Annotated in this window: 106 protein-coding genes and 1 tRNA gene (2 of these 107 cut by a window edge); 51 read left to right on the top strand and 56 right to left on the bottom strand. The window is 70.3% G+C overall.

The features are described 5' to 3' along the window. Both CAP38_RS02485 and CAP38_RS02490 read right to left on the bottom strand, forming a co-directional pair. Positions 1–9, bottom strand: partial view of an RNA polymerase sigma factor gene (locus CAP38_RS02485; protein ID WP_086119288.1) — the 5' end (the start) only. It extends 660 nt beyond the left edge of the window; only the first 9 of its 669 coding nucleotides appear in the window; its start codon is at positions 7–9; its stop codon lies off the left edge, out of view. Beyond that, positions 6–491: a DUF3106 domain-containing protein gene (locus CAP38_RS02490; RefSeq protein WP_143435738.1), complete on the bottom strand. Its 486-nt coding sequence runs from the start codon at positions 489–491 to the stop codon at positions 6–8. Before CAP38_RS02490 ends, CAP38_RS02485 begins: the two co-directional genes overlap by 4 nt. Positions 492–669: 178 nt before the next feature. Between CAP38_RS02490 and CAP38_RS02495 the strand changes: the two genes are divergently transcribed. Then, on the top strand, positions 670–1035 hold the full coding sequence (locus CAP38_RS02495) for a hypothetical protein (RefSeq protein WP_218776549.1): 366 nt from the start codon (positions 670–672) through the stop codon (positions 1033–1035). A gap of 6 nt (positions 1036–1041) precedes the next feature. Here the strand turns inward: CAP38_RS02495 and CAP38_RS02500 are convergent, their stop codons facing one another. From CAP38_RS02500 to CAP38_RS02510, 4 genes are all read right to left on the bottom strand, one after another. Beyond that, positions 1042–2856, bottom strand: a complete 1815-nt coding sequence (locus tag CAP38_RS02500) for a monovalent cation:proton antiporter-2 (CPA2) family protein (RefSeq protein WP_086119289.1) — start codon at positions 2854–2856, stop codon at positions 1042–1044. After that, positions 2853–3428: an NAD(P)H-dependent oxidoreductase gene (locus CAP38_RS15125; protein WP_143435739.1), complete on the bottom strand. Its 576-nt coding sequence runs from the start codon at positions 3426–3428 to the stop codon at positions 2853–2855. The genes CAP38_RS02500 and CAP38_RS15125 overlap by 4 nt, the downstream gene beginning before the upstream one ends. Positions 3429–3470: 42 nt before the next feature. Beyond that, positions 3471–5129, bottom strand: a complete 1659-nt coding sequence (locus tag CAP38_RS02505) for a choice-of-anchor I family protein (protein ID WP_143435740.1) — start codon at positions 5127–5129, stop codon at positions 3471–3473. Positions 5130–5218: 89 nt separating this feature from the next. Continuing rightward, entirely contained in the window at positions 5219–5854 is a 636-nt protein-coding gene (locus CAP38_RS02510) for a DUF924 family protein (protein WP_086119290.1), read from the bottom strand. Positions 5855–5986: 132 nt separating this feature from the next. Between CAP38_RS02510 and CAP38_RS02515 the strand changes: the two genes are divergently transcribed. The 5 genes from CAP38_RS02515 to CAP38_RS02535 all read left to right on the top strand — a co-directional run bounded on the left by CAP38_RS02515 (position 5987) and on the right by CAP38_RS02535 (position 10654). After that, positions 5987–6382, top strand: coding sequence for a hypothetical protein (locus CAP38_RS02515; protein ID WP_086119291.1), 396 nt, complete (start codon positions 5987–5989; stop codon positions 6380–6382). 112 nt (positions 6383–6494) lie between these two features. Beyond that, positions 6495–7805: an efflux RND transporter periplasmic adaptor subunit gene (locus tag CAP38_RS02520; RefSeq protein WP_086119292.1), complete on the top strand. Its 1311-nt coding sequence runs from the start codon at positions 6495–6497 to the stop codon at positions 7803–7805. 10 nt (positions 7806–7815) lie between these two features. Continuing rightward, on the top strand, positions 7816–8532 hold the full coding sequence (locus tag CAP38_RS02525) for an ABC transporter ATP-binding protein (RefSeq protein WP_086119293.1): 717 nt from the start codon (positions 7816–7818) through the stop codon (positions 8530–8532). Continuing rightward, positions 8529–9758, top strand: coding sequence for an ABC transporter permease (locus CAP38_RS02530; protein ID WP_086119294.1), 1230 nt, complete (start codon positions 8529–8531; stop codon positions 9756–9758). The genes CAP38_RS02525 and CAP38_RS02530 overlap by 4 nt, the downstream gene beginning before the upstream one ends. 62 nt (positions 9759–9820) lie before the next feature. Next, positions 9821–10654, top strand: coding sequence for an undecaprenyl-diphosphate phosphatase (locus CAP38_RS02535; RefSeq protein WP_086119295.1), 834 nt, complete (start codon positions 9821–9823; stop codon positions 10652–10654). Between the two features lie 18 nt (positions 10655–10672). Here the strand turns inward: CAP38_RS02535 and CAP38_RS02540 are convergent, their stop codons facing one another. The 4 genes from CAP38_RS02540 to mutS form a co-directional block, all read right to left on the bottom strand. Next, the gene (locus tag CAP38_RS02540) at positions 10673–12646 is read right to left on the bottom strand and encodes a PAS domain S-box protein (RefSeq protein ID WP_179188434.1); all 1974 of its coding nucleotides are present in this window, start codon (positions 12644–12646) and stop codon (positions 10673–10675) included. A 62-nt stretch (positions 12647–12708) separates the two neighbouring features. Further along, positions 12709–13545: an alpha/beta fold hydrolase gene (locus CAP38_RS02545; protein ID WP_086119297.1), complete on the bottom strand. Its 837-nt coding sequence runs from the start codon at positions 13543–13545 to the stop codon at positions 12709–12711. Next, positions 13545–14372, bottom strand: a complete 828-nt coding sequence (locus CAP38_RS02550; RefSeq protein ID WP_086119298.1) for a proteasome-type protease — start codon at positions 14370–14372, stop codon at positions 13545–13547. Before CAP38_RS02550 ends, CAP38_RS02545 begins: the two co-directional genes overlap by 1 nt. Continuing rightward, positions 14369–17035, bottom strand: a complete 2667-nt coding sequence (mutS, locus tag CAP38_RS02555; RefSeq protein WP_086119299.1) for a DNA mismatch repair protein MutS — start codon at positions 17033–17035, stop codon at positions 14369–14371. The genes CAP38_RS02550 and mutS overlap by 4 nt, the downstream gene beginning before the upstream one ends. A 167-nt stretch (positions 17036–17202) precedes the next feature. Between mutS and CAP38_RS02560 the strand changes: the two genes are divergently transcribed. Further along, positions 17203–17547, top strand: coding sequence for a high-potential iron-sulfur protein (locus CAP38_RS02560; RefSeq protein ID WP_256924209.1), 345 nt, complete (start codon positions 17203–17205; stop codon positions 17545–17547). Between the two features lie 21 nt (positions 17548–17568). Here CAP38_RS02560 and CAP38_RS02565 read toward each other — a convergent pair whose 3' ends face one another. The 6 genes from CAP38_RS02565 to CAP38_RS02590 are packed head-to-tail and all read right to left on the bottom strand — an operon-like array spanning position 17569 to position 23776. Further along, on the bottom strand, positions 17569–17856 hold the full coding sequence (locus tag CAP38_RS02565) for a hypothetical protein (RefSeq protein WP_086119300.1): 288 nt from the start codon (positions 17854–17856) through the stop codon (positions 17569–17571). Positions 17857–17859: 3 nt separating this feature from the next. Then, positions 17860–19059, bottom strand: a complete 1200-nt coding sequence (locus CAP38_RS02570; RefSeq protein ID WP_086119301.1) for a geranylgeranyl diphosphate reductase — start codon at positions 19057–19059, stop codon at positions 17860–17862. Further along, positions 19056–20450 carry a BCD family MFS transporter gene (locus CAP38_RS02575; protein WP_086119302.1) on the bottom strand — a complete coding sequence of 465 codons (1395 nt, stop codon included), beginning with the start codon at positions 20448–20450 and terminating at the stop codon, positions 19056–19058. Before CAP38_RS02575 ends, CAP38_RS02570 begins: the two co-directional genes overlap by 4 nt. After that, the gene (gene chlG, locus CAP38_RS02580; protein WP_256924210.1) at positions 20447–21355 is read right to left on the bottom strand and encodes a chlorophyll synthase ChlG; all 909 of its coding nucleotides are present in this window, start codon (positions 21353–21355) and stop codon (positions 20447–20449) included. The genes CAP38_RS02575 and chlG overlap by 4 nt, the downstream gene beginning before the upstream one ends. 33 nt (positions 21356–21388) lie before the next feature. Then, positions 21389–22888: a transcriptional regulator PpsR gene (gene ppsR, locus CAP38_RS02585; protein ID WP_086119304.1), complete on the bottom strand. Its 1500-nt coding sequence runs from the start codon at positions 22886–22888 to the stop codon at positions 21389–21391. A gap of 45 nt (positions 22889–22933) precedes the next feature. Then, the gene (locus CAP38_RS02590) at positions 22934–23776 is read right to left on the bottom strand and encodes a B12-binding domain-containing protein (RefSeq protein ID WP_086119305.1); all 843 of its coding nucleotides are present in this window, start codon (positions 23774–23776) and stop codon (positions 22934–22936) included. A gap of 246 nt (positions 23777–24022) precedes the next feature. Between CAP38_RS02590 and bchF the strand changes: the two genes are divergently transcribed. The 14 genes from bchF (at position 24023) to CAP38_RS02660 (ending at position 40970) form a co-directional block, all read left to right on the top strand. After that, positions 24023–24508 carry a 2-vinyl bacteriochlorophyllide hydratase gene (bchF, locus tag CAP38_RS02595; protein ID WP_086119306.1) on the top strand — a complete coding sequence of 162 codons (486 nt, stop codon included), beginning with the start codon at positions 24023–24025 and terminating at the stop codon, positions 24506–24508. Then, positions 24505–25836 (top strand): ferredoxin:protochlorophyllide reductase (ATP-dependent) subunit N, encoded by a 1332-nt coding sequence (locus CAP38_RS02600; protein WP_086119307.1) that lies wholly within the window; start codon positions 24505–24507, stop codon positions 25834–25836. The genes bchF and CAP38_RS02600 overlap by 4 nt, the downstream gene beginning before the upstream one ends. Position 25837: 1 nt before the next feature. Further along, positions 25838–27424 (top strand): ferredoxin:protochlorophyllide reductase (ATP-dependent) subunit B, encoded by a 1587-nt coding sequence (gene bchB, locus CAP38_RS02605; protein ID WP_086119308.1) that lies wholly within the window; start codon positions 25838–25840, stop codon positions 27422–27424. Then, on the top strand, positions 27399–31247 hold the full coding sequence (locus CAP38_RS02610) for a magnesium chelatase subunit H (protein WP_086119309.1): 3849 nt from the start codon (positions 27399–27401) through the stop codon (positions 31245–31247). Before bchB ends, CAP38_RS02610 begins: the two co-directional genes overlap by 26 nt. Beyond that, positions 31247–32167 carry a ferredoxin:protochlorophyllide reductase (ATP-dependent) iron-sulfur ATP-binding protein gene (gene bchL, locus CAP38_RS02615; protein ID WP_256924275.1) on the top strand — a complete coding sequence of 307 codons (921 nt, stop codon included), beginning with the start codon at positions 31247–31249 and terminating at the stop codon, positions 32165–32167. The genes CAP38_RS02610 and bchL overlap by 1 nt, the downstream gene beginning before the upstream one ends. Positions 32168–32178: 11 nt before the next feature. Continuing rightward, the gene (bchM, locus tag CAP38_RS02620) at positions 32179–32898 is read left to right on the top strand and encodes a magnesium protoporphyrin IX methyltransferase (protein ID WP_256924211.1); all 720 of its coding nucleotides are present in this window, start codon (positions 32179–32181) and stop codon (positions 32896–32898) included. A gap of 5 nt (positions 32899–32903) precedes the next feature. After that, on the top strand, positions 32904–34325 hold the full coding sequence (locus CAP38_RS02625) for a BCD family MFS transporter (RefSeq protein WP_086119736.1): 1422 nt from the start codon (positions 32904–32906) through the stop codon (positions 34323–34325). Positions 34326–34410: 85 nt separating this feature from the next. After that, the gene (gene puhA / locus CAP38_RS02630) at positions 34411–35169 is read left to right on the top strand and encodes a photosynthetic reaction center subunit H (protein ID WP_086119311.1); all 759 of its coding nucleotides are present in this window, start codon (positions 34411–34413) and stop codon (positions 35167–35169) included. Next, positions 35166–35834: a photosynthetic complex putative assembly protein PuhB gene (gene puhB, locus CAP38_RS02635; protein ID WP_086119312.1), complete on the top strand. Its 669-nt coding sequence runs from the start codon at positions 35166–35168 to the stop codon at positions 35832–35834. Before puhA ends, puhB begins: the two co-directional genes overlap by 4 nt. After that, entirely contained in the window at positions 35831–36340 is a 510-nt protein-coding gene (gene puhC / locus CAP38_RS02640; protein WP_086119313.1) for a photosynthetic complex assembly protein PuhC, read from the top strand. The genes puhB and puhC overlap by 4 nt, the downstream gene beginning before the upstream one ends. Beyond that, the gene (acsF, locus tag CAP38_RS02645) at positions 36337–37440 is read left to right on the top strand and encodes a magnesium-protoporphyrin IX monomethyl ester (oxidative) cyclase (RefSeq protein ID WP_256924213.1); all 1104 of its coding nucleotides are present in this window, start codon (positions 36337–36339) and stop codon (positions 37438–37440) included. The genes puhC and acsF overlap by 4 nt, the downstream gene beginning before the upstream one ends. A gap of 19 nt (positions 37441–37459) precedes the next feature. After that, a complete protein-coding gene (puhE, locus tag CAP38_RS02650; protein WP_256924214.1) occupies positions 37460–38218 on the top strand; it encodes a putative photosynthetic complex assembly protein PuhE in 759 nt (252 codons plus the stop codon). Further along, complete coding sequence (locus tag CAP38_RS02655; protein ID WP_256924215.1) at positions 38215–39810, top strand: phytoene desaturase; 1596 nt, start codon at positions 38215–38217, stop codon at positions 39808–39810. Before puhE ends, CAP38_RS02655 begins: the two co-directional genes overlap by 4 nt. A gap of 8 nt (positions 39811–39818) precedes the next feature. Next, complete coding sequence (locus CAP38_RS02660; RefSeq protein WP_256924216.1) at positions 39819–40970, top strand: phytoene/squalene synthase family protein; 1152 nt, start codon at positions 39819–39821, stop codon at positions 40968–40970. 21 nt (positions 40971–40991) lie between these two features. Here CAP38_RS02660 and CAP38_RS02665 read toward each other — a convergent pair whose 3' ends face one another. The 17 genes from CAP38_RS02665 to CAP38_RS02745 form a co-directional block, all read right to left on the bottom strand. Further along, positions 40992–41993: an NAD(P)H-binding protein gene (locus tag CAP38_RS02665; protein ID WP_256924217.1), complete on the bottom strand. Its 1002-nt coding sequence runs from the start codon at positions 41991–41993 to the stop codon at positions 40992–40994. Between the two features lie 8 nt (positions 41994–42001). Beyond that, positions 42002–42754, bottom strand: coding sequence for a formylglycine-generating enzyme family protein (locus CAP38_RS02670; protein ID WP_086119315.1), 753 nt, complete (start codon positions 42752–42754; stop codon positions 42002–42004). A gap of 30 nt (positions 42755–42784) precedes the next feature. Beyond that, on the bottom strand, positions 42785–43693 hold the full coding sequence (locus CAP38_RS02675; protein ID WP_256924218.1) for a carotenoid 1,2-hydratase: 909 nt from the start codon (positions 43691–43693) through the stop codon (positions 42785–42787). Beyond that, on the bottom strand, positions 43648–45183 hold the full coding sequence (gene crtD, locus CAP38_RS02680) for a 1-hydroxycarotenoid 3,4-desaturase CrtD (RefSeq protein WP_086119316.1): 1536 nt from the start codon (positions 45181–45183) through the stop codon (positions 43648–43650). Before crtD ends, CAP38_RS02675 begins: the two co-directional genes overlap by 46 nt. Continuing rightward, positions 45180–45956: a hypothetical protein gene (locus CAP38_RS02685; protein ID WP_086119317.1), complete on the bottom strand. Its 777-nt coding sequence runs from the start codon at positions 45954–45956 to the stop codon at positions 45180–45182. The genes crtD and CAP38_RS02685 overlap by 4 nt, the downstream gene beginning before the upstream one ends. 23 nt (positions 45957–45979) lie before the next feature. Continuing rightward, on the bottom strand, positions 45980–47071 hold the full coding sequence (pufC, locus tag CAP38_RS02690) for a photosynthetic reaction center cytochrome PufC (protein WP_086119318.1): 1092 nt from the start codon (positions 47069–47071) through the stop codon (positions 45980–45982). Next, positions 47071–48048 carry a photosynthetic reaction center subunit M gene (pufM, locus tag CAP38_RS02695; protein WP_086119319.1) on the bottom strand — a complete coding sequence of 326 codons (978 nt, stop codon included), beginning with the start codon at positions 48046–48048 and terminating at the stop codon, positions 47071–47073. Before pufM ends, pufC begins: the two co-directional genes overlap by 1 nt. Positions 48049–48064: 16 nt before the next feature. Further along, positions 48065–48904 (bottom strand): photosynthetic reaction center subunit L, encoded by an 840-nt coding sequence (gene pufL, locus CAP38_RS02700; protein WP_086119320.1) that lies wholly within the window; start codon positions 48902–48904, stop codon positions 48065–48067. Positions 48905–49025: 121 nt separating this feature from the next. Further along, positions 49026–49217, bottom strand: a complete 192-nt coding sequence (gene pufA, locus CAP38_RS02705) for a light-harvesting antenna LH1, alpha subunit (protein WP_086119321.1) — start codon at positions 49215–49217, stop codon at positions 49026–49028. A gap of 12 nt (positions 49218–49229) precedes the next feature. Beyond that, entirely contained in the window at positions 49230–49454 is a 225-nt protein-coding gene (locus CAP38_RS02710) for a hypothetical protein (protein WP_086119322.1), read from the bottom strand. 38 nt (positions 49455–49492) lie between these two features. Then, positions 49493–49636, bottom strand: coding sequence for a light-harvesting antenna LH1, beta subunit (pufB, locus tag CAP38_RS02715; protein WP_086119323.1), 144 nt, complete (start codon positions 49634–49636; stop codon positions 49493–49495). Positions 49637–49744: 108 nt separating this feature from the next. After that, positions 49745–51238, bottom strand: a complete 1494-nt coding sequence (gene bchZ, locus CAP38_RS02720) for a chlorophyllide a reductase subunit Z (protein WP_086119324.1) — start codon at positions 51236–51238, stop codon at positions 49745–49747. Beyond that, positions 51238–52782 carry a chlorophyllide a reductase subunit Y gene (bchY, locus tag CAP38_RS02725; RefSeq protein WP_086119325.1) on the bottom strand — a complete coding sequence of 515 codons (1545 nt, stop codon included), beginning with the start codon at positions 52780–52782 and terminating at the stop codon, positions 51238–51240. Before bchY ends, bchZ begins: the two co-directional genes overlap by 1 nt. A 4-nt stretch (positions 52783–52786) precedes the next feature. Beyond that, on the bottom strand, positions 52787–53794 hold the full coding sequence (locus CAP38_RS02730; protein ID WP_086119326.1) for a chlorophyllide a reductase iron protein subunit X: 1008 nt from the start codon (positions 53792–53794) through the stop codon (positions 52787–52789). Then, positions 53791–54762, bottom strand: a complete 972-nt coding sequence (gene bchC / locus CAP38_RS02735; RefSeq protein ID WP_086119327.1) for a chlorophyll synthesis pathway protein BchC — start codon at positions 54760–54762, stop codon at positions 53791–53793. Before bchC ends, CAP38_RS02730 begins: the two co-directional genes overlap by 4 nt. Before the next feature lie 32 nt (positions 54763–54794). After that, positions 54795–55994 carry a methyltransferase gene (locus tag CAP38_RS02740; protein ID WP_086119328.1) on the bottom strand — a complete coding sequence of 400 codons (1200 nt, stop codon included), beginning with the start codon at positions 55992–55994 and terminating at the stop codon, positions 54795–54797. 16 nt (positions 55995–56010) lie between these two features. Further along, entirely contained in the window at positions 56011–56937 is a 927-nt protein-coding gene (locus CAP38_RS02745; protein WP_086119329.1) for a polyprenyl synthetase family protein, read from the bottom strand. A gap of 173 nt (positions 56938–57110) precedes the next feature. On the opposite strand from CAP38_RS02745, the gene ccmA reads away from it, so the two are divergent. From ccmA to ccmI, 9 genes are read left to right on the top strand one after another with little or no spacing between them, the layout of a single operon-like run. After that, entirely contained in the window at positions 57111–57776 is a 666-nt protein-coding gene (ccmA, locus tag CAP38_RS02750; protein WP_086119330.1) for a cytochrome c biogenesis heme-transporting ATPase CcmA, read from the top strand. Between the two features lie 59 nt (positions 57777–57835). Beyond that, a complete protein-coding gene (ccmB, locus tag CAP38_RS02755; RefSeq protein ID WP_086119742.1) occupies positions 57836–58504 on the top strand; it encodes a heme exporter protein CcmB in 669 nt (222 codons plus the stop codon). Between the two features lie 4 nt (positions 58505–58508). Next, positions 58509–59261 carry a heme ABC transporter permease CcmC gene (ccmC, locus tag CAP38_RS02760; RefSeq protein WP_086119331.1) on the top strand — a complete coding sequence of 251 codons (753 nt, stop codon included), beginning with the start codon at positions 58509–58511 and terminating at the stop codon, positions 59259–59261. Then, on the top strand, positions 59258–59476 hold the full coding sequence (gene ccmD / locus CAP38_RS02765; RefSeq protein WP_086119332.1) for a heme exporter protein CcmD: 219 nt from the start codon (positions 59258–59260) through the stop codon (positions 59474–59476). Before ccmC ends, ccmD begins: the two co-directional genes overlap by 4 nt. Next, the gene (ccmE, locus tag CAP38_RS02770) at positions 59473–59931 is read left to right on the top strand and encodes a cytochrome c maturation protein CcmE (protein WP_086119333.1); all 459 of its coding nucleotides are present in this window, start codon (positions 59473–59475) and stop codon (positions 59929–59931) included. The genes ccmD and ccmE overlap by 4 nt, the downstream gene beginning before the upstream one ends. Next, entirely contained in the window at positions 59928–61931 is a 2004-nt protein-coding gene (locus CAP38_RS02775) for a heme lyase CcmF/NrfE family subunit (RefSeq protein WP_086119334.1), read from the top strand. Before ccmE ends, CAP38_RS02775 begins: the two co-directional genes overlap by 4 nt. Beyond that, the gene (locus CAP38_RS02780; protein ID WP_086119335.1) at positions 61928–62452 is read left to right on the top strand and encodes a DsbE family thiol:disulfide interchange protein; all 525 of its coding nucleotides are present in this window, start codon (positions 61928–61930) and stop codon (positions 62450–62452) included. The genes CAP38_RS02775 and CAP38_RS02780 overlap by 4 nt, the downstream gene beginning before the upstream one ends. 3 nt (positions 62453–62455) lie before the next feature. Continuing rightward, entirely contained in the window at positions 62456–62935 is a 480-nt protein-coding gene (locus tag CAP38_RS02785; RefSeq protein WP_086119336.1) for a cytochrome c-type biogenesis protein, read from the top strand. After that, positions 62932–64230, top strand: a complete 1299-nt coding sequence (gene ccmI, locus CAP38_RS02790; RefSeq protein ID WP_179188435.1) for a c-type cytochrome biogenesis protein CcmI — start codon at positions 62932–62934, stop codon at positions 64228–64230. The genes CAP38_RS02785 and ccmI overlap by 4 nt, the downstream gene beginning before the upstream one ends. Before the next feature lie 12 nt (positions 64231–64242). Here ccmI and bchO read toward each other — a convergent pair whose 3' ends face one another. The 5 genes from bchO to CAP38_RS02815 are packed head-to-tail and all read right to left on the bottom strand — an operon-like array spanning position 64243 to position 69921. Further along, positions 64243–65148, bottom strand: a complete 906-nt coding sequence (gene bchO, locus CAP38_RS02795; RefSeq protein ID WP_086119338.1) for an alpha/beta fold hydrolase BchO — start codon at positions 65146–65148, stop codon at positions 64243–64245. Between the two features lie 7 nt (positions 65149–65155). After that, complete coding sequence (locus CAP38_RS02800; RefSeq protein WP_086119339.1) at positions 65156–66955, bottom strand: magnesium chelatase subunit D; 1800 nt, start codon at positions 66953–66955, stop codon at positions 65156–65158. Continuing rightward, a complete protein-coding gene (gene bchI / locus CAP38_RS02805) occupies positions 66952–67980 on the bottom strand; it encodes a magnesium chelatase ATPase subunit I (RefSeq protein ID WP_086119340.1) in 1029 nt (342 codons plus the stop codon). The genes CAP38_RS02800 and bchI overlap by 4 nt, the downstream gene beginning before the upstream one ends. Positions 67981–68033: 53 nt before the next feature. Then, positions 68034–69038, bottom strand: coding sequence for a hypothetical protein (locus CAP38_RS02810; RefSeq protein WP_086119341.1), 1005 nt, complete (start codon positions 69036–69038; stop codon positions 68034–68036). Positions 69039–69042: 4 nt separating this feature from the next. Continuing rightward, positions 69043–69921 carry an STING domain-containing protein gene (locus tag CAP38_RS02815; protein ID WP_143435741.1) on the bottom strand — a complete coding sequence of 293 codons (879 nt, stop codon included), beginning with the start codon at positions 69919–69921 and terminating at the stop codon, positions 69043–69045. Between the two features lie 133 nt (positions 69922–70054). Between CAP38_RS02815 and CAP38_RS02820 the strand changes: the two genes are divergently transcribed. Next, positions 70055–72892: a PAS domain-containing protein gene (locus tag CAP38_RS02820; RefSeq protein ID WP_086119343.1), complete on the top strand. Its 2838-nt coding sequence runs from the start codon at positions 70055–70057 to the stop codon at positions 72890–72892. A 6-nt stretch (positions 72893–72898) separates the two neighbouring features. On the opposite strand, the gene CAP38_RS02825 is transcribed toward CAP38_RS02820, so the two are convergent. Next, entirely contained in the window at positions 72899–73846 is a 948-nt protein-coding gene (locus tag CAP38_RS02825; protein WP_086119344.1) for an inositol monophosphatase family protein, read from the bottom strand. 117 nt (positions 73847–73963) lie between these two features. Here CAP38_RS02825 and CAP38_RS02830 point away from each other — a divergent pair, with 117 nt between their 5' ends. Together CAP38_RS02830 and cysE are read left to right on the top strand one after the other, a co-directional pair. Beyond that, the gene (locus CAP38_RS02830) at positions 73964–74692 is read left to right on the top strand and encodes an RNA methyltransferase (protein WP_086119345.1); all 729 of its coding nucleotides are present in this window, start codon (positions 73964–73966) and stop codon (positions 74690–74692) included. A 9-nt stretch (positions 74693–74701) separates the two neighbouring features. Continuing rightward, on the top strand, positions 74702–75475 hold the full coding sequence (cysE, locus tag CAP38_RS02835; RefSeq protein WP_086119346.1) for a serine O-acetyltransferase: 774 nt from the start codon (positions 74702–74704) through the stop codon (positions 75473–75475). Positions 75476–75580: 105 nt separating this feature from the next. Here the strand turns inward: cysE and CAP38_RS02840 are convergent, their stop codons facing one another. The 3 genes from CAP38_RS02840 to yjgA are packed head-to-tail and all read right to left on the bottom strand — an operon-like array spanning position 75581 to position 77326. Continuing rightward, entirely contained in the window at positions 75581–76057 is a 477-nt protein-coding gene (locus CAP38_RS02840) for a peptidylprolyl isomerase (RefSeq protein WP_086119347.1), read from the bottom strand. Between the two features lie 14 nt (positions 76058–76071). Next, positions 76072–76683 (bottom strand): molybdopterin adenylyltransferase, encoded by a 612-nt coding sequence (mog, locus tag CAP38_RS02845; RefSeq protein WP_086119348.1) that lies wholly within the window; start codon positions 76681–76683, stop codon positions 76072–76074. Next, positions 76676–77326 carry a ribosome biogenesis factor YjgA gene (yjgA, locus tag CAP38_RS02850; protein ID WP_086119349.1) on the bottom strand — a complete coding sequence of 217 codons (651 nt, stop codon included), beginning with the start codon at positions 77324–77326 and terminating at the stop codon, positions 76676–76678. The genes mog and yjgA overlap by 8 nt, the downstream gene beginning before the upstream one ends. A gap of 63 nt (positions 77327–77389) precedes the next feature. On the opposite strand from yjgA, the gene pmbA reads away from it, so the two are divergent. After that, on the top strand, positions 77390–78787 hold the full coding sequence (gene pmbA / locus CAP38_RS02855; RefSeq protein WP_086119350.1) for a metalloprotease PmbA: 1398 nt from the start codon (positions 77390–77392) through the stop codon (positions 78785–78787). Positions 78788–78811: 24 nt separating this feature from the next. Here pmbA and CAP38_RS02860 read toward each other — a convergent pair whose 3' ends face one another. The 14 genes from CAP38_RS02860 to CAP38_RS02925 form a co-directional block, all read right to left on the bottom strand. After that, positions 78812–80020 carry an ABC transporter substrate-binding protein gene (locus tag CAP38_RS02860; RefSeq protein ID WP_086119743.1) on the bottom strand — a complete coding sequence of 403 codons (1209 nt, stop codon included), beginning with the start codon at positions 80018–80020 and terminating at the stop codon, positions 78812–78814. Positions 80021–80097: 77 nt separating this feature from the next. Continuing rightward, positions 80098–80544 carry a GatB/YqeY domain-containing protein gene (locus CAP38_RS02865; protein WP_086119351.1) on the bottom strand — a complete coding sequence of 149 codons (447 nt, stop codon included), beginning with the start codon at positions 80542–80544 and terminating at the stop codon, positions 80098–80100. A gap of 105 nt (positions 80545–80649) precedes the next feature. After that, on the bottom strand, positions 80650–80862 hold the full coding sequence (gene rpsU, locus CAP38_RS02870) for a 30S ribosomal protein S21 (protein ID WP_056273869.1): 213 nt from the start codon (positions 80860–80862) through the stop codon (positions 80650–80652). 174 nt (positions 80863–81036) lie between these two features. Beyond that, positions 81037–82239 (bottom strand): NAD(P)/FAD-dependent oxidoreductase, encoded by a 1203-nt coding sequence (locus tag CAP38_RS02875; protein WP_086119352.1) that lies wholly within the window; start codon positions 82237–82239, stop codon positions 81037–81039. Between the two features lie 43 nt (positions 82240–82282). Then, positions 82283–82999 (bottom strand): type IV pili methyl-accepting chemotaxis transducer N-terminal domain-containing protein, encoded by a 717-nt coding sequence (locus tag CAP38_RS02880; protein WP_086119353.1) that lies wholly within the window; start codon positions 82997–82999, stop codon positions 82283–82285. Positions 83000–83046: 47 nt separating this feature from the next. Further along, the gene (cobA, locus tag CAP38_RS02885) at positions 83047–83871 is read right to left on the bottom strand and encodes a uroporphyrinogen-III C-methyltransferase (protein WP_373271395.1); all 825 of its coding nucleotides are present in this window, start codon (positions 83869–83871) and stop codon (positions 83047–83049) included. Then, positions 83852–84781, bottom strand: a complete 930-nt coding sequence (ybiB, locus tag CAP38_RS02890) for a DNA-binding protein YbiB (RefSeq protein ID WP_086119355.1) — start codon at positions 84779–84781, stop codon at positions 83852–83854. Before ybiB ends, cobA begins: the two co-directional genes overlap by 20 nt. 15 nt (positions 84782–84796) lie before the next feature. Next, the gene (locus tag CAP38_RS02895; RefSeq protein ID WP_086119356.1) at positions 84797–87652 is read right to left on the bottom strand and encodes a nitrate reductase; all 2856 of its coding nucleotides are present in this window, start codon (positions 87650–87652) and stop codon (positions 84797–84799) included. Beyond that, the gene (gene nirD / locus CAP38_RS02900) at positions 87649–88056 is read right to left on the bottom strand and encodes a nitrite reductase small subunit NirD (protein ID WP_086119357.1); all 408 of its coding nucleotides are present in this window, start codon (positions 88054–88056) and stop codon (positions 87649–87651) included. The genes CAP38_RS02895 and nirD overlap by 4 nt, the downstream gene beginning before the upstream one ends. After that, positions 88053–90536, bottom strand: coding sequence for a nitrite reductase large subunit NirB (gene nirB, locus CAP38_RS02905; RefSeq protein ID WP_086119358.1), 2484 nt, complete (start codon positions 90534–90536; stop codon positions 88053–88055). The genes nirD and nirB overlap by 4 nt, the downstream gene beginning before the upstream one ends. A 10-nt stretch (positions 90537–90546) precedes the next feature. Continuing rightward, positions 90547–91371 (bottom strand): ABC transporter ATP-binding protein, encoded by an 825-nt coding sequence (locus CAP38_RS02910; protein ID WP_086119359.1) that lies wholly within the window; start codon positions 91369–91371, stop codon positions 90547–90549. Further along, positions 91368–92180, bottom strand: coding sequence for a nitrate ABC transporter permease (ntrB, locus tag CAP38_RS02915; RefSeq protein ID WP_086119360.1), 813 nt, complete (start codon positions 92178–92180; stop codon positions 91368–91370). The genes CAP38_RS02910 and ntrB overlap by 4 nt, the downstream gene beginning before the upstream one ends. A 2-nt stretch (positions 92181–92182) precedes the next feature. Then, positions 92183–93475 (bottom strand): ABC transporter substrate-binding protein, encoded by a 1293-nt coding sequence (locus tag CAP38_RS02920; protein ID WP_086119361.1) that lies wholly within the window; start codon positions 93473–93475, stop codon positions 92183–92185. 330 nt (positions 93476–93805) lie between these two features. After that, on the bottom strand, positions 93806–95083 hold the full coding sequence (locus CAP38_RS02925) for a nitrate regulatory protein (protein WP_086119362.1): 1278 nt from the start codon (positions 95081–95083) through the stop codon (positions 93806–93808). Between the two features lie 47 nt (positions 95084–95130). Between CAP38_RS02925 and tsaD the strand changes: the two genes are divergently transcribed. The 17 genes from tsaD to nuoH all read left to right on the top strand — a co-directional run. Continuing rightward, entirely contained in the window at positions 95131–96234 is a 1104-nt protein-coding gene (gene tsaD, locus CAP38_RS02930) for a tRNA (adenosine(37)-N6)-threonylcarbamoyltransferase complex transferase subunit TsaD (protein WP_086119363.1), read from the top strand. An 11-nt stretch (positions 96235–96245) separates the two neighbouring features. Further along, entirely contained in the window at positions 96246–97514 is a 1269-nt protein-coding gene (locus CAP38_RS02935; RefSeq protein WP_086119364.1) for a branched-chain amino acid ABC transporter substrate-binding protein, read from the top strand. Positions 97515–97533: 19 nt separating this feature from the next. Then, positions 97534–98703, top strand: coding sequence for a pyridoxal phosphate-dependent aminotransferase (locus CAP38_RS02940; protein WP_086119365.1), 1170 nt, complete (start codon positions 97534–97536; stop codon positions 98701–98703). Between the two features lie 88 nt (positions 98704–98791). Then, positions 98792–99058 (top strand): 30S ribosomal protein S15, encoded by a 267-nt coding sequence (rpsO, locus tag CAP38_RS02945; RefSeq protein WP_086119366.1) that lies wholly within the window; start codon positions 98792–98794, stop codon positions 99056–99058. A 266-nt stretch (positions 99059–99324) separates the two neighbouring features. After that, positions 99325–101451, top strand: a complete 2127-nt coding sequence (gene pnp, locus CAP38_RS02950; RefSeq protein ID WP_086119367.1) for a polyribonucleotide nucleotidyltransferase — start codon at positions 99325–99327, stop codon at positions 101449–101451. Positions 101452–101484: 33 nt separating this feature from the next. After that, complete coding sequence (locus tag CAP38_RS02955; RefSeq protein WP_086119744.1) at positions 101485–102474, top strand: NAD(P)H-quinone oxidoreductase; 990 nt, start codon at positions 101485–101487, stop codon at positions 102472–102474. Positions 102475–102493: 19 nt separating this feature from the next. Further along, positions 102494–103234: a triose-phosphate isomerase gene (gene tpiA, locus CAP38_RS02960; protein WP_086119368.1), complete on the top strand. Its 741-nt coding sequence runs from the start codon at positions 102494–102496 to the stop codon at positions 103232–103234. 49 nt (positions 103235–103283) lie between these two features. Beyond that, entirely contained in the window at positions 103284–103682 is a 399-nt protein-coding gene (gene secG, locus CAP38_RS02965) for a preprotein translocase subunit SecG (RefSeq protein WP_086119369.1), read from the top strand. 119 nt (positions 103683–103801) lie between these two features. Next, positions 103802–103886, top strand: a tRNA-Leu gene (locus CAP38_RS02970). Between the two features lie 47 nt (positions 103887–103933). Then, positions 103934–104293 carry an NADH-quinone oxidoreductase subunit A gene (locus tag CAP38_RS02975; RefSeq protein WP_086119370.1) on the top strand — a complete coding sequence of 120 codons (360 nt, stop codon included), beginning with the start codon at positions 103934–103936 and terminating at the stop codon, positions 104291–104293. Positions 104294–104332: 39 nt separating this feature from the next. Further along, the gene (locus CAP38_RS02980; protein ID WP_009520160.1) at positions 104333–104812 is read left to right on the top strand and encodes an NADH-quinone oxidoreductase subunit B family protein; all 480 of its coding nucleotides are present in this window, start codon (positions 104333–104335) and stop codon (positions 104810–104812) included. Positions 104813–104863: 51 nt separating this feature from the next. After that, positions 104864–105487: an NADH-quinone oxidoreductase subunit C gene (locus CAP38_RS02985; RefSeq protein ID WP_086119371.1), complete on the top strand. Its 624-nt coding sequence runs from the start codon at positions 104864–104866 to the stop codon at positions 105485–105487. Between the two features lie 19 nt (positions 105488–105506). Continuing rightward, a complete protein-coding gene (locus tag CAP38_RS02990; RefSeq protein ID WP_086119372.1) occupies positions 105507–106760 on the top strand; it encodes an NADH-quinone oxidoreductase subunit D in 1254 nt (417 codons plus the stop codon). Further along, complete coding sequence (gene nuoE / locus CAP38_RS02995) at positions 106757–107257, top strand: NADH-quinone oxidoreductase subunit NuoE (RefSeq protein ID WP_086119373.1); 501 nt, start codon at positions 106757–106759, stop codon at positions 107255–107257. The genes CAP38_RS02990 and nuoE overlap by 4 nt, the downstream gene beginning before the upstream one ends. A gap of 2 nt (positions 107258–107259) precedes the next feature. Beyond that, a complete protein-coding gene (gene nuoF / locus CAP38_RS03000; RefSeq protein ID WP_086119374.1) occupies positions 107260–108603 on the top strand; it encodes an NADH-quinone oxidoreductase subunit NuoF in 1344 nt (447 codons plus the stop codon). 34 nt (positions 108604–108637) lie between these two features. Next, positions 108638–110782, top strand: a complete 2145-nt coding sequence (gene nuoG / locus CAP38_RS03005) for an NADH-quinone oxidoreductase subunit NuoG (RefSeq protein ID WP_086119375.1) — start codon at positions 108638–108640, stop codon at positions 110780–110782. Then, positions 110782–111590: the 5' portion of an NADH-quinone oxidoreductase subunit NuoH gene (nuoH, locus tag CAP38_RS03010; RefSeq protein WP_086119745.1), read on the top strand. 274 nt of this gene lie beyond the right edge of the window; 809 of the gene's 1083 nt are visible here — the first part of the coding sequence; the start codon lies at positions 110782–110784; its stop codon lies off the right edge, out of view. Before nuoG ends, nuoH begins: the two co-directional genes overlap by 1 nt.

Raw genomic sequence — 111590 nt, forward strand, 5'->3', positions numbered from 1 at the left:
GGTGTTCATCGCAGCGGCAGTTTCTCGCGCAGGGCGGCGCGTTCTTCGGGGGACATGGTCTCCAGCAACGCGCGGCGCTGGCGCAGCATTTCGCGGCGCTCGGCCGGACTCATGGACTCCACCTGCCGCCGCCGCTCGGCCGCCAGTGCCTGGCGCTGTGCGGGGCTGAGCTGGTCCCACTGGGCGCGGGCATCGCCGATCAGGGCCTGGCGCTGTTCCGGGCTGAGGTTCTGCAGCCGCTGGCGCAGCTCGCGCCGGAAAGCCTGGCGCTGCTCGGGGCTGGCGTTCTGCAGCTGGCGGCGGATGGCCTCGCGCTGGGCGGCCTGTTCGGCCGGGCTCAGGCGCGACCAGGCTTGCGGGTCGGGCACGGCCGGGGTCTGGGCCCGGGCCGTCGGGTGGACGGACGCCACAGTGGCTGCAGCGGCCAGCAGCAGCGCGGCCCGCCAGCGCCGGGCGCGGGCGCGTGCAGGGGGGATGACGGTTCTTTGCATGACGCTGAAACCCGGCTGGGCGCCGTCTCTTACGCGCCGGTCGGCAAAACCCGGCCGCCGGCCGGGGCATGGGCCGGCGCAGCGTAAGTGCGCCCTGTGTGCGGCGGTTTCAGTGCCAGCCCCGGCTGCGGGGTGCGTGCCGGGATGGTCCCGGCGCCATTCGATCTGAGGAGTTCCCATGACCTTCCATGCTTCGTTTCGCCGTGCCCTTCCCCTGGCCCTGACGCTGGCACTGGCCGGCCTGGCCGCGCAGGCCCATGCCCAGGGCGGCTGGCAGGATGCCCAGGCCGACCGGGTGGATGCCCGCCAGGACCGGCAGGCCGACCGCATCCGCCAGGGCGTGGCCTCCGGCGAGCTGACCCGGCCCGAGACCGCCCGGCTGGTGGAACAACAGCGCCACATCCGCCGGCTGGAGCGCCGCACCGAGGCCGACGGCCAGGTGACCGCCCGGGAAGCCGCCCGGGTGGAGGCGGCCCAGGACCGTGCCAGCCGCCGCATCCACCATGCCAAGCACGACGGCCAGGCCCGCCCCCGGGCGCGCTGACCGGTCTCAGGCCGGCGGGCCGTCGTCGCGCTGCCAGCCACCGTCGCCGGGGCGGCGTTGCTGGCGGGCCAGGTCGGCCTGCATCTGGCGCTCGAACTGCTCGCGCGCCTCGCGCACCCGGCGGATTAGGTCGTCCTGGTTGTGGCGGTCGGCCCGGGCGCTGCGCAGGAAGCCTTCGGAATAGCGCCGGAAATCGTCCGCCAGCTGGCGGGCCTGGTAGGGCGCGAAGTCGAGCGCTTCCAGCACCGCACGGCCGCTGCGCAGCGAGCTCTCGAACAGTTCGCGCTGCACATGGTGCACGCCGTCTTCCATCAGGTCCATGGCATGCACCGCGTCGCGCGCGCGGGCCACGATGCGCAGCTGCGGCCAGTGCTCGCGCACCAGTGCCACCACCCGGCTGGCCTGCTGCGGATCGTCGATGGCCACCACCATCACGCGGGCCTGGGCAGCCCCGGCGGCGGCCAGCAGGTCGGCCTCGGTGGCGTCGCCGAAGTGCACCACGAAGCCGGCGCGCCGCGCGCTGTCGATGGTGTCGGCGTCGTGGTCGATCACGGTGGGGCGGATGCCGGTGGCCAGCAGCAGGCGGGCCACGATCTGGCCGTAGCGGCCGAAGCCGGCCAGCAGCACCGGGGCGTGGTCGGGTTCGATGGCATCCGCTGGCCGCACCGGGGCTTCCTCGGCCTGCAGCCAGCGGTCATGGGCCATGAGCAGCAGCGGCGTGGTGGCCATGGAGAGGGCGGCGATCAGCGTCAGCAAGGCGGCGGTGTCGGTGGGCAGCACCCCGCTGAGCTGGCCGGCGGCCAGCACCACGAAGGCGAATTCGCCCACCTGCGACAGCAGCACCGCCAGCAGGGTGCGCTGGCTGGGGTGCAGGCCGATGAATCGGCCCAGCAGCCATAAGCCCAGCGCCTTGAGCGCCACCACCAGCAGCAGGCCCAGCCCCACCTGCAGGGGCTGGCTGGCCAGCAGGCCGAGCTGCATGCTCATGCCCACCGCAATGAAGAACAGGCCCAGCAGCAGGCCCTTGAAGGGCAGCAGGTCGCTCTCCAGCGCGTGGCGGTAGGGCGAGCCGGCCAGCAGGACGCCGGCCATGAAGGCGCCCAGGCCCATTGACAGGCCCACCGCCTGCATCAGGGCCGCCACGCCCAGCACCAGCAGCAGGGCCAGGCCGGTGAAGAGCTCGCGCACCGGCAGGGTGGCCACGAAGCGCATGGCCGGGTAGGCCGCGAACCGGCCCAGCAGCACCACCGCCACCACGGCGCCGGCCTGCAGGCCCAGCTGGGTCAGCCCGGTGCCGGATGCCGTGGCATCGGCCGGCGCGGCACTGCCCAGGGCCGCAGCCAGGCCCAGCAGCGGAATGGCGGCGATGTCCTGGAACAGCAGCATCGAGAAGCCATGCCGGCCCACCGGCAAGGCCATCAGGTGCCGTTCCTGCAGCAGGCCCACCACGATGGCCGTGCTGGACAGCGCCAGCGCCAGCGACGCCACCAGCGCGGCCTGCCAGGTCCAGCCCAGCCACAGGCCCACCGGCATGAGCAGGGCCGCGCACACCGCCATCTGTGCGCTGCCACCGCCGAACACCGCGCGGCGCATGGCCCACAGGCGTTGCGGCTCCAGTTCCAGGCCGATCACGAACAGCATCAGCACCACACCGAGTTCCGAGGTGTGCAGCAGGGCCGCAGGATCGGACACCAGGGCCAGGCCCAGCGGGCCGATGGCCACACCCGCCAGCAGGTAGCCCAGCACCGAGCCCAGGCCCAGCCGCACCGCCAGCGGCACGAACACCAGCGCCACCGCCAGGAACACGATGGCCTGGTTCATGGCCGGCCTCCGAGGGAGGCGAGCAGCGCCTCGGCCTGCTGGCGCAGCGCGCGCCCGGCCTGCGCACGGGCGGCGGCGTCGAGTCGGTGGCCGCCGTGCAGCACGAACGGCGGTGCCCAGTGCATGCCGCAGAAGCGCGCCGTCTGTTCGATGGCCGGGGTGTAGTCGGCGAACGCCCGTCCGTGTTCCCCGCCGGGGCTGTACATGGCCGGGTGGCCGCCGGCACTGGCCACCCACCAGGCGGTCTTGCCGGCCAGGGCGCGGGTGGCCGGGCCCGCGCCATCGGGGGCATGGGCATGGCCATAGGCCCAGCCGTGGGTGAGCACCGTGTCGAACCAGTGCTTGAGCAGTCCCGGCACGCTGTACCAGTACACCGGGCTGAGCCAGACGATCAGGTCGGCCTCGCGCAGGGCCTGCTGCTCGGCGGCGACGTCGATGTCGAAGTCGGGGTATCGGTCATAGAGGGCATGCACCGCCAGGTCGGGCAGATCCGACAGCGCCAGCAACAACCCCCGCGTGGCCACCGAGTGGGCCGGGCGGGGGTGGGCATGGACGATGAGGGTGCGGGGCATGGCCGGTGACGATATCACCGACCTGCGTCCGGCGGCCTGGCCTCAGTAGGTCGGGCGGATGCGGTAGACGGCGGTGGTGCCGCTGGTCTCGTGGCCGACCACCAGCAGCGGCTCGCCGGTGGGCGAGTCGTCGGCCGGGATGTAGGTCAGGCCCTCGGGACCGCGGTCGCCGTTGATGCCGTCGCGGGTGTTGAGGTAGCTCACCTGGCGCGGCTGGCTGGGCTCGCTCACGTCGTAGACCACCACGCCGCCCACCCGCTCCAGGCCGATGAAGGCGAAGGTCCTGGGGCCGAAGCGGGCCACGGTCACGCCCTCGGGCTCGGGCCCCTTGCTGGCGCTGCGGCTTTCCAGCGTGTTGTTGGAGTTGCTGGCATTGAACAGCACGTTCGGCAGCTGGGTGGTCAGGCGCTCCAGGTCTTCACCGGAGTCGGCCACGCGCTGGATGTCGGTGTTCCAGATGCTGAACGAGCGGCCGCCGAAGCTGTAGAGCTCGGTGCACTGGCCCAGCGCGTTCTTGCCGGTGCGGTCGCCATCGGGGCTGCGGGTGACGTTCAGCCGGCCCAGGGCGGCGTTCGTGATCAGCGTGGCGGCATCGGCGAACACCGTGGGGTCCAGGCCGGCCGGGCAGTGGGCGGCCACCCGGACTTCCTCGGCAAATCCGGTGTAGTCGCGGGCATCGCCCTCATTGGCGGTGATCAGCCAGGTCTTGCCCCTGGCCTGGAAGGACGCAATCGCATCCGGCAGGTACATGCCCTTGACCGGCACCGGACCGATCCTGATGACGTTGTCGCGGTCGGACGGGTCCATGCCCATGCCGGCCCGGCTGTGGTCCTTCAAGCCCAGCGGACGGATGTCGCTGATGCGGGCGTTGCGCACGTCCAGCACCGCGATGGCGTTGTTCTCCTGCAGCGTCACCCAGGCGGTACGGCCATCGTCGGACACGGCGATGTATTCCGGCTCCAGGTCCTGGGCCACGGTGGCGTTGGGGCCGAAGATGCGCACGCCGGCGGCGCGCAGGCGCTGCATCTCGCCGTTGAAGGCGCGGAAATCGGCGGTCAGCACGGTGCGCTCGATCCGGGTGGCGTCCGGCTTGAGCTTGCCCAGTCGGATGACGCTGATGCTGCCCTCGGGGTCCACCGAGGTGGGCTGGTTGTAGCTGCTGGGTTCGCCCTCGTTGGCCACCAGCAGGGTGCGCCCGTCGGGCGTGAAGGTGAGCATGTCGGGCAGGGCGCCCACGGTGTCGGTGCCCAGGGGCTGCAGGTCGCTGGCGCGCAGCCAGGCCACCACGCCCGGAGAGGTCTTGGGGTTGGCTTCGATGGCCAGGGCGACGATGCCGTTGTGCACCGCCACGCTGTTGATGGCCGCCAGGCCGGTGCCGAAACTGGCCGCCGGGATGGACCGGATCAGGGTCGGCGCCTCGGGGCGGCTGAAGTCCAGCACGTCGACCGAGGCCAGGGCGCCATTGACCACGAACAGCCGCTGGCTGATGGGGTCGAAGGCGGTGATCTCGGCCGAAGCCTCGCCGCCGGCGTGGGTGAAGCCACCGATCTTCTCCAGCTCCAGGCCCACCGGCGGGCCTTTGGGCGGCTCTTCCATGCCGCCGCAGGCACTCAGCACGGCAGCGGTGACCAGGGTGGCGAGCACCGGCGCGATCAGGCCGGCAGGGGTGTGGTGGGCAGGGCGGTGGGAGAGGTGGCGCATGGTGGGGTCGGTCGGTTGGGACCCCGTGGTTGTAGGTCGTTCGCATGACAGACCGGTGACACCCTGGGGGGTGTCTTCAGATCTGCGCCCTACTGGCCGAAGCGCGGTCCGTCCACCAGAAATGCGGTTTCTTCGTCGGTGCTGCGGCGGCCCAGCGCCTGGTTGCGGTGCGGAAAGCGCCCGAACCGCAGCACGATGTCCCGGTGCAGCCGGGCGAACTGCAGGTGGCTGGCCAGGTCGTCCCGGGCCACCGTGTGGTCCGCCGGCGTGTCGGCCAGCAGGTCCTCGAAGCAGCGGATGCAGCGGTCCTGCAGGGCCAGGTCTTCGGCGTGCATCAGCGGCATGAACACGAACACCCGGCCGATGGGGGGCAGGCTGCGGTGCAGGCCACGGTCCAGCAGGTCCAGCGCCAGGGCGCAGGCCCTGGCATCGCCGGCAAAGGCGGTGGCCTGCCCACGGTTCAGGTTGCGGGTGAACTGGTCCAGCAGCACCAGCAGGGCCAGCCGATGCCGGGGCGGTTCTTCCCAGTCGGTCAGGCCGCCGGCCAGCGCCTGGGCCACGAGCGGCCCGAAGCCTTGCCGGATGGACTCGTCCACCGCCGGGTCGCTGCCGAACCACAAGGACTTGCGCGGCACCACCGGCCAGCCGTGGACCAGGCTGTCGCCGAACCAGAAATCGAGCACGGTGTCGGGTCGGGAGGGCGCGGGAGCGGTGGCAGGCGTCATGGCGATACCGGTAGGGGGTTTACGACTTGAAACGACTTTGACCTTGCGTGCGGCAGTGTGCCGTCCAGGGCGTTTTGTAATCCATCCCACGCTGCAGGCATTTCCCTGCGCGCATCCTCTCAGGAGCTTTCCATGCAAACCGCCCTTCGTGTCCCCGCCATCACCCGTTCCCTCGACGGCTGGGCGCGCGGCCTGATGGCCGCCGTCATGTCCGCCGGCGCCTGGGCCGCCTCGGCCGTGGTCAGCGAGGCAGAAGCCCGCGACAACGTGTACTGGTCCATCGGCATCCAGTCGCCCGGCGTGGCGGTGGGCGTGGCCAATGCGCCGCCGGTGGTCTACGGCCCGCCGGCCTACTACTACCAGCCGCGCCCGGTGGTGGTGTATCCGCGGCCGGTGGTGGTGGCGCCGCAGCCCATCTACTACTACGACGACTACCGCCCCCGCCACTGGAAGAAGGACCGCCACTGGCACAAGGGCTACGGCCACGGCCACGGGCGTGGCCGCGGTCATGACCGCTGGGACGACTGAGGTCCGCAACGGCCCCGCCGCCGGGCCCGTCACCCGACCCCTTTACCCGCCCGATACCCGGGCGATACCCCGCTGAAGCGCTCCCTCGAGGAGCGCTTCCTACAATTCCGGCATGACCCGTACTCGCTGGATGTTGATGGTGCTCCTGCTGGCCTTGCTGGCCGGCGGTGGCTGGTGGTGGTGGAGCCGTGGCAACGCCTCGGCGGTGCAGTACCGCAGTGCCACCGTCGAACGGGGCAACCTGCAGGCCACGGTGTCGGCCAGCGGCGCGGTCAACCCGGTCACCCAGGTCTCGGTGGGCACCCAGGTCTCGGGCCAGGTCCGCGACGTGTTCGTCGACTTCAACAGCGAGGTCAAGGCCGGGCAGCTGATCGCGCAGATCGATCCCCAGACCCTCGAATACCGGCTCAACTCGGCCCTGGCCGACCTTGACGCTTCCAATGCCGCGGTGGCCATCGCCCAGGCCAATGCGGCGTCGGCCCGGGCCAACGTGTCCCGCGCCCGCACCGACCTGGCCGAGGCCCAGCGCAGCCACGAGCGCAACCTCAGCCTGGTGGCCCAGGGCTTCATCGCCCAGAGCGAGGCCGACCGCACCCGTGCCGCGCTGGCATCCGCCCAGGAATCGCTCAAGGCGGTGGAGGCCCTGGTGGGCGTGAGCGAGGCGCAGATCAGCAGTGCGAGGGCCAACGTCAAGCAGCGCGAGGCGGCGGTGTCGCAGGCGCGGGTGGACCTCGCCCGCACCCGCATCACCTCGCCGGTGGACGGCATCGTCATCAAGCGCACGGTGGAGCGGGGCCAGACGGTGGCCGCCAGCCTGCAGGCGCCCGAGCTGTTCGTGATCGCGCAGAACCTGTCCGAGATGCAGGTGGACGCCAGCATCGACGAGGCCGACGTGGGCCGCATCAAGCCCGGGCAGAAGGCCACCTTCACGGTCGACGCCTTCCCCGGCCGCACCTTCGAGGGCCAGGTGAGGCAGGTCCGCAAGGCCGCCACCAACGTGTCCAACGTCATCACCTACATCGCGGTGGTGGGCTTTGCCAACGGCGACAGCCGCCTGCTGCCGGGCATGACCGCCAACGTGCGGGTGGTCACCGATCAGCGCGAGAACGTGCTGAAGGTGCCGAACGCCGCGCTGCGGGTGCGCCTGCCCGGGCCCGAGGCCGGCAACGGGGCGCCCACGGGGGCCCGGGGCGGGCCGCCGCGGGGCCGCATCCACCTGCTCGACGAGAAGGACCAGCCGATCACGGTGGCCGTGGGCACCGGCGTGACCGACGGCAGCTTCACCGAAGTGGTGCTCAAGCCCGACACCCCGAATGCCGACCGCGTGGTCGAGGGGGCCCGGGTCATCACCGGCGTGCAGGGCGGCGCCACCCCGGCGGCGGCCAGCCGGCCGCGCCAGCCGGCCCCGCGCCTGCCGTTCTGAGGCCGTCGCCATGGCCCTGATCGAGATCCGCGACCTGCACAAGACCTACGGCACCGGCGACCAGGCGGTGCATGCGCTGGCCGGTGTGTCGCTGGACATCCAGGCCGGCGAGTTCGTCGCCATCATGGGCGCATCGGGCTCGGGCAAGAGCACGCTGCTCAATGTGCTGGGCTGTCTGGACCGGCCCGACACCGGCGAATACCGGCTGGCCGGCGAGCCGGTGCAGGACCTGCCGCCCGACCGGCTGGCCGAGGTGCGCAACCGCCGCATCGGCTTCGTGTTCCAGCAGTTCAACCTGCTGCCCCGCACCAGCGCGCAGGAGAACGTGGAGCTGCCGCTGGTGTACGGCGGCGTGCCGGCGCCGCAGCGCCGGGAGCGCGCCCTGGCCGCGCTGGCCCAGGTGGGGCTGGCCGAGCGTGCGCACCACACGCCCTCGCAACTCTCGGGCGGCCAGCAGCAGCGGGTGGCGATTGCCCGCGCCCTGGTCAACCAGCCCTCGCTCATCCTGGCCGACGAGCCCACCGGAGCACTCGATTCGCGCACCAGCGACGAGGTGATGCAGCTGCTCTCCGGCCTGCACGCCGGCGGTATCACGGTCGTGATGGTCACGCACGAGAGCGACATAGCGGCCTGGGCGCAGCGCCGTCTGGTGTTCCGCGACGGCCGGGTGGTGGAAGACGCGCTGCAGGTGCCGGTGCACGGCGCGGTGCGCGAGGTGGCGGCATGAACACGCTGACCGCCATCCGCAGCGCCTGGCGTTCGCTGCGGGCCAACAAGCTGCGCAGCATGCTGACCATGCTGGGCATCATCATCGGCGTGGCGGCGGTCATCACCATGATCGCGGTCGGCGGTGGTGCCACGCAGCGGGTGCAGGAGCAGATGAAATCGCTCGGCTCCAACGTGATGCTGGTGCTGCCGGGCAGCCTGTCGGCCGCCGGCGTGCGGCAGGGCGCCCAGACCCGCTCCCGCTTCACCGAGGAGGATGTGCAGGCCATCATGGCCGAGATTCCCGAGGTGCAGGCCGCGGCGCCCGGCTCGCGCACCACGGCCCAGGCGGTGGCGCAGAACGCCAACTGGAACACCACCATCTTCGGCACCACCAACGAGTACCTCGACGTGCGCGACTGGGCCCTGGCCAGCGGTCGACTTTTCGAGCCGGCCGAGCAGAGCGGCTCGGCCAAGGTGGCCTGGATCGGTCAGACCGTGGCCCGCGAGCTGTTCGGCGACCAGGACCCGGTGGACCAGGTCATCCGGGTGCGCGGCGTGCCCTTCACCATCGTCGGCGTGCTGGAACGCAAGGGCCAGAACGCGTCCGGGCAGGACCAGGACGACATCGTGGTCATGCCCATGTCGACCTTCCGCAACCGCATCTGGAACGCCGGCGGCAATGTGCGCCGCATCTGGACCATCTTCGTCAAGGTGCGCGAAGGCCAGGACATGAAGGCCACCGAGCAGAGCGTGCGCGACCTGCTGCGCCAGCGGCTGCGGGTGTCGGAGGAGGGCGACGACACCTTCTCGGTCAACAACCTGTCCGAGGTGCTGCAGGCCCAGGAAGAGGCCAGCCGCGTCATGACCTGGCTGCTCTCGGCCGTGGCCGGCGTGAGCCTGATCGTCGGTGGCATCGGCATCATGAACATCATGCTGGTCAGCGTGACCGAACGCACCCGCGAGATCGGCCTGCGCATGGCGGTGGGGGCGCGCGGGCGCGACATCCTGGCGCAGTTCCTGATCGAGGCGGTCACGCTCAGCCTGATCGGCGGGGCCATCGGTGTGGTGCTGGGCGCGGCGGCCACCTGGGCCACGGCCGAGGTGGCGGGCTGGGAGGTGAGCATGTCGGTCCAGGCGGTGGTGCTGGCTGCCAGCTTTGCCGCGCTGGTCGGCGTGTTCTTCGGCTATTACCCGGCGCGGCGTGCCTCGGGGCTGCTGCCGATCGAGGCACTGCGCCACGAGTGATCCGGGCCCGGACCCGCGCGCCGGGTACGATGGCGGGCTGTCCTTACTCGCTCCAGTTCTCCATGGATCTCATCCTGCTGCTCAAGGCCGCCATCATGGGCGTGGTCGAGGGCCTGACCGAATTCATCCCGGTGTCGTCCACCGGCCACCTGATCCTGGCAGCGGCCCTGCTCAAGATGCCGGGCGAGAAGATCAAGCTGTTCGAGGTGGTGATCCAGACCGGCGCCATCCTGGCCATCGTCTCCCTTTATGCCGAGCGCCTGTGGTCCACCGTGGCCGGCCTGCCGCGCGGTGATGTGGTGGCCCGTCGCTTCACCGTCAACGTGCTGATCGGCTTTTTTCCGGCGGCGCTGGCCGGTGTGCTGTTCATCGACGTGATCAAGGCCGTTCTGTTCACGCCCACGGTGGTGGCCATGGGCTTCATTGCCGGCGGCTTCGTCATCCTGTGGGCCGAGCGGCTGCAGGCCCGCCGGGGCACGTCGCGCGTCGAGGCCGTGGACGACATGTGCTGGACCGATGCGCTCAAGGTCGGTCTGGTGCAGTGCGTGGCCCTGGTGCCGGGGGTGAGCCGCTCGGGCGCCACCATCATCGGCGGCATGCTGCTGGGAATGAACCGGCGCACCGCCACCGAGTTCAGCTTCTTCCTGGCCATTCCCATGCTGTTCGGTGCCGCCGTGTACGACCTGTACAAGCACCACCACCTGCTCAGCAGTGCCGACATCCCCATGTTCGTGGTGGGCATGGTGACGGCCTGGCTGTCGGCCTGGGTGTGCGTGCGCTGGCTGTTGAGGTTCGTCTCCACCAGCACCTTCGTGCCGTTTGCCTGGTACCGCATCGTGTTCGGGGCGCTGATCCTGCTGACCGCCTGGGGCGGCTGGATCGACTGGACGCCCTGAGGCCGGGTGCCCTGTCGGTCAGCGTTCCAGCGGCGGCTGCAGCGTGAACCAGAACTTGGCGCCCTGACCCGGGGCCGAATCGGCCTTGAGCAGACCGCCGTGGCGCACCACGATGCGCCGCACCGTGGCCAGGCCGATGCCCAGACCGACAAACTCATGGGGGCCATGCAGGCGCTGGAACGGCTGGAACAGCTTGGCGGCGCGGCCCATGTCGAAGCCCGCCCCGTTGTCGGCCACGCAGAAGGCACGCACCCCGTCCAGGCTGTCCAGGGTCACACGGATGCGGGCCTGCGGCGTGCGGGCGGAGTACTTCCAGGCGTTGTGCAGCAGGTTCTGCAGCACCGCCTCCACCAGCGGTGGATCGGCCAGGGCCTGCAGGCCGGGCTCCACCTCCCAGTGCACCTGACGGCCCGGCTCGGTGGCCGAGAGCTCGCACAGCAGCCGCTGGGCCATGTCGCTGAGGTTGACCGGCTGGCGCACCAGTTCGCCCCGTGACACCTGGGACAGCTTGAGCAGCCCGTCGATCAGCTCGCCCATCTTCTTGCTGGCCAGCATGATGCGGTCCAGGTGCTGCCGGCCCGAGGGCGACAGGCCGCCCTCGTCCTCCACCACCGCCGAGGCGAATCCGTTGATGATGCGCAGCGGCGAGCGCAGGTCGTGGGCCACGGCGTAGGAGTAGCTCTCCAGCTCGTCGTAGGCCGCCTGCAGGGCCTGGGTGCGTTCCCGGATGCGCTCCTCCAGCGTGGCATTGAGCTGGCGGATCTCCAGCTCGGCCTGCTTGCGGCCGGTGATGTCCAGCGTGACCCCGAGCGCCCGCAGGGCGCGGCCCGAGGCGTCGCGCTCGAACTCGGCGCGCACCGAGAACCAGCGGTATTCGTCGCGGATGCGCAGCCGGTATTCGATGTTGTAGGGCAGCAGGCCCTTGACCGCCGCCGCCCAGGTGCGGTCGACCATGGGCAGATCGTCCGGGTGGGTGATGGCGCGCAGCTCCTCGGCGGCCAGTTCGGCGGCCGGCAGGTCCAGCACCACGTGCGAGCCCGAGAGGGTGAGGAAACGCCGGGTGCGCATGTCGGCCTGCCAGCTGGCCATGCCCGCCAGCACCTGGGCCTGGCTGAGCAGCCGTTCGGTGGTGCGCAGCGCCTGTTCCACCGACTTGATGTGCGAGATGTCCTGCACCACCGCGATCAGGTAGTCGGGGGCACCGTCGGGCTGCCGCACCAGCGCCACCGTGAGCTGCACCCACACCACATGGCCGAGCCGGTGGATGTAGCGCTTCTCGATGGAGTAGTGAGCGATCTCGCCCCGCAGCGCCCGCTGCAGCAGCTCCAGATCCGTGGCCAGATCGTCGGGGTGGGTGAAGTCCTCGAACCGGGTCTGCAGCAGCTCGGCCTCGGTGTAGCCGATGAGCTGGCAGTAGGTGCGGTTGACGCGGATCCAGCGGCCGTCTATGTGGCTGTGGGCCATGCCCACGGCACTCACCTCGAAGGTGTCGTTCAGCCGCTGTCCGGTGCGGCGCGCGAGTTCGGTGGCCCGCCGCAGTGCCCGGTTCTGCCGCTGCATCAGGGCGATCGCACCCACCACCACCAGCTGGGTGATCAGATGCCACAGGTTGAGCCAGAACGCCTCGACCGGGTCGTCGAAGGCCAGGCTGAAGTACGGCTTGACCAGCGCGTAGTTGATGACCAGCATGCCCACCACCGTGCTGAACATGCCGGCCCGGAAGCCTCCGTAGAGGGCCGACACGGCGGCCGCCAGCGACAGGGTGATGAAGCGGCCACCGGATTCCGCCGGCGCCAGCGCCATGCGCAGCCAGGCGGCCAGCAGGGTCAGCACCAGCGCCACCGTCAGGCGGAGCCACAGCGGGTGCTTGTCGGGTCGCCACTGCATCAGCACGCGCCCCAGCCGCACCGGCCAGGGACGCTGCCGGACGCTGCCTTCGGACCATGCGTCGACGCCGGCCAGAGAGTCGGGTGGGGGCGGATGGTGTGGCATGGTGGGGCGGCCGGTGCTGCCTCCGAGCATATACCCAGCCGTCACGGACTGGTGCCCGGCTTTCAGGGTCCGGAAAGATCGGCCAGCACCTGCTCCAGGGCGGCGGCGGTCTCCAGCGGTTTTTCCATCGGGAACAGGTGGCTGCCCTCGATCATCTGCAGCCTTCGGGGCCTGTCCCGCCCCACCAGCCTGAGCGTCATGGCCATGCCGACCTGGCGCATCTCCTGCGAATCGGTGCCGCCGATGAAGCCCACCGGGCACCGCAGCGGATGCCGCCGCAGCAGGCGGTCCAGGTTGTGCGGCAGGGTGTTGTAGATGGCGGTCTCCACGTCGCGGTCGAAGGCCAGCACCCGGGCCGGCCCGTGCGGCGTCCGCACATCGACCGTGCCGTGGTCGATGTAGTCGGCCAGCACCTGCGGGTGCCAGGCCGCGAAGCTGCGCTTGCCCGCGAAATGGGCCATCGCCGCGTCGCGGTCGGGCCACTGGTGGCGGCGTTTGCGGCTGATCTTGCCGGGCGACAGCGAGCCCACCAGCTGGGTGCGCTTGACGAGTTCGAGCGTCCGGGCACGCCAGCCGCCCAGCACCGGCGAGTCGATCAGCACCACCCCGCGCACCCCGTGGCCGCCCAGCTGCGGATGGCGGGCAGCGCACATCACGCTCAGGAAGCCGCCCAGCGAATGACCCACGAGCCACGCCGGTGCGCCATGGCGCGCGATCTCGGCGCCGGCGAAGTCGGCCAGCTGCTGCACCAGGTGCGGCCAGTTGCTGGTGACCGGGTAGGCCGGATCGTGGCCGAATTTTTCCAGCGCCCGCACCTGATGGCCGCGCGCGCGCAGCGACTTGAAGAGGACGCCGTAGGTGCTGGCCGGAAAGCTGTTGGCGTGCGAGAAGATGATCATCAGATCAGCTTCTCTTTCGGTGTGGCGATCTTCTTGAGCGGCTGACTGCGGGTGCTGCAGCCCATGAGCGGCACATCGGTGGGGCTGCCGTCCCAGACCGGGCGGTCGATCTCGTCGAACACCTGGCGCAGCTTTTCGCCCCAGGTGCTGCGCACCATGCGGAAGTAGGGGTTGTTCTCGTCGATGCAGGTGATGCGGTCCGAGCTCAGACGCCCGGCCTCGTACACCGCCAGATCGAGCGGCAGGCCCACCGACAGGTTGGACTTGAGGGTCGAGTCCATCGACACCAGCACGCACTTGGCGGCTTCGTCCAGCGGCGTGTCCGGGTTGATGACCCGGTCGAGCACCGGCTTGCCGTATTTGGATTCGCCGATCTGGAAGAACGGTGTCTCGCCGGTGGCCTCGATGAAGTTGCCGGCCGCATACATCTGGAACAGGCGCATGCCTTCGGTGCCGATCTGGCCGCCGAACAGCATGGACACATTGAAGTCCACCCCGGCGCGCTTGAGCGATTCGCCGTCGCGTTCATAGACATGGCGGATGGCCGAGCCCAGCACCCGTGCCGCGTCGAACATGTTGGTGGCGTTCCAGATGGTCAGCGGTTCGGCATCCTCGCCGTCATCGAGCCGCTCGACCTGCAGGATCTCGCGCACCGACTGCGCGATGCTCAGGTTGCCGGCCGAGAGCAGGCACATGAAGCGGTCGCCCGGCCGCTCGTAGATGATCATCTTGCGGAAGGTGCTGATCTGGTCCAGACCGGCGTTGGTGCGGGAGTCCGACAGGAACACCATGCCGGCCTTGAGTTTCACGGCGACGCAGTAAGTCATGGGGTGCCGATGAGTTTCTTGAGTTGGTAGAGCTGGTCCAGCGCATCGCGCGGGCTCAGGGCGTCGGGGTCGATGGCGGCCAGGGCGGCCACCACCGGATGGGGTTCGGGGGCTTCCTCGGGCGCGGGCGGGGCGAACAGGTCGACCTGCACCCGGCTTTGCTCACTGTGCGCCTCCAGGGCCGCCAATGCCTGCCGCGCATGCGTCACCACCGGCGTGGGCACGCCGGCCAGGCGGGCCACCTGGATGCCGTAGCTGCGGCTGGCCGGCCCGGGTTCGATGTGGTGCAGGAACACGATGCCGCCCCGCCCGCCTTCGGTGGCACTCACGTGCACGTTCACGGCCGCGTGGTGGCTGGCCGGGAATTCGGTCAGCTCGAAATAGTGGGTGGCGAACAGGCAGAAGCAGCGCGAGCGGTCGTGCAGGTGGGCCGCGATGCCGCCGGCCAGGGCCAGACCGTCGAAGGTGGACGTGCCGCGTCCGATCTCGTCCATCAGCACCAGGCTCTCGGGCGTGGCAGCGTGCAGGATCTGCGCGGCCTCGGTCATTTCCACCATGAAGGTGGACTGGGCGTTGGCCAGGTCGTCGGCTGCGCCGATGCGGGTGTGGATGGCATCGATCGGCCCCAGCCGGCACGACTGCGCCGGCACATGGCTGCCCATGCTGGCCAGCAGCACGATGACCGCCACCTGCCGCATGTACGTGCTCTTGCCGCCCATGTTCGGCCCGGTGATCACCTGCATGCGGGCCTTCGGGCCGAGCACGGTGTCGTTGGCGATGAAGGCGCCGCCAGTGGTCTCGTTCAGGCGCGCTTCCACCACCGGGTGGCGCCCGCCGCGGATGTCGATGCAGGGCTCGGCCACGAACTGCGGCTCGCACCAGCCCAGGGTGAGCGAACGTTCGGTCAGGGCGCACAGCACATCCAGGGTCGCCAGGGCGCGCGCCAGGGCCGACAGGGCCGGCACATGGTCCTGCAGCGCGTCGAGCAGCTGCTCGTACAGCCACTTCTCGCGCGCCAGGCCGCGCTCCTGGGCACTCAGCGCCTTGTCCTCGAAAGCCTTGAGTTCCGGGGTGATGAAGCGTTCGGCGTTCTTGAGGGTCTGGCGGCGCCGGTAGTCATCCGGCACGCGGTCGAGCTGGCCCTGCGTGACCTCGATGTAGAAGCCGTGCACCTTGTTGAACTGCACCCGCAGGTTGGCAATGCCGGTGCGCGCGCGCTCGCGGGTTTCCAGGTCGATCAGGAAGCCGTCGCAGTTGTTCTGGATGGCCCTCAGTTCGTCCAGCTCGGCATCGAAGCCGTCGTTGATGACGCCGCCGTCGCGCACCAGGGCCGACGGCTCGGGCAGCAGGGCGGCGGTCAGCAGATCGGCGCAGCCCGGGGGCGGGGAGAGGTCGGCGGCGATGCGCGCCAGCAGACCGCCGGCCGGCGGCTGCACCGCCTGCAGTTCGCGGGCCAGGGCGGCGGCGCGCTGCAGCGTCTGGCCCAGGCCCACCAGCTCGCGCGGCTTGACCTGGCGCAGCGCGGTGCGCGCGGTGATGCGCTCCACGTCGCTGGCCCCCTTGAGCGAAGCGCCCAGGCGCTGCCACAACGCGCTGGGCGATCCGCTGCGCAGCACGGCGATGGCGGCCAGCCGGGCGCGGGCCACGGCGCGGTCGCGCGGCGGCTCCAGCAGCCACTGGCGCAGCAGCCGGCTGCCCATGCCGGTGTGGCACACATCCAGCAGGCTCAGCAGGGTGGGGCTGGATTCGCCCCTCAGGGTCTGCACCAGCTCCAGGTTGCGGCGGGTGTTGGGGGGCAGGTCGATGCGGTCGTCGGGTCGCGCCACCTGCAGGCTGCGCACATGGGTGAGGGCCCGGCCCTGGGTGTGCTCCGCATGGGCCAGCAGGGCGCTGGCGGCCGCATGGGCGTCGGGCAGGTCCTGGGCGTCCCAGGCGGACAGGCTGGCGGCCTGCAGCTGTTCCAGCAGCTTGCGCTGGCCCAGGCCGGCATCGAAGGTCCAGGCCGGCCGCACCACCGCCACCAGCCGGCCCGTGGCCGAGGCGGCCGCCAGCGCCTGCACCCGTTTCTCGAAAGCCGGCGTGACCTCGGCGCTGTAGAGCAGCTCGCCGGGGCCGATGCGCGCCACCCAGTCGGCCAGGGCATCGGAGTCGCACTGGGCCAGGAACACCACACCCTGGGTCACCGACATCCACGCCAGTCCGCAGCCGGTGCGGGCGCCGGGGTGGACGGCCATCAGGATGGCTTCGGTCTTGTCCGACAGCAGTTCGGCGTCGGTCAGCGTGCCGGGCGTGACCACCCGAACCACCTTGCGCTCCACCGGGCCCTTGCTGGCGCCCACGTCGCCCACCTGCTCGCAGATGGCCACCGACTCGCCCAGACGGATCAGGCGCGAGAGGTAGCTGTCCACCGAATGGAACGGCACGCCGGCCATCGAGACCGGCCGGCCGGCCGACTGGCCGCGGTGGGTCAGCGTGATGTCCAGCAGCCGCGCGGCCTTCTCGGCGTCGTCGTAGAACAGCTCGTAGAAGTCGCCCATGCGGTAGAAGACCAGCGTGTCGGGGTACCCGGCCTTGATGGTCAGGTACTGCTGCATCATGGGGGTGTGCAGCGAGAGGTCGGGGGCCGCTGCAGTGCCGGCGGCGGTTTCCGTGGGGCTGGGCATCGGCAGGACGGAGGGGTGGCGGCGCAAAACCGGCAATCTTAGGCGATCACCCCGGGGGCCAATGGCGCACCGCCGCAGTCGGGCATGCGGGGCTTAAGTCAACCTTCACGTGCGGCGCCCTAGCATGCGGCGTGTTCGTTCAACCCCACCCACGAAAGAGGTCACACATGAATGAGTCGAAGAAGAGTTTCCTGGGCGCATCCAGCCGTCGCGTGTTCATGATGCAGGTCGCCGCCGGCGGTACCGCCCTGATGGCAGGTTCTGCCGCGATGGCCCAGGCGCCGGCCATGGTCGATCCGGCTTCCCCGCAGGCACAGTCGCTGGGTTATGCGGCCGACACCACCAAGGTCGATGCCAAGAAGTACCCCAAGCACGCCGCCACCCAGCAGTGCAGCAACTGCCAGCTGTTCGTGGGCAAGGCGACCGACGCCGCCGGCGGCTGCGGCATCTTCCCGGGCAAGCAGGTGGCCGCCAAGGGCTGGTGCTCGGCCTGGGTCAAGAAGGCCGGCTGAAGAACCGGCATGCCGGGGTGATCAGGGGCGACGCCAGCGCCGCCTCAGATCCCAGGCATGCAGCAGGCCCGAGGCCGCCAGCCCGCCCAGGGTGAGCGGCCAGGGCCATCCGGCCAGGGCGCTGCGCAGCGCCAGCATCAGACACAGGCCCGACGCCAGGTTGGGCAGCACGTCGGTCGGTGCCACGCCGGCGCCGGTGCGACGGTGGTGCAGGGTCAGCACCACCGCTTCCAGCACGGTGAGCGCCAGGATGCCGTCGAGCAGGAGGAGCAGGGCGTCGGCCGACAGGGTCACGCCAGGGCCTGCCATGCGTCAGACACGCGCCATGCCCAGCAGGTGACCCACATCCTTCAGGAAGATGCGCACATGGGCCATGGGCTTCTTGCGCACCAGCTTCTTGTTCATGTAGGACTCGAAGGTGAGCTGCTGCACATCGCGGTCCTCGCAGATCTTCACGAAGCGTTCGCGCCGCTTCTCGCTGCCGTACCAGAACCACTGCATGATGCCGAGCACCCGGAACACGGTGCCGTGTTCGCGCATGAAGCGCTTGCGGGCCAGCTTGAGGCTGGCCGGGTCGCCGGTGGTCAGCAGCTCGTGCACCGACTGCGCGGCCAGCTGGCCGCCCAGCATGGCGTAGTAGATGCCTTCGCCTGACGCCGGTGCCACCACGCCGGCGGCATCGCCGGCCAGCACCAGGTCGCGCCCGTTGTCCCAGCGCGGCAGCGGCTTCATCGGGATGGGGGCGCCTTCGCGGCGCAGGGTTTCCAGGCCGTCCAGGCCGCTGGCCTTGCGCATGCGCGCCACCGAGCCTTTCAGCGAGAAACCCTTGTCGGCGCTGCCGGTGCCCACGCTCAGCGTGCCGCCGTGCGGAAACACCCAGCCGTAGAAGTCGGGCGAGAAGCGGCCCTGGTAGTAGACGTCGCAGCGGGCGCCGTCGTAATCGGCGCTGCGCTCGGCCGGCTCCGGCGCGCGCACGATCTCGTGATAGGCAAACACATACCGGGTCTTCTCCGCCCCGGGCACGCCGCCCTGGCGGGCCACTTCGGAGCGGGCGCCGTCGGCGCCGATCACGCTGCGGGCGCGCGCACTCATCGGTGTGCGGCTGCCCTTGGGCTGCCAGCTGACGCGGGTGGTGCCGTCGGCATCGCGCTGGAGCTGGGTGAACTGGCCGCTCTGTCGGACCGCCCCGGCCCCGCGGGCACGCTCGCGCAGCCACTCGTCGAACTCGGCCCGGTCCACCATGCCGACGAAGCCGTTCTCGATCGGAATGTCCACATGCTTGCTGGAGGGTGCGATCATGCGGGCGCACTGGGCCTTGGCCACCAGCATGTGGTCGGGAATGTCGAAGTCGCGGATCAGCCGGGGCGGGATCGCCCCGCCGCAGGGCTTGATGCGCCCCTCGCGGTCGAGCAGCAGCACCGAATGGCCCTGGCGGGCGAGTTCCTGGGCCGCCGTGGCACCGGCGGGTCCGCCGCCGATCACCACCACGTCGTAAATGTCGTCGGAGTTCATGCAGCGGGCCTCTGGTGCTGGCCGATGGCGGCCGTGGGGACAGGGAAGGCATCGGCGCGCCGCGGGGCGGCCTCCGGTGCCCGGATCAAGGGGGTGGCGGTGGAGACGCGGGAAGCCAGTGCGGCGGCGGCCACGAAGGCCAGCGCCTCGATGCCGAACACCACGGCATAGGCGGTGCCGGTGTCGGCCAGGAGGGCCCGCGACAGGTCGGCGGCGGCGGTGCCCAGCAGCCCGCCCAGGGCGAAGCCGATGGCTTGCGCCGCGCCCCACAGGCCCATGCGCACCCCCTCGCGGCCGTGCCGGCCCTGGGATGCCAGCGCCATCATGGAGCCGATGGCGCCGATCGAGAACGCGCCGTTGCACACACCCAGCAGGAACACATTGGCCTGCAGCGGCCAGCCGGCACCCTGCAGGCCGGCGAGCGTCAGTCCGCCCAGGGCCATGGCCGAGGCCATGCATCCGCCCACCGCCCAGGCGCGCAGCGAGCCCACATGGCGCCAGCCAGGCACCCGCGACCAGCGCTGCCCGAGCGCGCCGGCGGCCGCCACCAGCAGCATGCCGCCGAGCACACCGGCGTTCTGCAGGCCCGAGAGCTGGGTCGATTCGCCGGGGGTCAGGCCGAACACCGTGCCGGCAAAGGGCTCCAGGATCAGGTCCTGGGCACTGAAGGCGATCATCGACACGAACACGAAGACGGTGAAGCGGCGGGCCACCGGCTCGTCCCAGATCTGGCCCAGGGCCTGCCGGAAGCTCGGTCGCGGCGCGTCGGCCGGCGTGGGCCGCAGCGCTGCACCGCCCGGGCCTTCGAGTCCGCGCAGCGCCAGCAGGGTCACCAGGACGGCCAGCACCGAGACGCTGCCGCTCACCGCCACCAGGCGTTCCGGCGAGAAGGGATCGATCAGCCGGCCGGTGGTGCCGGCGGTGAGCGCAAAGCCCAGGATCATCATCATCCACACCAGGGTGGCCGCACCGGCGCGGCGCCCTTCGGGCACGCGTTTGGCCAGCAGCACCAGCAGCGAGGTGCCGGCCGCGCTCACGCCCAGACCCACCAGTACGAAGCCCAGTGTGGCCACCAGCACGCCGATCACCGGCTGGCTGGCCAGCCACAGCGTGCTCGATGCCGCCACCACGCCGCCGGTGCCCAGCACCACCATGCCGCCCAAGATCCACGGTGTGCGGCGCTGTCCCACGTCCGAGCCGAAGCCCATGCGCGGGCGTGCCATCTGCACCGCATAGTGCAGGGCCACCAGCAGGCCCGGCAACAAGGCGGGCAGGGCGAGTTCGACCACCATCACCCGGTTCAGGGTCGAGGTGGTCAGCACCACGATGGAACCCAGGCAGGCCTGCACCAGACCGATGCGGACGATGCGCGACCAGCCGAAATCGGTCATGGCGCCACCCCCAGGCTGCGCAGCGCAAAGGCACTGACCATCATGCCGGCCACGAACAGCGGCACGCCGAAGCCGCTGTACCACAGGGCCCGTTCGGTCGGGCTGGCCAGAAACCGACGCATCAGCACGCCCTGCACCAGCAGCAGTGCGCCGACACCGGCGGCATGCAGGGGCCTTTCCCAGTGCAGCAGCAGGCCGATCACCAGCACCTGCGGCACCGCCATGAACCAGCAGGCCACGCGCGCGGCGCGGTCCACGCCCAGCTGCACCGGCAGCGAACGCACGCCCATGCGCCGGTCGCCGGCCACGGCCTTGAAATCGTTGAGGGTCATGATGCCGTGCGTGCCCGCGCTGTAGAGGGCCGCCAGCACCAGCGACTCGCCGCCCGGCATGGCGCCCCCGGCCATGACCGCAGCGCCGGTGATCCACGCGATGCCCTCATAGCTGATGCCGCAGGCGGCATTGCCCCACCAGCCGTTTTCCTTCAGGCGCAGCGGCGGGGCGCTGTACGCCCAGGCCAGCAGCAGGCCCAGCGCGGCAGCGCCGAAACCCCAGGGGCCCAGCACCGTGGCCACCAGCAGCGAGAGCACCGTCCAGCCCACGGCCAGGTAGAGGCCCCAGCGGCCGGGCATGCGGCCCGAGGGGATGGGGCGCTGCGGCTCGTTGATGGCGTCCACATGGCGGTCGAACCAGTCATTGACGGCCTGGCTGGTGGCACACACCAGCGGACCGGCCAGCGCCACGCCCACCAGGGCCAGCCACCAGCGGCCGTCCATGGACACCCCGGAGGCCACCACGCCGCAGGCGAAGGCCCACATCGGCGGAAACCAGGTGATGGGCTTGAAGAGCTCGGTGACGGCGGACAGGGCGGGACGGGACATGCCGGCCGTTGTACGCCGGTCCACCCGCTGTGTCAATTCAGATTGACACTTGATCTGTCATTCGGATGGATCGGCGGCCGGGGATTCGTCGCCAGGGCTGTCCTTGATGCCGAAGCGGCGCAGCTTGATGTAGAGGCTCTGGCGCGAAAGCCCCAGCATCTCGGCAGCCGAAGCCCGGTTGTCGCCGGTGAGGTCCAGCGCCGCCTCGATGCACAGCTGCTCGATCAGGTCGGTGGTTTCCCGCACGATGTCGCGCAGCGGCAGGCGGCCCACCAGCTCGGTCAGCTGGCTGGCCGAACGGGGCAGTTCCTTGCCCCCGCGACCGTCCAGGCCGAGACGCCGGCCCACGTCGCGGATGGTGAAGCCCAGGCAGCGCTGCACGCCGTTGTGCACCGCCACGGCCGACAGCTCGACGTCGGTGGTGGAGCCGAACTCGCCACGCATCTGGGTGCCGAACAGCCGCACCGTGCCGTGCTGGCGCAGGTTGGTGATCAGCACCCGCATGTCCACGCCGGTGCGGCCCAGCCAGCGGTCCAGCATCTCGCCGCGGGCCTGTTCCTCGGTGCCGAGCTGGCTCAGGTCGAGGAAGCTGCGGTTGGCGCTCAGGATGCGGCCGTCCAGATCGGTCACGACCACGGCATCGGGGGCACCGTCGATCACCTGCAACAGCTGCTGCCGGCCTGCCGCCAGGGCCGGGGCCATGCTGTCGAGCGGGCGGGTGAAGCGCAGCAGGAAGTGCTGCTGGTTGTCCTGGCGGAACTGCGAGGCGGCCACCAGCATGTCCTCGGTGCCGTCGCGCAGGCGCACGCTGCAGGGATCGGCGCGGCCGCTCACGCGCAGGCGCTCGATCATCTCCCGCAGGGCGTGGGCACTGGCCTCATCGAGTCCGTCGGTGAGCGACCAGCTCGGCGTGCGCATGCGCTCGCCGAAGAGTTCGTAGGCGGCCGGGTTGGCTTCGGCCAGGCGGTCCATGGCGCCGGCCAGGATCAGCACCGGCTCGGAGGCCATCTGGAACAGCAGGCGGTAACGGGTCTCGACCTGGCGCAGCCGCCAGTAGTCGCGCTCCATGGAGAGCTGGGCGGTGACCAGCCGCTGCTGCAGCGTGATCTGGTTGCGCAGGTCGTGGCCGAAAGCCAGGCGCCAGCCGCCCTGGCCGGGGTCCACACCGTCCCGGTCGATGGCCACCAGGGTGTAAGACACCGGCCATTCGTTGCCGTCGGGCAGGGTGTGGTTGACGTGGCGCCAGCGCATGACCTCCGGCGCGCCGGCCTGGCCGGCCGGGGCCTCGATCTGCCCCATGAGCTGCTCGATCTTGGGCCGGCTCTCGGTGGCCACCGTGTCCACCCAGCGCTGTCCCAGCCAGCCGGCCAGCTGCAGGCTGGACGGTGCGTCGCCCCGGCAGGCCAGGTCGACGATGGTTCCTGCAGGATCCAGCACCAGCACGATGTCGGTGGCGGTGCTGACCAGTTCGGCCACCACGTCGGCAGCCAAACCGCTCAGGAAACGCTCGGGTGCATCGAAAAATCGCTCGGCAGACTCGGACGTCGCCTGGGGCATGTTGTTCTTTCTGTTGGGACCAGGTCAGGGGGGGCCGAAAGGCATTCAGGCGTGCGGTTGACCGCAGACAAGACGCTCGGCGATGCGTGGGGCTGACGCACCGTCTGTGATGATCTCGTCGGCCGCGATGCGTTCCCAGGCGTCCGGGTACGTGGCGAAAACAGGGCCGCCGGCGATTATAGAGACGCACCGGTTCAGGCTCTGGCGCCGTACCGACTCGATGGCCCGGGCCAGCGGCTCCAGGCCCTCGAGGCTGCCGACCGTGAAACCGACCACGTCGTACCAGGTGGACTGCACCTGCCACGAGACCGGCTCGGTGGGCATGAAATGGGCGTCGACGTCCCAGCCGGCGCGCATGAAGAATTCGCTGACGATGCTCAGGCCCAGGGTGTGGACCTCGCCCGGGGCGGAGGTGAGCAGGATGCGCCGGCCTTCAAGGGTCAGGGCCTGGCGCTGCTGCACCAGCGACGCGCTGTGGTCCCGCACCACCTGCTGCAGGCGGCCCAGGCCGATGGCCACATCGGTGCAGGTGCATTCGTCGGTGACCCAGCGGTGGCCCAGCAGCCGGGCCACCGGCGCCAGCAGGTCCAGGAAGATGGCTTCCACCTGCACGCCGCGCTCGCGCAGGGCGACCACGCAGTCGTTCAGGGCCCGATCGTCGCCATGCAGCACCATGCGGGCGAACAGCGCCACCTCGTCCGGCTGGATCGCGCCGGGATGACCCGGACGGCCCGGCATGCGGCGGGGCGACTGGGCGTGGTTGCGCACCAGCCGGGGAATGATGTCCAGCGCCAGCGTGCGGTTGATCAGGGTGGCACGCAACGGCTCGACCCCGGCGTCGGCCATCTCGGGCGGTTCTCGGGAATCGGGCTGGTGTTGCTGGGCCATGGTCGTCTCCTGCGTGTCGGCTGAATCACCGAGGGCCGGAATTGCTTGCGACCTAGGGCTCGTTGCGCCGGCTGCACTGTGCACCACCGGCTGAGATGCCGTCCATAACGGATTCGTGTCCGTTCACGGCATACGAAAACTGTACTCCCTTGGTTTGGGGTGTCAAATTCTTTTTGCGTCAATTTAAGTTGACACTTGGGCGTGTACCACCTAAATTGGGTCATCACGTTCCAGGAGACAGGCTTCATGCCCATCCGCACCGCACCGTCCCCCCGGGGTCGGCCGCTTTACACCCCGGCGCAGCGCCAGCGCCGCGACGCCTCCGCCTGGACCCTGGTCCAGGGGGTGCTGGCCCCGGTGCAGTTCCTGGTGTTCCTGGTCAGCCTCGTGCTGGTGCTGCGTTTCCTGGCCACCGGGCAGGGCGAATGGGCGGCCACGGTGTCGGTGGTGGTCAAGACCCTGACCCTCTACCTGATCATGCTCACCGGGTGCATCTGGGAAAAGGTGGTGTTCGGCCAGTACCTCTTCGCCCCGGCCTTCTACTGGGAAGACGTGTTCAGCATGCTGGTGCTGGCGCTGCACACCGCCTACCTGGCCGCCCTGGCCGGCGGCTGGCTGGAGGCCCGTGGCCTGATGTGGCTGGCGCTGGCCGCCTATGCCGCCTACGTCGTCAATGCGGCCCAGTTCATCGTCAAGCTGCGCATGGCGCGGCTGCAGGGGGTGCCGGCATGAATGCATCCATCCCCATCCGCTCGCTCGACGCGCCAGGCCGCTCCGGCGGCTGCAGCGACGCCCCGGTGCTGCGCGAGCGCGGCCAGCGCGAGGTGTTCTGCGGTCTGACCGGCATCATCTGGCTGCACCGCAAGATCCAGGACGCCTTTTTCCTGGTGGTGGGATCCCGCACCTGTGCCCACCTGATCCAGAGTGCGGCCGGCGTGATGATCTTCGCCGAGCCGCGTTTTGCCACCGCCATCATCGACGAGCGCGATCTGGCCGGTCTGGCCGACTGCAACGACGAACTCGACCGCGTGGTCGACCGCCTGCTGGAGCGCCGCCCCGACATCCGCCTGCTGTTCCTGGTGGGCTCCTGCCCGTCGGAGGTCATCAAGCTCGACCTCTCGCGCGCGGCCCTGCGCCTGTCCACCCGCCACCATCCGTCCACCCGGGTGCTGAACTACTCGGGCAGCGGGATCGAGACCACCTTCACCCAGGGCGAGGACGCCTGCCTGGCCGCCATGGTGCCGGTGCTGCCGACGCCCGATGCCCTGGCCGCCCCCGAGCTGCTGGTGGTGGGCGCCCTGGCCGATGTGGTGGAAGACCAGTTCGCCCGCCTGTTCGCGCAGCTGGGCATCGGTCCGGTGCGCTTCTTTCCGGCACGGCAGGCCAATGACCTGCCGCCGGTGGGCCCCAACACCCGCTACCTGCTGGCCCAGCCCTTCCTGGGCGACACGGCCGCCGCCCTGGACAAGCGCGGTGCGCAGCGCCTGCCGGCACCCTTTCCGCTGGGCGAGGAGGGCACCACCGGCTGGCTGCTGGCGGCCTGCGAGGCCTTCGGTGTGCCGCGCGAACGCTTCGACGCCGTCACGGCCGCGCCGCGCCAGCGGGCCCAGGCGGCGCTGGCGCGCCAGCGCGAGGTGCTGGCCGGGCGTTCGGTGTTCTTCTTCCCGGACTCGCAGCTGGAGATTCCCCTGGCCCGTTTTCTGGGCCGCGAACTCGGCATGCAGCTCGGCGAGGTGGGCACCCCCTACCTGCACCGCGCCCATCTGGCGGCCGAGCTGGCCCTGCTGCCGGCCGGCACCCCCCTGTCCGAGGGTCAGCACCTGGAGCGCCAGCTGGATCGCTGCCGCGCCGCCCGGCCCGATCTGGTGGTGTGCGGCCTGGGCCTGGCCAACCCGCTGGAGGCCGAGGGCATGACCACCAAGTGGGCCATCGAACTGGTCTTCACCCCCATCCATGGCTACGAGCAGGCCGGTGATCTGGCCGAACTGTTCGCCCGCCCGCTGCGCCGCCGGGCGCTGCTGGACGCCGATGCCACCCCGCAACGCTGGCTGGAGGCCTGAGATGCAGCTCACCCTCTGGACCTACGAAGGACCGCCCCACGTGGGCGCGATGCGGATCGCCACCGCGCTGGCCGATGTGCACTACGTGCTGCATGCGCCGCAGGGCGACACCTACGCCGACCTGCTGTTCACCATGATCCAGCGCGACGCCAAGCGCCCGCCGGTGACCTACACCACCTTCCAGGCCCGTGACCTGGGCGGCGACACGGCCGAGCTGTTCCAGAGCTCGGCCCGCGAGGCGGTGGCCCGCTTCAAGCCCAACGCGCTGCTGGTGGGAGCCTCGTGCACCGCCGAGCTCATCCAGGACGACCCGGGCGGTCTGAGCAAGGCCCTGAATCTGGGCATTCCGGTGGTGGCCCTGGAACTGCCCTCATACCAGCGCAAGGAAAACTGGGGCGCCGCCGAAACCTTCTACCAGGTGGTGCGCCAGCTGGCCGACACCCAGCGCCGCCCGCTGCCGCGCCAGCCCGGCCAGCGCCCGCGCTGCAACATCCTGGGCCCGGCCGCGCTGGGCTTCCGGCACCGCGACGACCTGACCGAGATCACCCGCCTGCTCGATGCGCTCGGCGTCGACGTGCATGTGGTGGCCCCGCAGGGCGCCACCGTGGCCCAGCTGGCCACGCTGGGCGAAGCCCACTTCAATGTGGTGCTCTACCCCGAGATCGCCTCGGTGGCGGCCGGCTGGCTGCAGCGCACCTTCGGCCAGCCCTTCACGCGCACCGTGCCCATGGGCATGGGGGCCACACGCGACTTCATCCGCGAGGTGGCCGAGCTGGCCGGGGTCGACCCCGAGCCGGTGCTGCAGGGGCAGGGCGCCCGGGCCCCGTGGTACGCCCGCTCGGTCGATTCCACCTACCTCACCCACAAGCGGGTGTTCGTGTTCGGCGATGCCACGCACGCCGTGGCGGCCGCCCGCATCGCGGCCGAGGAAATGGGCTTCACCGTGGTGGGCATCGGCACCTACAGCCGCGAATTCGCCCGCGAGGTGCGCGCCTGCGCCACCCGCCTGGGCATCGAGGCCCTGATCAGCGACGACTACCTCGAGGTCGAGGCGCGCATCGCCGAACTCCAGCCCGAGCTGGTGCTGGGCACGCAGATGGAGCGCCACATCGCCAAGCGGCTGGGCATTCCGTGTGCCGTCATTTCGGCCCCGGTCCATGTGCAGGACTTCCCGGCCCGCTATTCGCCGGTGATGGGCTTCGAGGGCGCCAACGTGCTGTTCGACACCTGGGTCCATCCGCTGATGATGGGCCTGGAGGAACACCTGATCGGCATGTTCCGCGGCGATGCGGAGTTCCATGCCGATGCCGCGCCCTCGCACCTGGGCGGTGCGGTGCGGCCGCAGCCGGCGGCGGCCCAGCCCGAGCTGGAGCCCGAGCCCGTGCTGGTGGCCGTTGAAGCCGCACCCGCAGCCCCCCACGACGGTCCGCCCGCATGGCAGGCCGACGCCGAGCGCGAGCTGCGCAAGATCCCGTTTTTCGTTCGCGGCAAGGCCCGCCGCAACACAGAGCTGTACGCCAGGGACAAAGGCCTGCCCTCCATCACCCTGGAGACCCTCTACGATGCCAAAGCCCACTTCAGCCGCTGAAGCCGCCCCAGGCCTGCGCGTGGTGCTGGTCACCATGGACAGCCACCTGGCGAGTGCGGCCGAGCGGGCCCACCGCACCCTGTCACGGCAGCTGCCCGGCGTGTCGCTGTCGGTGCATGCCGCCAGCGAGTGGGCCGACGACGCGGCAGCCCTGCAGCGCTGCGTGGCCGACATCGGCCGCGGCGACATCGTGCTGGTGTCCATGCTGTTCATGGAAGACCATTTCCTGCCGGTGCTGCCCGCGCTGCAGGCCCGCCGCAGCCAGTGCGACGCCATGGTCTGCCTGATGTCGGCCAGCGAGGTCACGCGCCTCACGCGCATGGGCCGCTTCGACATGAGCGGGCCGGTCAGCGGCCCCATGGCGCTGCTGCGCAAGCTGCGCGGCAAGCCGGCCACCGACGCCGACACCACCCCGCAGGACCGCAACAACGCCGGTGCGCGCCAGATGAAGATGCTGCGCCGCCTGCCCAAGCTGCTGCGCTTCATTCCGGGCACCGCACAGGACGTGCGGGCCTACTTCCTGGCCATGCAGTACTGGCTGGCCGGCTCCGAGGCCAACATGGTCTCGCTGGTGCACAGCCTGATCGGCCGTTATGCGGACGGCCCCCGTCGCCCGCTGCGCGACCTGGCCAGCCCGGCCGATCCGCTGGAATACCCCGAGGTGGGCGTCTACCACCCCCGCATGGCCCAGCGCCTGTCGGCCAGCCTGTCCGACCTGCCCGGCGTGGCCACGCGTGGCGAGCGCGGCACCGTGGGGCTGCTGGTCATGCGTTCCTACCTGCTGGCCGGCAACACCGGCCACTACGACGGCGTGATCGCCGCCATGGAAGCGCGCGGCCTGCGCGTGGTGCCGGCCTTTGCCACCGGGCTGGACAACCGCCCGGCCATCGATGCCTTCTTCTTCCGCGAGGGCCGTCCGGCAATCGATGCCCTGGTCTCGCTGACCGGCTTCTCGCTGGTCGGTGGCCCGGCCTACAACGACGCCGCCTCGGCCGAGGACGTGCTGGCCCGGCTGGACGTGCCCTACCTGTCGGTGGCACCGGTGGAGTTCCAGACGCTGGACCACTGGGGCGCTTCCGAACGCGGCCTGCTGCCGGTCGAGAGCACCATGATGGTGGCCATCCCCGAACTCGACGGCGCCACCGGCTCCATGGTGTTCGGCGGGCGCGGCAGCCCGTCGGCCGTGAGCTGCAACGGCTGCTCGCGCCAGTGCCGCTTCGAACACGCCGAGCTGGCGCACGACATGCAGGTGTGCAGCGAGCGGGCCGACGCCCTGGCCGCCCGGGTGGGCCGGCTGATCGACCTGCGCCGCCGGGAGCGCGCCGAGCGCAAGGTGGCCGCGGTGCTGTTCAACTTTCCGCCCAACGCCGGCAACACCGGCACCGCCGCCTTCCTGGGCGTGTTCGAGTCGCTGCACAACACCCTCAAGGCCATGAAGGCCGACGGCTACACGGTGGAGGTGCCCGCCACGGTGGACGCGCTGCGCGAGGCCCTGATCGGCGGCAACGCCCAGCAGTACGGTGCACCGGCCAATGTGCACACCCTCATCGATGCCGACGACCATGTGCGGCGCGAACGCTGGCTCAAGGCCATCGAGAAGCAGTGGGGCCCGGCGCCGGGCCAGCAGCTGAGCAACGGCAGCCAGATCTTCGTGCTGGGTGCGCAGTTCGGCAATGTGTTCGTGGGCATACAGCCCGGCATGGGCTTCGAGGGCGATCCGATGCGCCTGCTGTTCGAACATGGCTTTGCACCCACCCACGCCTTCTGTGCCTTCTACCGCTACCTGCGCGAAGATTTCAAGGCCGATGCGGTGCTGCACTTCGGCACCCACGGTGCGCTGGAATTCATGCCCGGCAAGCAGGCCGGCCTGACCGCCGACTGCTGGCCCGACCGCCTCATCGGCGACCTGCCCAACCTGTACCTGTACGCCTCCAACAACCCCTCCGAAGGCACCATCGCCAAGCGCCGCGCGGCCGCCACGCTGATCAGCTACCTCACGCCGCCGGTGGCCCAGGCCGGCCTGTACAAGGGCCTGGTCGAGCTCAAGGAAGTGCTGGAGCGCTTTCGGGGTCTGGCACCGGACGCCAGCGGCGAGCGCGAGCGCGCCGAGCTGCTGGCCATGATGCAGGCCCAGGCCCTGGCGCTCGATCTGGCCACCGCCGAGCCGGCCTGGACCGATCTGTCCGACAGCGGAGCCGATGCCACCGTGGCCCGCCTGACCGAATCGCTGCTGGAGCTGGAATACACCCTCATTCCCTGCGGTCTGCATGTGGTGGGGCAGGTGCCCAGCGCGGCCGAGCGGGTGGACCTGCTGCTGTCGTGTGCCGAGGCCTCGCATGGCGAGCCGGCCGGCTCGCAGCGGCTGCGTCCGGCACTGACGGCCCTGGTGGGCGGCGCCGATGCCGCCCGGGCCGCCGAGGCCATCCCGGCCGGACAAGGCAGCGCCACCGACCTGGCGGTGCTCACCACCCTGGCCGCCACCGACGCCCTGCTGGTGCAGGACCACGAGATGCAGGGCATCCTGCGCGCCCTCGATGGTCGCTTCCTGCGTCCGGCCCCGGGCGGCGACCTGCTGCGCACCCCCGACATCCTGCCCACCGGCCGCAACCTGCACGGCTTCGACCCGTTCCGCATGCCCAGCGCCTACGCGGTGAAGGACGGTGCCCGCCAGGCCGAACGCCTGATCGAACGCCACATGGCCGACGGCAACCTGTTTCCCGAATCGATTGCGATGGTGCTGTGGGGCACCGACAACCTCAAGAGCGAGGGCGGCCCCATCGCCCAGGCCCTGGCGCTGCTGGGCACCCGGCCCCGCTTCGACGGCTACGGCCGTCTGGCCGGTGCCGAACTGATCCCGCTGGCCGAACTGGGCCGTCCCCGGGTGGACGTGGTGATATCCCTGTCGGGCATCTTCCGCGACCTGCTGCCGCTGCAGATCCGCCTGCTGGCCGAGGCCGCCTTCCTGGCCGCCAGCGCCGACGAGCCGCTGGATCGGAACGCGGTGCGCCGCCATGCGCTGGCCTACATGGCCCAGCACGGCTGCGATCTGGAGACCGCCTCGCTGCGGGTGTTCGGCAACGCCGAAGGCGCCTATGGCGCCAACGTCAGCAGCCTGATCGACAACAGCCGCTGGGAAGACCCGGACGAACTGGCCGAGACCTACAGCCGCCGCAAGGGCTTTGCCTACGGCCGCGCCGGCCGCGCGGTGCAGCAGGGTGCCCTCCTGCAGACCATGCTGGCCGATGTGCAGCTGGCCTACCAGAACCTCGATTCGGTCGAGCTGGGCGTGACCACGGTCGACACCTACTTCGACACCCTGGGCGGCGTGAGCCGCGCCATCCAGCGCGCCAAGACCCGGGTGCAGGGCAGCAGCGCGCAGGTGGCGCCGGTCTACATCGGCGACCAGACCCGCGACAGCCACGGCGGCGGCACGGTGCGCACCCTGAACGAACAGGTGGCGCTCGAAACCCGCACCCGCATGCTCAACCCCAAGTGGACCGAAGGCATGCTGCAGCACGGCTACGAAGGCGTGCGCCAGATCGAGGTGCACCTGACCAACACCATGGGCTGGTCGGCCACCACCGGGCAGGTGCAGCCCTGGGTGTACGAGCAGCTCACCCAGGCCCTGGTGCTCGATCCCGCCATGCGCCAGCGCCTGGCCGAACTCAATCCCACCGCCTCCGCGCGTGTGGCCCACCGCCTCATCGAGGCGTCGGAACGTCAGTTCTGGAACCCCGATCCCCAAGTGTTGCAAGCCTTGCGACAAGCCAGTGAAGAACTGGAAGACCGCCTGGAAGGCGTGTTCGAAGGAGCCCCCGCATGATGGAAACCAGCATCCCCGTGACCGAGCTGAGGCGCACCCCGGCCCGGTCCGGCCGTCCCCCCGACGGTGAGGGCAGCCTGCAGGTGCAGCTCGACCCGAACATCAAGATCGGCAACGCCAAGGTCTTTGCCATCTATGGCAAGGGCGGCATCGGCAAGAGCACCACCAGCTCCAACCTGTCCGCCGCGTTCTCGCACCTGGGCAAGCGGGTGCTGCAGATCGGCTGCGACCCCAAGCACGACAGCACCTTCACCCTGACCAAGAAGATGCTGCCCACCGTGATCGACGTGCTGGAGACGGTCGATTTCCACCCCGAGGAACTGCGGGTCGAGGACTTCGTCTTCCCCGGCTACAACGGCGTGATGTGCGTGGAGGCCGGCGGCCCGCCGGCCGGCACCGGCTGCGGCGGCTACGTGGTGGGCCAGACGGTCAAGCTGCTGAAGGAACACCACCTGCTCGAAGACACCGACGTGGTCATCTTCGACGTGCTGGGCGACGTGGTGTGCGGCGGCTTTGCGGCCCCGCTGCAGCACGCCGACCGGGCCATGATCGTCACCGCCAACGACTTCGACTCCATCTTCGCCATGAACCGCATCGTGCAGGCGATCGGGGCCAAGGCCAAGAACTACGGCGTGCGGCTGGGCGGCGTCATTGCCAACCGCAGCGCCGGCACCGACCAGATCGACAAGTACAACGCGAAGACCGGCCTGAAGCTGGCGGCGCGTTTCCCCGACCTGGACGCCATCCGCCGCAGCCGTCTGAAAAAGTCCACCCTGTTCGAGATGGAGGACTCGCCCGAAGTCCAGGCGGTGCGCGACGAGTACATGCGCCTGGCCGCCGCCATGTGGCTGGGCGGCGACCCGCTGCCGGCCGTGCCCATGCGCGACCGCGACATCTTCGACCTGCTGGGCTACGACTGAAGGACATCGTCATGGACATGCGCAACGCCTCCAGCCGCTACATCGAGCGCCGTGAAGAGATCGAGACCTACTTCGACCGCACGGCGGTGCAGGCCTGGGAACGCCTGACCTCCACCGCGCCGGTGGGCCGCATCCGCGCCACGGTGCGCGCCGGCCGCGACCAGATGCGCGAGAACCTGCTGAGCTGGCTGCCGCATGACATGCGCGGCCTGCGGCTGCTCGATGCCGGCTGCGGCACCGGTGCCCTGGCCATGGAAGCGGCCCGGCGCGGCGCCGACGTGGTGGCCATCGACCTCTCGCCCACGCTGGTGCAGCTGGCCCGCGACCGCTGGAACGAGACCCCGCAGGCCACCGGCTGCGGCCGCATCGACTTCCAGGCCGGCGACATGCTCGACGAAGGCTTCGGCGGCTTCGACCATGTGGTGGCCATGGACTCGCTCATCCACTACGACACCGACGACATGGTGCTGGCCCTGGCCCGGCTGGAGTCGCGCACCCGGCGCAGCATGCTGTTCACCTTTGCGCCGCGCACGCCGCTGCTGGCGGCCATGCACAGCGTGGGCCGGCTGTTTCCGCGCAGCGACCGCTCGCCGGCCCTCACGCCGGTGGCCGAGCCGCTGCTGCGCGCCGGTCTGTCGCTGGCCCTGTCGCCCCGCGGCTGGATCGAGGGTCGCCGGCAGCGCGTGGCCAGCGGCTTCTACACCTCGCAGGCCTGGGAGTGGCGCCGGTGAACCTCATGCGCATGCTCTCCCCGGCATGGGCGGTGCAGCTCACGCGCCGCTACGCGCCCTTCGCGGATGCGGCCTCGCCCGATCTGCCGCTGGGGCGCCTGCTGCGCCTGTCGCTGTTCCAGGCCGCCATCGGCATGACCATGGCCCTGCTGGTGGGCACGCTCAACCGGGTGATGATCGTGGAGCTGGGTGTGCCGGCCTGGTGGGTGGCCCTGTCGGTGGCGCTGCCGCTGGTGTTTGCACCGCTGCGCGCGCTCATCGGCTACCGCAGCGACACGCACCCATCGCCTCTGGGCCTGCGCCGCATGCCTTACATGTGGATGGGCACGCTGCTGATGTTCGGCGGCCTGTCCATCATGCCGTTTGCCCTGCTGCTGCTCACGGTGGACGACGCCAGCGTCTGGGCCGGTCGCATCGGTGCGGCGCTGGCCTTCCTGCTGGTGGGGGCGGGGATGCAGATCACCCAGACCGCCGGCATGGCGCTGGCCAGCGACCTGGCGCCGGTGGCCAAGCGGCCGCGCGTGGTGGCCCTGCTCTACAGCATGCTGCTGGTGGGCATGATCCTGGGCAGCGCGCTGCTGGGCCACATCCTGCAGGCGTTCTCCCCGACCCGCCTGGTGCAGGTGGTGCAGGGCGCCGCGGTGGTGGTGGCGGTGCTCAATGTCGCGTCGCTGTGGAAGCAGGAGCCGCGCCAGGCCCGCCGCGGGCAGCGCGCGCCCGACGGCTTCAGCCGCAGCTGGCAGCGCCTCATGGCCATCCCGCGCATCCGCCGCTTCCTGTGGACCGTGGGCCTGGGCACCGTGGCCTTCAGCATGCAGGACATCGTGCTCGAACCCTTCGGCGGGCAGGTGCTGGGGCTCGACGTGAGCCTGACCAGCGCACTGACCGCCATGAGTGCCGGCGGTGCCCTGCTGGCCTTTGTCTTCTCGGCGCGTTTCACATCACGCGGGCTCGACTCCATCCGCCTGGCGGCGCTTGGGACCCTGCTCGGCCTGCCAGCTTTTGCCTGCGTGATCTTTTCTGCCCCGCTGCAGTCGCCACTGATGTTCCAGTGCGGTGCCGCGCTCATCGGCTTTGCCGGTGGCCTGTTCTCGGTCGGCATGCTGCTCACCGCCATGGACCTGCCCGAGCCGGAACACACCGGTCTGGTGCTGGGCGCCTGGGGCGCAGTGCAGGCCACCGCGGCCGGGCTGTCGATGGCCGTGGGCGGCGTGCTGCGCGACCTGGTCGACGGCATGGTGAACGCCGGCTGGCTCTCCGGCCCGCTCGATTCGCCGGCCACCGGCTACAGCGTGGTGTTCCACGTCGAGATCTATCTGTTGTTCGTGGTGCTGATCGCCCTGGGACCCCTGGTGCGCCGATCGACCCCCTCTGCCCGGCCCCCCCGCCGCCACCAGCCCATCGGCCTGGCCGAACTGCCCGGCTGATTCCGCCCGCCACCGTTTTCGCCCTTTCACCGTTTCATCCACCGAACTGCCCCCGCAGCCAAGCCCCGCCCACAAGGAGTCCATCATGGAAACAGGCGCCATCACCCAGTACGTCGACGTGGCACAGCTCGTGCTCTATGCCTTCTGGCTGTTCTTCTTCGGCCTCATCTGGTACCTCCAGCGCGAGAGCCATCGCGAGGGCTATCCCATGGACCCGGGCCGCGAGAACGGCCCCAAGATCACCGGCTGGCCGGTGGCCGAGCCCATCGCTTACAAGCTGGCCGACGGCCGCGAGGCCCTGAGCCCCGACCACAACCGTCCGGACGGCGCCTACACCGCCCAGCCCATCCACGGCTGGAACGGTGCACCCCTGGAGCCGGTGGGCGATCCGCTGCTGGCCGGCGTGGGTCCGGGTGCCTGGGCGGCCCGTGCCGACCATCCCGACATGCTGCTGCACGGCGGGCCCAAGATCGTTCCGCTGCGGGTGGCCACCGACCATGGCGTGGCCCGACAGGACACCGATCCGCGCGGCCTGCCGGTGCTGGGCGCCGATGGCGAGGCCGCCGGCCGCGTCAAGGACATGTGGGTCGACCGCTGCGAGATGATGTTCCGCTACATCGAGGTGGAGCTGGTCAACGGTCGCACCGTGCTGCTGCCGATCGCCTTTGCCCGCATCCGCAAGGACCGCGTCGAGGTGCATGCCCTGCTGTCCGACCAGTTCGGCAACGTGCCGGCCCTCAAGAACCCCGACCAGGTGACCCTGCTCGAAGAGGAAAAGATCTCGGCCTACTACGGCGCCGGCACCCTGTACGCCACGCCGCAGCGCCAGGAGCCGCTGGTATGAACGCCGGCCACGAACACGAGTTCGAAGCGGCGCCGGGTCTGCCCGAGCCGCTGCCCCGGGGCGAACAGCTCCTGTGGCAGGGCCGCCCCGACTGGCGTTCGCTGGCCATCCACGCCTTCCACGTGCGCAAGATCGCGGTGTACTTCGCGGTCATGCTGACCATCCAGGTGCTGTACCTGGTGGGCGAGCCGGGCCGGTTCCAGATCGCCTCGGTGGTGACCAGCCTGGTGCTGGCCTCCGTGGCGCTGGCCCTGCTGGCGGCCACCGCCTGGATGTCCTCGCGCACCACGCTCTACACCGTGACCGACCGGCGCATCGTCATGCGCATCGGCATCGTGCTCACGCTCACCTTCAACCTGCCGCTCCCGCGCATCGCGTCGGCCGCCCTCAATCCACACGGTCGCACCGGCGACATCGCGCTCAATCTGGTGGCCAACGAGCGCATCGGCTACTTCCACCTGTGGCCGCATGCGCGGGCCTGGGAAGTGCGCCGGCCGCAGCCCACCTTGCGCTGCATCACCGACGCCGCCGCCGTGGGCGCGCTGATCCAGCGCCAGTGGATGGCGGTGCACCCGCAGTCCCAGGTGGTCCAGCTCGAGCCGGCGGTGCCTGCCACCGCACCGGTGGCCGAACCCCAGCGCCAGCCCGAGGCGGTGACCGCATGAGCTCGCACCACCACGATGCCCCGTTCGGCAACGTCACGCCCTGGCCGATCTATGCCCTGGGCCTGCTGCTGCTGACCACGCTGGCCGTGGTGGCCTGGGAGCGCATGGCCCACATGAACGCCGCAGCCCGGCCGGCGGTGCAGACGGCCGGTGCCGATGTGCTGTGGCAGCGCCAGCTGCGCTTCGACGACACACCGCAAGGCCATATTGCGGTGACCGACACCACCAGCGGCCAGACCGTGGCCACCTTCGAAGGCCAGCAGGGCTTCCTGCGCGGCAGCCTGCGGGCCCTGGCCCGCAGCCGCCAGCGTGCCGGCCAGGGGCCGGAGCAGCCCTTCGTGCTCACCGGCCACACCGACGGCCGCCTGGTGCTGCTCGATCCGGTCACCGGCGACCGCATCAACCTCGAATCCTTCGGGCCGACCAACGCCGCCGTGTTCGCACGGCTGCGCCCATCGACCCCGTCCGCCTCAATCCCGAACCCCACTGCCGGAGGCACACCATGATCGACAGCCACCAGGATCCCCTCGACCAGCTGATGGTCCACCTCAGCACCACCGAGGACGCCACCGCCCTGGCCGCGCGCAGCACCATGCTCACGCCGCGCTTCTACACCACCGATTTCAAGGCCATGGACCGGCTCGACGTGAGCCCGGTGCGCGCCGAGTGGGACGCCATGATGGCGGAGTACGAGGGCGACACCAACCACGACCACTTCAAGCGGGATGCGGCGTTTGCCGAGGAACTGCGCACGCTCATGCCCCAGCTCACGCCCGAGCTGCGGCAGGAGTTCCTGGACTTCCTCATCAGCTCCTGCACCTCGGAGTTCTCGGGCTGCATCCTCTACAACGAGATCCGCAAGCATGTCAGCAACCCCGACATCAAGCAGCTGATGGCCTACATGGCGCGCGACGAATCGCGCCATGCCGGCTTCATCAACCAGTCGCTCAAGGACTTCAACCTCGGCATCGACCTGGGCAACCTCAAGAAGGTCAAGGCCTACACCTACTTCAAGCCCAAGTACATCTTCTACGCCACCTACCTGTCGGAGAAGATCGGCTACGCCCGCTACATCACCATCTTCCGCCAGCTGCAGCGCCATCCGGACAAGCGCTTCCACCCGATCTTTCGCTGGTTCGAGCGCTGGTGCAACGACGAATTCCGGCACGGCGAGTCCTTCGCACTCATCATGCGCGCCCAGCCGGAGCTGCTGCGTGGTGCCAACAAGCTGTGGATCCGCTTCTTCATCCTGGCGGTCTACGCCACCATGTACGTGCGCGACCACACCCGGCCGCTGCTGCACGAGGCCATGGGGCTGGAGTCGACCACCTACGACTACGAGGTGTTCCGCATCACCAGCGATATCTGCCGTCAGGTGTTCCCGATCGAGGTCGACATCGACAACCCGGTGTTCCGCCGCGGGCTGGAGAGCCTGCTGCAGACCTCGCTGGCCGCCGACCGGGCGCGGGCCCGGGGTGGCCTGGTGGGCCGGCTGCAGCTGGCCGGCTGTGCGGTCCGCGCGGCCTTCACCTTCGGCCGGCTGTTCCTGCAACCGGTGATCCACCACGAGCTGCCCCGCGAGATCCGCATGCAGCCGGTGTGGTGATCCGCACCAGGCCTGCACCATGGCCGATGCCCTCATGACCGTCATCGCCCCGGCGCTGTTCGCGCTGCTGTGCTGGTGGTTCGGCACGGGGGCCATCCTGTGGCTGGTGCGGCGCCCGCCGGTCACCTTCGCCTGGAGCATGGCCGGGCTCACCGTGCTGCTGGGCGCCAGTTTCTGGACCGCGCGCATCAGCATGCGCGATCCGTCCGAGCAGGGGGCCTACCTGGCCTTTGCCAGCGTGATCGTCATGTGGGCCTGGCACGAGATGGCCTTCCTCACCGGCTGGCTGGCCGGACCGCGGCGCCGGGCGCTGGACGCCGGTGTGCGCGGCTGGCCGCGCTTCGTGCAGTCCACCCAGGCGGTGCTGTGGCACGAGCTGGCTCTTGCTGCCCACCTGGGCCTGCTGTGGTGGATGCAGCCGGCCCACGGCAGCCATGTGGCGCTGTGCACCTTTGCCGTGCTGTGGTTCATGCGCTTCTCGGCCAAGCTCAACCTGTTCCTGGGCGTGCCCGAGACCGGCGAGCAGTACCTGCCGGCGCGGCTGCGGTATCTGGCCAGCTACTTCCGGCGCGGCCCGCTGAGCCTGTTCTTCTTCCTCAGTGTCGGTGTCTCGATCGCGATCTGGGTCGGTCTGGTCTGGCGGGCACAGCACGGCGAGACCGTGGTGTCCACCGGCTGGGTGCTGCTGGCCGCGCTGCTGGGGCTGGCCATCGTCGAACACCTGATCATGGCGTTTCCCACGCCCATGCAGAAACTCTGGTCCTGGGCCATGCCATGAACGCTTACCGCACCCCCGAAGGTTTCATGGACGGCTTTCCGGAGCCTTCCGCGCCGGCGCCGATCCCCGGTCCGGTGGCACAGGCCGACCCGGATGCGCCGCACGCCATCGTGATCGGCAGCGGCTTCGGCGGCCTGGCCGCTGCGGTGCGCCTGGGCGCCAAGGGCTGGCGCGTGACGGTGCTCGAAAAGCTCGATGCGCCGGGCGGTCGGGCCTATGTGCACCGGCAGGCCGGCCATGTGTTCGATGCCGGTCCGACCATCATCACCGTGCCCTATCTGTTCGAGGAGCTGTGGGCCCTGTGCGGCCGCAGCTTTCACGACGAGGTCACGCTCAAGGCGCTCGATCCGTTCTACCGCATCCGTTTCGACGACGGCAGCCACTTCGACTACAGCGGCAACCTGGACAAGCAGCGCGCCGAGATCGCCCGCATCCACGCGCCCGACCTGCCCGGGTACGACCGCTTCGTGGCCGAGGCCGACCGCTGCTACCAGCTGGGCTTCGAGGCGCTGGGCGACAAGGCCTTCGACACCGTGGGCGACCTGCTGCGGGCCAGCCCGGCGATCCTGAAGATGCGCGGCTGGCGCAGCCTGCACGCCATGGTGGCCAGCCATGTGAAGCACCCCAAGCTGCGTGCGGCACTGAGCCTGCAGAGCCTGCTGATCGGTGGCAACCCGTTCTCGGTCACCTGCATCTACAGCCTGATCAATGCGCTGGAACGCCGCTTCGGCGTGCACTGGGCCCTGGGCGGCACCGGCCGGCTGGTGCAGGGGCTGGTGGGCCTGCTGCAAGGGCAGGGCGGCACGCTGCGCTGCAATGCCGAGGTGCGCCGCATCGAGGTCAGCGGCGGACGCGCCAGTGGCGTGACCCTGGCCAGCGGCGAACGCATCGACGCCGACATCGTGGTGTCCAACGCCGACACCGCCTGGACCTACCGCCACCTGGTGGAGTCCGAGCACCGCCACCACTGGACCGACCGGCGCATCGAGCGCGGCCGCTATTCCATGAGCCTGTTCGTCTGGTACTTCGGCACCCGCCGCTCCTACCCGGACGTGCCGCACCACATGATGCTGCTGGGCCCGCGCTACCGCGAGCTGCTCAACGACATCTTCCGCAACCACCACCTGGCCGAGGACTTCAGCCTCTACCTGCACCGGCCCACGGCCAGCGACCCGTCCATGGCCCCGCCGGGGCGCGACACCTTCTATGTGCTGGCCCCGGTGCCGCACCTGGACAGCGGCACCGACTGGTCGGTGCAGGCCGCGCCCTACCGCGATGCGGTGGCCCGGGTGCTGGAGAACACGGTGCTGCCGGGTTTCCAGACCGAGATCACCGCCTCGCTGATCACCACGCCGCAGGACTTCCACGACCGCCTGCTGTCCTTCAAGGGTGCGGCCTTCGGCCTGGAGCCGCTGCTGCTGCAGAGCGCCTGGTTCCGCCCGCACAACCGCAGCGAAGACCTGCCCGGCCTGTACATGGTGGGCGCCAGCACCCACCCGGGCGCGGGCGTGCCCGGCGTGCTGATGTCGGCCAAGGCGCTGGATTCGGTGGTGCCGCATGCGGTGGCCCACCGGGCCATGCACCCGCTCTGAACCCGCCCATGCCCATGACCGAACACGACGTCACCGCCCGTACCCCCGATCCCGCGGCCGACCTGCAGGCCTGCGTGGCCCTCATGCGCACCGGCTCGCGCAGCTTCTTTGCCGCCAGCCGGCTGCTGCCGGCCCGGGTGCGCCCGGCCTCGATCGCGCTGTATGCCTTCTGCCGCGTGGCCGACGACATCGTGGACGAGGCCGGTCTGGCCCCGGCGGAGAGCCGCTCGCTGCTGGCCGGCCGGCTCGATGCGATCTATGCCGGCTGCCCCGGCCCGGCCGTGGAAGACCGGGCCCTGGCGGCCGTGGTCCGGCAGTACGACCTGCCGCGTCCCTGGCTGGATGCGCTGCTGGACGGCTTTGCCTGGGATGCCGCAGGCCGCACCTACGAAACCCTGGAAGAAGTGCACGACTACGGCGCCCGCGTGGCCGGCAGTGTGGGCGCCATGATGTGCTGGCTCATGGGCGTGCGCAGCCCGCAGGCCCTGGCCCGTGCCTGCGAGATGGGTGTGGCCATGCAGCTGACCAACATCGCCCGCGACGTGGGCGACGATGCCCGCAACGGCCGCCTGTACCTGCCGCGCCAGTGGCTGCGCCAGGCCGGCATCGACCCCGAGGCCTGGCTGACCGCGCCTGTCGGCTCAGCGGCCCTGCAGTCGGTGGTGCTGCGCCTGCTGGACGAGGCCGACCGCCTGTACCGTCGGGCCACGCTGGGCGTGGCCCTGCTGCCGCGCGACTGCCGCGCCGCCATCCTGGCTGCCCGCCTGATCTATGCCGACATCGGCACCCGGATACGCCGCCAGTCCATCGACCCGCTGCGCCAGCGCAGCGTGGTGCCCACCGCGCGCAAGCTGGTGCTGGCCGCCCTGGCCTCGGCGCGGGCGTGGCAGGGCACGCAGCGGGTGGACCGCCACGGCCTGCAGGCGGACCCGCTGGCGGCGGTGGCCTATCTGGTGGATCACGTGGCCACGGTGGACGACCTGCCGTCGGCCATGCCGCGCCCGCTGCGCAACCGCGTGGTCTGGATGATCGAGATGTTCGAGCGCGTCGAGGTGCAGCGGCTGGAGCAGCGCATGGCGCAGCGCCGCGCACAGCAGAACACCGCATCGGCCAACAACGGCGCCGATCGGCACGCCGGCTCGGCGCGCCTGTCGGCCTGACCGCGGCCGCAGCCGGGCCGGTCAGAACACCGCGTGATCGCCGCGATCGGGGGCGGCCTCGCCCCGGGCCAGGGCTGCGTAGTGGTCCCACAGCGTGTCGCTCCCGGTGGACGGCGTGGCGTCTGCGTCGTAGCGGCCGGTGAGCGGGTTCAGCACCAGCATCGACTCGGTCGCGTAGTAACGCCCGATGCCGGCCAGCTCGGCCTTGTCGGCCAGGGACGGGCGCAGGCGTGAAGCCAGCCGCAGGCCGCCGATCACACCGTCCAGCACCCACACCGGCACCTCGCGGAAGCGGGGCTGGCGACCCAGCAGCGCGAACAGGTGTTCGCCCTGTTCGCGCGGCGTGATGGCCGGCCCCGGCCCGCCGATCGGCAGCACCCGGTCGTGCCGCTGCGGGTCGGTCAGGCAGCTGGCGATGAAGTCGCCCAGATCCCGGTCGCTGATGGGCTTGCAGGCGGTCAGGCGCCCGTCGCCCATGAGCAGGAAGGGCTGGCCGCGCCGCACCCGTTCCACCTGCCCGGAGAGCGACTTGAAGAAGGCGGTGGGCCGCACGATGCTGTAGCGCAGGCCCGATGCGATCAGCGCCTGTTCGGCCGCCCGCTTGGCCTGCTGGAAGGCGAGCAAGGGCTTCTGCACGCACAGGGCCGAGAGCATCACCATGTGCGGCACGCTGCTGTCCTGTGCGGCCTGCAGCGCCTGCAGCGTGGCACCGTGGTCGATGGCCCAGGCATCCAGCGGGGCGCCGGTGCGCGAGGCCATGCACGACACCAGCGCATCGAAGCGCTCGCCGGCCATGCCGTCGCGCACGATCGACGCCTGCTGTGTCGGGTCGCCGGTGCGCACGGTGCAGCCCGGCAGCAGCGCGGCGGCGGCGGCGGCATCGAGCCGGCCGCCCACGCCGCTGCGCGGGCGCACCAGACACACCACCGCATGGCCCTGGCGCCGCAGGGCCTGTGCGGTGGCCTGGCCGATGGTGCCGGTGGCGCCCAGCAGCAGCACGCGCAGGCCGGATCGATCGGACACGGCGGCCGTCACCGGGTCGGGGCCGGCCCGTCGGCCGGGTAGACGCAGCGCAGGCCGATGTACACGGCATGAAAGCGGGCCGGCTTCCAGGCATCCACACCGGCGCGCATCTGGCTGGCGCCATACCACCACGAGCCACCCATGGTGCGGCGCTCCGGGCCGTCGCTGCCGGGGCGCTGGTCGCTGGCCCATTCCCACACGTTGGCGCCCATGTCGAACAGGCCGTTCACGCCGGCCCGCGTGGCGCCGGTGGGGGACGCGGTCGGCCAGCGGTCGGGCCCGGCGTTGTCGCTGGTGTTGGCGCCCTCCGGGCTGCTGCCGGTGGGAAAGGGGTAGGTGGTGCCGCGCTGGAAGGGCGGCGGCGGTGAGGCGCGCTGCTCGGTGTAGGCGGCGCTGTCCCATTCGGCGGCGGTGGGCAGGCGGCCACCGGCCCAGCGGCAGAAGGCTGCCGCTTCGTCGAAGTTCAGGTGCACCGCGGGCAGGGCGTCGCTGGCGGGGCGGCCCTCGGGCATGCGCCAGGTCCAGCCGGGCCGGCGGGTCCAGCCGCCGGCGAACTCGAAGCCGCCGCCTTCGGCCTCGGCCCGGGTGCGGGTGCCGGTGTCGGCCACGAAACGGCCGAAGCGGGCGATGCTGACCTCGGTGCGGTCCCAGCGCAGGGCACCCAGGGTCACGGTGTCGGGGGCGGTGGGGGTAGCGGCAGCGGGCAGGGCTGCGGCCCAGACCCACAGGCCCAGGATGGCAGGCAGGGCATGGCGTTTCATGCCGCGATCATGCCGCGCACCGCAAGGCCGTCAGGTGCGCCGGGGCATGCGCCAGGGCAGCATGGCCTGCACGATGGGCGAGACCAGGCGGGGCACATGCAGGGTTTCGTGGAAGCAGGTCACCGTCTCGCCCAGCAGGCTGTGCCGCAGGGCGGCGCGCTGGTAGAAGGGCGTGTCTTCCAGCTGCTCGTGCACCGTCACCGGGCCGTCGCTGCGCAGCCGCCGCGCCAGCCGCCACGCCGTGCGCGGCAGTGTCTTCTGCGGCGGTGCCTCGAAGGGCGTGACCTCGCCGTCGGTGCCGAAGCGCAGTGCCAGCAGTCGGGCGTCGGGCCGGGTGGGCTCCAGGTCGTACAGCACGGCGGTGCTGCCGTCGGCCATGAGGCTGCGCGACCAGTCCCATTCGGTGAAGGCGCGCTCGATGGGTTCGTCGCCCTCGTTGGAGTCCAGGTAGGCCTGACCGCGCCAGCGCTGTTCGGGCAGGCTGAGGTCGACCTCCACCCGGGCCTGCGGTGCCAGCGGCCCCCAGCGGTGTCGGCCAGAGGCATCCAGCGGGGTGCTGAACGAGAACAGCTGCATGGGGTGCACCTGGATGCGGCCCCTGACCCGGCGCGGCAGGGGCACGCCGACCTCGTCGATGTCGATCACCAGGCTGTCACCGTTCCAGCGCAGCTGGCTCGGCCCGATGCGGAATTCGGTGCGGTCGCGGTGGTTGTGGGCGGCACCGCGCTCGGTCATGGTCCAGCGCCGCGCATGGCGGCTGTAGAGGGCCACGTTCAGGGCGCAGAAGTTGTCGGGGTTGGTGGTGGCGCCGCCCCGCCGCGCCCAGGCGTAGTAGGGCGAGAACACGCTGCCGACGAAGGCGATGATGGTCAGGCCGTACTGGCCGTCGTCGCTCAGGGCGTCGAGGTACCACCAGAGGTAGCCACCCGGGGGAACCACCGGGTCGAAGCGCGGCTCTCCAGCAGGGCCTCGGCCGCCCGAAGGCCAGAGAGGGCCGCCATCGGCACCCCCGGGCCCGGATGGACGCTCCCCCCCGCCAGGAAAAGGCCAGCCACCGGCGTCGCGGCGTTCGGTCGTGCGAAGGCCGACATCCAGCCGTGGGTCGCCTGGCCATACAGGGCTCCCCCGGTGGCCGGGAAGAGGCGATGGAAATCCGCCGGCGTGGTGAGCACCGACGGCGGATTCGCCTGCCGGATGCGCAGCCCACACCGGCGCAGCAGGTTGAAGGCGGCGGTCTGACATGGTTCGATCTCCTGCGGGGTGAATCGGGACGGCTGGTCGCCCACGGCGGGCGCATTCACCAGGCACAGCAGGCGCTCGGCGCCTGGCGGTACGGAACCCGTGCCCCGGTCCTGCGCGCAGACATAGACCGTGGGCTGGGAAGGGAGGCGGCCGTGGCCGAAGATGTCGCGGAATTCGCTGGCGTAATCGCTGCGGAAGAACACGTTGTGGCGGTCCAGTGCCAGTCCGCTGGTGGGCGTGTGGATGGACCAGGTGAGGGCCGAGAGCGAGCGCGGCTGGGCCCGGGCGGGCACGCTGTCCTGCACCTGCGGTCCGAGCAGGCCGCCGCGCAGGGCGGCGATGTCGCCGTTGAAGACCACGCTGTCGGCCGCCAGCCGTTCCCCGCTGGCCAGCAGCACGCCGCTGGTGCGGCCACGCTCGGTCTGGATGCGGGCACAGGGGCTGTGGTAGCGGAACACCGCGCCGTGCTGACGCGCCAGCCGTTCCAGGCAGCGGGCCAGTGCGTGCATGCCGCCATCGATGGACCACACGCCGTCGAGCTCGACCTGGGCGATCAGCATCAGGGTGGCGGGCGCCTGCCAGGGCGACGAGCCGGTGTAGGTGGCATAGCGCCCGAACAGCTGGCGCATGCGCGGATCATGGAAGTGCCGGCCCAGGCTGCGCCACAGGCTGGCCATCGGACCCAGACCGGCCAGCGCACCGATGCCTCTGAAGCCCAGACGCGCGGACAGGCCCAGCATGCCCGGCATGCGGTCGCGGATGTAGGGGCCTTCGAGGGCGCGGTAGACCTCCCGGGCCTGGGCGCAGAAGGCGGTGAAGCGGCGGGCCTCGGCCGCGCCGGCGAAGTCTCCCACCGCACGGGCCGATTGCGCCGCATCGGCGTGCAGGTCCAGCGTGCTGCCGTCGTCCCACCAGTGGCGGGCCAGCACGCTGAGGGGGCGCAGCTGCAGCTCGGCATCCAGGTCGGCACCGACCGACCCCAGGATCTGGTCGAACACCCAGCGCATGGTCATCACGGTCGGGCCGCTGTCGATGGGCGCTCCTCCCACCTCGATCTGCCGCACCTTGCCGCCAGGGCCGCCGGCGGCTTCGACCACGGTCACGTCCATGCCCTGGGCCGCCAGCTGCAGGGCAGCAACCAGCCCGCCCATGCCGGCCCCCACGACGACGACGCGATGGCGGTTCATGGGCTGACCTCGGTGACGGGATGGGTGTCCAGGGCGTTCGGTGCGGGCCAGGCGCCTTGCTGGGCCAGCAGCCGCATGCGCACGAACAAGGATTCGGAGAAGTACTGGTGCCGGTAGGCCGCCTCGATCGCGGTCTGGTGGGCACCCTGGCGCGCGTAGGCGTTCATGGCCGCGGTGTCGCGCCACAGGCTGAAGGTGCACTGCCGCACCAGCGGCGCTTCACCCAGGCCCATGGCCAGGGTGCAGCCGTCGGCGCGCTGCATGGCGTTCTGCGCGGGCGGTGCGTTGCGCCAGAAGGCCATGGCCTTGGCCGGGCGGATGCTGGCGCGGGTGAGCACCGCCAGCGGGCGGGGCTCCTGATCGGGCGGGATGTCGTGGGTCCATGCGCCAAGCTGGCTGGCCGGCGTGGTGCCCCAGGCCTGGCCGTCCCAGTGGCCCCGGGCCGACACCACCTCCAGCATGCCGCTCCAGTGCTGGCCGGCGCGCTCGCGCATGCCCTGCACATGGCTGCCCTGCAGGAAGGCGTCGGCCTGGCCGGCATGATCGAACACCGCAATGAGGCCCTGGTGGCTGGCGCTGGGGCGCAGGCCGAAGCCGCCCCCGTGCCCGCTGCCCATGACCTTGGAAAAGCAAAGGCCCGGCGTCTCCTTGAGCGCACCGGGCCCCTGGGCCAGCCGCATCCAGCCCCAGCCCTGGTGTTCGCGCAGGTAGTTCACCAGCACGACCACCACCACCCCCGAGAGGGTGATCACATCCTGGGCGACCTCGGCCATGGTGGGGTGCCCAGGTGGGGGGCTCAGGGTTTGGCCGGCGGTGCGGCCGGGGTGGCCGCGGCCGCTGCATCCGCCGGCGGTGCGGCGGTGTAGGGCCGGTAGGCCGCCAGTTCCGGGTGGTCCTTGAGCATGGACTGGCCCAGCAGCGGCTTGTAGGCACCCTGGTGGCAGGTGGCGCAGTTGGCCTTGGCCACGTCGCCCAGCTCGCCCTTGCGGTGGGCCGGGAAGACCTGCGTCAGGGGCTCCATGTAGGACAGGTTCACCTCACGCGCCATGCGGATGCCGTGCCAGGCGGTCACGCGCTGCGGCGGGCCGCCCTGCCAGCCGCCGAAGTTGGCGCTGTTGTGGCAGTAGGTGCAGTTCACGCCCAGACCCGACGACATGTGCTCCATCAGGGCATAGGTCTTTTCGGTGCGCTGGATGCTCTCGCCCTTGCCGCCGCTGATGGGCAGCGCGTTCTGCGGCTGCACCCGGATGGGTTCGGCACCCAGCAGGTACGGGGTGAACGGGTCGTACGGCAGCGAGGCCAGGCCCACCGAGTCGGCCGGCGTGTTCTGCCCGGCCTTGTCGCCCATGAAGTTGGAGCCGTAGGGTTCGGACTTGGCGGTGAACCAGATCTCCTTGGGCACCGGCTGGCCGCGGTGGCAGGTGTAGCAGGTCACGCCGGTTTCCTTGACGTGGCTCTTGTAGCTGCTGTTGATGAACTGCGTCATCTGCACCATCTTGCGCGCCACCACCTTGGTGTAGAGGCTGTCGTCGGCAAAGTTGGCACCGGCGTGGCAGTAGGTGCAGCCCTGCTCGGGCGCGACCCAGGCCGTCATGGCCACCATCAGGCGGGTGAATTCACCCACGCTGAGATCGCCCAGCACCTGCACGTTCTGGTAGATGGCACCGGCCTTGGGGCCGCTGGTGTCGGCCGGTGGCTGGGCCTCGGGCACCACGTTGGCCTTGTCGACCTCGATGAGCGTGCGCGGGTTGTAGACCTGGACCATGCCGGTGCCGCGGTAGCCGTGCTGCACGGTTTCCATCGGCGGGCGCTCGCAGGCGGACAGGAGTGTGAGGGAGGCCAGGGCCGCCAGGCCAAGCCAGCGGCGGGTGCGGGATGTCGTGTTCATCACTTGCCTCCGTTCATGAGGGCCGGGTCGATGACCTCGGGGAAGACCATCGGGTACGGCGGAGCCACACCGTGCTTGATCGCCCACAGGTACCAGTTGTCCACCACGGTGCCGGTCAGCAGGATGCCGATGCCGCCCGTGAGCGGGCACAGCACCGCGAACCACCAGGCCCAGCGGTGGATGGATTCCATGGTGGCGTTGAAGCCCATGGTCCAGCGCCAGAACAGGGCAGCGCGTTCGCTGGCCGTGCCGCGGTCGGTGATCTGTTCGATCTCGCGCTCACCGCCGTAGCGGCCCACCGCCAGGATGGTCGCCCCGTGCATGGCGAACAGCAGGGTGGAGCCGTACAGGAAGGCGATCGAGAGCGCGTGGAACGGGTTGTAGAACAGGTTGCCGTAGCGCAGGCTGAAGGCGGCCGTCCAGTCCAGGTGGGGGAAGATGCCGAAGGGCACCGCCTCGCTCCAGGTGCCCATGAGCACCGGCCGGAACAGACCCAGCACCAGGAACAGCCAGATGGCCGCCGCAAAGGCCCAGGGCACATGGGTGCCCATGCCCAGCTCGCGGGCGCGGCGGTAGGTGCGGGCCCACCACAGCAGGATGGAGACGGTCAGGAAGGCGCCGCAGATCTGCCACCAGCCACCCTGGTTGAGCGGGGCCAGGCCCAGGCCGTGTTCCGGTCCCGGCGGCTCCAGCGAGAGCCAGAACAGCTGGCGCACGAACTGGATCGGGTCGTAATTGACCGAGGCCAGCATGTTGAAGCCGATGATGTTGAACGCCAGCAGGCCGAGGATCAGCGAGGCCAGCCCGAGTCCACCCAGGTAGATCGGGCCCACCTGGGCATTGCCCAGGCGACCGAACAGGTGGACGATGGCCGGTTCCTTGCCGGTGCGCGGGCTGTTGCCGTGTCCCAGCGGCACGCCGTGGTGCAGCGGGCCCACGGCCTGGACCGTGGTGAAGAGGTTCTGGTATTGAGCCATGGTGTTCTCCCTGCGGTTACTTCAGCGGCCACTGCGACCAGATGGGCAGGTTCAGCCACCAGCCCCACCACTCGGGCCATCCGCGGCTCCAGAACGGGCCGCTGATGACGATGCACAGGGCACTGAACAGCACGGCCGCCAGCGCCAGGAACAGACCCAGCCGGTGGATGCCCAGGGTGCCCACCGAGTAGCCGATGATGTCGCGGAAGAAGGTGTCTTCATGCTCCGGCGTCTTCACCTCGGTGCCCGGGGCCGGGTTGGTGGCCGACAGCACCAGGGCGCCGTGCAGCGACAGCGCGAAGGTGGTGGCGAAGAAGAAGCTCACCGCCAGCATGTGCGCCGGGTTGTAGTGGAAGTGCAGGTACTGGTAGCCCACGTTGGACACCCAGTCCAGGTGGCTGAAGATGCCGTAGGGGAAACCGTGTCCCCAGGCGCCCAGCAGTACCGGCCGCACCACCACCAGGGTGACGTAGGCCAGGATGGCCACCGAGAAGGCCGCGGGCACGTGGTAGCCCATGCCCAGTTTTCGGCAGATCTCGACTTCCCGCAGGGCCCACGAACCGAAGGCGCCGATCGCGCACACGGTGATGAGCTGCCACAGGCCGCCTTCCATCAGCGGCGCGAAGCGCAGGCCGTAGGACAGGTCGGGGGGCGCGATGCTGATCTGCCAGAGGTTCCAGGTCGGTCCCTGCGATGCACCCCAGAGGATCATCGCGGTGCCCAGCAGCGTGAAGAACATGGTCGTCACGCCGAAGAAGCCGACATAGAACGGCCCCACCCAGAAATCGAACAGGTCGCCGCCAACCAGGGTCCCGCCTCGAACCCGGTATTTCTTTTCAAAGTTGAGCATGGCCATGGTTCGGCCCTCCTGTCTCAGGTGGATGGAGTTCTTGTGCTTGTGTGGGTTTGAGGGTCTGCGGAGCAAGTGCCGGTCCGGCCCGTTGTGACGGACCGGCACTTGCGTGCCGCGTGGACCGTCAGGTCTTCGGTGCCGGGGTGGCCGCAGGCATCACGGCGGCCGAAGCCGGCTTGGCCTTGGGACCGTCGAGCCAGTTGAACTTGTTCGTGCTCAGCAGAATGAGGTGGATCATTGCTGCCAGGGTGAACAGGAAAACGCCTTGGACGACCATCGCGCGCAGCGGGTCGTAGAGTCGCCAGATTCGCCACATGATGTGTGCTCCTTAGATGATGTGAGACATGAGGGTGTAGACCGCCGCGTGGACGCCCGAGAAGATGCTGGCCTTGTCCTCCGCACCCGGGAGCCAGTCTTGCCAGTGCAGGCCAACGAGTTGGCCCAGCAGTGCCAGCGAGAGCAGCAGCAGGAAGCAGGGCGCAAAGATCAGCAGGAAAGACAGCTTGTCTTCCTTGCGTGAAGGCTTTGGGGCCGCATAAGTCAGGTCGTTCATGGCAGTTCTCCACTCATCGGTTGGGTTGGGCTATGGGATCAGAGCCAGGGCCGCCAGAACCACACCAGCAGGTGGGCCACCACGGCGATTGCCGTGAACCCCACAAAGCCTTGCATGTAGTACTGATGGAACTCCTGAGCCTCGTCGTCCGTCAGGCCGGATATGGATGTCCGTTGTGACATGTGATGCTCCTTCTCAAAAAGGCCTTGTGGCCTGCGTTGCGCCCAACCCGCGCAACCTGGGCAGCCGGGGCGGAATGCCTCGACATCTCTGGCGGGAGTGCACGGCGTTCATGCCGGGACTCCCAGGCCGAGCTCGCGCCCGGCGTTGTTCACATGGCTGGCCTCGACCGTGGCCGCGCCGGCCTGGCGCGCAGCGCGCTCCGAGCCGTCGCGCAGCCGGCGGGCCGCCGATATCTGCACCAGCACCGGCTGCAGCGCCACGATGGCCTGCAGGCGGGCTTGGGCCGCGTCGTCCCACGGGGTCTGGGCAGCGGGGTCGGCGGCACCGTCGCCCAGGCGGGCCGGCGTGGCCTCGCCCCGGTCCATGTCGGTGGCCAGCGGCAGGATGTGGAACAGCGCGTCGAACAGCGCGTTGCACACCTCCTGGATCAGGTAGGTCGCGCCGCTGTAGCCCATGAAGGGCGTGCCGGTGTGGCGGCGGATGATGGCGCCGGGGAAGGACGCCGGAATGAAGGCCGAGCGCATCGGCCCCTGGCTGCCGGCCTCGGCGAGGTACATGCGTTCGTTGTAGCTGCCGAACAGGATCAGCGGCATCTTCTGCTGCACCAGCTCGCGCACGGCGGCGTTGTCGGTCTTCTCGCCGGCCTTGCGCGAGACCGCAAAGCGGCAGGGCAGGCCCATCTCGTCTTCGAGGAAGTGCCGCAGGCCGCGGGCGTAGGTCTCGCCGGCCACCACCGCGAAGCTGGCGGTGGCGAAGAAGTCCTGGGTCACGCTGCGCCACAGGTCCCACACCGGCTTGATGGTGGTGTGCTTCTCGCGCTCGATGAAGGGTTCGGGGTCCAGGCCCAGCAGCTCGCCCAGGGTGCGCAGGAACTGGGTGGTGCTGTGCAGGCCGATGGGGGCCTGCAGGTAAGGGCGCTCCAGGGTCTCGCAGAGCTGGCGGCCGAACTCGCGGTACATGCAGATGTTCACGTCGGCCTCGACCAGGCGCGAGACCTCCGACAGGTGCGAGCCCAGCGGGAACACCATGTTCACCTCGGCGCCGATGCCCTGCACCAGGCGGCGGATCTCGGCCAGGTCGCTCGGGCTGTTGAAGGTGCCGTAGCAGGGGCCGATGATGTTGACGCGCGGCTTCTCGCCCGCCGGGCGCTCGGCCAGCGGTGTGCGGGCGGGCACCTTCTTCATGCCGTACTCGCTCCACAGCCAGGTCATGGCGCGGTTGGCGCACTGCCACTGGTCTTCGTCGATGGTGCGCGGCAAAAAGCGCATCAGGCCGGTGCCTTCGGGGGTGACGCCGCCACCGATCATCTCGGCGATCGAGCCGGTCACCACCACGGCGGGCAGTTCGGGGTCGAGCACCGCATGGGCGCGCTTCATGGCGCCCTCGGTGCCTTCGCGGCCCAGCTGTTCTTCGGCCAGGCCGGTCACCACGATGGGCAGCTCGTGCGGGGGCAGGGCGTCGGTGTAGTGCAGCACGCTGGTCACCGGCAGGTTCTCGCAGCCCACCGGGCCATCGATGACCACCTGCAGGCCCTTGATGGCGGTGAACACATACACGGCACCCCAGTAGCCGCCAGCGCGATCGTGGTCCAGAACCAGCATCAGCCCATCTCCTCGGCCTTGCGGCGCTTGGCCTGCTTCTCGAGCATGCGGCGGTTGTCCTTGCGGAACTCCGGGTGCTCGACCGGCACGCCTTCCCAGACACCGGCGCGGTCACCCTGGCCGACGTTGCCGAAGAAGTCGGCCATCGCATCGAAGCGGTGCTGGTTGGCCATGGCGGCATTGATCACCTGCACCAGCGAACCCGCACCGGCCACACCCATGAGCGGGCGGGCAGAGATCAGGTTGGTGTAGTACAGCGAGGGAATGCGGGCCTGCTTGGCCGCCTGCACCACCGGCGTGGTGCCGATGGCCAGCTGGGGCTGGTATTCGCGCACGGCGGCCAGGTCCTGCTCCAGCGACGCGCGGAACTGCACCTGCACGCCCTTGGCGCGCAGCCAGTCGGCATCGGCCTGGTTCCACGGCGTGGCCGGGCAGGCGCTGCCCACGTAGCGCAGGTCGGCGCCGCAGTCCACCAGCAGGCGGCCCACCAGCAGCTCCGAGCCTTCGTAGCCCGACAGCGTGATGCGGCCCTGGATGCGTTGCTGCGACAGCACGCCCCGGATGGCGCCCAGCGTGGCGTTGCGGGCGGCGTCGATGCGGTCCTGCGCCACACCGGCGGCCTGGCCGATGGCGCCCAGCCATTCGTGGGTGCCGTCGATGCCCACGGGGGCGGAGCCCACCACCGGGCGGCCAGCGGCCTGGAACTCGCGGATGCTGGCGGTGTAGAAGGGGTGGATGGCGGCCACGGCCACGCCGTCGAGCGCGGCGTACAGCTCGCGCCATTCGCGGGTGGGCACCGTGGCGCCCACGGCCAGCCCCATGGGGGCGATCATCTGGCCGATGAGCATCGGGTCGGCCGGGAACATCTCGCCCAGCAGGGTGATGGCCGGCAGGCTCTGGCGGCCGCGGCTGGGGGCCTGCACCGGGCCGGCCATGATCTCTTCCCGGGCGAAGCGCAGCATGGCGCCCGAGAGCACGTCCTTGGCCTCGGCATGGGTGGGCACGCCGAAGCCCGGCACATCGATGCCGATGACCCGCACGCCGTCGATCACCTTGGGCAGCAGCTGCAGCGGCACGCCGCTGGCGGTGGGCACGCACAGGTTGATGACGATGATGGCGTCGAGCTGTGACGGGTCGGCGATGGCATGCACCGCCTCGCGGATGTCCTCGAACAGCTTGCCGGTGACCAGCGTCTCGCTGTTGAAGGGCACGTAACCCACGCTGCGGCGGGCGCCGTAGAAGTGGCTGGTGAAGGTCAGGCCGTACACGCAGCAGGCCGAACCCGACAGGATGGTGGCGGTGCGCTTCATGCGCAGGCCCACGCGCAGCGATCCGAAGGCCGGGCACATGCTCTGCGGCTGGTCGTGCGGGCCGGCTTCCGGGTTCTTGGGATAGTCCTGCGCGTACTGCTGCAGCACCTCGCTCTTGCCGGCCTGGCGGGCGGCCGCCAGCAGGGTCTCGCCGCCGCTGTGGCAGCCCATGCCGTCGCCCTCGATGGCGGTGGGCACCTTCAGCGGGACGATGGGGATGGTGGTGCTGCCCATGGCTTCAGGCCTCGTCGTAGATGACTTCAAGGCTGGGGCGGCTGGTGTCGGTCTTGCCGCACATGTCGAACTGCGTGGCCGGCTCCAGCACATAGTCCCGGCCGGTGGCAGACGCCGAGAACAGGCCCAGCAGGGCGTCCTGGCTCAGCGGGCTGGGCTTGTTGGGGACGGACGTGGCCACGTTGCTGGCCAGCTCGGCGAACATCGGGCCCCAGGGCGAATCGGGCCGGCCGATGATTTCGTAGCTGGCGCTCTTGCGGCGGATGTCGTCGTTGGCCGGAATGGTGGAGAGCACCGGAATGCCCACCGCCTGGGCGAAGGCCGAGGCCTCGCCGGTGCCGTCGTCGCGGTTGATGACCATGCCGGCCACGCCCACGTTGCCGCCGAGCTTGCGGAAGTACTCCACCGCACTGCACACGTTGTTGGCCACGTACAGCGACTGCAGGTCGTTGCTGGCCACCACGATGACCTTCTGGCACATGTCGCGGGCGATCGGCAGGCCGAAGCCGCCGCACACCACGTCGCCCAGGAAGTCGAGCAGCACGTAGTCGAAGCCCCACTCGTGGAAGCCGAGTTTTTCCAGCGTCTCGAAGCCGTGGATGATGCCGCGGCCACCGCAGCCACGGCCGACCTCGGGACCACCGAGTTCCATGGCGTACACACCGTCGCGCTTGAAGCACACGTCACCGATCTGCACCGCCTCGCCGGCCAGCTTCTTCTTGCTGCTGGTCTCGATGATGGTGGGGCAGGCGCGGCCGCCGAACAGCAGGCTGGTGGTGTCGCTCTTGGGGTCGCAGCCGATCAGCAGCACCTTCTTGCCCTGCTGGGCCATCATGTAGCTCAGGTTGGCCAGCGTGAAGCTCTTGCCGATGCCACCCTTGCCGTAGATGGCAATGATCTGGGTCTCCTTCTTGACCTCGCCGGTGTGCACCGGATCGGGTTCGATGGAGGCCTCCTGCCGCAGCCGCTCCTGGAAGTGGACCGGATGGGTTTTGAGTTCGGGTGCATTCATGCGTTGCTCCAGTCGAGGACCATCTTCAGACACAGCGGGTCGCCGAACGCCGCCTCGTAGGCCGCGTGGGCGCGGACCGGTGATTCGGTGTGGGTGATCAGCCCGTCCAGGCTCAGGCGGCCGGTGTTGACCAGTTCGGTCACGGCCAGCAGGTCGGCGCGCTTCCACTCGGCGGCCACGCGGATCGTGGCCTCGCGCATGAAGGCGGGCGCGTAGGCGAACGACAGGTCCTGGCGGTAGAAGCCGGCCAGCACCACCTCGCCGCCCTTGACCAGGCGCGGGATGACGGTGTGCAGCACGCCGGCGTCGCCGCTGACGTCGTAGATGGCGTTGTATTTCGCCGTGGTGTCCTCGTCCGGGTGCACCACGGTGTAGCCCTCTGCCCCGCTGCGGCGGGCGGCCTGGGTTTCCCAGACCACCGGGGCCGGGGCGCCGGCGGCCACGGTCAGGCGCGCCAGCAGGCGGCCCATGACGCCGTGGCCGACGATCAGGTCGGGCGGGGTGCCGGGGTCGCGGGTGCCGCCCTGGCTGACGGTGTGGTAGGCGGTGGCGGCCAGGGCCAGCAGCACCGCCGAGGCGCCCTGGGCATTGCCGTCGGGGCTCAGGCGGACCACGCGGTCGGCGGGCACCACCAGGCGCGAGCCGGCACCGCCGAACAGGTTGTGCACGCCTTCAAAGCTGTAGGAACCCGGCACGAACACCCGGTCGCCCAGGGCCGGGGCCTGCCGGCCGGTCAGGTCGCCATGGACCCGCACCACCCGACCCACCGTCTCGTAGCCGGGCACCAGCGGGTAGCCCATGCCGGGGAAGGGGGGCATGCTGCCGTCCCAGAGCAGGCGCTCGGTGCCGGTGCTGATGCCGCTGTGTTCCACCTGCACCTCCACGTCGCCCGGCTGTGCCGCCCGCAGGGGCAGCGACCGCACCGAAAGCTGGCACGGTTGCTGGAAGACGATGGCGGCGGCGTTCATGTGTTGTATTTAATGGTTGACAGATTGCAGTGTCACTCTTTATTGACACTCGCGCCTGTGGATAAGGGTAAACACCTAGTTTTTTGTCCCATCAGCAGGGCGGCATGCACCGGCTGGTGGCCTGGCAGGCGGCGCACCTGGTCGAAGCCGGCCTCGGTCATGAGCTGCATCAGCTCGGCCGGGCTGCGCAGCCGGCCCGATCCCATGGCCAGCAGGTAGAAATGGAAATACGGGTCGGGTGTGGCCGGCTGGCCCTCCACCTCGGCCATGGGCTCGGCCAGCAGCAGTTCGCCCCCGACCGGCAGGGCATCGTGGATGGCGCGCAGCAGCCGGCGCACGGCGGCATCCGGGTGGTCGTGGGCCACGCGCACCAGGGTGATCAGGTCGGCGCCCGGTGGCAGCGGGTCGTGCAGGAAGCTGCCCGGGTGGCATTCGATGCGGGCGGACAGCCCCTGGTCGGCGATGCGCTGGCGGGCCAGCTGCGAGACCGGTGGCAGGTCCATGTGCATCAGGGCCAGTGCCGGGTGGCGGCGGGCCAGGGCACACACCCAGCCGCCCAGGCCGCCGCCCACGTCCAGCACCTTGCGGTGGCGGCTGAAGTCGTGGCCGGCCAGCATCTCGTCGATGACGAAGCGCTGCGAACTGGCCATGAGGGCCGAATAGCGCGCGAACTGATTGGCCGGTGCCGGCGCCTGCGAACGCCCGTCCTGGTGGTCGGTGTAGGGCCACCAGGCGTGCATCTGGGCGCCATCGGGGTCGCGCAGCAGGGCCAGCGGGTCGTGCAGGTCGCGGTACAGCGTGGCGTTGTGTTCGACCATGTCGCGGATGCCGGCGTGCACCGCCAGCGGCGCCCCCAGCGGGCCCAGGCCGTAGCGCCCGGGGCCGCGCTGCTCCAGCAGCTGCAGGGCCACGGCGGAGTCCAGCAGGCGCTGCAGGTGGGCCGGCGGTATCCGGTCGCGCTGGGCCATCTCGTCCAGGGTGTGCGGCCGCTCGGCCAGCCGCTCGAACAGCTGCAGGCGCACGCAGCCCAGCAGCACCTGCGAATGCACGAAGCCGGCCATGAGGTCGAACAGCTGGCGCGAACGCCGCTTCACCAGCCAGCGGGTGAAGACGCTGCGGCCGGCCCACTGGCCCAGGGCCGGGCTGGTCATCCAGCGGTCCACCTGGCGCGCCCAGCGCTCGCCCCAGCCGCTGGCTGCGGCCGGTGGGGTGACGGGTTGCAGGGCGCTCATGGCGGTGCAGGGGGCTTCAGGCCACGGCCGGGCGGTGCATGACGCGGGTGGGGCGGGTGCGCTCGCGCTCGATCCGGGCACTGGTGTCCGGCGGGATCAGGCGCGCTGCTTCGTGCAGCACCAGGGCCTGCATGGCGCTGCGGGCCGGGCCGGCGGGCACCGAATCGACCGCCGCGGCCATGAGCGCCTGGAAGTGGTCCATGGCGCCGCCCAGACCCAGGTCGCTGGCGGCACTCGGCCGGTGGTGGGTGGCGTCCTGGCCGGCGGGTTTGCCCAGCTGGTCGGATTCCATCAGCACGTCGCGGATGTCGTCGGCCACCTGGTAGGCCTCGCCCAGGCATTCGCCCAGCGCGCGCCAGCCGGCGGGGTCGGCCCCGGCCGCCAGGGCGCCGGCGCAGGTGGAGGCCACGAACAGCGCACCGGTCTTGGCGCGCTGGTAGGCGGCCAGTTCCACCTGGGGTTCGCATTCCCAGGCCTGACCGGCCACGATGCCGTCGGGCGCGCCGGTGCCGGTGCAGACCAGCTGCAGCAGGCCGGGCAGGCGATCGATGTGGGCCGGCGACTGCCGTGCGCCATGGGCCAGCGCCTGGTAGGCCAGCACGATGAGGGCATCGCCGGTGAGCAGGGCCAGCGGCTCGCCGTACAGGCGGTGCACCGTGGGCTGGCCGCGCCGGGTGTCGGCGTCGTCGAAGGCGGGCATGTCGTCGTGCACCAGCGATGCGCAGTGCAGCAGCTCGATGGCCACGGCCGCCGCGTCGCTCAGGGCCGGGGCGCTGTCGCCGCAGGCCCGCGCCACCGCCAGGCAGAGCTGGGGACGGATGCGGGCACCGCCCGGAAACACCGCATGCCGCATGGCCGCCAGCAGCCGGGGCGGGGCGCTGGGGCTGTGGGCCCGCAACAGTTGCGATTCGAGCGCTTGCTGTATGCGTGACATCAGGTCCATGGCGGCCTCGGTGGTGGCGCTGTCAGAAAGATTCGACAGATCGAGTGTCAATCTAACATGACACTTCGGAATGTCAATGAACTTTCTTTGGACGGATCCATCACCGGCTCCCGCCCCGGGCGGCGGTTTGTGTCATACGAACGGCTGTGGTACAAGTGTCAATTCAAATTGACATGTCGCGTCGGCATGCCAAGGCCAACCCCGAGGGACTCCCGTTGAACACACCTGGCCTGGTGCTGGATTCGGTGACTTGCTCACGCGGCGGGCGCACCCTGTTGTCCGGCCTGAACCTGCAGCTGGCCCCTGGTCAGTGGCTGCAGGTCCGGGGGGCCAACGGTGCCGGCAAGACGAGTCTGCTGCGGCTCATCAGCGGCCTGTTGCCGCCCGAGGCGGGCGAGGTGCGCTGGCGGGGCGAACCGGTGGTGACCCAGCGCGATCGCTGGTGCCGCGAGCGCCTGTACCTCGGGCACGAAGCCGCGCTCAAGGACGATCTCGACCCGCTGGAGAACCTGCTGGCCGCCAGCGTGCTGGCCGGCTGGCCGACCAGCCGACCCCAGGCCCGTGCCGCCCTGGCCGACGCCGGCCTGCGCGGCTGCGAACGCACGCCGGTGCGCCGCCTCTCGCAGGGCCAGCGTCGCCGCTGCGGCCTGGCCAGGCTGCTGCTGTCGCGCCATTCGCCGCTGTGGGTGCTGGACGAGCCCTTCAATGCCCTGGACGCCGATGCCTGCGACTGGCTGGCCTTGCGGCTGCAGGCCCATCTGCAGGGCGGCGGGCTGCTGGTGCTCACCAGCCATCAGCAGGTGCCGCTGACGCAGCCGGCGCAGGAGCTGCAACTGTGAACACCGTGGCCACGCCCGCCGGCGGCCTGGGCCTGGAAGCCCCGTCCCCCGCCCCCCGGCTGTTCGACGGCCTGCGTGCGGTGTTCCTGCGCGACCTGCGCATCGCCCTGCGCCGGCGCAGCGACACCCTGGCCGCGCTGGTCTTCTTCGTGCTGGTGGTCAGCCTGTTCCCGCTGGGTGTGGGGCCGGAGCCGGGCCTGCTGCGCACCATGGCCCCGGGCGTGGTGTGGGTGGCGGCCCTGCTGGCCTGCACCCTGCCGCTCTCCCGCCTGTTCGCCGACGACCATGCCGACGGCACGCTGGAGCAGCTGCTGCTTTCGCCGCACCCGCTGGCGCTGCTGGTGCTGGGCAAGGTGGCGGCGCACTGGGTGGCCGGTGTGCTGCCGCTGGTGCTGGTGGCGCCGGTGCTGGCGCTGCAGTTCGGGCTGCCGGGCTCGGCCATCGGCGTGCTGCTGCTGTCCCTGCTGCTGGGCTCCCCGGTGCTCAGCCTGGTGGGCTCGCTGGGGGCTGCGCTGACGTTGGGTCTGCGCGGCGGCGGCGTGCTGATGTCGCTGCTGGTGCTGCCGCTGCTGGTGCCGGTGCTGATCTTTGGTGCCGGCGCGGTGCAGGCCCACCTGGCCGGCATCGGTGTGGCCGGCCATTTCTCGCTGCTGGGGGCGCTGCTGCTGCTGGCCCTGCTGGCGGCACCCACCGTCACCGGCGCCGCGTTGCGCATTGCCCTGGAGTGAGGCCATGAACCGATCCCGCTTCTTTCATTTCGCGGCCCCGGCCCGCTTTCATGCCCTGGCCGGGCGTCTGGTGCCCTGGTTCGGCTCGGCCGCCGTGGTGCTGGCCCTGCTCGGCCTGTACGTGGGCTTCTTCGTGGCCCCCAGCGACGCCCAGCAGGGCGAGGCCTACCGCATCATCTATGTGCACGTGCCGGCGGCCTGGATGTCGATGTTCGTGTACCTGGTCATGGCGGGCTGGGCCGGGGTGGGTCTGATCTTCAATGCCCGGCTGGCCAGCGTCATGGCGCTGGCGCTGGCGCCCACCGGGGCGCTCATGACGTTTCTTGCCCTGTGGACCGGCGCTTTGTGGGGCCAGCCCACCTGGGGCACCTGGTGGGTGTGGGACGCGCGCCTCACGTCCGAGCTGGTGCTGCTGTTCCTCTACATCGGCTTCATGGCGCTGCACGGCGCCATCGACGACCCGCGCCGTGCCGACCGCGCTGCCGGCCTGCTGGCGCTGGTGGGCGTGGTCAACCTGCCCATCATCTATTTCTCGGTGCAGTGGTGGAACACGCTGCACCAGGGCGCTTCGGTCACCCTCAACAAGGCGCCCAGCATGGCCGCGCCCATGCTGCTGGGCATGCTGCTCATGGCGCTGGCCGCCTGGGCCTACTGCATTGCCATGGGCCTGTCGCGCGCCCGGGTGCTGCTGCTGGAGCGCGACCGCCACACCGACTGGGCCCGCGCGGCCCTGCGCACATCCCCGGAGGCCGCATGAACATCGCCGACTTTCTCGCCATGGACGGCCATGGTCTGTATGTGTGGGGCTCGCTGGGCATGTGCATGGCGGTGCTGGTGGCCGAGGTGGCCCTGCTGCGCCTGCGCCGTCGCCTGCTGGCGCAGGCGCTGAGCGACGAGCTCGACGACGAGATCCCGGCGCACCGGCCCGGACGCGCCGCCGACCGGAACCGGCTGCACGGAGGCCGGGCATGACGCCGCGCCGCCGCCGCGCCCTGGCCCTGCTGGTGGGCCTGTGCACCGTGGGCGCCGCCAGCGCCCTGGTGCTCAATGCCTTCCGCAGCAACCTGGTGTTCTTCTACAGCCCCACCCAGGTGGCCGCCAGCGAGGCCCCGCGCGAGCGCAGCTTCCGGGTCGGCGGTCTGGTGGAAGAGGGCAGCCTGGTGCGCGATGCCCAGGGTCTGACCATCCGCTTCGCCGTCACCGACACGGTGCAGCGGGTGCCGGTCACCTACACCGGCCTGCTGCCCGACCTGTTCCAGGAAGGCAAGGGCGTGGTGGCCCAGGGCCGCCTGGGGGCCGACGGTGTGTTCCGCGCCGACCAGGTGCTGGCCAAGCACGACGAGAACTACATGGCGCCCGAAGCCGCCGATGCGCTGGCCAAGGCCCGCGCCGGCCAGACCGTGGTGCTGCCGGAGGGCCGGCCATGATTCCCGAAATCGGTCATTTCGCGCTGGTGCTGGCCCTGGTCATGGCGCTGGTGCAGTCGGTGCTGCCCCTGTGGGGCGCCCAGACCGGCCACTCCGGCTGGATGCGCCTGGCCACGCCGGCCGCCACCGCGCAATGCCTGCTGCTGCTGGTGGCCTACGCCTGCCTGACCCAGGCCTTCGTCGCGAGCGACTTCTCGGTCAAGCTCGCGGCCCAGCATTCGCACACCGCGCTGCCCCTGATCTACCGCATCACGGCGGTGTGGGGCAACCACGAAGGCTCGATCCTGCTGTGGTCGCTGGTGCTGTCGCTCTGGACCTTTGCGGTGGCCCACCGCAGCGCCGCGCTCGACCTGCCCATGCGGGCCCGGGTGCTGGGCGTGATGGGGCTCATCAGCGTGGGTTTCCTGCTGTTCACGCTGTTCACCTCCAACCCCTTCCTGCGGCTGGACGTGCCGCCGCTGGACGGCCAGGACCTCAACCCGCTGCTGCAGGACCCCGGCATGGCCATCCACCCGCCCATGCTCTACATGGGCTATGTGGGCTTCGTGGTGGCCTTCGCCTTCGCGGTGGCGGCCTTGCTGGCCGGCCGGCTCGATGCCGCCTGGGCGCACTGGTCGCGGCCCTGGACGCTGCTGGCCTGGATGTTCCTGACCATCGGCATCGCGCTGGGCAGCTTCTGGGCCTACTACGAGCTGGGCTGGGGCGGCTGGTGGTTCTGGGACCCGGTCGAGAACGCCTCCTTCATGCCGTGGCTGGTGGGCACGGCGCTGATCCATTCGCTGTCGGTGTCCGAGAAGCGTGGGGCCTTCCGCCGCTGGACCGTGCTGCTGGCCATCCTGGCGTTCTCGCTCTCGCTGCTGGGCACCTTCATCGTGCGCTCGGGCGTGCTCAGCTCGGTTCACGCCTTTGCCACCGACCCGGCCCGGGGGGTGTTCATCCTGGCCTTCCTGGCCGTGGTGGTGGGCGGCTCGCTGGCGCTGTTTGCCTGGCGTGCCCCGGCCATCGGCGCGGGCGACCGCTTCGAGCCGGTGAGCCGCGAATCCTTCCTGCTGGCCAACAACGTGCTGCTGCTCAGCGCGGCTGCCGCGGTGCTGCTGGGCACGCTGTACCCGCTGATCATCGATGCACTGGGCCAGGGCAAGCTCTCGGTCGGGCCGCCGTATTTCCAGGCGGTGTTCGTGCCCCTGATGGCGCCCGCGCTGTTCCTCATGGGGCTGGGTCCGCTGGCCCGCTGGCGCAGCGCCCAGCTGCCCGACCTGGCCCTGCGGCTGCGGGCCGCTGCCGCCGTGGCCATGGCCGGTGCGCTGCTGGCCGCGCTGCTGCTGGGCGTGTGGACGCCGATGTCGGCCCTGGGCCTGCTCATGTCAGCCTGGGTGGCGGCCAGCACCCTGGCCGGCGCATGGCAGCGGCTGCACGATCACCCCGGGCCGGGCTGGCGGGCGCGGCTGGCTGCCCAGAGCGGTGCCTGGTGGGGCCTGCAGCTGGCCCACCTCGGCGTGGCGGTGTTCGTGGCCGGCGTGACCGTGGTCAGCAGCCTGAGCACCGAGTCGGACGTGCGCATGGAGCCGGGGCAGACGGTGGAGGCCGGTGGTCACCGCTTCACGCTGCGCAGCGTGGAGCTGGTGCAGGGGCCCAACTACACCGCCGGGCGCGCGACCATCGACGTGGTGCGCGATGGTCAGGCCGTGGCCACCTTGAGGCCCGAGCGCCGCATCTACACCGTCAGCCGAATGCCCATGACCGAGGTCGCGATCGACCGGGGCGTGCTGCGTGACCTGTATGTCGCCCTGGGCGAGCCGGTGAGCGCCACCGCCTGGAGCGTGCGCCTGCACCACAAGCCGCTGGTGAACTGGATCTGGGGCGGCTGCCTGCTCATGGCCCTGGGTGGCCTGCTGGCGGCTGCCGACCGCCGCTACCGCACGGTCCGGCTGGCCCGCACGGCTGGCGCCGCCGGCGTGCCGGCCCGGCCCGCCGCGCCGGGGCAGAAGGGGTTTGCATGAAGCGTTTCCTGTGGCCGCTGCTGGTGTTCTGCGGTCTGGTGGCCCTGCTGGGCGCCGGGCTGCTGAAAAATCCGCGCGAGGTGCCTTCGCCCCTGGTGGGCCGGCCCGCGCCGGCCTTCAGCCTGCCCACGCTGGCCGACCCCGCCCGGCAGCTCGGCCCCGAGCAGCTGCGGGGCCAGGTCTGGGTGCTCAATGTGTGGGCGTCGTGGTGCGTGGCCTGCGAGGCCGAGCATCCGGTGCTGGTCGACATGGCGCGGCGCACCGATGTGACCCTGGTGGGCCTGAACTACAAGGACAAGCGCGAGGCGGCGCTGGTCTGGCTGGGCCGGCACGGCAACCCCTACCGCGCCAGCCTGCTCGATGCCGATGGCCGGGTGGGCCTGGACTTCGGCGTGTACGGCGTGCCCGAGACCTATGTCATCGACCGCGATGGCGTGATCCGCCACAAGCACACCGGGGCGGTCACGCCCGAGGTGGTGCAGGGCACGCTGCTGCCCCTCATCCGGCAGCTGGAGGGCTGAGCCATGACATTCCTGCGATCCTGCCTGCTGCTGGTCCTGTGCATGGGGGCCTGCACCCTGGCCATGGCACAGGAACGCGCGGTGCGCGCACCCATCACCGACCCGGTGCTCGAGGCCCGCGTGCTCAAGGTGGCCGAGGAGCTGCGCTGCCTGGTCTGTCAGAACGAGACCGTGGCCGCCAGCCAGGCCGAGCTGGCGGTGGACCTGCGCGACCAGATCCGGCGCCAGCTGGCCGAGGGGCGCAGCGAGGCCGACATCCAGCGCTTCATGGTCGAGCGCTACGGCGACTTCGTGCTGTACCGCCCGCCGCTCAAGGCCGGCACCGTGCTGCTGTGGGTCGGGCCGTTCGTGCTGCTGCTGGCCGGGCTGCTGGCCCTGTGGCGCCAGCTGGGGCGACAGGCGCGGCGGGACGACACACCGCTGTCGGCCGCCGAATGGGAACGCGCACGGCGTCTGCTGGGCACACCGGGAGACCGACCATGACCGCTTTCGTGGCGCTGTGCGCGCTGCTGCTGGTGGCCGCCCTGTGGCCGCTCCTCAACACCCTGCGCGACCGCAGTGGCGCCCGTCCCCATTCGGTGCAGGCCAGCGCGGCCCCGGTGGCCCTGTTGCGCGAGCAGCAGGCGCGGATCGAGGCCGAGCACCGCAACGGTCGGCTGGACGAGCGGGCCTATGCGCGGGCCCAGGCCGATCTGGCCCGACGGGCGCTGGAGACCAGCGCGCGCACCGAGCCGCCGGAGCAGACCGGCTACCGGATGGCCACCGCCGGCATCCTGCTGCTGGGCGTGCCGGCCCTGGCCGCTGCCCTGTATGTGCAGCTGGGGCATCTGCCGTCGGTGCAGGTGGAGGCGCGGCGCGCCGGCGATGCGCCCCAGGCCACCCTGGCCGATGTGGATGCCATGGTGCGGCAGATGGCCCAGGCGCTGGAGAATCCGCCGCCCGGTCAGGCCCCCGACGCGAACGCCTGGGCCCTGCTGGCGCGCACCCAGGCCGGCCTGCAGCGCTGGGCCGATGCCGATCGATCGTTGCAACGCGCCCTGGCGCTGCAGCCGGACCAGGTGGACTGGCTGGCCGATCGGGCCGACATCCTGGGCCTGGTGGGCACGCCCGGCGCGTCCATCGAAGCGGCCCGCCTGGTCGAACGCGCGCTGCGGCTGAATCCCGATCACCCCAAGGCCCTGGCACTGGCCGGTGGTGCGGCCTGGGAGCGGCAGGACATGGCCACCGCCGAAGCCCACTGGCGCCGGGCCCGCACCCAGGTGCCCGACGGCAGTTCGTTTGCCGCCAACCTCGACCGCAGCCTGCAGGCGGTGGCCGAGCAGCGCGGCGCGCTGAAAGCACCGGAGGCCCCTGCCGCCCCGGTGGCAGCGGCAGCCGCTGCAGCACCCGCTGCGCCCGCGGCCGTGCTCATGGGGCGCATCGAACTGGCGCCCGCCCTGCAGTCGCGTCTGCAGCCCGGGGACACCCTGTTCATCACGGCCCGGGCCGCGCCCACGGCCACCGCCGGTGCGGCGCCGGCCTCGCGCATGCCGCTGGCGGTGATCCGCCGCCCGGCCACCGCACAGGCCAGCGATTTCCGGCTCGACGATGCCCTGGCCATGTCGCCGGGGCACAGCCTGTCCAGCCATTTCGGGCAGAAGACGCCGGTGGTGGTGGAGGCCCGCATCAGCCGCTCCGGCCAGGCCCTGCCGCAGCCGGGCGATCTGCTGGGGCGCAGCGCGGTGTTCACCGCCAGCGCACAGGGCGTGCGGGTGCTGATCGACCGCGTGCAGCCCTGAGCGGCCGGGCGCTCAGGCGTCCGGGTCGGGCAGGATCAGCGAGGCCACGCTGACCGGGTCTTCTTCGTGGGCCAGATGGCCCAGGTCCGGCAGCAGGGTCAGCCGGCCGCGCGAGCCCGGCGGCAGGGCGGCCAGGATGCGCGGTGCATGGGCCGGCGGCACGGTGTGATCGCGCTCGCCCACCACCAGATCCAGCCGCACCGCCAGTTGCGGCAGGTCGGCCGCCAGCCGGGGCAGATCCCAGTTGGCCATCATGGCCAGTGCGCCCCGGGCATGCGCCGGGCTGCTCACCAGCCGCTGGTACAGCGCCTGCCCGGTGGCGTCGAGCTGCGAGCCGGTGCCTTCCAGCAGCCGGGCCAGCACCGTGGGGTCGCGCGCCCGCCAGGCAAACAGCTGCGGCACCAGCGGCACGGCCGCCATCAGCTTGGCCGCCGGCGAGAACCACTGTCCGGCCCACCCCCCCAGCGGCAGCACGGCAGCATTCAGCCCCACGATGCGCCGCGGCTGTGCATGGCCGTCCAGCGCCATGCGGATGGCCACCGCTGCCCCGGCCGAATGACCCACCAGCAGATCGGGTGGTGGCGCATCCAGTGCCTGCAGCAGCGCACCCAGGGCGCGGGCCATGCCGGGCAGTCCCAGCTGCGGCGAACCCGCACCACCCGGCGGCATGCCGGTGAATGCGTGTCCGGGCAGATCGACCGCCACCACGGCACCGTGCGCTGCCAGCAGCGGGGCCAGATCGCGCCAGCTGTGGGTGGAGGCCCCGGTGCCGTGCAGCAGCAGGCAGCAGCCCTCCGTGCCGGCGGCGCCGGGCCAGACCTGCACATGCCAGCGCAGGCCGCCGGCCTGCACGAAACGGCTGCGTTCGGCGTGCGGCCAGCCAGGGCCGTCGCGGCGCCAGTCGAGGTCGTGGCCCATGGCGGTCTCAGGCGTCGGGCTGCACCGCGCGCACCACGGCCGACAGGCCGGCCGCACCGGCATGCGGCAGCGGCACGTAGCGGGCACCCATGCCCTCGGCGACGGCACGCGCCGCATCGGCCGGCTGGGGCGAGGTGTCGATGAGCAGGGTGGTCAGGCCGGCGGCACGCAGTTGCGCGGCCTGGGTCAGGGCGTCGGCCTGGGCCTGGGTGCGGCCCGGTGCCCCGTCGCGGGCGATGTTGGCGCGCCCGTCGGTCAGGAACACCAGCACCGGCGTGTCCCCGGTGCGCCGCAGCTGCAGGGCCAGCGCGTGGGCGGATTCGATAGCGGCGGCCAGCGGCGTGCCGCCTCCGCCCGGCAGCGCCGCCAGCTCGCGCCGGGCGCGGGTCAGGGACCGGGTGGGCGGCAGCAGCACCTCGGCCTGCTGGCCCCGGAAGGCCAGCACGGCCACACGGTCTCGCCGCACATAGCAGTCGGCCAGCAGCAGCTCGACCGCGCCCTTGGCTTCGGCCAGCCGGTGCAGCGCCGCCGAGCCGGACGCGTCCACCACGAACACGTTGGTCACCGGCCGGTGCTGGCGGTGGCGCACCACATGAAAGTCGTCGCGCCGCACCCGCAGCCGTTGCGGCTCGCCCGGCGGGCGGCGCAGCGTCTGCCAGGGCGCGGCGGCGCGCAGGGTGTCCAGCACATGCAGCCGCTGACCGCGACGCGGATCGCCCCGGCGGGTGCCCACCGGCCGGCCACGCGGGGCGTTGCGCAACACGGCGCCGGCCTGACCCGCGCCCCGGCTGGCGGGCTGGGCGGTCAGCAGGCCGGCCTGCAGCGCCGCCAGCAGACCGGGCGGCAGCACGGCGCGCACCGCTTCGACCAGGCGGTCCTGCAGCGGGTCCCGGGGTGTTTCGGGCGAGGGGGTGTCGGGTTCCCGGTCGGGGTCGTCGGGCGGCGGGTGGTCGGGAGGCGCCGGCGGATCTTCCGGCGGCGCTTCGTTCTGCGCATCGTCCGGCGGCAACCGCGTCGCCCGGTGGGCCAGCGCCAGCCGGGCCGCGATCTCGGCATGGGCCTGCCCCACGGCGGCGCTGCCGTCCAGTGCCGCAGCGGCCCGCGCCAGCCGCACCGCCATCAGGGGCGCCCGCAACGAGGGCACGCCCCATACCAGGGCCGTGGCGCACAGCGCCTGCAGGCAGTCGTCGGGCAGTTGCACCGAGGCCAGCCGCTGGCGGGCAGCGGTCACGTCGGCGGGGGTCCAGTCGGCGCTGGCGTCGTCGGTCGGGTCGGTGGATGCCGCGGTGCGCAGATCGAGCTGCAGGGCCAGCCGTTCGGTCAGTGCGGCGGGCACGGTCGCCTCGGTCGTGTCGGCATCGGGGATGGATTCGTCCAGCGCCACCAGCAGCCAGCGGGCGCTCTGGCGCTGCGACAGGCCGTCGCGCTGCAACCGGATCTCGCCATGGTCGAGCACCGAGGCCAGCAGCGAGGCGGTGAGCGCGGGTGTGCGTTCGGCGCTGGTCAGCAGCACGGTGCCGCCGTCGGCCCGGGCCAGCAGGCCGGGCTGGACCACCGGCCGCGCGGCCTGCAGCGTGGCCGCCAGGTCCAGGCCCCCCAGGAGCGCGGCCTCGCCGGCGTGCAGCGGCAGGCGCTGCCAGGGGCTGCCGGCGGGCATGAGGCGGCGCAGCAGCGCCAGCCAGGCATCGCGTGACGGGCCGGCAGGCCCCTGCAGGTGGATGCCGCCCAGACCGACCGGGTCGACGGCCAGCAGCGCCGCCGCCAGTGCCGCGTCGGCACCGATGGCCGGGCGCTCGGTCAGGGTCATGCGCCCATCAGTTCGGTCACCGCGCGGTCCACCCGGCTGGTCGAGCCGGTGCTGTCCAGCGGGTTGCGGCGCAGGCGGTGGCGCAGGGCGGGCGCGGCCACGCGCCGCAGATGGGTGTCGCCCACCTCGGTGTCGCCGTCCAGGGCCGCCACGGCGCGCGCCGCGCGCATGAGGGTGAGGTCACCGCGCAGGCCGTCGGTGCCCAGGGCCATGCACAGCGCCGAAATGCGCTCGCGGGCAGCGTCGGGCACCTGGACCGAAGCCAGCCGCTTGCGGCCGGCCACGATCTGCCGGCGCACGCGTTCGTCTTCCTTCTTCCAGGCCTCGACGAAGGCGGCGCGGTCCTGCTCAAAGGCGTCGCGGCGGCGCACCACCTCCACGCGGTCGGCCAGGGCCTCGGGCGTGCGCACTTCCACCGACAGGCCGAAGCGGTCGAGCAGCTGCGGCCGCAGTTCGCCTTCTTCCGGATTGCCGCTGCCCACCAGCACGAAGCGGGCCGGATGGCGGATGCTCAGACCTTCGCGCTCGACCACGTTCTCGCCCGAGGCGGCCACGTCGATCAGCAGGTCGACCAGGTGGTCTTCCAGCAGGTTGACCTCGTCGATGTAGAGAAATCCCCGGTGCGCCTGGGCCAGCAGCCCGGGTTCGAAGGCCTTGACGCCTTGCGACAGCGCCCGCTCCAGGTCCAGCGCGCCCACCACACGGTCCTCGGTGGCGCCCAAAGGCAGGTCGACCACCGGCACGGCCACCTGGTGGGTGCGCGGTGTGCGTCCCTCGGGCTTGAGGGAGGCGCACTGCTCGCAGCGGCTGGCCGTGTCGGCGGGGTCGCAGCCGTAACGGCAGCCCACCACCGCCTTCATGGGCGGCAGCAGCGCGGCCAGCGCCCGCACGGCGGTGCTCTTGCCGGTGCCCCGGTCCCCCAGTACCAGCACACCGCCGATGCTGGGATCGACCGCTGCGATCAGGATGGCGGTCTTCATTTCGTCCTGGCCGACGATGGCGGAAAAAGGGTAGGGCTGGGCCATATCGGTTCAGTATGTCACACAAAGTGGACACTTTGACGGGTTGACACCCTGCATCAAGGGGCGCCGCCGTCGGTGCGCGGGGCCGCCGCCCGGATCGCGTCGACCAGGGGGCCGACCCGCGTGCTGTCCTGCAGCTCGACCAGCTGCAGGCGTTGCCGCACGGGACCCAGGCGCTGCCGCAGCAGGTCTTCGGCCGACGGTTCATCCGCCGCCGCCGGGGTGCCGCCACCGAGTCCGTCCCGCAGCACCTGGGCGAACTTGGCCGCCTCGAACCGCCTCACGATGGTGCTGCGGCCGGCCGACACCAGCTCGTTGGCCCAGGGCGAGCCCTCCAGTTCCTGCGCCGCCACGAAGGCCGCAAAGTGCGGCACCACCGCCAGGGTGGACGGCAGATCGATCAGCACCGCCGTGCCGCTGTGCCGGTGCACCACGGCCGTCACCCCCACGCCCCGTCCGGTGCCGGGCCCGGCGGCGCCGTCGGCCAGCCCGGTCGGCTTGCCGGCCAGGGTGTCCGGACCGGGAGGGACCGGCGGGACATCGGCAGCGTTCAGCCGGGCCGAGCCGATCCACCAGTCCCCACCCAGCCGGGCCTGCAGCGCACGGCGCAGCCCGGTGATGCTGTCGTTGTCCAGCCCGTCCACCACCTGCGGCAGGGCCACCAGCAGGCGTTCGACCTGCCGGACCTCGGGTGTCCCGGTCTCGCCCGGCTGCGGCGCCAGGGTGAGCTGCTGGTGGGCCGGCTGGTCGCTGTCCAGCCGGCGACCGGTGGGCTGCAGGAAGTTCAGGCCGTAGCCCACGGCCAGCGCCTCGCCCACATGGAACCGGTCGGCCCGCGCGCGGGTGTCGCGCACCGTGCGCGTCAGCAGCCAGAACCCCAGCAGCAGTGCCAGCAGGGTCACGCCCAGCGACTCCAGCGGTCCCAGCCACACGGGCGCATCGTCGCCACGCAGCGAGGCCCACAGCTGGAAAGCGGCCGATGCCAGCGGAATGGCCACCGCCAGCAGGCTGGTCCATGGCCAGCCACGCACGCGAACGATCAGATTGTCCGGCTGGGCCATGGCATCAGGCTCCCGAGGCCAGCAGTTCGCGGATCCGGTGCTCGGCCACTTCGGCCGGCACCACGTGCACCTGCAGCGGCGACGACTGCCGCAGCGGGTCGGCACCGCCCACCTGCGCCACGACCTCGCGGAACTCGTTGAGCACCTGGACGAAGTGCTCGGTGGCCTGCCGGGCGGGCGAGTCCGAGCCATCCGGGCCAGGCCGTGCGCTCAGGGTTTCGTGCACCACGTTGAGCGTGGTGGGCACGTCCAGCAGGACGGCAGGCCCGAGCGGGTCGGCCTGCATCAGCCGCAATTCGATCGGCCGGCTCCACACCCCGCCGGGCGTGCGGATGCGGTCGAACACCACGGTGTGCATCCGCAGACCGCTGCAGCGCCGGGCAATCAGGGCCGCTCCGGCGGCCGGGGTGCGGCACAGGCGGTGGTCCTGGCACGGGATGGCCACCACCAGACCATGCAGTGCCGGCAGGCGGTCCAGCGGCCGACCGTCCAGCAGCACCGTGAACAGACCGTGTTCGCTCGCGGGTGCTGCGCCGGCCTGGCGCAGGCTGCGCAGCAGCGGTTGCAGAAAATTGAAGTAATAGCCGGTGGCCAGACCCCGGGCCACGCTGAACAGGCTGGTGGCGTTCGGGGCCTGCGTGTCGTCGGCACGCACCACGGCCACCGCCACCCAGACTGCGGCCAGGGTGGTGAGCACGGTGGCCGCGTGGCCGGCCCAGGGCACTTCCACGCCGTGATGCCAGGCCTGCCAGGCCGCGTGGATCTGGATGAGCAGCACGGCGCCACCGGCCAGCACCGCGGGCAGGAAGCGCGGTTGCCCGACCACCTGCAACAGACCTGCGCCAACGTGGTGCAGAAAGGGTGATCGGCGGGGGTGGTTCATGGGCAGCGGCAGAGGTGTACAGCGGTCGGATGCGGGTTGACCCATACCCCACGGGGCAAGGGTTCATGCACAATGTTTTACATCAACCCCGGCCCACCGGACGACCCACTGGCGCGCCCCGCGGCAATCCTTCATGCCCTCACCCCTGCCTTACGCCGCCTTCTTCGACGGACTGCCCTTGCCCGCCGCAGTGACCCGCCGAAGCGATGGTCGACTGGTGGAGGTCAATCAGGCCTGGCTCAACCTCACCGGGCTGCAGCGGGACGACGCGATCGGCCACACCACCCTGGAGCTGGGGCACTGGCCCGACCCGGCCGACCGGGCCGCCTTTCTGGCCCAGGTCCCGTGCGAGCACCAGTTGCTGCAGCTCATGCTGCGCCCCGGACGGATGTACACGGTGCGCATGCACACCACGCTGGTGGAGTCGGCCGACGAGCCACTGATCCTCAATGTCTTCACCGACGCCACCCACGAGACGGCGGTGGACGAGGCCCTGCGCTTCAGCGAGCAGGCGCTGGCCCAGGCCAACCGCCTGCTGCAGCACCGGCTGGAGCTGTACGCCGAGATCGAGCAGGTGGCCCGGGTGGGCTACTGGACCAACGCCGGCAGCGATCAGCATGTGTTCTGGTCGCCGGGCATGTACGCCATGACCGGGCTGGAGCCGGCCGAGCTGATCACCCGGCGGGAAGGCCGTGGCCGCATCCACCCGGACGACATGCCGGCCTGGCTGGCCGCGCGCGAGGCCGTCGACGGCCGCGAGGTGGAGTTCCGCTGGCTGCACCCCGACGGCCGCACCCGCTGGTGCCGCAGCCGCATCGGCCGCACCGTGGTCGACGGGCAGCCGATGACCGACTTCGGCGTGGTGCACGACATCACGGACGAGCGCGAGGCCCGCCTGCAGCTGGCCGAGCAGCTGCGCCTGATGAGGAACATTGCCGAGCGCGTGCCGGGTCTGACCTACCAGGCCCGCCGCAACCCCGACGGCACGGCCCAGATCACCTACGTGAACGACCGGGCTATGGACATGCTGGAGTTCACGCCCGAGGAACTCATGGCCGACGTGCGCCGGCTGTATGCGCGCGTGCACCCCGACGACCTCAAGGCCACCCTGGCCTCGATCGACATCTCGGCCCGCGACCTCACCGTGTGGAGCCATTCCTATCGCGTGGTGCTGCCGCGACAGGGGCTGCGCTGGCACGAGGTGAACGCTGCACCGCTGCGCGAGCCCGACGGCAGCGTGGTGTGGCACGGCTACACCACCGACATCACCGAAGAACGCCAGGCCCAGCACCGGGCCGAACGCCAGCAGCGCATGCTCGATGCGGTGCGTCAGGCCCAGGCCTCGTTCATCGAGGCCGAAGACAAGCGGCGCGCATTCGAAGGCCTGCTTGAAGCCTTCCTCAAGGTCACCGGCAGCCATTACGGGTTTGTCGGCGAGGTGCTGCAGGACCCGGCCGGTCAGCCCTATTTGCGCACCCACGCCGTGACCGACATTTCGTGGGACGAGGCATCGCACCGGCACTACCGCCAGCACCGGGAGACCGGCATGGTGTTCCGCAACCTGAAGACCCTGTTCGGCCACGCCATGACCAGCCGTGCGCCGGTGATCGCCAACCACCCGGCCCATGATCCGCGCCGTGGCGGCCTGCCGCCGGGGCATCCGGCCATGGACTCCTTCCTGGGGGTGCCCCTGATGGTGGGCGAGGACATGGTGGCCATGGTGGGCCTGGCCAACCAGGAGGGCGGTTACGAGGAGGAAGACATCCAGTTCCTCTCCCCCCTGTTCGGGGCCGTGCGCCAGCTGGTGCTGGCCCATCGGGCCCTGGTGGCGCGCGCCGAGACGGAGGCTGCGCTGCAGGCCGAACGCCAGCGGCTGGCCTGGATTCTGGAGGCCACCCGGCCCGGCATCTGGGAGGCCGACCTGGGCGTCGGATCGCTGCGGGTGGATGCGCGCTGGGCCCAGATCGTGGGCTACACGCTCGAGGAACTGCAGCCGGTCAACCTGAACACCTGGGAGAGCCTGACCCACCCGGAGGACCTCAAGGAAGCGCTGCGGCTGAGCACTCTGCACATCCAGGGCACGCTGCCCTACTACGAATGCGACATCCGCATGCGCCACAAGCAGGGCCACTGGGTGTGGGTCAACACCCGGGGTCGGGTGCACCGGCGCACCGACGATGGCCGGGTGATGTACATGTCGGGCACCCACATCGACATCACCGACCGCGTGACCGCGCAGGAAGAGGTGCGGGCGCTCAATGCCAGCCTGGAACAGCGGGTGCGCGAGCGGACCGCCCAGCTGGAGCGTTCGATGCGCGACATGGAGGCGATCTCGTATTCCATCGCGCACGACCTGCGGGCACCGCTGCGGTCGGTCAACGGTTTCGTGACCCTCATCCAGGAGACCGAAGGCTCCCGGCTGAGCCCGGAGGGTGCCGACATGTTCGCGCGGGTGGCGCGGTCATCGGCCAACATGGGCCGCATGATCACCGACATGCTGGAGCTGCTGCGGGTGGTGCAGGTCGACATGGTGCCGGTGCCGGTCGACATGGTCCCGCTCACACGCTCGGTGGTGGATGCCCTCACGCCCGAAGGAGGGGCGCTGCATGTGCAGGTGGGGCACATGCCCCAGGCGCTGGGTGACGCCACGCTGCTGCGACAGGTGCTGAGCAACCTGATCGACAACGCCATCAAGTACTCCCGTCACCTGCCCGGCCCGCAGGTGACGGTGGGTTTCGACATCCCGCAGGAGGCCTATTTCGTGCGCGACAACGGCATGGGCTTCGACATGCGGCGCGCCGGCAAGCTGTTCGGCCTGTTCCAGCGCCTGCACCCGGGATCGGAAGTGCCCGGCATGGGGGTGGGGCTGGCCATCGTGTCGCGCATCATCGAGCGCCACGGCGGCCGGGTGTGGGCCGAATCCGCGCCCGGCCAGGGCTCGGTGTTCTGGTTCCGCCTGCCGCTGGCCTGAACCGCCTCAGAACGGCGCAGCGTTGTCGTCGGCTGCGGCAGCGCTGTCGCCCGCGGCCGGGGCCTCGGCCTCGTCGGCGTCGCCGCTGCGCTTGCGGCGCACCGACATGCGCGCCTGGCGCACGGCGGCCTTGTCGCCGGCACTGGCGAACTTGCTGTACTTGCCGGTCAGCGCAATCAGCTGGCCGTAGATCTTGGGGTTGGCGGCCAGACACTCCTTCTGCTCCAGGAAGTCCGATTCGCCGGTGAAGTTGCCGATCAGGCCACCGGCCTCGGTCACCAGCAGCGAGCCCGCCGCCACGTCCCAGGGCGACAGGCCCATCTCGAAGAAGCCGTCGGTGAAGCCGGCGGCGGTGTAGGCCAGGTCGAGCGCGGCCGAACCGGGGCGGCGCACGCCGGCCACCTTGGGCATCACGTCGCCCAGCATCTGCAGGTAGGTCTGGAACGCGTCGCCCGGGCGGAAGGGGAAGCCGGTGGCAATCAGGCACTCACGCAGGGTGTTGCGCTTGGCCACGCGGATGCGCCGCTCGTTGAGGTAGGCGCCCCGACCGCGCGTGGCGCAGAACAGGTCGTTGCGGGTGGGGTCGTAGACCACGGCCTGCTCGATGCGGTTGCCCACCATGAGCGCGATGCTCACGCAGTACACCGGGAAGCCGTGGATGAAGTTGGTGGTGCCGTCCAGGGGGTCGATGATCCAGACGTGGTCTGCGCCACCCTTCTTGCCGGGCCGCTGCCCGGACTCCTCGGCCCAGATGCCGTGGTCGGGGTAGGCGGTGAGCAGCGTCTCGATGATGGCGGCCTCGGCGGCCTGATCGATCTCGGTCACGAAGTCGTTGGTCTGCTTGACCGAGACCCGGACCGACTCCACGTCCAGCGCGGCGCGGTTGATGATGGCACCGGCGGTGCGGGCGGCCTTGATGGCCACGTTGAGCATGGGGTGGAGGTTGGACGACATGGGTTGTAGGCCCGGGTGCAGGGCACACGGGCGAAAGAGCAGGGGAGGTCGGGGAGCCGGCTCCGGCGATGCGGGCGGCGACAATACGCGGGATTTTACCTGCCCGGCCACCCATCCATGCGCACCCGCTTCATCCTGATCCAGACCAGCCACGCCGGCAACGTGGGCGGTGCTGCCCGCGCCATGAAGGTGATGGGCTTCGACGACCTGGTGCTGGTGGCGCCCCGCTGGGCCAACGTGCTGCGCCGCGAAGAGACCATCCAGCGCGCCAGCGGCGCCACCGACGTGCTGGAGAAGGCCCGGGTGGTGGAGACGCTGGACGAGGCGCTGGACGGCATCAGCCACCTGTGCGCCACCGCCATGACGCCGCGCGACTTCGGTCCGCCCACCCGCGCTCCGCGCGAGCACTTTGCGGCGCTGGCCGCCGATCCGCCGTCGGGCGTGGCCTTCCTGTTCGGCAGCGAGCGCTTCGGCATGCGCAACGAGGACGTCTACCGCTGCCACGTGGCCCTGTCGATTCCCACCGCACCCGGCTTCGGCTCGCTCAACCTGGCGGCCGCCGTGCAGCTGCTGGCCTACGACTGGCGACAGGCCCTGGGGGGATTCGCGGTGCAACCCGCCGTGGCCGAACGCCCGACGGCCGATGCCGCTGCGGTGGCCGGCATGCTGACGCACCTGGAACAGGCCCTGGTGGCGGTCGATTTCCTCGATCCGGTCGCCCCCAAGAAGCTCATGCCGCGTCTGCAGCAGATGTTCAATCGCGCTGCGCCGACCGAGGAAGAAATCCACATTCTTCGCGGTGTTGCCAAGGCGATGCTGCAGACCGCCCAGCGGTCAAAAGGCTAGACTGCCGCCATGTTTGCCCGCCTCCGTTCCGACATCCAGTGCATCCTCGAGCGCGACCCGGCTGCGCGCAGCGCCTTCGAGGTGCTGACCTGCTACCCCGGGCTGCACGCGGTGCTGCTGCACCGCCCGGCGCACTGGTGTTGGAACCACGGCCTGCGCTGGCTCGGGCGTTTCATCTCGCACATCGGCCGCTTCCTCACCGGCATCGAGATCCACCCCGGGGCCAAGATCGGCAACCGGGTCTTCTTCGACCATGCCATGGGCACGGTGGTGGGCGAGACCGCCGAGATCGGCGACGGCTGCACCATCTACCAGGGCGTGACCCTGGGCGGCACTTCGCTCTACAAGGGCACCAAGCGCCACCCCACGCTGGGCCGCGATGTGGTGGTGAGCGCCGGCGCCAAGGTGCTGGGCGGGTTTGAAGTGGGCGACGGTGCCAAGATCGGCAGCAACGCGGTGGTGATCAAGCCGGTGCCGGCGGGCGCCACGGCGGTCGGCATTCCGGCGCGCATCATCCCCAGCAAGCAGGGCGAGAGCGCGGATGTCACCGAAGACGCCAAGCCCAAGTTCCAGGCCTACGGCATCACCCAGGAAGACGACCCGTTGCAGCAGGCCCTGCGCGGCCTGGTCGATTCCGCCGCCAGCCAGGAACACCAGATCGCCCTGTTGTGGCAGGCCATCGAGAAGCTGGCCGAAGCTCGCGAGCGCGACTGCGTGCCCAAGGACGCTGCCCGCGAAGAGTGCTTCGAGGCCGACAAGCTGAACCAGCTGGTCGGAAAGTAGCGGTACCGCTTCCCCGTCAAGGGTGCCGCGGATCTGGCTCCGCCAGTCCGCTGGCACCGCCTCCTTGAGGGGGTGACGCGCCGTCAGGCGCGGCGCGGGGGTGATTCAGTGATGATGGCCGTGGGCGCCGTGAGCGTGGCCATGCTGCACCTCTTCGGGTGAGGCGGCGCGCACATCGATCACGGTCAGGGTGAAGGTCAAGTCTTCACCAGCCAGCGGGTGGTTGGCATCCAGGTGCACCGTGTTGCCCTTGATCTTCTGCACGGTGAAGATCTTGCGCACGCCCTGGTTGTCCACCCCTTCGATCTGACCACCCACCTTCACGCCCGGAGGGAATTCGGACTTGGGGATGGTGGTGACCAGGGTTTCGTCGCGCTCGCCGAACGCCAGCGACGGCTGCAGCGTGACGGTGGTGCTGAAGCCTGCTTCCTGGTTTTCCAGGGCCAGCTCGATGCCGGGCAGGGTGTTGCCGTAGCCGCCGTGCAGGTAGGCGCGCGGCGTCTTGCCGTCCTCGAGCACCTTGCCCTTGCTGTCGGTGGCCTTGAAACGCAGGGTGACGACGGTGTCCTTGGTGATCTTCATGGGTGGGTTCCGGTTCAGGGAGCGGTGCGCGGCGGGCGCACGGCGGATTTGGGGCGGAAGGCCTTGACGACCTCGTCCCGGGTTTCGAGGTAGGGGCCGCCGATCAGGTCGATGCAGTACGGCACGGCGGCAAAGATGCCGTTGACCCGCTGCGTGCCGTCGGGGTTCTTCAGGCCCTCCAGCGTCTCGGCGATCGCCTTGGGCTGGCCGGGCAGGTTGATGATGAGGCTCCGGTCGCGGATGACGGCCACCTGGCGCGAGAGGATGGCGGTGGGCACGAAGGCCAGGCTGATCTGGCGCATCTGTTCGCCGAAACCGGGCATCTCCTTGTGCGCCACGGCCAGGGTCGCCTCGGGCGTCACGTCGCGCAGGGCCGGGCCGGTGCCGCCGGTGGTCAGCACCAGCGAGCAACCGGCGTCCACCAGTTCGATGAGGGTCGCGCTGATGCGGTCGGCCTCATCGGGGATCAGCCGGGCTTCGAAGGTGATCGGGTTGTGCAGCGCGCGGGTCAGCCAGTCCTGCAGGGCCGGCAGGCCCTGGTCCTGGTAGACGCCGGTGCTGGCGCGATCGCTGATGGAGACGATGCCGATGCGCACGGCATCGGCGGCAGGGCGGGAGTCAGTCATGGTCGGGGGTGTCGGGGTCGTCGTGGGCATCGGCGCGGGCCAGTGCGGCCTTGACCTGCTGGAAGATCTCGCGGTAGGCACGGCCGTGGCGCACCGCCTCGCCGGGTCGTTCCTGGGCGGCGGTGGCCTGAGCGTCCTTGCGGGCCTGACGGATCAGGGTGCGCAGCTGCTGGGCGTCGGCCCCGGTGTCGATGGCGAGCCAGCCGGTCAGGGCGGCGTCGTCGGCGATCAGCCGGTCGCGCCACTGTTCGGCCTGGTGCAGGCGCAGCGTCTCGGCCGCCGAGGGCTTGCGCTGTTCTTCGAGGGCCGCTTCGATCGCCGCCACGGCCTCGTCGTCGAGCTTGCGCATGAGCTTGCCGATGAACTGCATCTGGCGGCGCTTGCCCTCGAAGTCGGTGATGCGCCGCGCCTCGGCCAGGGCGTCCAGCAGCTTGTCGCCCAGTTCCAGTCGGGCCATGAGGTCGCTGCGCAGGGTGAGCAGGTCCTGGCCGAGCTGCTGCAGGTGGTCGCTGTGTTTCTTGAGATCGGTCTTGCTCATGTCGACCGAGCCCTTGAGCTCGCGCTTGAGCTCGAGGTCGAGTTCGCTGCCCAGGGCAACGAACTGGCCACGGACGAAATAGCCTTTGGTGGGTTTGCGGGACATGAGAGGGGGCACTGCGCCGGCGGCAGCGCCGGGTGAAGGGCGGCCCGTATCATAGCGGCCGACATGAAAAACCCCGACCACACCCAGCCGCTCGCCGGCTTCCAGTACGCCCGCAGCCAGTTCGAGGAACTGGTCGATCTGGCCCTCTCGCAAGCCCGCAGCCTGGGTGCGGCCGATGCCGCCGCCGAGGTCTCCGAAGGGGCTGGCCTGAGCGTCTCGGTGCGCAAGGGCGAGCTGGAGAACGTCGAGCGCAACCGCGACAAGTCGCTCGGTGTCACCGTGTACCTGGGTCAGCGCCGGGGCAACGCCTCCACCTCCGACTTCTCGCCGGCCGCGATCCGGCAGACGGTGCAGGCGGCCTACGACATCGCCCGCTTCACCGCCGAGGACCCGGTGGCCGGCCTGCCCGATGCCGAGGATGTGGCCGACACCTACCCCGATCTGGACCTGTTCCACCCGTGGGCGCTGACCTCCGAGGAAGCGGCCCGACTCGCGCTGGAATGCGAGGCCGCCGCCCTGTCCACCAGCCGGCAGATCACCAACAGCGAAGGCGCGGGCGTGTCGGCCCAGCAGTCGCATTTCTTCACCGCCCACCTGCGCGGCGGCGAGCGTGGCAAGCCGGGCATCTTCAGCGGCGGCTACGCCAGTTCGCGCCACAGCCTGTCGGTGTCGCCGATTGCGGGCAAGGGCTCGAAGATGCAGCGCGACTTCTGGTACAGCAGCCAGCGGGCTCCGCAGGACCTGGCCAGTCCGCAGGCGGTGGGCCGTTATGCGGCGCAGCGCGCCCTCTCGCGCCTGGGGGCCCGCAAGATCCCGACCATCGAGTGCCCGGTGCTGTTCGAGTCGCCCATGGCCGCCGGCCTGCTGGGCGCCTATGTGCAGGCCACCAGCGGCGGTGCGCTCTACCGCAAGACCACCTTCCTGGCCGACAGCCTGGGCAAGCAGGCCCTGGCCCGCCACATCGACATCGCCGAGGACCCGCACCTGATCAATGGCAAGGGCAGCGCCCCGTTCGACGACGAAGGCGTGCGCACCAGCGCCCGCAAGGTGGTGTCGGCCGGCCGCGTGAAGGGCTATTTCCTGTCCACCTATTCGGCCCGCAAGCTGGGCATGCGGACCACCGGCAATGCCGGCGGTTCGCACAACCTGGTCATGACCAGCCGCCTGACCCGACCCGAGGACGATCTGGATGCGCTCATCCGTCGCATGGGCCGTGGCCTGCTGGTCACCGAACTCATGGGGCAGGGCGTCAATTACGTCACCGGCGACTATTCGCGTGGCGCCGCCGGCTACTGGGTGGAGAACGGCGAGATCGCCTACCCGGTGCAGGAAATCACGATCGCCGGCAATCTGCGGGACATGCTGCTGGGCATCGAGGCCATTGGTGCCGATGCCTACAACTACGGTGCCAAGACGGTGGGTTCGGTGCTCGTCAACCGCATGAAGGTGGCCGGCAGCTGAAGTGGCGGGCCGGCCGCGCGGGACTCAGCGCTTGCGCTGCACGAACAGGTTGCGCCGGGCGTCTTCCGGGTAGGCGAAGGTGACCTTGCCCTTGCGCACCTGCCCCATGATCAGCATGTTGCTGGTCACGGCCTCCTTGTCGTCCGGCGTGAACGGCCGGTCGTAGGTGGCCACCACGCCGTAGTAGGTGCGGGGCAGGTTTTCCAGCGCCTGCTTGATGGCCGGGCCGTCGAGCTTGCCGCGCACCGCAAAGATGGCGTACGTCAGCAGGTACATGGCGTCATACGACTGGGCCGCTGCCATGGGCACCGGTGGCGGTCCCTGGTGCTTGCGCGCGTAGGTGGCAAGAAAGGCCGCACGGCGCTCGTTGCTGGGTTCTGCGATGAAGCTCTGCGCCATGAGCGCGCCTTCGGCGGCCGAGCCGCTGCCGGCAATGAAGAACGGGAACGACAGCGTCCAGCCACCCACCTGCGGAACGTCCCAGCCGATGGCCTGGCGGCCCAGCGCAATGGTGGCGTTCTCGGGGCCCACGGTGTAGCTGAAGACAACGTTGGCGCCGGCCTGCCTGGCCTTCTGCAGCCCGGCCGACAGGTCCTTCACCCCGAGGTCGAAACGCTCCACATGCACCGGCTTGAGCTGGTGGGTGGCCATGGCGGCCTCCACGTCGCGCAGGCCGGATTCGCCGTAGGCGGTCTTGTCGGCAAAGATGGCCACCCGGGTCCAGCCGCGGCGGATCAGGTCGTTCACCACGAACGGGGCCTGGATCGCGTCGCTGGGCGCATTGCGGAAGACGTAGCTCTCGGGCGCCGGGTACTGGCGGGTCACCGGTGCGCCCGCCGAGCACGGCACCAGCAGCGGCACCCGGGCCTGCTGGAACAGATCGATCGATTTGAGGGCCACGCCGGTGTTGCAGAAGCCGATGGCGGCCAGCACGCCGGACTCCACCATGGCCTGCGAGGCGGCGCGACCGACGTCGGGCTGGCCCTTGTCGTCGTGCACCACCAGCTCGATCGGCCGGCCCAGGTAACCACCGGCGGCGTTGATCTCGTCCGCCGCCATCTGCGCGCCGTGGAGCACCGGCTTGCCGAAGTCGGACGACGGGCCGGTGAGCGGCGCGATCAGTCCGATGCGGATGGGTGCGGGCGACGGCGGGGTCTGTGCGGCAGCAGGCCAGGCCACCAGGGTGGTCAGGGCGGCCAGGACGGCGGCACCTGTCTGTCGGAAACGGTTCATGGGGACCTCCTGGATCATGGGCTGGCCAAAATACGCCCCCGCTCGAACCTCTACCCTGGGGGGATTCGGCCTGAGGGTCAGCCGGCCAGCGCGGCCTTCACGGCGGCGGAGACGGCCCCCATGTCGGCCTTGCCGGCCAGCCGGGTCTTGACCACGCCCATCACACGGCCCATGTCGCCGGGGCCGGCCGCACCCAGTTCGGCCACGATGGCGCGCACCTCGGTGGCAACCTCGTCGGCCGACAGGCGCTGGGGCAGGTAGGTCTGCAGGACGGCCATCTCGGCCGCCTCCTGGGCCGCCAGGTCGGCGCGGCCGCCCTGCTCGAAGGCGGCGATCGAGTCCTTGCGCTGCTTGACCAGCTTGTCGACCACGGCGACCACGGCGGCATCGTCGAGCTCGATGCGCTCGTCCACCTCGCGCTGCTTGATGGCGGCCTGCAGCAGGCGCAGCGTGTCGCGGCGCTGGTGGTCCTTGGCCAGCATGGCGGCCTTGATGTCCTGGGCGAGTTGGTCCTTGATGGGCATGGTGTGTCCTGGTGGATGTGGAGGCGGGGGCTCAGACGTCAAAAAAGCCCGCCTGAGCGTCCTCGGGCGGGCTTTTGTCCGGGACCGGGGTCCGGGAGGAAGCGATCAGTACAGCTTTTTGGGCAGCTGCATGGAGCGCACGCGCTTGTAGTGGCGCTTGACGGCAGCAGCCTTCTTGCGCTTGCGCTCGGCGGTGGGCTTTTCGTAGAACTCGCGGGCGCGCAGGTCGGTCAGCAGGCCGAGCTTTTCGATGGTGCGCTTGAAGCGACGCAGAGCAACGTCGAACGGCTCGTTGTCTTTAACACGGATGGTGGTCATTGGGCTGTGATTTCCAGAATGTGCTGCAAGAGGATGGTCGGGAAGATCGGGCCCGGCCTTCATTCCAGCGATGTGTCCCGTCATTAACTAGTATTGGCCGACGGGAATTTGCCAGCAAAGCCTGCGATTATAGCCATTCGCCGGGCGTTGACCACACCCGTGCTGCCACCGTGCTCAGAGCGCCTGGCCGCAGGCATGGGCGCTGGCCCAGGCCCACTGGAAGTTGTAGCCGCCCAGCCAGCCGGTCACGTCCACCACTTCCCCGATGAAGAACAGCCCCTTCTGGCGCGATTCCAGGGTCTGCGAGGACAGGTCGCGGGTGTCCACCCCGCCCAGGGTCACCTCGGCCTTGCGGTAGCCCTCGGTGCCGGTGGGCCGCACTTCCCAGCGGGACAGACCCTGCGCAAGCCGGGCCAGGGCCTTGTCGGGGGTGTCGGCCACCGGGCGCTGCCAGTCCGGGTCGGTGGCGGTCCAGGTGTCGGCGAGCCGGGAGGGCACCCAGCTGGCCAGCTCGTTGCCCAGCCGCTTGCGCGACCGCAGCTTGGCCTGCCGCAGCTCGGCTTCGAGGTCGGTGCCGGGCGCCAGATCCAGCCGCACCGGCTGGCCCGGTTCCCAGTAGCTGGAGATCTGCAGCACCGCCGGGCCCGATAGGCCCCGATGGGTGAACAGCAGGTCTTCCCGGAAGCGGGTGCGCTGCTTCTTCTCGCCGGTCTCGATGTCCACCGGCAGCGCCAGGCCGGCGAGTTCGGCAAAGGGCGCCCAGGTATCGCCGTCGAAGGTCAGCGGCACCAGGCCGGGCCGGGTGTCGACCAGCCGAAGGCCGAACTGCGCGGCCAGCCGGTGGCCGAAATCGCTGGCACCGATCTGCGGAATGGACAGACCGCCGGTGGCCACCACGACCGAGGGCGCGGTCACCGTGCCGTGGGCGGTGTCGACCTCATACATGCCGTTGCCGTCCTGGCGGACAGCGTGCACCGCACACGGCTGCCAGCGGGTCACGCCGCCGGCGTCGCATTCGCGCAGCAGCAGCTGGATCAGATCGTCCGCAGAGCGGTCGCAGAACAGCTGGCCTTTGTGCTTCTCATGGAAGGGCACGCCGTGTCGCTGCACCAGGGCGATGAAGTCGGCCGGCGTGTAGCGCGACAGCGCCGAGCGGCAGAAGTGCGGGTTGCGGCTGACGAAGTGGCGGTGCGGCGCCTGGGGATCCAGGTCGCGGTTGGTGAAGTTGGCCCGGCCGCCGCCCGAGATGCGGATCTTCTCGGCCACCTTGGGGCTGTGGTCGATGAGCAGCACCCGGCGGCCGCGCTGGCCGGCCACCCCGGCACAGAAAAGGCCGGCAGCGCCGGCCCCGATGATGATGGCGTCGAATTCCTGCATGGCGCGCAGTGTAGGCGCGCCACGCCGGGCCGCCCTGCCTGTGTCAGGCCGGGCGCCGGCTGCGTTCGGCCAGCACGGCGGCGTCTCGGGTGAGGCGGTCGATCTCGCTGGTGATGTCGGTCAGCACATTGGCCACCACCGCGAACTCCCGGCCGTGCGCGCCGGCCCGCGCCGCCACCACCTGGGCGTTGAAGCTCACCACCCGGGCCTCGCGGGCGATGCCCTGGATGTCGGTGACGATGCCGCTGAGCTGCCGCATGATGGCTTCGGACTGGGCCCGCCCCACCTCGTCGAAGGCGGTGGTGGCGGTGTTGAGTGCATCGAGCACCGGATCGGTGAGCTGCACCAGTTCGGCCAGCGAGCGCCCGGCCAGCCGGCCGTTGCCCTCGCCGATGCGGTCCAGCGTGGTGCGCACCCGGTCGATGAAGGCATGAATCGTCGGGCCCACGCCCTGCGCACCCTGGTAGGTGGCGGCGATGCGGCGCGCGGCGGCCGGCTCCATGCGGCGGGGCGTGGCCTCCAGATGGACCTGGCTCTCGGTGAAGATCTGCAGGCTGCGCCGGGCCGCCTGCAGACGCTCGGCATCGCCCTGCGCAGCCAGCATGGTCTGCAGGATCATGCGCTGCGACAGCATGCGCTGGCGCGCCGCCAGGTTGACCAGGGACAGGCCCGCCGCGTGGGCGGGTGCGCTGGAGGCCGGTGGGGCGGCAGACGGTGTGTCGGGTGCCGGGGGGGTGGCGGGCAGGTCGGACAGGTTCATGTCCGCACTGCTAGCAAGGGGCGGGCCATGCCGGCCCGGGTCGGCCCTCAGCCGGTGTGGCGGACCGCCGCCGGCGGCGCTTCGGTGGCCTGCAGCGACAGCAGGCCCTGCAGCACGTCGCCCACCACGATGACGGCCGGGCTGCCCAGGCCTTCACGCTGCAGGCAGTTGCACAGATCGCCCAGCGTGGTGATGGCCTGGCGCTGTTCGGGCAGGGTGGCGTTCTGGATGATGGCCAGCGGCGTGGACGCCGGCAGGCCGGTGAGCAGGTCGGCCTGGATCTGTGCGGCACCGCTCACGCCCATGTAGATCACCAGCGTGAGCCGCGCCTGGCGGGCGGTGGCGGCCAAGGTCTGCCAGTCGGTGCCGTGGTCACCGGGTTTGGCATGGCCGGTGACGAACACCACGCCGTGGGCATGGTCGCGGTGCGTGAGCGGCACGCCCAGCGAGGTCATGCCCCCCAGGCCGGCGGTGATGCCGTTGACCACCTGCACCTCGATGCCGTGTTCCTGCAGGTGCTCCACCTCTTCGCCGCCGCGCCCGAAGATGAACGGATCGCCCCCCTTGAGGCGCACCACCACCTCGCCTTCGCGTGCGGCCATGACCATGAGCTTGCCGATGAAGGCCTGCGGCGTGCTCTTGCAGCCGCCGCGTTTACCCACATGCACGATGCGCGCCGTCGGGCTGGCATGGGCCAGCACGCCGTCGCCCACCAGGTCGTCCACCAGCAGCACGGTGGCCGAGGCGATGGCCCGCACCGCCTTGAGCGTGAGCAGTTCGGGGTCGCCAGGGCCTGCGCCCACCAGGGTGACGGTGCCGGGACGGAAATCGGTGGGCGGGTTCATGCCGGGTTCACGGGGTAGCGGGTTCATGGGCCTGCAGGTGCAAGATGTGTTCCACCTGCAGGGCAATCGGTTCGGGCACCGCCAGGCGGTCGTCGAGCACCGACGCAATCCATTCGGCGGTGGCCTCGGCGCCGATGTCGCCCGGCAGATCGGGCAGGCGGGCCAGCGGACCGTCCTGGGCCGGCTGCACTTCGGTGCGCACGCCGTGCACGAAGGCCTCCATGCGGGGCGTGCGTCGGGCGTCGGCCACCGGCTCGCCTTCGGTGCCGCGCAGCAGCAGGGCGCGGGTGCCGGTCAGGGCAAAGGTCTCGGCCATGCTGATGGCGTATTCCGGGTGGGTGTAGCTGCCCACCACCACCGCGGAACCCAGGCAGGGGTTCATGAGCTTGACCAGGCTGTGGCCCGGGTTGCGCAGCCCGACCACACGGCGCACATCCAGCAGCCGCTGCAGGCCGGGCAGCAGCAGGCCGGTGGGCAGGAAGGCCACTTCGCCGGGCGCCACCGGCCCCACGGTCGGGCGGGCCGGGTGGCCCAGTGCCGCCAGCACCGCCTCGCTGGTGACGCGACGGTCTTCGGTGGCGGTGCCGTGCACGACCACCGCCGCTCCCCGGCGCGCCAGCAGCAGGGCCAGCAGCGGCGTGAGCACCGGCAGCTTGCGCGCACCGTTGTAGCTCGGCAGCACCACGGTGGGGTGACCGCCGTCGGGCACACGTTGCAGGCGCGCGTGGGTGGCATCGAGGAAGCCGGCCATTTCGGTCGGGGTCTCGCCCTTGATGCGCATGGCCAGGCAGAAGGCACCCAGTTCCAGGTCGGACACGCGTCCGTCCAGCACCCGGCCCATCAGGTCGGTGGCCTGCTCGCGCGACAGCGCCCGGGCGCCGTCCTTGCCGCGCCCGATTTCCTTGATGTAGGCGGCAATGCCGCTCGAATCTGCCATGGCCCGGATTGTGGGTCAGGCCAGATGACTTGCCGTAATAAGGCCACTTGGGGCGGCCATTCCGGTGGCGGTCCGGATGCGCTGGCGGATCTCGGGCACGCAGGAGCCGCAGCCGGTGCCGCAGCGCAGGCCGGCCTGCAGGGCCTGCAGCCGGGCGTCTTCGCTCAGGTCGGGCGCCTGTTGCGTCAGTGCGGCGTCGATGGCGGCCGCATCCACCGCATGGCAGCCGCAGACCTGGGGGCTGCGCGCTCGCGCCGGCTGGGGCGCCTGGGCGCCCGGCACCAGCAGCGCCCGCGCATCGGCCTGCACCACCTCGCGCTGGATCAGCAGGGGCAGCAGCCAGGCCTCGGCCCGGGTGTCGCCGGCCAGCAGGAAGCCTTGCACCCGGCGGCTGTGGTCGGTGGAGGTCAGCACCCGCCGCCACTGGCCGCGCGCCGCATCGCTGTAGGCCAGGGTGGCGGGCGTATCCAGCCCCAGCAGGGCGGTGATGCGCGCCAGCAGGGCGGGGTCGGGCGCCGCTGCATCGGCGGCCCGCAGCAGCAGGCCGGTGCCGTCATGGCCGAACGGCACGCAGCTGGCAAAGGCCAGTTCCGGCAGCAGGCGGCGCAAGGCTTCACGGGTGGACAGGGCGGTGTCGGCCGGCAGCCAGGCCGCCGCCAGCAGCGACCAGCCGAGTCCGGCCGGTTCGATGCGCACCGCCGCGTGCTTGAGTTCGGGCTGCTTGGAGCGCGGGCAGTGGGCCGAGGTGGTGAGGGCATTGACCCCCGCCAGCGGACGTCCGTCCCGGTCGCGGCCACTGAGGTATTCGCTGCCCCAGTGCATGGCCATGAAGGCCTGGCCGGGTGCCACGCCGTCGTCGGCCTGCACCGGCACCACGATGCGACCGCGCTTGCTGGTGACCTGCACCAGATCGCCGGCCTGCAGACCCAGCGGCGGCAGGTCGTCCGGGTGCAGGTCGATGCGGGGCTCGGGCACATGGCCGAACAGCCGGCCCAGGGTGCCGGTGCGGGTCATGCCATGCCAGTGGTCGCGCAGCCGGCCGGTGGTCAGCGAGAACGGGAATTCGGACACCCGCTCCTCGGCCAGCGGCTGCCAGGGCAGGGCTGCAAAGCGTGCACGGCCATCGGCCGTGGGGTAGATGCCGTCCTCATACAGCCGCGCCCGGCCGGTGGTCTGGCCTTCGGGCAGGGGCCACTGCTGCGGCGCCTGTTCCAGCGCCGCATAGCTCAGACCGGTGATGTCCAGGTCGCGCCCCCGGGTGCTCTCGCGGTGTTCGTTCCAGACCGCCTCGGGCCGGTCGTAGGGGAACAGGGTGGGCTGGCCGGGCCGCAGGCGGGCTTCGAGCCGGTGCGCCAGATCGACGCCGATGCGCCAGTCGTGCCGGGCCTGACCCGGTGCCGGCACGGCCGGGCGCACCCGGGTGATGCGGCGCTCGCTGTTGGTCACGGTGCCGTCCTTCTCGCCCCAGGTGGTGGCCGGCAGCAGCAGGTCGGCGAAGTCGGCGGTGGCGGCGGTGGCAAAGGCCTCCTGCACCACCACGAATTCGGCCCGCTCCAGCGCGCGGCGCACGGTGGTCTGGTCGGGCATGGACTGGGCCGGATTGGTGCACGCGATCCACAGCGCCTTGACCTGGCCGTCGGCGGCGGCCTGGAACATCTCGACCGCGGTCAGGCCGGGTTTCGAGGGCACGTCGGGCACGCCCCACAGCGCGGCCACCTCGGCCCGGTGCTGCGGGTGGGCCAGGTCGCGGTGGGCCGACAGCAGGTTGGCCAGGCCGCCCACCTCGCGCCCGCCCATGGCATTGGGCTGGCCGGTCAGGCTGAACGGGCCGGCGCCAGCGCGGCCGATCTGGCCGGTGGCCAGGTGCAGATTGATCAGGCTGGCGTTCTTGGCGGTGCCGCTCTGGCTCTGGTTGAGGCCCTGGCAGTACAGGCTGAGCGTGGCGGCGCGCGCCTCGCCGTTGCGGGCCGGTGTGTCGGCGCCGCCCCAGGCGAACCAGCGGGCGGCGGTCAGCAGATCGGCCGCCGTCACGCCGCAGACCTCGGCCACCCGCGCCGGGGTGCAGCCACCCACCAGCTCCTGCAGGGCCTCGAACCCGCTGGTGTGGGCCTGGATGTAGGCCTCATCCACCCAGCCCTGCACCAGCAGGGTGTGCAGCAGGCCGTGGAACAGCATCACGTCGGTGCCGGGGCGGATGGCCAGGTGCAGGTCGGCCTGGGTGGCGGTGTCGGTGCGGCGGGGGTCGACCACCACCATCTTCATGTCCGGGCGCTGGCCGCGCGCGTCCTCGATGCGGCGGAACAGCACCGGGTGGGCATAGGCGGCATTGCTGCCGGCCACGAACAGGCAGCCGGCGTGCTGCACATCGTCGTAGCAGGCCGGGGGCGCATCGGCGCCCAGCGTGAGCTTGTAGCCGGCCACCGCGCTGCTCATGCACAGGCGGGAGTTGGTGTCGATGTGGTTGCTGCCCAGCAGGCCTTTGACCAGTTTGTTGAAGACGTAGTAGTCCTCGGTCAGCAGCTGGCCGCTCACATAAAACCCCACCGCGTCGGCGCCGTGCTGCTGCACGATGCCGCCGATGCGCTCGGCGGCGAGATCGAGCGCGGTGTCCCAGCCGAGGGGCAGTGCCGGGCCGCCGCGCTGTGCCCGGTGCAGGGGCTGCAGCAGCCGGGTCTGGCGCTGGACCACCGGGTCGGCGGTGAGGTGCAGCGTCTGGCCCTTGGAGCACAGCCGGCCGAAGTTGGCCGGGTGGTCCGGGTCGCCGCTCACACCGGTGATGCGATCCCCCTCGCTGTGGATGATCACCCCGCAGCCCACGCCGCAGTAGGGGCAGGTGGAGCGGGTGGATCGGGCCGGACCAGACGAGGTCATGGGTTGCAGGTGCTGCGCCGGGCCGGGCCGGCCAGGGGACGGGTTTCGGTCAGGGCCCGGGTGGCCAGCTCGTCGGCGTCCAGGTGCACCACGCCGTCCTGCAGCGACACCGCAAACGGGATGGTGCAGCCTTCGTCGGGCTCCTGGGCGCAGCCGCTGTCCAGACCGATGGTCCAGTTGTGCAGCGGGCAGGCCACCCGGTGACCGAACACGATGCCCTGGCTCAGCGGACCGCCCTTGTGCGGGCAGCGGTCGAGCAGGGCGAACACACTATCGTCGGTGGTGCGGAAGACGGCCACGTCCAGGCCCTGGGCGCGCTGCACGCAGCGGGAGCCGGCGACCGGGATGTCGTCGATGCGGGCCACCGGGATCCAGCGGCGCGGGGTATCGGCGGACGGGCTCATGCGGCGCTCCCTTCCGTGCTGACCGGCTGGATGGGAATGAACTGGCGCGTGTCCACGGCGGCCTTCTCGTGCTCGAACCAAGGGTCGGGCTCGCCCTCGAGGGCGGCCTGCAGCTCGGCCCACAGCGCCTTGCGGCCGGCGTGGTCGTCCAGGATGCGGCGCTTCACATGGTCCATGCCGACGCGGTTGACGTAATGCACCGTGCGCTCCAGGTACCAGCCCTCCAGCCGGTAGAGCTGCATGAAGGCGCCGGTGTATTCCAGCACCTCCTCGGCGGTCTGCAGCTTGGTGAAGAACTGCGCCACCTCGGTCTTGATGCCACCGTTGCCGGCGATCACCATCTCCCAGCCGCTGTCCACGCCGATGATGCCCACGTCCTTGATGCCGGCCTCGGCGCAGTTGCGCGGGCAGCCACTCACGGCGAACTTCACCTTGTGCGGTGCGTACATGCGCCACATGGCGCGCTCCAGGTCCTTGCCCATCTGGGTGCTGTCCTGGGTGCCCATGCGGCACCACTCGCTGCCCACGCAGGTCTTGACCGTGCGCAGCGCCTTGGCATAGGCATGGCCGCTGGGCATGCCTATGTCGCGCCAGACCGCCTGCAGGTCTTCCTTCTTCACGCCCAGCAGGTCGATGCGCTGGCCGCCGGTGACCTTGACGGTGGGGATCTGGTACTTGTCCACCACGTCGGCGATGCGGCGCAGCTCGGCGGCGGTGGTCTCGCCGCCCCACATGCGCGGAATCACGCTGTAGGTGCCGTCCTTCTGGATGTTGGCGTGCATGCGCTCGTTGATGAAGCGGCTCTGCGGGTCGTCGCGGGCCTCCTTGGGCCAGGTGCTGATGAGGTAGTAGTTGATGGCCGGGCGGCAGGTGGCGCAGCCGTCGGGCGTGCGCCAGCCCAGGGCCGAGAACACATCGGCCTTGTTCGTGAGGTGCTGCTCGCGGATGGCATCGCGCACCGCCTGGTGGCCGTGGGTGGTGCAGCCGCACACCGGTTTGAGGCGCGGCGTGGCCGAGTAGTCGCCACCGGCGGTGGCCATCAGGATCTGCTCCACCAGCCCGGTGCACGAGCCGCAGCTGGCGCTGGCCTTGGTGTGCTTGCGCACGTCCTCCAGCGTGAACAGGCCCTTGTCCTTGATGGCCTTGCAGATGCGGCCCTTGGTCACGCCGTTGCAGCCGCAGACTTCGTCGCTGTCGGCCATGGCAGCGGCCTTGTTGTGGCCCTGGTGGCCCACGTCGCCGATGTTGGATTCGCCGAACATCAGCTTGTCGCGGATGTCGGCCACGCTGCGCCCCTCGCGCAGCAGCTTGAAGTACCAGCTGCCGTCCACCGTGTCGCCGTACAGGCAGGCGCCCACCAGCTTCTCGCCGCGCAGCACCAGCTTCTTGTAGACGCCACCGGCCGGGTCGCTCATGACGATGGTCTCGGTGCCGTCGCCGCCCATGAAGTCGCCGGCCGAGAACAGGTCGATGCCGGTCACCTTGAGCTTGGTCGAGGTGAGCGAGCCGCTGTAGCGGCCGATGCCGAATTCGCCCAGGTGGGTGGCCAGCACCTTGGCCTGATCGAACAGCGGCGCCACCAGACCGTAGGCCACGCCCCGGTGGGCCGCGCATTCGCCCACGGCGTAGATGCGCGGGTCGGTGGTGGTCTGCAGCGTGTCGCTCACCACGATGCCGCGTTCCACGTGCAGGCCGGCCTGCTGGGCCAGCGCGGTGTTGGGCCGGATGCCCACCGCCATGACCACCAGTTCGGCCGGCACCTCGGTGCCGTCCTTGAAGCGCACGGTGCCCACGCGGCCGGTGCCGTCGTCCAGCAGGGCTTCTGTCTGCGCGCCGATCAGGAACTTCATGCCGCGCGCCTCCAGCGAACGCTGCAGCAGACCCCCGGCCACCTCGTCGAGCTGGCGCTCCATCAGCCAGGGCGCCACATGCACCACGGTCACGTCCATGCCGCGCTTCATCAGGCCGTTGGCGGCTTCCAGGCCCAGCAGGCCGCCGCCGATGACCACCGCATGCCGGTGGCGGGTGGCGGCGTCGATCATGGCCTGGGTGTCGGCGATGTCGCGGTAGGCCAGCACACCCTGCAGCTCGCGCCCCGGCACCGGCAGCATGAAGGGGTTGGAGCCGGTCGCCAGGATGAGGCGGTCGTAGCCGGCCTCCAGCGTGCTCCCGTCGGCGGCGGTGGCCCGCACCACCCGCTTGACGCGGTCGATGGCGGTGACCGTGCTGCCCGCGTGCAGGGTGATGCCATTGTCGCGGTACCAGGCCCAGTCGTTGAGCACGATCTGCTCCAGCGTCTGTTCGCCGGCCAGCACCGGCGAGAGCAGGATGCGGTTGTAGTTGGGGTGGGGTTCGGCCCCGAAGACGGTGATGTCGTAGAGGTCGGGCGCGATCTTGAGCAGCTCTTCGAGCGCCCGCACGCCGGCCATGCCGTTGCCCACCATCACCAGCTTCATCTTCTGTTTCACGCGCATGTCCATGCGGTTCTCCTCAGTCGGTTTTTTCCACGTGGCCCTGGCGGGTGTAGAGAAAGTCGATCACGGCCTTGCGGCAGCGCTGGTAGCGCGTGTCGTCGGCCAGGGCCAGCCGGTGGCGCGGTCGCTCGATGTCCACCGTCAGCACCTCGCCGATGGTGGCGGCCGGGCCGTTGGTGAGCATGACGATGCGGTCGCTCAGCAGCACGGCCTCGTCCACGTCGTGGGTCACCATGACCACCGTGCTGCGGGTGCGGGCCACGATCTCCAGCAGCTCGTCCTGCAGCCGGGCGCGGGTGAGGGCGTCGAGTGCGCCGAAGGGTTCGTCCATCAGCAGCACCTGCGGCTCCATCGACAGCGCCCGGGCAATGCCCACCCGCTGCTTCATGCCGCCGGAGATTTCGCCGGGGCGCTTGGCCGCCGCGTGCGACAGGCCCACCAGCGCCAGCGCCGCAGCGGTGCGCTCGCGCAGCCGGGCCTTGTTCTCGGTGGCGCCGAACACCCGTTCCACCGCCAGGTACACGTTGTCGGCGCAGGTCAGCCAGGGCAGCAGCGAATGGTTCTGGAACACCACCGCGCGCTCCGGGCCGGGGCCCTTGATTTCGCGGTCGGCGCACAGCAGCACGCCGGCGGTGGGCCGGGTCAGGCCGGCGATCAGGTTGAGCAGCGTCGACTTGCCGCAGCCCGAGTGGCCGATCAGGGTCACGAACTCGCCCTGGGCCACGGTGAGGTGGATGTCGCGCAGCGCCGGGAAGTCGCCCTTGCGGGTGCGGAAGGTCTGCTCGACCGACTGGATGTCGATGAAGCGTTCCGGGTGGGCGGTGAAGGCGGCGGTGCTCATGCCTTGACCTCCTCGTAGGTGAACAGGGACGCCAGCCGGATGAGGGCAAGCTCCAGCAGCAGCCCCACCACGCCGATCACACCGATGGCGATGATGATGGACGCCACGTTCAGGTTGTTCCACTCGTCCCAGACCCAGAAGCCGATGCCCACGCCGCCGGTCAGCATCTCGGCGGCCACGATCACCAGCCAGGCCGTGCCCACCGCCAGCCGCACGCCGGTCAGCAGGTAGGGCAGCACGGCCGGGAACAGGATGCGGGTGAAGATCTTCCACTCGCTCAGGTTGAGCACCCGGGCCACGTTCATGTAGTCCTGCGGCACCCGCTGCACGCCCACGGCGGTGTTGATGACCATCGGCCAGATGGAGCAGATGAAGATGGTCCAGATGGCCGCCGGGTTGGCGCCCTTGAACACCAGCAGGCCGATCGGCAGCCAGGCCAGCGGCGACACCGGCCGCAGCAGGCTGATGATGGGGTTGAACATGCGGCTGAGGAACTCGAAGCGGCCGATGGCAAAGCCCGCCGGGATGCCCACCAGCGCGGCCAGGCCGAAGCCCAGGGCCACCCGTTCCAGCGACATCAGCACGTTCCAGCCCACGCCCTGGTCGTTGGGGCCGGCCTGGTAGAACGGGTCGGAGAACACCTCCACGGCCTGGGTCCAGGTCTGGCCCGGGGTGGGAATGCCGCTGTCGCCGGTGCTGGCGATCAGCGACCACACCAGCACCAGAAAACCCAGCCCGAGCACCGGCGGCACCACGCGGCGCCAGAAGCCGGCCATGAGCAGCGATGAACGTGAGGCGGCCGCGCTCATGCTCAGGCCTTGATCTTGAAGCTGTCGGCGTACTTGGCCGGGTCCTTGCCGTCCCAGGTGGCGCCGTCGATGAACTTCGCGCTGCGCATCTCCGACTTGGGCAGCGGGGTCTTGGTGGCCTCGGCCGCCTGCTTGTAGATGTCGATGCGGTTGACCGCCTTGGCCACCGCCAGGTAGTCGGGGTGGCTCTTGAGCAGGCCCCAGCGCTTGTGCTGGGTCAGGAACCACATGCCGTCGGACAGGTAGGGGAAGTTCACCAGCCCGTCGTTGTAGAACTTCATGTGGTTGGGGTCGTCCCAGGTCCTGCCCATGCCGTTCTGGTAGCGGCCCAGGATGCGCTGGTTGATGGCGTCCACCCCGGTGTTCACATAGGCGCGCTGGGCAATCGTCTCGGCCATGCGGTTCTTGTTGACCAGGCCGGCATCGATCCACTTGCCGGCTTCCAGGATGGCGGCTGTGACCGCCCGGGCGGTGTTGGGGTACTTCTGCACGAACTCGGCCGTGGTGCCGAGCACCTTCTCGGGGTGGTCCTTCCAGATGTCCTGGGTGGTGTTGGCCGTGATGCCGATGCCGTCCATGATGGCCCGGTGGTTCCAGGGTTCGCCCACGCAGAAGCCGTCCATGTTGCCCACCCGCATGTTGGCCACCATCTGCGGCGGCGGCACCACGATGGCGCGCGCGTCCTTGAACGGGTCGATGCCGGCGCTGGCCAGCCAGTAGTAGATCCACATGGCATGGGTGCCGGTGGGGAAGGTCTGGGCGAAGGTGTATTCGCGCTTCTCGGTGGCCATCAGCTTGGCCAGGCTGGGTGCATCGACCGCGCCCTTTTCGGCCAGCTTCTTGGACAGCGTGATGGCCTGGCCGTTGTGGTTGAGGTTCATCAGCACCGCCATTTCCTTGCGCGGGCCGGCGGTGCCGAGCTGCAGGCCGTAGATCAGGCCGTACAGCACATGGGCCATGTCGAGTTCGCCGTTGACCAGCTTGTCGCGCACGCCGGCCCAGCTGGCTTCCTTGTTGGGCACGATCTTCACGCCGTACTTCTTGTCCAGGCCCAGCTCGGCGGCCATCACCACGCTGGCGCAGTCGGTCAGCGGAATGAAGCCGATCTTGACCTCGGTCTTCTCCGGCGCGTCCGAGCCGGCGGCCCACACCGGCTGGTAGCCCAGGCTGCCGAACAGCGCTGCACCGCCCAGGGCCGCGCCCTGGCGCAGGAAGTCGCGGCGTCCGGTCTCGGCCGTTGCATCGGCAGTCACGGTGCTGTTCGTGGACGGTGCGGGACTTTTCTCGAGGGTCATGGCGGGCTCCTGTGGGTGGACTGGACAAAAAGCGGATCCGGAAAAACACAACGGCGCCCATCACCAGGGCCTGCGGTGGCAGGCCGGCAATGGACGCCGTTGTCCGTGTCCGGGGTGGACTTCCGACCGGGAGACCGCCGTTGGCCGCCCTGTCATGCCGAATGCCTTGCAGATACCGTGCCAGCCCCGGGGTCTTGTCCGGAGCCGGAACAAAAACCCTTGAAAAACAAGGCCTTGTGGAAGAGAGGTGGACCGCCGGGCACCACGGCCGGCCAAGGCCCGTTCGTCCAGATTGGTGCGCCGCACAAAGCCGGTGCGGCGGCTCGCCGGTCAGCGGCTGCGCACCGGCAGCACGTCGGCCATGGCCAGCACCGCTTCGGCCACATCGATCAGGCGCTTGTTCTGGTTCATGGCCATCTGACGCATGGTCTTGTGCGCCTCGTCCTCCGACAGATGGCGATGGGCCATCAACAGGCCCTTGGCGCGTTCGACCGTCTTGCGCTCGTTCAGGCTGGCGCGCACGGTGTCCAGTTCGTCGCCCATGCGCTGCAGCCGGCGGGCCTGGTCGCGCACCAGTTCCAGGATGGACTGGTCCATCGGCGCCCCGAAGCCGTTGCCCGCATGGGCCATGGCGGGCAAGCCGGGGTCGGCGCCGTCGTCGAAGAAGTCGGGGGCGCCATCGCTCTGGGGCCGGTCGGCACTGCGTCCGGCCACCCGTTCCAGTTCGGACAGCTCGCGCGCGGTGGCCTCCAGGCGCAGCTGGCACAGCCCCTGCAGTTCGGCGGCCAGGGCGTCCTCCACCGTCTTCATGGCGTCGATGCGCCGGGTGCAGGCGTCGAACCAGGGCTGGCTCTGGCCGGCATCCAGCGTGCCCCCGGGCGTGGTGGTGCACAGGATGCGGCGCATGCGCTCCAGCGGCATCAGGTGTTCCGGCCGCTGGGCTTCCTGCCACAGGGTGCCGATGGCCGGGCTGGCCAGGTCGGTGCAGACCTGGATGCATCGTTCCTGGGATTCGATGAAGTGCAGCAGCCGCTGCTGGCTGTCGGCGTCGGCGCGGCCGGCGGCGAACAGGGCCGAGCCGGTGGCCCGCTCCTGGCCGGCGAACTCCTTGCCCTGCAGGAAGTTCAGGAAGGCCACCAGATGGCGCGAGATGCCCGGGTCCCAGGCGCTGTCGGCGGCCTCGAACACCACCGCCAGCAGCGCCTGGATCAGCCGGGCGTAGGCCGCCACCGTGCGGTCGGTGCTCCATTGGCGGCTGGCTACCCGCTCGCGCAGCCGGGGCAGGGCGCTCAGGCCCTGCAGGGCGTAGGCGATGCGGCCGAACAGCCGCGCCCGGTGGCCGCTGCGGGCGGCGTCGGTGTCGAGCTGGTCGAAAGCCCGCTCCACCTCGGCCTGCAGGCCCTGGCTGAGCGCCACCTGGGCGGCCCGCTCGGCGGCCCACTGCTGGCCCTGCGAGCCCAGGTAGAGGTTGGACAGCCCGCGCTCGCGCTGCAGCGCATGGACCAGCCGGCCGATGGCACCCACCAGCTCGCTGGTCAGGGACAGTCGCTGCAGGCCGGCGATCTCGCTGCGCCGGGCCGCCATCAGGAAACTCAGGGCCGATTTCATGGAAGGTACGGGCAGCAACATTCGTGCCGCCCGTACACTCCCCGCCCATGCTCATCCTGGGAATCGAATCGTCCTGCGACGAAACCGGTGTGGCGCTGGTGGATGCCGGCGGCCCGGGCGCGCCGCGCCTGCTGGGCGCCGCGCTGCACAGCCAGATCGAGATGCACCAGGCCTACGGTGGCGTGGTGCCCGAGCTGGCCAGCCGCGACCACATCCGCCGCGTGCTGCCCCTGACCGATGCGGTGCTGGCCCAGGCCGGCCGGCCGCTTTCGGCGGTCGATCTGGTCGCCTGCACCCGGGGTCCGGGCCTGGCCGGGGCGCTGCTGGTGGGCGCCGGGGTGGGGGCGGCACTGGGTTTTGCGCTGGGCCGGCCGGTGCTGGGCATCCACCACCTCGAAGGCCATCTGCTCTCGCCCTTCCTGAGCGCCGATCCGCCCGAGTTCCCGTTCGTGGCCCTGCTGGTGTCCGGCGGCCATACCCAGCTGATGCGGGTGGACGGGGTGGGGCGCTACGGGCTGCTGGGCGAGACCATCGACGATGCCGCCGGCGAGGCCTTCGACAAGTCGGCCAAGCTGCTGGGGCTGGGCTACCCCGGCGGGCCGGCGCTGGCCCGGCTGGCACTGCAGGGCAGCGACACGGCCTACAGGTTCCCGCGCCCGCTGCTGCACAGCGGCGATCTCGATTTTTCATTTGCCGGCCTCAAGACGGCGGTGCTCACCCAGGTCAAGCGGCTGGCCCATGCGGTCCCCGAGGGCCCGGCCACCAGCCGGCTGGCCGATCCGCTCACGCCGCAGCAGAAGGCCGACGTGGCCGCCAGCGTGCAGGCCGCCATCGTGGACGTTCTGGTGCGCAAGTCGCTGGCGGCGCTGGATGCCACCGGGTTGAAGCGCCTGGTGGTGGCCGGTGGCGTGGGCGCCAACACCCGCCTGCGCGAACAGCTCGATGCCGCCTGCGCCCGCCGTGGCGCGCGCGTCCACTACCCCGAGCTGCACCTGTGCACCGACAACGGCGCCATGATCGCCATGGCCGCCGCCCTGCGTTCAAGGGCCGGCCTGCTGTCCGATGCCGAACTGCAGATCCCGTCGGCGCTGCAGGGTCGGTTCGATGTGCGCCCGCGCTGGCCGCTGGCCGAACTCTCCATCCCCGTCTGATCGTTTCCCGCATGTTCCGCATCCCCGTTTCCCGGCGGCTGGCCGCGTGCCTGCTGATGGCCCTGCCGGCCCTGGTGTCCGCTCAGCCGGCGCCCGAGCCCATCCGCATTGCCCTCATCGAAGGCCTGTCCGGCCCGGCCGGCCTGGCCGGCGAGGCGGTCTGGCGCAACCTGGTCTGGGCCACCGAGCGGGTCAATGCCCGGGGTGGCGTGCCGCTGCCCGGCGGTGCCCGGCCGCTGCGCATCGAGCGCTTCGACAGCAAGGGCCAGACCGAAGAAGCCCTCTCGGCCCTGCGTCTGGCCAGCGACCGCGGCATCGCCATCGTGGCCCAGGGCAACTCGTCGGCCGCCGCCAGCGCGCTGATCGACGCCATCGGCAAGCACAACGAGCGCCAGCCGGCCCAGCGCATGCTGCTGCTGAACTACGCGGCGGTCGATCCGGCGCTCACCAACGAGCGCTGCAGCTACTGGCATTTCCGCTTCGACGCCCATGCCGACATGCGCCTGAACGCGCTGATGGAACTCATCCGTGAAGACCGGGCGCTCAAGTCCATCTACCTGATCGGGCAGGACTACAGCTTCGGCCAGGGGGTGCTGCGCCAGGCCCGGCGCCTGCTGGAGCAGCAGCGGCCGGATGTGCGCATCGCCGGTGACGAGCTGCATCCCCTGTCCCGCATCAAGGATTTCCTGCCGTACGCGGCCAAGATCAAGGCCAGCGGCGCCCAGGCGGTGCTCACCGGCAACTGGGGCAACGACCTCACGCTGCTGGTCAAGGCCGCGCGCGAGGTCGGCTTCGAGGGCCGCTTCTACACCTTCTACGGCAATGCGCTGGGCGCACCGGCGGCCATCGGCGAAGCCGGCATCGGCCGGGTGGTGGCGGTGGCCGACTGGCTGCCCAACCTGCCCACGCCGGCCTCCGAGGGCTTCTACCGCCAGTTCCGGCAGCGCTTTCCCGATCCGGCCGATGACTATGTGCACCTGCGCATGCAGCTCATGGTCGAAGCGCTGGCCCAGGCCATCGAACGGGCGGGCCGGGTGGAGGCGGGTGCCATTGCGGCCCAGCTGGAGCGCGCCGACGTCACCCTGGCCGGTCAGCGGGGCCGCATGCGGGCCGACGACCACCAGTTCCAGCAGCCGCTGGCCGTGGGCGTGATGGACCGGCAGGGTCAGCCCGGCGTGCCGTTCGATGTGGAGGGCTCCGGCTACGGCTTCCGCGTGGTGCGGCAGATCCCGGCCGAGCAGGCCGCGCTGCCCCACAGCTGCCGGCTGCAGCGGCCCTGACAACCGGGAAGGAATTCCGATGAGAGCGGTGGTTGCACAACTGGAGGGCTCGCGCATCCGCGAGGTGGCCAATGCCGGCCTCGGGCGCGATGACGTGCTCAGGTTCTGGTTCGGCGAGAGCGACGAGGTCACGCCGGACGGTGTGCGGCAGGCGGCGGTGCAGTCGCTGCAGGCCGGCGAGACCTTCTATGCCCACAACCTGGGTCTGCCCGAGCTGCGTCAGGCCATTGCGGACTACACCGACCGCCTGCACCCGGGCCGGAGCGCTGCCCACTGGTTCGACCGGCTGGCCGTCACCTCGGGCGGCGTCAACGGCCTGATGGTCGCCGCCCAGGCGCTGGTGGACGCCGGCGACGAGGTGGTGGTGGTCGCCCCGGTCTGGCCCAACCTGGTGGCCCAGCCGCAGATCATGGGCGCACGGGTGGTGCAGGTGCCTCTGCAGGTCCGGGACGGCGCCTGGCAGCTCGACCGTCAGGCCCTGTTCGACGCAATCACCCCGGCCACCCGCCTGCTGGTGATCAACGCGCCCAACAACCCCACCGGGTGGACCTTGTCCGCGCAGGAGCAGCGCGACATCCTGGCCCATTGCCGCCGCACCGGCACCTGGGTGCTGGCCGACGAGGTCTACGAGCGCCTGTACTACGGTGACGACACCGCCAACGGCGCTGCGCCGTCCTTCCTGGACGTGGCCGAGCCGGACGACCGCCTGATCGTCACCCACAGCTTCTCCAAGAGCTTTCTCATGACCGGCTGGCGCCTGGGCTGGCTGGTGCTGCCGCCGGCCCTGACCGAAGCGGTGGGGCGGCTGATCGAGTTCAACACCTCCTGCGCCCCGGTGTTCGTGCAGCGCGGCGCGATCGCGGCGCTGGAGCACACCGAGGCCATCACGCCCGCCCTGGTGGCGCGCCTGCGTGCCGGTCGCGACACGCTGATTCCCCGCCTGCAGGCCGTGCCGGGGGTGGAGCTGGCCCTGCCCCAGGGTGGCATGTACGCCTTCTTCCGGCTGCCGGGGCATCCGGACTGCATGGACACGGCGCACCGGCTCGTCACCGAGGCCGGCCTGGGCCTGGCGCCCGGCAGTGCCTTCGGGCCGGCGGCCGCCGGCTGGCTGCGCTGGTGCTTTGCCAGCCGGGAGCGCCAGCGGCTGGAGCAGGGGGTGGATCGCTTGCGCCGCTGGCTGGGGCTATAATGCGCGGTTGCTGCGGCCTTGGCCGTGGCATTCACGCCTGTTGCGGCCACGGCTGCGGCAGGACGCCCGTCCCCCACCAGGAAGATCCATGATCGCCAAAGAAGTCAAGGCCGACGTCATCGCGGCCAACGCCCGTGCCGCCAGCGACACCGGCAGCCCCGAAGTGCAGGTCGCCCTGCTGACCGCCCGCATCAACGAGCTGACCCCCCACTTCAAGACCCATGCCAAGGACCACCACGGCCGTCGCGGCCTGCTGCGCATGGTCAGCCGTCGCCGCAAGCTGCTGGACTACCTCAAGTCCCGCGACGCCGACCGTTACGTCGCGCTGATCCAGAAACTGGGCCTGCGCAAGTAATTGCCACAGGGTGCACCCACGAAAAACGCCTGAGTTGGTTCGCTGGCTCGGGCGATTTTTGTTTGTTGCACCCGGTTTTCCGATTTTTCGCCTCCGGAGCCTTTCACGACAGAGCGAAGCTGTGTCATTCCAGATGGGCTGAACCCCGCCCCGGGTGTTGAGCGTTTCTGGAATGGCATCGTGTTCTGGGTGAATGTTCCGGCCCCCGTGCAGACGTCTGCACACCCCGGTCCGGCCTTGCCGGGCCCGCTTTCAGGAGCCCACCCATGACCATGTTCAACAAAGTCACCAAGACCTTCCAGTGGGGCCGTCATTCGGTCCGCATGGAAACCGGCGAGATCGCCCGTCAGGCCAGCGGCGCCGTGCTGCTCGACATGGAAGGCACCGTCGTGCTGGCCACCGCGGTGGCGCGCACCGAGGCCAAGGCCGGCCAGGACTTTTTCCCCCTGACCGTCGACTACCTCGAGAAGTCCTATGCCGCCGGCAAGATTCCCGGCAGCTTCTTCAAGCGCGAAGGCCGCCCGAGCGAGTTCGAGACCCTGACCAGCCGCCTGATCGACCGTCCCATCCGCCCGCTGTTCCCCGAAGGCTTCTTCAATGAAGTCCAGGTGGTCATCCACACCGTGTCGCTCAACCCCGAGGTGGACGCCGACATCGCCGCCATGATCGCGACCTCCGCCGCGCTGGCCGTCTCCGGCATCCCGTTCAACGGCCCCATCGGCGCGGCCCGCGTGGGCTACGTCAACGGTCAGTACGTGCTCAACCCGGGCCAGACCGAGCGCAAGGACAGCCAGATGGATCTGGTCGTCGCCGGTACCGCATCGGCCGTGCTGATGGTCGAGTCCGAGGCCGAGCAGCTGTCCGAAGACATCATGCTGGGCGCCGTGGTGTTCGGCCACGAGCAGGGCAACATCGCCATCAACGCCATCAACGAGCTGGTGCGTGACGCCGGCAAGCCCGAGTGGAACTGGCAGCCGCCGGCCAAGGACGAGACGCTGATCGCCAAGGTCCAGGCCCTGGCCCAGGCCAAGCTGGAAGCCGCCTACCAGATCCGCAACAAGCAGGCCCGCACCCAGGCCTGCCGTGCCGCTTATGCCGACGTCATGGCCGGTCTCAAGGCCGACGGCGTCGAGTTCGACAGCGTGGCCGTGGAAGGCCTGCTGTTCGAGATCGAGGCCAAGATCGTCCGCGGCCAGATCCTGGCCGGCGAGCCCCGCATCGACGGTCGCGACACCCGCACCGTGCGCGGCATCGAGATCCGCAACGGCGTGCTGCCGCGCACCCACGGCTCGGCGCTGTTCACCCGCGGCGAGACCCAGGCGCTGGTGATCGCCACCCTGGGCACCGACCGCGACGCGCAGAAGATCGACGCCCTGGCCGGCGAGTACGACGACCGCTTCATGCTGCACTACAACATGCCTCCCTTCGCCACCGGCGAGACCGGACGCGTCGGCAGCCCCAAGCGCCGCGAGATCGGCCACGGCCGCCTGGCCAAGCGTGCCCTGGTGGCCGCGCTGCCGAGCAAGGAAGAGTTCCCTTACACCATCCGTGTGGTCTCCGAGATCACCGAGTCCAACGGTTCGTCGTCCATGGCCTCGGTCTGCGGCGGCTGCCTGGCCCTGATGGACGCCGGCGTGCCCATGAAGGCCCACGTGGCCGGCATCGCCATGGGCCTGATCAAGGAAGGCAACCGCTTCGCGGTGCTGACCGACATCCTGGGTGATGAGGACCACCTCGGCGACATGGACTTCAAGGTGGCCGGCACCACCAACGGCATCACCGCCCTGCAGATGGACATCAAGATCCAGGGCATCACCAAGGAAATCATGCAGGTCGCGCTGGCCCAGGCCAAGGAAGCCCGCATGCACATCCTGGGCAAGATGCAGGAAGCCATGGGCGAGGCCAAGACCGAGATCAGCAGCTTCGCGCCCAAGCTCTACACCATGAAGATCAACCCGGAGAAGATCCGTGACGTGATCGGCAAGGGCGGCGCCGTGATCCGCGCGCTGACCGAAGAGACCGGCTGCCAGATCAACATCGAGGAAGACGGCACCATCACCATCGCCGCCACCGAGTCGGCCAAGGCCGACGAGGCCAAGCGCCGCATCGAGCAGATCACGGCCGAAGTCGAGATCGGCAAGGTCTACGAAGGCCCGATCACCAAGATCCTGGACTTCGGTGCCCTGGTCAACCTGCTGCCCGGCAAGGACGGCCTGCTGCACATCAGCCAGATCGCCCACGAGCGCGTGGAGAAGGTCACCGACTACCTGTCCGAAGGCCAGATCGTCAAGGTCAAGGTGCTCGAGACCGACGAGAAGGGCCGCATCAAGCTGTCCATGAAGGCCCTGCTGGACCGCAACAGCGGCGAGCAGCAGCAACAGCAGCAGCAATAAGCTGCGCCGGCCCGGGAGAGCGTCATGTCCACCATGCAAGCTGTCGAGATCCGTGGCTACGGAGCACCCGAGGTGCTCCAGCTGGGCGAACGCCCGGTGCCGGTGGCCGGCCCGGGCGAGGTGCTGATCCGCGTGAGCGCGTCCGGTGTCAACCGCCCGGACGTGCTGCAGCGCACCGGCAACTACCCGGTGCCGCCGGGTGCGTCCGACATCCCCGGGCTCGAAGTGGCTGGCGTCATCGAGTCCGGTGATGCTGCTGCCCTGCAGGCCGCCGGGCTGAAGCCGGGTGACCGCGTCTGTGCCCTGGTGGCCGGTGGCGGGTATGCCCAGTGGTGCGTGGCCCCTGCGGCCCAGTGCCTGCCGGTGCCCCGGGGTCTGTCCGACCTGGAGGCCGCCGGTCTGCCCGAGACCTTCTTCACCGTCTGGAGCAACGTGTTCGACCGCGGCCGCCTGCAGGCCGGCGAGACCCTGCTGATCCAGGGTGGCACCAGCGGCATCGGCGTGACCGCCATCCAGATGGCCAAGGCCATGGGTGCCACCGTGATCGCCACCGCCGGCAGCGACGACAAGTGCGCCGCCTGCCTCAGGCTCGGCGCCGACCACGCCATCAACTACCGCAGCCAGGACTTCGCCGCTGTTGCGCGTGAACTCACCGGCGGCCAGGGTGTCAACGTCATCCTGGACATGGTGGCCGGCAGCTATGTGGCCCGCGAGGTGGAATGCCTGGCCGAGGATGGCCGGCTGGTCATCATCGCGGTGCAGGGCGGCATCGATGCCGGCTTCAATGCCGGCCTGGTGCTGCGCCGCCGCCTCACCATCACCGGCTCCACGCTGCGTCCGCGCCCGGTGGCCTTCAAGGCCGCCATCGCGCAGTCGCTGCGCCAGCATGTGTGGCCGTTGCTGGAATCCGGTCGCATCCGTCCCGTCATCCACCAGGTGTTCAAGCCCGCCGAGGCAGCGCAGGCCCACGCCCTGATGGAAAGCAACACCCACATCGGCAAGCTGATGCTGCAGTGGGCCTGATCCCCGCATTGCGCACGCCATGAAGAAACTGATTGCAGGCAACTGGAAGATGAATGGCGGCCTGGCCGCCAATGAAGCGCTGGTGCGCGCCATGCTGGCCGGCATCGGCCAGCCCGGCGCCCAGGTGGCGCTGTGCGCGCCGGCACCCTATCTGGCGCAGCTGCAGGCGCTGCTGTCCGGCAGCCCTGTGGCCTGGGGTTCGCAGGATGTGTCGGCCCACGAGCAGGGCGCCTATACCGGTGAGGTGTCGGCCGCCATGCTGCGCGACTTCGCCTGCCGCTACGCCATCGTCGGCCACTCCGAGCGGCGCCAGTACCACGGCGAGACCGATGCGGTGGTGGCCCAGAAGGCGCAGAGGGCGCTCTCGGCCGGCATCACCCCCATCGTCTGCGTGGGTGAAACCCTGGCCGAGCGCGAAGCCGGCCTGACCGAGACCGTCGTCAAGCGCCAGCTCGCCGCCGTCATCCACGTCGTGGCCCACTGCACCAGCGAGATCGTGGTGGCCTATGAACCCGTGTGGGCGATCGGCACCGGCAAGACCGCCTCGCCCGAACAGGCCCAGCAGGTGCATGCCGTGCTGCGCCAGCAGATCGCGGCCGCCACCGCCCACCCCGAGCGGGTCCAGATCCTGTACGGCGGCAGCATGAATGCCGCCAACGCTGCCAGCCTGCTGGCCCAGCCCGACATCGACGGGGGCCTGATCGGTGGTGCCTCGCTCAAGGCGGCCGACTTCCTCCAGATCGTGGCCGCTGCCGGCTGACGCCGCAGCGCCGATCCCAGAATCCATCCGACTCATCAGAAGCTGCTCCATGAACATCGTCCTGACCCTTTTGCTCGTTGTCCAGATCGTGTCCGCCCTGGCCATGATCGGCCTCATCCTCATGCAGCACGGCAAGGGTGCCGATGCCGGTGCCGCCTTCGGCGGCGGCGGTGGTGGATCGGCCAGCCTGTTCGGTGCCTCCGGCAGCGCCAACTTCCTCTCGCGCAGCACCGGTGTGCTGGCCACCATCTTTCTGGTGACCACCCTGGGCCTGGCCTATTTCGGCAACCTGCGCACCGCAGCACCCAGTGCCGGCAGCGTGCTGGAGACCACCACGGTCCCGGCCACGCCGGCCCAGCAGATCCCGGGTTCCGCACCCGCCAGCGGCGTGGCGCCTGCCGCGCCGGCCGCACCGGCCACCGGTGCCGACGCGATTCCTGCCAAGTAATCGCGATGCGTGCGCTGAAAAAGGCGCACGCCCCTCTCGAAACAGGGGTTGTTTCAGGGTAAACTCTATGGGTTGTCCGGTTGGTGCACAGCAGTGGTGCCAGCAGGACAAGTCAACCAGCCGACGTGGTGAAATTGGTAGACACGCTATCTTGAGGGGGTAGTGGCGAAAGCTGTGCGAGTTCGAGTCTCGCCGTCGGCACCAATCTTTGGACCACACGGCACCACGCCGTGTCAGCGGATAGACCCAAGATGAGCCTCGACCAATACCTGCCCGTGCTTCTGTTCATCCTGGTGGGCATTGCAGTCGGGATCATTCCGCAGGTGCTGGGCTACATCCTCGGTCCCAACCTCCCCGACGCTGAAAAGAATTCTCCGTATGAGTGCGGCTTCGAAGCCTTCGAAGACGCCCGCATGAAGTTCGATGTGCGCTACTACCTGGTGGCCATCCTCTTCATCCTGTTCGACCTCGAGATCGCCTTTCTCATTCCCTGGGCGGTGGCCTTTTCCGACATCGGCATGACCGGCTTCCTGGCCGGCGTCGTGTTCCTGGCCATCCTTACCGTGGGCTTTGCCTACGAGTGGAAAAAAGGCGCCCTCGACTGGGAATGAACGGACCCGCCCGGACGGGCGACCATTGCGGAGCACTGCATGATTGAAGGCGTATTCAAGGAAGGGTTCGTCACCACCAGCTATGACGCGGTGGTGAACTGGGCCAAGACCGGTTCCCTGTGGCCCATGACCTTCGGTCTGGCCTGCTGCGCGGTGGAGATGATGCACGCCGCCGCAGCCCGGTACGACATCGGCCGTTTCGGCTCCGAGGTGTTCCGTGCCAGCCCGCGCCAGTCCGACCTGATGATCGTGGCCGGCACCCTGTGCAACAAGATGGCGCCCGCGCTGCGCAAGGTCTACGACCAGATGGCCGAGCCCCGCTGGGTGCTGTCCATGGGCTCGTGCGCCAATGGCGGCGGCTACTACCACTACAGCTATTCGGTCGTTCGAGGGTGCGACCGCATCGTGCCGGTCGACGTGTATGTGCCCGGTTGCCCGCCCACGGCCGAGGCCCTGCTGTACGGAATCATCCAGCTGCAGCAGAAGATCCGCCGCACCCAGACGATTGCCAGGGCCTGAGCCCGGTTCTCCGAACCCCGACCGCGACCCTGCCAGCCTGAGTCCACGCCCATGACCGACACCGAATCCTCTCCCCGTGCCGTGGCGCCGGCGGCGCTGCAGCAGAGCCTGACCGAATTGCTGGGCGAGCGCGCGCAATCGCTCGTCATCGAGCGCGACGAACTCACCCTGACCGTGCGTCCGGCCGACTACCTGGCCGTCATGACCCTGCTGCGCGATGCGCCGGCGGCCCGTTTCGAGCAGCTGGTCGACCTGTGCGGCATCGACTATTCCACCTACGGTGACGGCCGCTGGGAAGGCCCGCGCTTTGCGGCTGTGTCCCACCTTCTGTCGGTGTCGCTCAACCAGCGCCTGCGGGTCCGTGTGTTCTGTGCCGACGACGACTTTCCGGTCCTGCCTTCGGTCACCACCCTGTGGGCCAGCGCCAACTGGTACGAGCGCGAAGCCTTCGACCTCTTCGGCATCGTGTTCGAAGGTCACGAAGACCTGCGCCGCATCCTCACCGACTATGGCTTCATCGGCCACCCGTTCCGCAAGGACTTCCCGCTCTCGGGCCATGTGGAGATGCGGTACGACGCCGAGCGTCAGCGCGTGATCTACGAGCCGGTCAGCATCGAGCCGCGCGAGATCACGCCGCGCATCATCCGCGAAGACAACTACGGCGGCCTGCACTGAAGGCGCGAGGCATCCCGACATGGCAGAGATCAAGAACTACACCCTGAACTTCGGTCCCCAGCACCCGGCCGCCCACGGTGTGCTGCGCCTGGTGCTCGAGCTCGACGGCGAGGTGGTGCAACGCGCCGACCCGCACATCGGCCTGCTGCACCGCGCCACCGAGAAGCTGGCCGAGCACAAGACCTTCATCCAGTCGCTGCCCTACATGGACCGGCTGGACTATGTCTCGATGATGTGCAACGAGCACGCCTACTGCCTGGCCATCGAGAAACTGCTGGGCATCGAGGTGCCGGTGCGGGCGCAATACATCCGCGTGATGTTCAGCGAGATCACCCGCCTGCTCAACCACCTGATGTGGCTGGGCTCGCACGGCAACGACTGCGGCAGCTCCACCATCCTGATCTACGCGTTCCGCGAGCGCGAGGACCTGTTCGACATGTACGAGGCGGTGTCCGGTGCGCGCATGCACGCGGCCTACTTCCGCCCGGGTGGCGTGTACCGTGACCTGCCGGACAGCATGCCGCAGTACCAGGCCAGCAAGGTGCGCAATGCCCGCGCCATTGCCGAGCTGAACGAGAACCGCCAGGGCTCGCTGCTGGACTTCATCGACGATTTCACGAAGCGCTTCCCGACCTACCTGGACGAATACCACACGCTGCTGACCGACAACCGCATCTGGAAGCAGCGCACCGTGGGCATCGGCGTGGTCACGCCCGAGCGGGCACTCAGCCTGGGCATGACCGGCCCCATGCTGCGCGGCTCCGGCATCGCCTGGGACCTGCGCAAGAAGCAGCCCTACGACGTCTACGACCGCCTGGACTTCGACATCCCGGTCGGCCGTACCGGCGACTGCTACGACCGTTACCTGGTCCGCATGGAAGAGATGAAGCAGTCCAACCGCATCATCCAGCAGTGCGTGGACTGGCTGCGGGCCAACCCGGGCCCGGTCATCACCGACAACCACAAGGTGGCGCCGCCGGCCCGCGAAGCCATGAAGAGCAACATGGAGGAGCTGATCCACCACTTCAAGCTCTTCACCGAAGGCTTCCACGTGCCCGAGGGCGAGGCGTATGCCGCCGTCGAGCATCCCAAGGGCGAGTTCGGCATCTACCTGGTCAGCGACGGCGCCAACAAGCCCTACCGCCTGAAGATCCGTGCCCCCGGCTTCGCCCACCTGGCCACGCTGGACGAGATGGCGCGCGGCCACATGCTGGCCGATGCGGTGGCCATCATCGGCACCATGGACATCGTTTTCGGAGAGATCGACCGATGAACACCCCTGTCGTTTTTTCGGAAGCCACCCTCGCGCGCTTCGACCGCGAGGTCGCCAAGTACCCCGATGACCAGCGCCAGTCGGCGGTGATGGCCTGCCTGTCCATCATCCAGCAGGAGCAGGGTCATGTGAGCGCGGCCGCCGAAGCCGCGCTGGCCACCTACCTGCGCATGGAGCCCATCGCGGTCCATGAGGTGACCACCTTCTACAACATGTACAACCAGCAGCCGGTGGGCCGGTTCAAGCTCAACGTCTGCACCAACCTGCCGTGCCAGCTGCGTGACGGGCAGAAGGCCCTGCACCACCTCGAGAAGAAGCTGGGCATCACCATGGGCGAGACCACGGCCGACGGCCTGTTCACGCTGCAGCAGAGCGAGTGCCTGGGCGCCTGTGCCGACTCGCCGGTGATGCTGGTCAACGACCGCCACATGTGCAGCTTCATGAGCAACGACAAGCTCGACCAGCTGATCGAAGGTCTGCGGACCTCGGAGGGCTAACCATGAACGCACAGCAGATCCTCTCGCAGTTCCGCGCCACCGGCGTGCAGACCTGCTTCCATGGCCGTCACATCAACCCGCAGATCTATGCCGGGCTGGACGGCAGCAACTGGTCCCTGAAGGACTACGAGGCGCGCGGCGGCTACCAGGCCTTGCGCCGCATCCTGGGCAAGGACGGTTCCGAGCCCATGACCCAGGACCAGGTGATCGCCACCGTCAAGGAATCGGCCTTGCGCGGCCGGGGCGGTGCCGGCTTCCCCACCGGCCTGAAGTGGAGCTTCATGCCGCGCCAGTTCCCGGGCCAGAAGTACCTGGTGTGCAACTCCGACGAGGGCGAGCCGGGCACCTGCAAGGACCGCGACATCCTCATGTACAACCCGCACATCGTCATCGAAGGCATGGCGATCGCGGCGTTCGCCATGGGCATCACGGCGGGCTACAACTACATCCACGGCGAGATCTTCGAGGTCTACGAACGCTTCGAGGCGGCGCTGGAGGAAGCCCGTGCGGCCGGTTACCTCGGTGACCGCATCCTGGGCTCGGATTTCAGCTTCCAGCTGCACGCGTTCCACGGTTTCGGTGCCTACATCTGCGGTGAAGAGACCGCGCTGCTCGAATCCCTGGAAGGCAAGAAGGGCCAGCCCCGCTTCAAGCCGCCGTTCCCGGCCAGCTTCGGCCTCTACGGCAAGCCCACCACCATCAACAACACCGAGACCTTCGCGGCAGTGCCCTGGATCATCCGCAACGGCGGTCAGGCCTACCTGGAGTGCGGCAAGCCGAACAACGGCGGCACCAAGATCTTCTCGGTCAGCGGCGACGTGGAAATGCCCGGCAACTACGAAGTGCCGCTGGGCACGCCGTTTGCCAAGCTGCTGGAGCTCGCCGGTGGCGTGCGCAAGGGCCGCACCCTCAAGGCCGTGATCCCCGGAGGCTCGTCGGCCCCGGTGCTGCCGGCGCACATCATGATGGAGTGCACCATGGACTACGACTCGATCGCCAAGGCCGGCTCCATGCTGGGCTCGGGCGCGGTCATCGTCATGGACGACTCGCGCGACATGGTGGAGTCGCTCAAGCGCCTGTCGTACTTCTACATGCACGAGTCCTGCGGCCAGTGCACGCCGTGCCGCGAAGGCACCGGCTGGCTGTGGCGCATGGTCGAACGCATCGATCGTGGCCAGGGCCGCCCGGAGGACATGCAGCTGCTCGACAACGTGGCCGAGAACATCATGGGCCGCACTATCTGCGCCCTGGGCGATGCAGCGGCCATGCCGGTGCGCGCCATGATCAAGCACTTCCGCCACGAGTTCGAGGCCAAGATCGCTGCCGCTGCGGCCCAGGCCTCCTGATCGCCCGACGATCGAAGGACATCGGAACACACCCATGGTTGAAATCGAACTCGACGGCCAGAAGGTCGAAGTGCCGCCCGGCAGCATGGTCATGCATGCGGCCGAGAAGGCCGGCACCTACATCCCGCACTTCTGCTACCACAAGAAACTGTCCATCGCGGCCAACTGCCGCATGTGCTTGGTCGACGTGGAGAAGGCGCCCAAGCCCATGCCGGCCTGCGCCACCCCGGTCACGCAGGGCATGATCGTGCGCACCCAGTCCGACAAGGCGGTCAAGGCCCAGAAGTCGGTCATGGAGTTCCTGCTGATCAACCATCCGCTGGACTGCCCAATCTGCGACCAGGGCGGCGAGTGCCAGCTGCAGGACCTGGCGGTGGGCTACGGCGGCTCCGGCTCGCGCTACCAGGAAGAAAAGCGCGTGGTGTTCCACAAGAATGTGGGCCCGCTCATCTCCATGGAAGAGATGAGCCGCTGCATCCATTGCACCCGTTGCGTGCGCTTCGGCCAGGAGATCGCCGGCGTCATGGAGCTGGGCATGTCGAACCGCGGTGAGCACGCCGAGATCGAGACCTTCGTGGGCCAGTCGGTGGACTCCGAACTCTCGGGCAACATGATCGACATCTGCCCGGTCGGCGCACTCACCAGCAAGCCGTTCCGCTACAGCGCCCGCACCTGGGAGCTCTCCCGCCGCAAGAGCGTGAGCCCGCACGATTCCACCGGTGCCAACCTGATCGTCCAGGTCAAGAACCACCAGGTCATGCGCGTGGTGCCGCTGGAGAACGAAGCCGTCAACGAGTGCTGGATCGCCGACCGCGACCGTTTCTCGTACGAGGCCCTCAACGGCCCTGACCGCCTGACCGCCCCCATGATCAAGCAGGGTGGCGAATGGACCACGGTCGACTGGCAGACCGCCCTCGAATACGTGGCCAACGGCCTGCGCCAGGTGCGCACCGACCACGGCGCTGCGGCCATCGGCTTGCTGGCCAGCCCGCACAGCACGGTGGAGGAACTGGCCCTGGCCGGCGCCCTGGTGCGCGGCCTGGGCAGCGAGAACATCGACACCCGGCTGCGCGCGGCCGATTTCGGCCATGCCGCGCCTGCCGGTCAGGCGCGCTGGCTGGGCCGCACCGTGGCCAGCCTGTCCGATCTGCAGCGGGTGCTGGTGGTGGGCTCGAACCTGCGCAAGGACCATCCGCTGTTCGCCCAGCGCATCCGTCAGGCGGTGCGCAAGGGCGCCCAGCTGAGCGTGCTGGGCGACGCCAGCCCCGACTGGGCCATGACCGTGCGCCACACCCTGAAGGCCGACAGCCTGCACTGGTCGGCCGCGCTGGCCGGCGTGGCCGCTGCCGTGGCCGCCGACAAAGGCGTGACCGCCCCGGTGGCCGCCGAGATCAACGACACCCACCGCGCCATCGCCGCCTCGCTGGCCGGTGGCGAACACAAGGCGGTGTTGCTGGGCAACGCTGCCGCCCACCATGAGCAGGCCGGCAGCCTGCTGGCCCTGGCCCGATTCATTGCCGAACACACCGGCGCCACGGTGGGCTACCTGACCGAAGCCGCCAACACCGTGGGGGCCCAGCTGGTGCGCGCGCTGCCGGGGCAGGGCGGTCTGAACGCCGGCCAGATGCTGCGCGGTGCCCTCAAGGCCGTGGTGCTGCTGGGCACCGAGCCCGCCCACGACAGCGCCGTGGGCGCTGCAGGTCTGGCATCCGCCGACATGGTGGTCACGCTCAGCCCCTTCAAGACCAATCTGGACATCAGCGACGTGCTGCTGCCCATCGCTCCGTTCTCGGAAACCTCCGGCTCCTTCGTCAATGCCGAAGGCCGCCTGCAGGGCTTCCACGCCGTGGTGCGCCCGCTGGGTGAAACCCGCCCGGGCTGGAAGGTGCTGCGCGTGCTGGGCAACCTGCTGGGGCTCCCGGGCTTCGATGCCGAGTCGTCGCAGGCCGTGCTGTCGGCCGCGCTGCCAGGCGTGGAGCAGGGCGGCTTCGTGCCGGCCAGCCGTCTGAGCAACGACACCGGGGCCGTCGCCACCACCGCACCGGCCTCCGGCCGTCCGTGCGTGGCTTCCATCTACCAGCTCGACGGCCTGGTGCGCCGCGCCCCGTCGCTGCAACTCACGGCCGATGCCCGCCGCGCCAGCGCAACCCAGGCCGAAGCCGAGGGAGTGAGCGCATGATCATCGACGCGATGTACAACGGCGGACTGGGCCTGGTGGCCGCCCCGTGGTGGACCACCGCCGCCTGGCCCGTCATCTGGAACCTGCTCAAGATCGTGGCCGTGCTGGCCCCGCTGATGGGCGCCGTGGCCTACCTCACGCTGTGGGAGCGCAAGCTGCTGGGCTTCATGCAGGTCCGCCATGGTCCCAACCGGGTCGGCCCCTTCGGCCTGCTGCAGCCCATTGCCGACGCCCTCAAGCTGCTGACCAAGGAACTCATCCGCCCCAGCGCCGCCAGCAACGGCCTGTTCCGCCTGGGCCCCATCATGGCCATCATGCCGGCGCTGGCCGCCTGGGTGGCCATTCCGTTCGGCCCCGAGACGGTCCTGGCCAACGTGAATGCCGGTCTGCTGGTGATCCTGGCCATCACCTCCATCGAGGTGTACGGCGTGATCATTGCCGGGTGGGCGTCCAACTCCAAGTACGCCTTCCTGGGCGCGCTGCGCGCCTCCGCCCAGATGGTCAGCTACGAGATCGCCATCGGCTTCTGCTTCCTGGTGGTGGTCATGACCGCCGGCAGCCTGAACCTGGCCGAGATCGTGGCCTCGCAAGGCCGCGGCATCGCGGCCGAGGAGGGACTGAACTTCCTGTCCTGGAACTGGCTGCCGCTGCTGCCCATCTTCCTGGTCTACCTGATCTCGGGTGTGGCCGAGACCAACCGCCACCCCTTCGACGTGGTCGAGGGCGAGGCCGAGATCGTGGCCGGTCACATGGTCGAGTACTCGGGCATGGGCTTTGCCATCTTCTTCCTGGCCGAATACGCCAGCAT

Origin of the sequence: Hydrogenophaga sp. IBVHS2 (genome assembly GCF_002127215.1) — a bacterium.
GTDB lineage: Bacteria > Pseudomonadota > Gammaproteobacteria > Burkholderiales > Burkholderiaceae_C > Hydrogenophaga.

Excerpts from the sequence above, each read along its gene's own strand:
- CAP38_RS02535 (WP_086119295.1), top strand. The coding sequence starts at position 9,821 with ATGGATCTCATCCTGCTGCTCAAGGCCGCCATCATGGGCGTGGTCGAG.
- ppsR (WP_086119304.1), bottom strand. The coding sequence starts at position 22,888 with ATGCCCCAGGCGACGTCCGAGTCTGCCGAGCGATTTTTCGATGCACCC.
- CAP38_RS02505 (WP_143435740.1), bottom strand. The coding sequence starts at position 5,129 with ATGCGCCACCTCTCCCACCGCCCTGCCCACCACACCCCTGCCGGCCTG.
- CAP38_RS02895 (WP_086119356.1), bottom strand. The coding sequence starts at position 87,652 with ATGACCTCGTCTGGTCCGGCCCGATCCACCCGCTCCACCTGCCCCTAC.
- bchO (WP_086119338.1), bottom strand. The coding sequence starts at position 65,148 with ATGGGCCACGACCTCGACTGGCGCCGCGACGGCCCTGGCTGGCCGCAC.
- CAP38_RS02730 (WP_086119326.1), bottom strand. The coding sequence starts at position 53,794 with ATGAATGCACCCGAACTCAAAACCCATCCGGTCCACTTCCAGGAGCGG.
- CAP38_RS02500 (WP_086119289.1), bottom strand. The coding sequence starts at position 2,856 with ATGAACCAGGCCATCGTGTTCCTGGCGGTGGCGCTGGTGTTCGTGCCG.
- CAP38_RS02985 (WP_086119371.1), top strand. The coding sequence starts at position 104,864 with ATGACCGACACCGAATCCTCTCCCCGTGCCGTGGCGCCGGCGGCGCTG.
- CAP38_RS02495 (WP_218776549.1), top strand. The coding sequence starts at position 670 with ATGACCTTCCATGCTTCGTTTCGCCGTGCCCTTCCCCTGGCCCTGACG.
- bchC (WP_086119327.1), bottom strand. The coding sequence starts at position 54,762 with ATGAACGCCGCCGCCATCGTCTTCCAGCAACCGTGCCAGCTTTCGGTG.
- CAP38_RS02590 (WP_086119305.1), bottom strand. The coding sequence starts at position 23,776 with ATGGCCCAGCAACACCAGCCCGATTCCCGAGAACCGCCCGAGATGGCC.
- puhA (WP_086119311.1), top strand. The coding sequence starts at position 34,411 with ATGGAAACAGGCGCCATCACCCAGTACGTCGACGTGGCACAGCTCGTG.
- mutS (WP_086119299.1), bottom strand. The coding sequence starts at position 17,035 with ATGCCCAGCCCCACGGAAACCGCCGCCGGCACTGCAGCGGCCCCCGAC.
- CAP38_RS02600 (WP_086119307.1), top strand. The coding sequence starts at position 24,505 with ATGAATGCATCCATCCCCATCCGCTCGCTCGACGCGCCAGGCCGCTCC.
- CAP38_RS02745 (WP_086119329.1), bottom strand. The coding sequence starts at position 56,937 with ATGGACCTGATGTCACGCATACAGCAAGCGCTCGAATCGCAACTGTTG.
- pufC (WP_086119318.1), bottom strand. The coding sequence starts at position 47,071 with ATGAACACGACATCCCGCACCCGCCGCTGGCTTGGCCTGGCGGCCCTG.
- CAP38_RS02980 (WP_009520160.1), top strand. The coding sequence starts at position 104,333 with ATGATTGAAGGCGTATTCAAGGAAGGGTTCGTCACCACCAGCTATGAC.
- CAP38_RS02775 (WP_086119334.1), top strand. The coding sequence starts at position 59,928 with ATGATTCCCGAAATCGGTCATTTCGCGCTGGTGCTGGCCCTGGTCATG.
- CAP38_RS02940 (WP_086119365.1), top strand. The coding sequence starts at position 97,534 with ATGAGAGCGGTGGTTGCACAACTGGAGGGCTCGCGCATCCGCGAGGTG.
- puhE (WP_256924214.1), top strand. The coding sequence starts at position 37,460 with ATGGCCGATGCCCTCATGACCGTCATCGCCCCGGCGCTGTTCGCGCTG.
- CAP38_RS02820 (WP_086119343.1), top strand. The coding sequence starts at position 70,055 with ATGCCCTCACCCCTGCCTTACGCCGCCTTCTTCGACGGACTGCCCTTG.
- pmbA (WP_086119350.1), top strand. The coding sequence starts at position 77,390 with ATGAAAAACCCCGACCACACCCAGCCGCTCGCCGGCTTCCAGTACGCC.
- CAP38_RS02910 (WP_086119359.1), bottom strand. The coding sequence starts at position 91,371 with ATGAGCACCGCCGCCTTCACCGCCCACCCGGAACGCTTCATCGACATC.
- CAP38_RS02655 (WP_256924215.1), top strand. The coding sequence starts at position 38,215 with ATGAACGCTTACCGCACCCCCGAAGGTTTCATGGACGGCTTTCCGGAG.
- CAP38_RS02815 (WP_143435741.1), bottom strand. The coding sequence starts at position 69,921 with ATGAACCACCCCCGCCGATCACCCTTTCTGCACCACGTTGGCGCAGGT.
- puhB (WP_086119312.1), top strand. The coding sequence starts at position 35,166 with ATGAACGCCGGCCACGAACACGAGTTCGAAGCGGCGCCGGGTCTGCCC.
- CAP38_RS02810 (WP_086119341.1), bottom strand. The coding sequence starts at position 69,038 with ATGGCCCAGCCGGACAATCTGATCGTTCGCGTGCGTGGCTGGCCATGG.
- CAP38_RS02975 (WP_086119370.1), top strand. The coding sequence starts at position 103,934 with ATGAGCCTCGACCAATACCTGCCCGTGCTTCTGTTCATCCTGGTGGGC.
- rpsO (WP_086119366.1), top strand. The coding sequence starts at position 98,792 with ATGATCGCCAAAGAAGTCAAGGCCGACGTCATCGCGGCCAACGCCCGT.
- nuoF (WP_086119374.1), top strand. The coding sequence starts at position 107,260 with ATGAACGCACAGCAGATCCTCTCGCAGTTCCGCGCCACCGGCGTGCAG.
- CAP38_RS02685 (WP_086119317.1), bottom strand. The coding sequence starts at position 45,956 with ATGGCCGAGGTCGCCCAGGATGTGATCACCCTCTCGGGGGTGGTGGTG.
- rpsU (WP_056273869.1), bottom strand. The coding sequence starts at position 80,862 with ATGACCACCATCCGTGTTAAAGACAACGAGCCGTTCGACGTTGCTCTG.
- CAP38_RS02825 (WP_086119344.1), bottom strand. The coding sequence starts at position 73,846 with ATGTCGTCCAACCTCCACCCCATGCTCAACGTGGCCATCAAGGCCGCC.
- tpiA (WP_086119368.1), top strand. The coding sequence starts at position 102,494 with ATGAAGAAACTGATTGCAGGCAACTGGAAGATGAATGGCGGCCTGGCC.
- CAP38_RS02550 (WP_086119298.1), bottom strand. The coding sequence starts at position 14,372 with ATGACTTACTGCGTCGCCGTGAAACTCAAGGCCGGCATGGTGTTCCTG.
- CAP38_RS02660 (WP_256924216.1), top strand. The coding sequence starts at position 39,819 with ATGCCCATGACCGAACACGACGTCACCGCCCGTACCCCCGATCCCGCG.
- bchL (WP_256924275.1), top strand. The coding sequence starts at position 31,247 with ATGGAAACCAGCATCCCCGTGACCGAGCTGAGGCGCACCCCGGCCCGG.
- bchY (WP_086119325.1), bottom strand. The coding sequence starts at position 52,782 with ATGGGCAGCACCACCATCCCCATCGTCCCGCTGAAGGTGCCCACCGCC.
- CAP38_RS02670 (WP_086119315.1), bottom strand. The coding sequence starts at position 42,754 with ATGAAACGCCATGCCCTGCCTGCCATCCTGGGCCTGTGGGTCTGGGCC.
- nirB (WP_086119358.1), bottom strand. The coding sequence starts at position 90,536 with ATGGACATGCGCGTGAAACAGAAGATGAAGCTGGTGATGGTGGGCAAC.
- ccmE (WP_086119333.1), top strand. The coding sequence starts at position 59,473 with ATGACGCCGCGCCGCCGCCGCGCCCTGGCCCTGCTGGTGGGCCTGTGC.
- pnp (WP_086119367.1), top strand. The coding sequence starts at position 99,325 with ATGACCATGTTCAACAAAGTCACCAAGACCTTCCAGTGGGGCCGTCAT.
- puhC (WP_086119313.1), top strand. The coding sequence starts at position 35,831 with ATGAGCTCGCACCACCACGATGCCCCGTTCGGCAACGTCACGCCCTGG.
- CAP38_RS02880 (WP_086119353.1), bottom strand. The coding sequence starts at position 82,999 with ATGAACCTGTCCGACCTGCCCGCCACCCCCCCGGCACCCGACACACCG.
- ybiB (WP_086119355.1), bottom strand. The coding sequence starts at position 84,781 with ATGGCAGATTCGAGCGGCATTGCCGCCTACATCAAGGAAATCGGGCGC.
- CAP38_RS02800 (WP_086119339.1), bottom strand. The coding sequence starts at position 66,955 with ATGACCCTGACCGAGCGCCCGGCCATCGGTGCCGACGCGGCACTGGCG.
- CAP38_RS02510 (WP_086119290.1), bottom strand. The coding sequence starts at position 5,854 with ATGACGCCTGCCACCGCTCCCGCGCCCTCCCGACCCGACACCGTGCTC.
- CAP38_RS02545 (WP_086119297.1), bottom strand. The coding sequence starts at position 13,545 with ATGATCATCTTCTCGCACGCCAACAGCTTTCCGGCCAGCACCTACGGC.
- CAP38_RS02530 (WP_086119294.1), top strand. The coding sequence starts at position 8,529 with ATGAACACGCTGACCGCCATCCGCAGCGCCTGGCGTTCGCTGCGGGCC.
- bchM (WP_256924211.1), top strand. The coding sequence starts at position 32,179 with ATGGACATGCGCAACGCCTCCAGCCGCTACATCGAGCGCCGTGAAGAG.
- CAP38_RS02955 (WP_086119744.1), top strand. The coding sequence starts at position 101,485 with ATGCAAGCTGTCGAGATCCGTGGCTACGGAGCACCCGAGGTGCTCCAG.
- CAP38_RS02515 (WP_086119291.1), top strand. The coding sequence starts at position 5,987 with ATGCAAACCGCCCTTCGTGTCCCCGCCATCACCCGTTCCCTCGACGGC.
- CAP38_RS02560 (WP_256924209.1), top strand. The coding sequence starts at position 17,203 with ATGAATGAGTCGAAGAAGAGTTTCCTGGGCGCATCCAGCCGTCGCGTG.
- CAP38_RS02925 (WP_086119362.1), bottom strand. The coding sequence starts at position 95,083 with ATGAAATCGGCCCTGAGTTTCCTGATGGCGGCCCGGCGCAGCGAGATC.
- nirD (WP_086119357.1), bottom strand. The coding sequence starts at position 88,056 with ATGAGCCCGTCCGCCGATACCCCGCGCCGCTGGATCCCGGTGGCCCGC.
- CAP38_RS02520 (WP_086119292.1), top strand. The coding sequence starts at position 6,495 with ATGACCCGTACTCGCTGGATGTTGATGGTGCTCCTGCTGGCCTTGCTG.
- ccmC (WP_086119331.1), top strand. The coding sequence starts at position 58,509 with ATGAACCGATCCCGCTTCTTTCATTTCGCGGCCCCGGCCCGCTTTCAT.
- CAP38_RS02565 (WP_086119300.1), bottom strand. The coding sequence starts at position 17,856 with ATGGCAGGCCCTGGCGTGACCCTGTCGGCCGACGCCCTGCTCCTCCTG.
- cysE (WP_086119346.1), top strand. The coding sequence starts at position 74,702 with ATGTTTGCCCGCCTCCGTTCCGACATCCAGTGCATCCTCGAGCGCGAC.
- cobA (WP_373271395.1), bottom strand. The coding sequence starts at position 83,871 with ATGAACCCGCTACCCCGTGAACCCGGCATGAACCCGCCCACCGATTTC.
- ccmI (WP_179188435.1), top strand. The coding sequence starts at position 62,932 with ATGACCGCTTTCGTGGCGCTGTGCGCGCTGCTGCTGGTGGCCGCCCTG.
- ccmA (WP_086119330.1), top strand. The coding sequence starts at position 57,111 with ATGTCGCGTCGGCATGCCAAGGCCAACCCCGAGGGACTCCCGTTGAAC.
- tsaD (WP_086119363.1), top strand. The coding sequence starts at position 95,131 with ATGCTCATCCTGGGAATCGAATCGTCCTGCGACGAAACCGGTGTGGCG.
- CAP38_RS15125 (WP_143435739.1), bottom strand. The coding sequence starts at position 3,428 with ATGCCCCGCACCCTCATCGTCCATGCCCACCCCCGCCCGGCCCACTCG.
- CAP38_RS02540 (WP_179188434.1), bottom strand. The coding sequence starts at position 12,646 with ATGCCACACCATCCGCCCCCACCCGACTCTCTGGCCGGCGTCGACGCA.
- bchB (WP_086119308.1), top strand. The coding sequence starts at position 25,838 with ATGCAGCTCACCCTCTGGACCTACGAAGGACCGCCCCACGTGGGCGCG.
- mog (WP_086119348.1), bottom strand. The coding sequence starts at position 76,683 with ATGACTGACTCCCGCCCTGCCGCCGATGCCGTGCGCATCGGCATCGTC.
- CAP38_RS02875 (WP_086119352.1), bottom strand. The coding sequence starts at position 82,239 with ATGCAGGAATTCGACGCCATCATCATCGGGGCCGGCGCTGCCGGCCTT.
- secG (WP_086119369.1), top strand. The coding sequence starts at position 103,284 with ATGAACATCGTCCTGACCCTTTTGCTCGTTGTCCAGATCGTGTCCGCC.
- CAP38_RS02785 (WP_086119336.1), top strand. The coding sequence starts at position 62,456 with ATGACATTCCTGCGATCCTGCCTGCTGCTGGTCCTGTGCATGGGGGCC.
- CAP38_RS02840 (WP_086119347.1), bottom strand. The coding sequence starts at position 76,057 with ATGAAGATCACCAAGGACACCGTCGTCACCCTGCGTTTCAAGGCCACC.
- CAP38_RS02575 (WP_086119302.1), bottom strand. The coding sequence starts at position 20,450 with ATGACCGATTTCGGCTGGTCGCGCATCGTCCGCATCGGTCTGGTGCAG.
- CAP38_RS02570 (WP_086119301.1), bottom strand. The coding sequence starts at position 19,059 with ATGAACTCCGACGACATTTACGACGTGGTGGTGATCGGCGGCGGACCC.
- acsF (WP_256924213.1), top strand. The coding sequence starts at position 36,337 with ATGATCGACAGCCACCAGGATCCCCTCGACCAGCTGATGGTCCACCTC.
- yjgA (WP_086119349.1), bottom strand. The coding sequence starts at position 77,326 with ATGTCCCGCAAACCCACCAAAGGCTATTTCGTCCGTGGCCAGTTCGTT.
- pufM (WP_086119319.1), bottom strand. The coding sequence starts at position 48,048 with ATGGCTCAATACCAGAACCTCTTCACCACGGTCCAGGCCGTGGGCCCG.
- CAP38_RS02610 (WP_086119309.1), top strand. The coding sequence starts at position 27,399 with ATGCCAAAGCCCACTTCAGCCGCTGAAGCCGCCCCAGGCCTGCGCGTG.
- nuoE (WP_086119373.1), top strand. The coding sequence starts at position 106,757 with ATGAACACCCCTGTCGTTTTTTCGGAAGCCACCCTCGCGCGCTTCGAC.
- ccmD (WP_086119332.1), top strand. The coding sequence starts at position 59,258 with ATGAACATCGCCGACTTTCTCGCCATGGACGGCCATGGTCTGTATGTG.
- nuoG (WP_086119375.1), top strand. The coding sequence starts at position 108,638 with ATGGTTGAAATCGAACTCGACGGCCAGAAGGTCGAAGTGCCGCCCGGC.
- pufB (WP_086119323.1), bottom strand. The coding sequence starts at position 49,636 with ATGTCACAACGGACATCCATATCCGGCCTGACGGACGACGAGGCTCAG.
- bchF (WP_086119306.1), top strand. The coding sequence starts at position 24,023 with ATGCCCATCCGCACCGCACCGTCCCCCCGGGGTCGGCCGCTTTACACC.
- CAP38_RS02830 (WP_086119345.1), top strand. The coding sequence starts at position 73,964 with ATGCGCACCCGCTTCATCCTGATCCAGACCAGCCACGCCGGCAACGTG.
- ntrB (WP_086119360.1), bottom strand. The coding sequence starts at position 92,180 with ATGAGCGCGGCCGCCTCACGTTCATCGCTGCTCATGGCCGGCTTCTGG.
- bchI (WP_086119340.1), bottom strand. The coding sequence starts at position 67,980 with ATGGCCCAGCCCTACCCTTTTTCCGCCATCGTCGGCCAGGACGAAATG.
- CAP38_RS02710 (WP_086119322.1), bottom strand. The coding sequence starts at position 49,454 with ATGAACGACCTGACTTATGCGGCCCCAAAGCCTTCACGCAAGGAAGAC.
- CAP38_RS02990 (WP_086119372.1), top strand. The coding sequence starts at position 105,507 with ATGGCAGAGATCAAGAACTACACCCTGAACTTCGGTCCCCAGCACCCG.
- CAP38_RS02865 (WP_086119351.1), bottom strand. The coding sequence starts at position 80,544 with ATGCCCATCAAGGACCAACTCGCCCAGGACATCAAGGCCGCCATGCTG.
- CAP38_RS02780 (WP_086119335.1), top strand. The coding sequence starts at position 61,928 with ATGAAGCGTTTCCTGTGGCCGCTGCTGGTGTTCTGCGGTCTGGTGGCC.
- CAP38_RS02935 (WP_086119364.1), top strand. The coding sequence starts at position 96,246 with ATGTTCCGCATCCCCGTTTCCCGGCGGCTGGCCGCGTGCCTGCTGATG.
- CAP38_RS02490 (WP_143435738.1), bottom strand. The coding sequence starts at position 491 with ATGCAAAGAACCGTCATCCCCCCTGCACGCGCCCGCGCCCGGCGCTGG.
- CAP38_RS02860 (WP_086119743.1), bottom strand. The coding sequence starts at position 80,020 with ATGAACCGTTTCCGACAGACAGGTGCCGCCGTCCTGGCCGCCCTGACC.
- crtD (WP_086119316.1), bottom strand. The coding sequence starts at position 45,183 with ATGAACCGCCATCGCGTCGTCGTCGTGGGGGCCGGCATGGGCGGGCTG.
- pufA (WP_086119321.1), bottom strand. The coding sequence starts at position 49,217 with ATGTGGCGAATCTGGCGACTCTACGACCCGCTGCGCGCGATGGTCGTC.
- bchZ (WP_086119324.1), bottom strand. The coding sequence starts at position 51,238 with ATGCTGGTTCTGGACCACGATCGCGCTGGCGGCTACTGGGGTGCCGTG.
- CAP38_RS02625 (WP_086119736.1), top strand. The coding sequence starts at position 32,904 with ATGCGCATGCTCTCCCCGGCATGGGCGGTGCAGCTCACGCGCCGCTAC.
- CAP38_RS02740 (WP_086119328.1), bottom strand. The coding sequence starts at position 55,994 with ATGAGCGCCCTGCAACCCGTCACCCCACCGGCCGCAGCCAGCGGCTGG.
- CAP38_RS02525 (WP_086119293.1), top strand. The coding sequence starts at position 7,816 with ATGGCCCTGATCGAGATCCGCGACCTGCACAAGACCTACGGCACCGGC.
- pufL (WP_086119320.1), bottom strand. The coding sequence starts at position 48,904 with ATGGCCATGCTCAACTTTGAAAAGAAATACCGGGTTCGAGGCGGGACC.
- CAP38_RS02920 (WP_086119361.1), bottom strand. The coding sequence starts at position 93,475 with ATGACCCTCGAGAAAAGTCCCGCACCGTCCACGAACAGCACCGTGACT.